89 protein-coding genes and 2 tRNA genes are annotated in these 85,852 nt (G+C 56.0%); 53 read left to right on the top strand and 38 right to left on the bottom strand.

The features are described from left to right. Both C0560_RS09720 and C0560_RS09715 read right to left on the bottom strand, forming a co-directional pair. Window positions 1-398: FimD/PapC N-terminal domain-containing protein (locus tag C0560_RS09720; RefSeq protein WP_305884095.1), on the bottom strand; the 398-nt coding region annotated here is incomplete at its 3' end. Window positions 399-477: 79 nt separating this feature from the next. After that, window positions 478-1,020: a fimbrial protein gene (locus C0560_RS09715; RefSeq protein ID WP_248860122.1), complete on the bottom strand. Its 543-nt coding sequence runs from the start codon at window positions 1,018-1,020 to the stop codon at window positions 478-480. A 299-nt stretch (window positions 1,021-1,319) separates the two neighbouring features. On the opposite strand from C0560_RS09715, the gene C0560_RS09710 reads away from it, so the two are divergent. From C0560_RS09710 to rstB, 4 genes are all read left to right on the top strand, one after another. Then, window positions 1,320-1,589 (top strand): hypothetical protein, encoded by a 270-nt coding sequence (locus tag C0560_RS09710; RefSeq protein ID WP_248860119.1) that lies wholly within the window; start codon window positions 1,320-1,322, stop codon window positions 1,587-1,589. A gap of 91 nt (window positions 1,590-1,680) precedes the next feature. Continuing rightward, the gene (locus tag C0560_RS09705) at window positions 1,681-2,601 is read left to right on the top strand and encodes a LysR family transcriptional regulator (protein ID WP_248860117.1); all 921 of its coding nucleotides are present in this window, start codon (window positions 1,681-1,683) and stop codon (window positions 2,599-2,601) included. Between the two features lie 152 nt (window positions 2,602-2,753). Beyond that, window positions 2,754-3,014: a hypothetical protein gene (locus C0560_RS09700; protein ID WP_248860114.1), complete on the top strand. Its 261-nt coding sequence runs from the start codon at window positions 2,754-2,756 to the stop codon at window positions 3,012-3,014. A gap of 179 nt (window positions 3,015-3,193) precedes the next feature. Beyond that, window positions 3,194-4,492, top strand: coding sequence for a two-component system sensor histidine kinase RstB (rstB, locus tag C0560_RS09695; protein ID WP_248860112.1), 1,299 nt, complete (start codon window positions 3,194-3,196; stop codon window positions 4,490-4,492). A 5-nt stretch (window positions 4,493-4,497) separates the two neighbouring features. On the opposite strand, the gene nikR is transcribed toward rstB, so the two are convergent. From nikR to nikA, 6 genes are read right to left on the bottom strand one after another with little or no spacing between them, the layout of a single operon-like run. Continuing rightward, on the bottom strand, window positions 4,498-4,899 hold the full coding sequence (gene nikR, locus C0560_RS09690) for a nickel-responsive transcriptional regulator NikR (RefSeq protein ID WP_100780361.1): 402 nt from the start codon (window positions 4,897-4,899) through the stop codon (window positions 4,498-4,500). 11 nt (window positions 4,900-4,910) lie between these two features. Continuing rightward, the gene (gene nikE, locus C0560_RS09685) at window positions 4,911-5,687 is read right to left on the bottom strand and encodes a nickel import ATP-binding protein NikE (protein ID WP_248860111.1); all 777 of its coding nucleotides are present in this window, start codon (window positions 5,685-5,687) and stop codon (window positions 4,911-4,913) included. Continuing rightward, complete coding sequence (gene nikD / locus C0560_RS09680; protein ID WP_248860109.1) at window positions 5,684-6,448, bottom strand: nickel import ATP-binding protein NikD; 765 nt, start codon at window positions 6,446-6,448, stop codon at window positions 5,684-5,686. Before nikD ends, nikE begins: the two co-directional genes overlap by 4 nt. Further along, window positions 6,448-7,281, bottom strand: coding sequence for a nickel ABC transporter permease subunit NikC (gene nikC / locus C0560_RS09675; RefSeq protein ID WP_248860107.1), 834 nt, complete (start codon window positions 7,279-7,281; stop codon window positions 6,448-6,450). The genes nikD and nikC overlap by 1 nt, the downstream gene beginning before the upstream one ends. After that, window positions 7,278-8,222 (bottom strand): nickel ABC transporter permease subunit NikB, encoded by a 945-nt coding sequence (gene nikB / locus C0560_RS09670; RefSeq protein ID WP_123428917.1) that lies wholly within the window; start codon window positions 8,220-8,222, stop codon window positions 7,278-7,280. The genes nikC and nikB overlap by 4 nt, the downstream gene beginning before the upstream one ends. Then, window positions 8,222-9,793 carry a nickel ABC transporter substrate-binding protein gene (nikA, locus tag C0560_RS09665; protein ID WP_248860105.1) on the bottom strand — a complete coding sequence of 524 codons (1,572 nt, stop codon included), beginning with the start codon at window positions 9,791-9,793 and terminating at the stop codon, window positions 8,222-8,224. The genes nikB and nikA overlap by 1 nt, the downstream gene beginning before the upstream one ends. A gap of 239 nt (window positions 9,794-10,032) precedes the next feature. Here nikA and tus point away from each other — a divergent pair, with 239 nt between their 5' ends. Further along, window positions 10,033-10,962, top strand: a complete 930-nt coding sequence (gene tus, locus C0560_RS09660) for a DNA replication terminus site-binding protein (protein ID WP_248860104.1) — start codon at window positions 10,033-10,035, stop codon at window positions 10,960-10,962. Here the strand turns inward: tus and fumC are convergent, their stop codons facing one another. Both fumC and fumA read right to left on the bottom strand, forming a co-directional pair. Then, complete coding sequence (fumC, locus tag C0560_RS09655; RefSeq protein ID WP_248860102.1) at window positions 10,963-12,357, bottom strand: class II fumarate hydratase; 1,395 nt, start codon at window positions 12,355-12,357, stop codon at window positions 10,963-10,965. It lies immediately after the preceding gene. Between the two features lie 146 nt (window positions 12,358-12,503). Continuing rightward, complete coding sequence (fumA, locus tag C0560_RS09650; protein ID WP_100780369.1) at window positions 12,504-14,150, bottom strand: class I fumarate hydratase FumA; 1,647 nt, start codon at window positions 14,148-14,150, stop codon at window positions 12,504-12,506. A gap of 200 nt (window positions 14,151-14,350) precedes the next feature. Between fumA and manA the strand changes: the two genes are divergently transcribed. Then, entirely contained in the window at window positions 14,351-15,526 is a 1,176-nt protein-coding gene (manA, locus tag C0560_RS09645; RefSeq protein WP_102103582.1) for a mannose-6-phosphate isomerase, read from the top strand. Window positions 15,527-15,611: 85 nt separating this feature from the next. Further along, window positions 15,612-17,138 carry a YdgA family protein gene (locus C0560_RS09640; RefSeq protein ID WP_102103581.1) on the top strand — a complete coding sequence of 509 codons (1,527 nt, stop codon included), beginning with the start codon at window positions 15,612-15,614 and terminating at the stop codon, window positions 17,136-17,138. Window positions 17,139-17,210: 72 nt separating this feature from the next. Here C0560_RS09640 and C0560_RS09635 read toward each other — a convergent pair whose 3' ends face one another. Continuing rightward, window positions 17,211-17,726 carry a phospholipase D family protein gene (locus tag C0560_RS09635; protein WP_123428924.1) on the bottom strand — a complete coding sequence of 172 codons (516 nt, stop codon included), beginning with the start codon at window positions 17,724-17,726 and terminating at the stop codon, window positions 17,211-17,213. A gap of 273 nt (window positions 17,727-17,999) precedes the next feature. Here C0560_RS09635 and C0560_RS09630 point away from each other — a divergent pair, with 273 nt between their 5' ends. Further along, window positions 18,000-19,106, top strand: coding sequence for a serine hydrolase domain-containing protein (locus C0560_RS09630; protein ID WP_371923374.1), 1,107 nt, complete (start codon window positions 18,000-18,002; stop codon window positions 19,104-19,106). A gap of 9 nt (window positions 19,107-19,115) precedes the next feature. Here the strand turns inward: C0560_RS09630 and C0560_RS09625 are convergent, their stop codons facing one another. Then, window positions 19,116-20,144 (bottom strand): Mal regulon transcriptional regulator MalI, encoded by a 1,029-nt coding sequence (locus C0560_RS09625; RefSeq protein ID WP_248860098.1) that lies wholly within the window; start codon window positions 20,142-20,144, stop codon window positions 19,116-19,118. Window positions 20,145-20,322: 178 nt separating this feature from the next. Here C0560_RS09625 and malX point away from each other — a divergent pair, with 178 nt between their 5' ends. From malX to add, 3 genes are all read left to right on the top strand, one after another. After that, window positions 20,323-21,915 (top strand): maltose/glucose-specific PTS transporter subunit IIBC, encoded by a 1,593-nt coding sequence (gene malX / locus C0560_RS09620; protein WP_100780375.1) that lies wholly within the window; start codon window positions 20,323-20,325, stop codon window positions 21,913-21,915. Between the two features lie 51 nt (window positions 21,916-21,966). Then, on the top strand, window positions 21,967-23,139 hold the full coding sequence (locus tag C0560_RS09615) for a MalY/PatB family protein (RefSeq protein WP_248860096.1): 1,173 nt from the start codon (window positions 21,967-21,969) through the stop codon (window positions 23,137-23,139). 96 nt (window positions 23,140-23,235) lie between these two features. Beyond that, window positions 23,236-24,234 (top strand): adenosine deaminase, encoded by a 999-nt coding sequence (gene add / locus C0560_RS09610; protein ID WP_181827795.1) that lies wholly within the window; start codon window positions 23,236-23,238, stop codon window positions 24,232-24,234. A gap of 36 nt (window positions 24,235-24,270) precedes the next feature. Here the strand turns inward: add and C0560_RS09605 are convergent, their stop codons facing one another. Continuing rightward, window positions 24,271-25,311 carry an oxidoreductase gene (locus tag C0560_RS09605; protein WP_102103576.1) on the bottom strand — a complete coding sequence of 347 codons (1,041 nt, stop codon included), beginning with the start codon at window positions 25,309-25,311 and terminating at the stop codon, window positions 24,271-24,273. Between the two features lie 245 nt (window positions 25,312-25,556). Here C0560_RS09605 and blr point away from each other — a divergent pair, with 245 nt between their 5' ends. The 12 genes from blr to gstA all read left to right on the top strand — a co-directional run bounded on the left by blr (window position 25,557) and on the right by gstA (window position 35,845). Then, window positions 25,557-25,682: a division septum protein Blr gene (gene blr / locus C0560_RS09600; protein ID WP_181827939.1), complete on the top strand. Its 126-nt coding sequence runs from the start codon at window positions 25,557-25,559 to the stop codon at window positions 25,680-25,682. Window positions 25,683-25,910: 228 nt separating this feature from the next. Continuing rightward, the gene (ydgT, locus tag C0560_RS09595) at window positions 25,911-26,126 is read left to right on the top strand and encodes a transcription modulator YdgT (protein ID WP_064325909.1); all 216 of its coding nucleotides are present in this window, start codon (window positions 25,911-25,913) and stop codon (window positions 26,124-26,126) included. An 86-nt stretch (window positions 26,127-26,212) separates the two neighbouring features. Continuing rightward, window positions 26,213-26,653, top strand: a complete 441-nt coding sequence (locus tag C0560_RS09590) for a DUF2569 domain-containing protein (protein WP_100780380.1) — start codon at window positions 26,213-26,215, stop codon at window positions 26,651-26,653. 76 nt (window positions 26,654-26,729) lie between these two features. Continuing rightward, window positions 26,730-27,311 carry an electron transport complex subunit RsxA gene (gene rsxA / locus C0560_RS09585; RefSeq protein ID WP_100780381.1) on the top strand — a complete coding sequence of 194 codons (582 nt, stop codon included), beginning with the start codon at window positions 26,730-26,732 and terminating at the stop codon, window positions 27,309-27,311. Next, on the top strand, window positions 27,311-27,886 hold the full coding sequence (gene rsxB / locus C0560_RS09580) for an electron transport complex subunit RsxB (protein WP_100780382.1): 576 nt from the start codon (window positions 27,311-27,313) through the stop codon (window positions 27,884-27,886). The genes rsxA and rsxB overlap by 1 nt, the downstream gene beginning before the upstream one ends. Further along, window positions 27,879-29,996, top strand: a complete 2,118-nt coding sequence (rsxC, locus tag C0560_RS09575; RefSeq protein ID WP_248860094.1) for an electron transport complex subunit RsxC — start codon at window positions 27,879-27,881, stop codon at window positions 29,994-29,996. The genes rsxB and rsxC overlap by 8 nt, the downstream gene beginning before the upstream one ends. Beyond that, window positions 29,997-31,049 (top strand): electron transport complex subunit RsxD, encoded by a 1,053-nt coding sequence (rsxD, locus tag C0560_RS09570; protein WP_100780384.1) that lies wholly within the window; start codon window positions 29,997-29,999, stop codon window positions 31,047-31,049. A gap of 10 nt (window positions 31,050-31,059) precedes the next feature. Further along, on the top strand, window positions 31,060-31,680 hold the full coding sequence (rsxG, locus tag C0560_RS09565) for an electron transport complex subunit RsxG (RefSeq protein WP_100780385.1): 621 nt from the start codon (window positions 31,060-31,062) through the stop codon (window positions 31,678-31,680). A 2-nt stretch (window positions 31,681-31,682) separates the two neighbouring features. Then, window positions 31,683-32,369: an electron transport complex subunit E gene (locus tag C0560_RS09560; protein ID WP_102103573.1), complete on the top strand. Its 687-nt coding sequence runs from the start codon at window positions 31,683-31,685 to the stop codon at window positions 32,367-32,369. After that, window positions 32,366-33,001, top strand: a complete 636-nt coding sequence (nth, locus tag C0560_RS09555) for an endonuclease III (RefSeq protein WP_107703691.1) — start codon at window positions 32,366-32,368, stop codon at window positions 32,999-33,001. Before C0560_RS09560 ends, nth begins: the two co-directional genes overlap by 4 nt. 620 nt (window positions 33,002-33,621) lie before the next feature. Then, complete coding sequence (gene dtpA, locus C0560_RS09550) at window positions 33,622-35,130, top strand: dipeptide/tripeptide permease DtpA (protein WP_100780388.1); 1,509 nt, start codon at window positions 33,622-33,624, stop codon at window positions 35,128-35,130. Window positions 35,131-35,239: 109 nt separating this feature from the next. Next, the gene (gene gstA / locus C0560_RS09545) at window positions 35,240-35,845 is read left to right on the top strand and encodes a glutathione transferase GstA (RefSeq protein ID WP_100780389.1); all 606 of its coding nucleotides are present in this window, start codon (window positions 35,240-35,242) and stop codon (window positions 35,843-35,845) included. A gap of 49 nt (window positions 35,846-35,894) precedes the next feature. On the opposite strand, the gene pdxY is transcribed toward gstA, so the two are convergent. The 5 genes from pdxY to anmK form a co-directional block, all read right to left on the bottom strand. Beyond that, window positions 35,895-36,755, bottom strand: a complete 861-nt coding sequence (gene pdxY / locus C0560_RS09540; protein WP_181827793.1) for a pyridoxal kinase PdxY — start codon at window positions 36,753-36,755, stop codon at window positions 35,895-35,897. A gap of 65 nt (window positions 36,756-36,820) precedes the next feature. Beyond that, a complete protein-coding gene (gene tyrS / locus C0560_RS09535) occupies window positions 36,821-38,095 on the bottom strand; it encodes a tyrosine--tRNA ligase (RefSeq protein WP_100780391.1) in 1,275 nt (424 codons plus the stop codon). A 125-nt stretch (window positions 38,096-38,220) separates the two neighbouring features. Next, entirely contained in the window at window positions 38,221-38,877 is a 657-nt protein-coding gene (gene pdxH, locus C0560_RS09530; RefSeq protein WP_123428937.1) for a pyridoxamine 5'-phosphate oxidase, read from the bottom strand. A gap of 57 nt (window positions 38,878-38,934) precedes the next feature. Continuing rightward, a complete protein-coding gene (gene mliC / locus C0560_RS09525; protein ID WP_100780393.1) occupies window positions 38,935-39,258 on the bottom strand; it encodes a C-type lysozyme inhibitor in 324 nt (107 codons plus the stop codon). Between the two features lie 95 nt (window positions 39,259-39,353). Further along, window positions 39,354-40,478, bottom strand: a complete 1,125-nt coding sequence (gene anmK, locus C0560_RS09520) for an anhydro-N-acetylmuramic acid kinase (RefSeq protein WP_100780394.1) — start codon at window positions 40,476-40,478, stop codon at window positions 39,354-39,356. 255 nt (window positions 40,479-40,733) lie between these two features. Here anmK and slyB point away from each other — a divergent pair, with 255 nt between their 5' ends. After that, on the top strand, window positions 40,734-41,201 hold the full coding sequence (gene slyB / locus C0560_RS09515) for an outer membrane lipoprotein SlyB (RefSeq protein WP_100780395.1): 468 nt from the start codon (window positions 40,734-40,736) through the stop codon (window positions 41,199-41,201). Window positions 41,202-41,404: 203 nt separating this feature from the next. After that, on the top strand, window positions 41,405-42,766 hold the full coding sequence (locus C0560_RS09510; protein ID WP_248860092.1) for a GGDEF domain-containing protein: 1,362 nt from the start codon (window positions 41,405-41,407) through the stop codon (window positions 42,764-42,766). A gap of 36 nt (window positions 42,767-42,802) precedes the next feature. Here C0560_RS09510 and slyA read toward each other — a convergent pair whose 3' ends face one another. Continuing rightward, entirely contained in the window at window positions 42,803-43,243 is a 441-nt protein-coding gene (gene slyA / locus C0560_RS09505; RefSeq protein WP_100780397.1) for a transcriptional regulator SlyA, read from the bottom strand. A 176-nt stretch (window positions 43,244-43,419) separates the two neighbouring features. Here slyA and C0560_RS09500 point away from each other — a divergent pair, with 176 nt between their 5' ends. From C0560_RS09500 to C0560_RS09490, 3 genes are read left to right on the top strand one after another with little or no spacing between them, the layout of a single operon-like run. Beyond that, window positions 43,420-43,656, top strand: coding sequence for a DUF1656 domain-containing protein (locus C0560_RS09500; protein ID WP_100780398.1), 237 nt, complete (start codon window positions 43,420-43,422; stop codon window positions 43,654-43,656). Window positions 43,657-43,658: 2 nt separating this feature from the next. Beyond that, a complete protein-coding gene (locus C0560_RS09495; RefSeq protein WP_123428943.1) occupies window positions 43,659-44,519 on the top strand; it encodes an HlyD family secretion protein in 861 nt (286 codons plus the stop codon). Then, window positions 44,519-46,552 carry an FUSC family protein gene (locus C0560_RS09490; RefSeq protein ID WP_248860091.1) on the top strand — a complete coding sequence of 678 codons (2,034 nt, stop codon included), beginning with the start codon at window positions 44,519-44,521 and terminating at the stop codon, window positions 46,550-46,552. Before C0560_RS09495 ends, C0560_RS09490 begins: the two co-directional genes overlap by 1 nt. Here C0560_RS09490 and sodC read toward each other — a convergent pair. From sodC to C0560_RS09475, 3 genes are all read right to left on the bottom strand, one after another. Continuing rightward, a complete protein-coding gene (gene sodC / locus C0560_RS09485) occupies window positions 46,531-47,049 on the bottom strand; it encodes a superoxide dismutase [Cu-Zn] SodC (RefSeq protein WP_100780401.1) in 519 nt (172 codons plus the stop codon). The two genes, C0560_RS09490 and sodC, sit on opposite strands and share 22 nt — an antisense overlap. 80 nt (window positions 47,050-47,129) lie before the next feature. Then, window positions 47,130-48,026 (bottom strand): aldo/keto reductase family oxidoreductase, encoded by an 897-nt coding sequence (locus C0560_RS09480; protein WP_100780402.1) that lies wholly within the window; start codon window positions 48,024-48,026, stop codon window positions 47,130-47,132. A 48-nt stretch (window positions 48,027-48,074) separates the two neighbouring features. Then, the gene (locus C0560_RS09475; protein WP_100780403.1) at window positions 48,075-48,314 is read right to left on the bottom strand and encodes a DUF1289 domain-containing protein; all 240 of its coding nucleotides are present in this window, start codon (window positions 48,312-48,314) and stop codon (window positions 48,075-48,077) included. Window positions 48,315-48,462: 148 nt separating this feature from the next. On the opposite strand from C0560_RS09475, the gene eptA reads away from it, so the two are divergent. The 5 genes from eptA to rnt all read left to right on the top strand — a co-directional run bounded on the left by eptA (window position 48,463) and on the right by rnt (window position 53,134). Further along, window positions 48,463-50,091 carry a phosphoethanolamine transferase EptA gene (gene eptA / locus C0560_RS09470; protein WP_248860269.1) on the top strand — a complete coding sequence of 543 codons (1,629 nt, stop codon included), beginning with the start codon at window positions 48,463-48,465 and terminating at the stop codon, window positions 50,089-50,091. 39 nt (window positions 50,092-50,130) lie between these two features. Then, complete coding sequence (locus tag C0560_RS09465) at window positions 50,131-50,730, top strand: TetR/AcrR family transcriptional regulator (RefSeq protein ID WP_102103566.1); 600 nt, start codon at window positions 50,131-50,133, stop codon at window positions 50,728-50,730. A gap of 53 nt (window positions 50,731-50,783) precedes the next feature. Beyond that, window positions 50,784-51,881 (top strand): alkene reductase, encoded by a 1,098-nt coding sequence (locus tag C0560_RS09460; RefSeq protein ID WP_102103565.1) that lies wholly within the window; start codon window positions 50,784-50,786, stop codon window positions 51,879-51,881. Window positions 51,882-51,980: 99 nt separating this feature from the next. Beyond that, a complete protein-coding gene (gene gloA, locus C0560_RS09455) occupies window positions 51,981-52,388 on the top strand; it encodes a lactoylglutathione lyase (protein ID WP_012017189.1) in 408 nt (135 codons plus the stop codon). A 95-nt stretch (window positions 52,389-52,483) separates the two neighbouring features. Continuing rightward, on the top strand, window positions 52,484-53,134 hold the full coding sequence (rnt, locus tag C0560_RS09450) for a ribonuclease T (RefSeq protein WP_181827788.1): 651 nt from the start codon (window positions 52,484-52,486) through the stop codon (window positions 53,132-53,134). 47 nt (window positions 53,135-53,181) lie between these two features. Here rnt and grxD read toward each other — a convergent pair whose 3' ends face one another. Further along, window positions 53,182-53,529 carry a monothiol glutaredoxin 4 gene (grxD, locus tag C0560_RS09445; protein ID WP_095281803.1) on the bottom strand — a complete coding sequence of 116 codons (348 nt, stop codon included), beginning with the start codon at window positions 53,527-53,529 and terminating at the stop codon, window positions 53,182-53,184. A 339-nt stretch (window positions 53,530-53,868) separates the two neighbouring features. Here grxD and C0560_RS09440 point away from each other — a divergent pair, with 339 nt between their 5' ends. Both C0560_RS09440 and sodB read left to right on the top strand, forming a co-directional pair. After that, entirely contained in the window at window positions 53,869-54,651 is a 783-nt protein-coding gene (locus tag C0560_RS09440; RefSeq protein ID WP_100780408.1) for a C40 family peptidase, read from the top strand. A 122-nt stretch (window positions 54,652-54,773) separates the two neighbouring features. Next, window positions 54,774-55,355: a superoxide dismutase [Fe] gene (gene sodB, locus C0560_RS09435; protein WP_100780409.1), complete on the top strand. Its 582-nt coding sequence runs from the start codon at window positions 54,774-54,776 to the stop codon at window positions 55,353-55,355. Between the two features lie 38 nt (window positions 55,356-55,393). Here the strand turns inward: sodB and C0560_RS09430 are convergent, their stop codons facing one another. Continuing rightward, entirely contained in the window at window positions 55,394-56,560 is a 1,167-nt protein-coding gene (locus C0560_RS09430) for an MFS transporter (RefSeq protein ID WP_181827787.1), read from the bottom strand. Between the two features lie 169 nt (window positions 56,561-56,729). After that, window positions 56,730-56,819: a YnhF family membrane protein gene (locus tag C0560_RS09425; RefSeq protein WP_100780411.1), complete on the bottom strand. Its 90-nt coding sequence runs from the start codon at window positions 56,817-56,819 to the stop codon at window positions 56,730-56,732. A 296-nt stretch (window positions 56,820-57,115) separates the two neighbouring features. Here C0560_RS09425 and purR point away from each other — a divergent pair, with 296 nt between their 5' ends. Then, window positions 57,116-58,141 (top strand): HTH-type transcriptional repressor PurR, encoded by a 1,026-nt coding sequence (purR, locus tag C0560_RS09420; RefSeq protein WP_100780412.1) that lies wholly within the window; start codon window positions 57,116-57,118, stop codon window positions 58,139-58,141. Between the two features lie 16 nt (window positions 58,142-58,157). Here purR and punR read toward each other — a convergent pair whose 3' ends face one another. After that, window positions 58,158-59,069, bottom strand: a complete 912-nt coding sequence (gene punR, locus C0560_RS09415) for a DNA-binding transcriptional activator PunR (RefSeq protein ID WP_248860089.1) — start codon at window positions 59,067-59,069, stop codon at window positions 58,158-58,160. Between the two features lie 116 nt (window positions 59,070-59,185). On the opposite strand from punR, the gene punC reads away from it, so the two are divergent. Together punC and cfa are read left to right on the top strand one after the other, a co-directional pair. Beyond that, a complete protein-coding gene (gene punC, locus C0560_RS09410; RefSeq protein ID WP_102103559.1) occupies window positions 59,186-60,385 on the top strand; it encodes a purine nucleoside transporter PunC in 1,200 nt (399 codons plus the stop codon). Window positions 60,386-60,681: 296 nt separating this feature from the next. Beyond that, window positions 60,682-61,830, top strand: coding sequence for a cyclopropane fatty acyl phospholipid synthase (cfa, locus tag C0560_RS09405; RefSeq protein WP_181827784.1), 1,149 nt, complete (start codon window positions 60,682-60,684; stop codon window positions 61,828-61,830). Between the two features lie 30 nt (window positions 61,831-61,860). Here cfa and C0560_RS09400 read toward each other — a convergent pair whose 3' ends face one another. Then, window positions 61,861-62,502 carry a riboflavin synthase subunit alpha gene (locus tag C0560_RS09400; protein WP_100780416.1) on the bottom strand — a complete coding sequence of 214 codons (642 nt, stop codon included), beginning with the start codon at window positions 62,500-62,502 and terminating at the stop codon, window positions 61,861-61,863. Between the two features lie 227 nt (window positions 62,503-62,729). Between C0560_RS09400 and mdtK the strand changes: the two genes are divergently transcribed. From mdtK to C0560_RS09380, 4 genes are all read left to right on the top strand, one after another. Next, a complete protein-coding gene (gene mdtK / locus C0560_RS09395) occupies window positions 62,730-64,103 on the top strand; it encodes an MdtK family multidrug efflux MATE transporter (protein WP_102103557.1) in 1,374 nt (457 codons plus the stop codon). A 153-nt stretch (window positions 64,104-64,256) separates the two neighbouring features. Further along, a tRNA-Val gene (locus C0560_RS09390) sits at window positions 64,257-64,333 on the top strand. Window positions 64,334-64,352: 19 nt separating this feature from the next. Then, window positions 64,353-64,429: transfer RNA gene (locus C0560_RS09385), tRNA-Val, on the top strand. A 403-nt stretch (window positions 64,430-64,832) separates the two neighbouring features. Further along, window positions 64,833-66,443, top strand: a complete 1,611-nt coding sequence (locus tag C0560_RS09380) for an FAD-NAD(P)-binding protein (protein ID WP_248860087.1) — start codon at window positions 64,833-64,835, stop codon at window positions 66,441-66,443. A gap of 32 nt (window positions 66,444-66,475) precedes the next feature. Here C0560_RS09380 and hisD (C0560_RS09375) read toward each other — a convergent pair whose 3' ends face one another. From hisD (C0560_RS09375) to C0560_RS09360, 4 genes are all read right to left on the bottom strand, one after another. Beyond that, window positions 66,476-67,786 carry a histidinol dehydrogenase gene (hisD, locus tag C0560_RS09375; protein ID WP_248860086.1) on the bottom strand — a complete coding sequence of 437 codons (1,311 nt, stop codon included), beginning with the start codon at window positions 67,784-67,786 and terminating at the stop codon, window positions 66,476-66,478. After that, window positions 67,786-68,928: an ester cyclase gene (locus C0560_RS09370; RefSeq protein ID WP_102103554.1), complete on the bottom strand. Its 1,143-nt coding sequence runs from the start codon at window positions 68,926-68,928 to the stop codon at window positions 67,786-67,788. The genes hisD (C0560_RS09375) and C0560_RS09370 overlap by 1 nt, the downstream gene beginning before the upstream one ends. Window positions 68,929-69,079: 151 nt before the next feature. Beyond that, window positions 69,080-70,051 (bottom strand): nuclear transport factor 2 family protein, encoded by a 972-nt coding sequence (locus C0560_RS09365; protein WP_100780421.1) that lies wholly within the window; start codon window positions 70,049-70,051, stop codon window positions 69,080-69,082. Beyond that, entirely contained in the window at window positions 70,048-71,118 is a 1,071-nt protein-coding gene (locus C0560_RS09360; RefSeq protein WP_107703704.1) for a LacI family DNA-binding transcriptional regulator, read from the bottom strand. The genes C0560_RS09365 and C0560_RS09360 overlap by 4 nt, the downstream gene beginning before the upstream one ends. Before the next feature lie 341 nt (window positions 71,119-71,459). On the opposite strand from C0560_RS09360, the gene C0560_RS09355 reads away from it, so the two are divergent. From C0560_RS09355 to C0560_RS09330, 6 genes are all read left to right on the top strand, one after another. After that, a complete protein-coding gene (locus C0560_RS09355; RefSeq protein ID WP_248860085.1) occupies window positions 71,460-72,695 on the top strand; it encodes an MFS transporter in 1,236 nt (411 codons plus the stop codon). A 76-nt stretch (window positions 72,696-72,771) separates the two neighbouring features. Then, window positions 72,772-74,100, top strand: coding sequence for a histidinol dehydrogenase (gene hisD, locus C0560_RS09350; RefSeq protein WP_248860084.1), 1,329 nt, complete (start codon window positions 72,772-72,774; stop codon window positions 74,098-74,100). Beyond that, window positions 74,097-74,861 (top strand): SDR family NAD(P)-dependent oxidoreductase, encoded by a 765-nt coding sequence (locus C0560_RS09345; RefSeq protein WP_248860083.1) that lies wholly within the window; start codon window positions 74,097-74,099, stop codon window positions 74,859-74,861. The genes hisD (C0560_RS09350) and C0560_RS09345 overlap by 4 nt, the downstream gene beginning before the upstream one ends. An 8-nt stretch (window positions 74,862-74,869) precedes the next feature. Next, the gene (locus tag C0560_RS09340) at window positions 74,870-75,607 is read left to right on the top strand and encodes an alpha/beta fold hydrolase (RefSeq protein ID WP_248860082.1); all 738 of its coding nucleotides are present in this window, start codon (window positions 74,870-74,872) and stop codon (window positions 75,605-75,607) included. Continuing rightward, window positions 75,594-76,385 carry an HpcH/HpaI aldolase/citrate lyase family protein gene (locus C0560_RS09335; protein ID WP_248860081.1) on the top strand — a complete coding sequence of 264 codons (792 nt, stop codon included), beginning with the start codon at window positions 75,594-75,596 and terminating at the stop codon, window positions 76,383-76,385. Before C0560_RS09340 ends, C0560_RS09335 begins: the two co-directional genes overlap by 14 nt. 12 nt (window positions 76,386-76,397) lie before the next feature. Continuing rightward, window positions 76,398-77,567 (top strand): cupin, encoded by a 1,170-nt coding sequence (locus C0560_RS09330; RefSeq protein ID WP_248860080.1) that lies wholly within the window; start codon window positions 76,398-76,400, stop codon window positions 77,565-77,567. Between the two features lie 38 nt (window positions 77,568-77,605). Here C0560_RS09330 and C0560_RS09325 read toward each other — a convergent pair whose 3' ends face one another. Both C0560_RS09325 and C0560_RS09320 read right to left on the bottom strand, forming a co-directional pair. After that, on the bottom strand, window positions 77,606-78,241 hold the full coding sequence (locus C0560_RS09325) for a carbonic anhydrase (RefSeq protein WP_100780429.1): 636 nt from the start codon (window positions 78,239-78,241) through the stop codon (window positions 77,606-77,608). 72 nt (window positions 78,242-78,313) lie between these two features. Then, the gene (locus C0560_RS09320; RefSeq protein WP_181827778.1) at window positions 78,314-79,105 is read right to left on the bottom strand and encodes an MBL fold metallo-hydrolase; all 792 of its coding nucleotides are present in this window, start codon (window positions 79,103-79,105) and stop codon (window positions 78,314-78,316) included. Window positions 79,106-79,231: 126 nt separating this feature from the next. Here C0560_RS09320 and C0560_RS09315 point away from each other — a divergent pair, with 126 nt between their 5' ends. After that, a complete protein-coding gene (locus C0560_RS09315; RefSeq protein ID WP_095281773.1) occupies window positions 79,232-79,372 on the top strand; it encodes a hypothetical protein in 141 nt (46 codons plus the stop codon). A gap of 66 nt (window positions 79,373-79,438) precedes the next feature. Here the strand turns inward: C0560_RS09315 and C0560_RS09310 are convergent, their stop codons facing one another. The 4 genes from C0560_RS09310 to C0560_RS09295 all read right to left on the bottom strand — a co-directional run bounded on the left by C0560_RS09310 (window position 79,439) and on the right by C0560_RS09295 (window position 82,234). Then, window positions 79,439-79,918, bottom strand: a complete 480-nt coding sequence (locus tag C0560_RS09310; RefSeq protein ID WP_100780431.1) for a heme-binding protein — start codon at window positions 79,916-79,918, stop codon at window positions 79,439-79,441. A gap of 88 nt (window positions 79,919-80,006) precedes the next feature. Next, window positions 80,007-80,618 (bottom strand): response regulator transcription factor, encoded by a 612-nt coding sequence (locus C0560_RS09305; protein WP_123428976.1) that lies wholly within the window; start codon window positions 80,616-80,618, stop codon window positions 80,007-80,009. Next, the gene (locus tag C0560_RS09300; RefSeq protein WP_248860079.1) at window positions 80,611-81,939 is read right to left on the bottom strand and encodes a sensor histidine kinase; all 1,329 of its coding nucleotides are present in this window, start codon (window positions 81,937-81,939) and stop codon (window positions 80,611-80,613) included. The genes C0560_RS09305 and C0560_RS09300 overlap by 8 nt, the downstream gene beginning before the upstream one ends. 130 nt (window positions 81,940-82,069) lie before the next feature. After that, window positions 82,070-82,234 carry a hypothetical protein gene (locus C0560_RS09295; protein WP_164971748.1) on the bottom strand — a complete coding sequence of 55 codons (165 nt, stop codon included), beginning with the start codon at window positions 82,232-82,234 and terminating at the stop codon, window positions 82,070-82,072. A gap of 244 nt (window positions 82,235-82,478) precedes the next feature. Here C0560_RS09295 and C0560_RS09290 point away from each other — a divergent pair, with 244 nt between their 5' ends. From C0560_RS09290 to C0560_RS09275, 4 genes are read left to right on the top strand one after another with little or no spacing between them, the layout of a single operon-like run. Then, window positions 82,479-83,309 carry an ABC transporter substrate-binding protein gene (locus C0560_RS09290; RefSeq protein ID WP_107703714.1) on the top strand — a complete coding sequence of 277 codons (831 nt, stop codon included), beginning with the start codon at window positions 82,479-82,481 and terminating at the stop codon, window positions 83,307-83,309. 1 nt (window position 83,310) lies between these two features. Next, on the top strand, window positions 83,311-84,126 hold the full coding sequence (locus C0560_RS09285) for an amino acid ABC transporter ATP-binding protein (protein WP_129034440.1): 816 nt from the start codon (window positions 83,311-83,313) through the stop codon (window positions 84,124-84,126). After that, entirely contained in the window at window positions 84,126-84,899 is a 774-nt protein-coding gene (locus C0560_RS09280) for an amino acid ABC transporter permease (RefSeq protein ID WP_248860077.1), read from the top strand. The genes C0560_RS09285 and C0560_RS09280 overlap by 1 nt, the downstream gene beginning before the upstream one ends. Further along, complete coding sequence (locus tag C0560_RS09275) at window positions 84,896-85,582, top strand: amino acid ABC transporter permease (protein ID WP_129034438.1); 687 nt, start codon at window positions 84,896-84,898, stop codon at window positions 85,580-85,582. Before C0560_RS09280 ends, C0560_RS09275 begins: the two co-directional genes overlap by 4 nt. On the opposite strand, the gene fumD is transcribed toward C0560_RS09275, so the two are convergent. Next, a complete protein-coding gene (fumD, locus tag C0560_RS09270; protein ID WP_014069945.1) occupies window positions 85,563-85,772 on the bottom strand; it encodes a fumarate hydratase FumD in 210 nt (69 codons plus the stop codon). The genes C0560_RS09275 and fumD overlap by 20 nt on opposite strands. Between the last annotated feature and the right edge of the window lie 80 nt (window positions 85,773-85,852).

Below are 85,852 nucleotides of genomic sequence, written 5' to 3'. Positions count from 1 at the left end.
GGGGCGCTGATGACCAGCTGCTGCATCGACTCGTCGTAAGTGATCCGGGCGTCCGGCCATTTTTTGAGGAAGTCGTAGCAGGTCTCATTCCCCGCTTTCGCCAGCTCGTCGAGATGCGTGTCCAGCCCCGTCTGGTGCAGCAGCGCCTGGGTCAGGCAGGGCGTGGCACTTTCACCGGCCCGGGTGGTAATAAATTCAACTTTGGTTTTAAACAGAATATGGCCGTTGAGCACGATATCGGCGGTTTTCACCCCCGCGTCCACCTGATCCGGGTGATAAAATTGCTCAGGTATTTCCTGAGAATCTTTGCGCAGAAAGTCAGCGTCAAAGGCGCTGTCGTTTGCTGCTGCCTGAGAATAAGACGAAACTAAAGCAGACGCTAAAATGAAAGTCTTCATTATTAAATTGGAATGATATCTTTTCAAAAGAGGCCTGCTTTTTTATGACACGTAATCAGCCAGTAATTAAAATTAAAAATTAATTATACGTAATATCGACAAAGGCTTTGGCTTTGACATTCCCGGCAGTGACGGCCGGTGTCGCCGTATTGGCTTTATAAGCCACTTTGAATTTAAGCTCGGTGTCGCCCGCACTTAATGCCTGGGACTGAGACGGCATACCGCCGTTAATATCAACCAGCGTGGCACCATCATTTTCTAAAATAGCGATACCCACGCCGGTCGCTGGCGCGTTGCTATCGGTATTTAACAGAATAGCGTTATCGACGGTATCGGGTGTGCCGCTGAAAGATACGCGGGCATTTGTCATGGTGGTAATATCACAATCCTGCAGATCGATGGTGAAATCCTGCATGCCCGCGTAGCCGGCTGCAACGTCAAAAGAAGCCGGTGTCACATTCGCCAGTTCAATCAAGGATGACGTGGCGGCAACACCGTTAAACCCCTTCAGAGAACAGGTTGAAGCGGTGACTTTACCCGTAAATGTGATGTCGCCATCTGCAGCAAACAACGCAAAAGGGCTAAGGCCCAGAAGAATAAAGGTGAGTACTTTAAGTTTCATAAAGTTAAATCCTACAAAATGAGTAAATGTTTGTCATAAGGCCAATTCAGTGGCTTTAGGGTGACGACGGGACAATTATAAGAAAATAACTTTATTTCTAAATGCGACATTTTTTATTTCGGAGTTAATAAAACATTAATAATTCACCTTGAATATCTTAAGAGATCTTTCTTGTTAACTAAGAAAAAGCAAGAACAACATTCGAATTAATTCATTAATAAATCAGCCATTGCTTTGACGCTAATACCTTTTACGATGATGATTACCTTATATAAAACAATTTTGGAGCATAACTCGCTATGGTGATCGCTTTACTTGACAACCGGGAGGAATATGAGCAGTGGTATATGCAAATTATTTGTTCCGAGGAAAATACCGAATATCCCAGTCTTCTCAATGCGCATGAAATTGAAACAGCACTGGGAGAAAACCTGCCTTTATCCTTTCCTTGCCTGGCATACCGACAGAAAAATGAGTTTAACTGTCTGGATGAAGAAATCGTGTACATCTATGAAGAAGAGTTTTCCAAATGGATAGATCGAATGGGAAAAGTCAAACGCCCTTCGTGACGCATAAGATGGCGTTACCTTCAACAAATGCTACTATGATTATTAACAAGGAATATCATTGAGCAGGTAATAAGGACTGGAAGTCAGCAAAATGAAACAGGAACGCATGGAGTCTCTTAAAATAAGGAAGTTTGATTTTAACCTGTTGGTGGTTTTAGATGCAGTGTATACCACGGGTAGTGTGAAAAATGCGGCAACGCTGCTACATACCTCTTCTCCCAGCATTAGTCAGTCGCTACAAAAACTGAAGGATTATTTTGGTGACCCACTCTTCCTTCGCGACGGACAGAAATTACGTGCCACCACCATCGCTACGAAATTACATCTAAAAGTTAAAGACAGTCTGGAATCGTTGATCAGTAATGTTGAACATTTTGCAGACGATGAATACCATAACCAATTGGTTATTCAATGCCCAATTTATTTATCCATTAAAATTATTCCGATGATCAGCGCGTTTTTCGAGAAAGAAAAAATCACCTGCGAAATTATCCATCGGGTGAGCGACAACATGGTTGATAGTTTTAGCGATTCGTTATCGTTGCGCCAGGTTGACATGGTGTTTGGTGTCAATAAAAACCTGGGACTCTCAACGCAATCCTTCCTGATTGGTGAGGAAGACTTAGTCTTTATTTGCCGGAAAAACCATCCCAGACTGAAGACGACCTTTAGCGAAAAAGATGTGGTAAATGAAATGTTTTGCTATGTCCATACCGATGAACTCCCTGCCGTAATGACGCGTCAGCGTGTTGAAAACAATCTGCGGTCTGACCGCAACTTTACGCTCAGAAGCCCTTCTTTTATCTCTATTCTCAGCTACATCGAATCATCAAACTCGGTCGCTATTGTCCCCCGCTGGCTGATGCAACGCTTCAAAGATGCCTTTAATATTAAAACGCTGGATACAAAAATTCCGCTGCCGGTTATAGAAATCGCCATGATTTATAATAAAACGAATCTTAATAAAAAAATGAACAGGCGTTTGTTCGCTTACCTGAATGAACGATTCTGAATAAAAATTCAAGACTGAATTCTAAAGTTAAAAGTGTAATTAGCAGATACCCTCGTAGCAGCTAACCAGGTTATACACAATGTCATTTACGCTCAGCCACCGAGAGTTATGAGCGCCTTTGATACTTATACGACTCACAACGGAACGAGTAGATGAAACATCTTCCCAATGAAGATGCATTCAGAACGTGGTTCACAACTGAATATTTAGGCATTGACGGCAAATACCCTTCCATTTTCTCGCCTGATGAGATTGAAATGGCCGTGCAGGATAAAATGCCTCAAGGATTTCCCTGTGTGGTTATTCTCATTCCTGATGGCGGTGTTTATCGATATGGTCAGGAGGAGATTCGTTATTTATATCGCCAGGATATTATCAAATTCGGGCACTATTTTGGTCTCGAATTCAAATAACACACCGTGTGCCAAAAGCGCCGTGAATCTTTAAGCCCGATGCGTTTGCATGTTGTCAGCCGGGGCAAACCCTGCTTTCATAGCCACTTACCTGGGGCATTGATGAACACAACACTGCCGCCCTGGTGCCCCAAAGGTAAAATCAGTTCGCTAACTCATTGTGTTAATGGTGTGATTTCATGAAAAAGCTGTTTGTGCAGTTTTATCTTTTGCTGTTTGTCTGTTTTCTGGTGATGACCATGCTGGTCGGGCTGGTTTACAAATTCACCGCCGAGCGCGCGGGCAGGCAGTCGCTTGATGACCTGATGAAAAGCTCGCTCTATCTGATGCGCAGCGAATTACGTGAAATCCCCCCGCACGACTGGGCGCGAACGCTGAAAGAGCTGGATCTGAATCTGTCGTTTAATATGCGCATCGAGCCGCTCAAGAACTACAATTTAGACCCCCAGACCACACAGCGCCTGCGCGATGGCGATATCGTGGCATTAGACGATCAGTACACCTTTATTCAGCGTATTCCGCGCAGCCATTACGTGCTGGCGGTCGGCCCGGTTCCTTATCTCTATTTTTTACATCAGATGCGCCTGCTGGATATCGCGCTGCTGGCGTTCATCGCCATCTCGCTGGCCTTTCCGGTATTAATCTGGATGCGGCCCCACTGGCAGGATATGTTGCGTCTGGAAGCAGCGGCCCAGCGTTTTGGCGACGGTCACTTTACCGAGCGCATCCACTTTGACAGCACCTCCAGCTTCGAGCGCCTGGGCGTGGCCTTTAACCAGATGGCCGATAACATCAATGCGCTGATCGCCAGTAAAAAAGCGTTGATTGACGGTATCGCCCACGAACTGCGCACGCCGCTGGTGCGTCTGCGTTATCGCCTGGAGATGAGCGAAAACCTGACGGAAGCGGAATCCCTGGCGCTCAATCGCGATATTGGCCAGCTGGAAGCGTTGATCGAAGAGCTGCTCACCTATGCCCGTCTCGATCGCCCGCAGAATGAACTCAAGCTCAGCTCACCCGATCTGTCGGCGTGGATACGTAGCCATATTGACGATGTGCAGAGCGTGAATCCGCAGCGCACATTACTGCTCGATAACAGCCCCGGTGATTACGGCGCGCTGGATATGCGTCTGATGGAGCGCGTGCTGGATAACCTGGTGAATAACGCCCTGCGCTACAGCGAAAGCAGGCTTCGCATCAGCCTGCATCTGAACGGCAGCGAGGCCTGTTTAGCGGTGGAAGACGATGGCCCTGGTATCGCCGCCGCCGAGCGTGAACGGGTGTTTGAACCCTTTGTGCGTCTGGACCCCAGCCGCGACCGCGCCACCGGCGGCTGCGGGCTGGGGCTGGCGATTGTTCACTCTATCGCTCAGGCGATGGGCGGGCGCGTCAGCTGCGACGAAAGCGATCTCGGCGGTGCAAAGTTCAGCTTTAGCTGGCCGATCTATCATCACATCGCCCTGCCTGTCACGGCCTGATGGCGTTACTTCTCATCAGGTAACGCCTGTAAATGCCCATGCCGCACGCCGCGCTGGGCAATCACATCATCGGCGAAATGCTGAATATCTCCCATATCGCCTTTTAACACCGCGATTTCAAGGCAATCTTCGTGGCTGACATGGACATGCAGCGTAGCGACCGAAAGATCGTGGTGATGGTGCTGCGTCGAGACCAGACGCCGCGCCAGATCGCGTTTCTCGTGCTCATACACGTAAGAAAGTACCGCGAATCCCTGCCTGCCATGCTCCTGGGTGGTCTCCTGCGCCAGCGTGCCACGCAAAATATCACGGATGGCCTCTGAGCGGTTGTTGTAACTACGGCGCTGACTAAGACTGTCCAGCATCTCCAGCAAATCATCATCAAGCGTAATTGTGACACGTTGCATCTGATGTAACCTCAAAGTCTGGCGCGACGGCGCACGGGAAATGCGGGAAGGACCGCGTTTTGTAGTGTTTGTCCGGCAGCGGACGCAAAGGTTAATCGCTCACCGACGGTTTGCGTCTCCACGATGTTCCCCGCGTCCATCACCATGACCCGGTCGCAAAAGCGCTCGACCAGGCGTAGATCGTGAGTGATAAACAGGCAGGCAGTACCGAACTGCTGCTGGAGTTTTTTGAGCAGGCGAATCACGTTCGCCTGCAGCACCAGATCGAGATTCGACACGGCTTCATCAAGGATCAACAGCCTTGGTTCAACGGCCAGCGCCCGCGCCAGGCACACGCGCTGAAGCTGGCCGCCGCTTAGCTGCGGCGGGCGCTGAGTGAGTAGCGTGTCATCCAGCTCAACCGCCCGCAGCAACTCACGAGCGCGGGCCATCTGCTCTGCTTTAGACAGGGACAAAAGATGGCGCATCGGTTCACGCAGAATTTCACTCACCGTTTTACGCGGATTCACCGCGCTGATGGCATCCTGAAACACCATCTGAATTTCACGGCGAAACGCTTTTTTCCGGGATCGGTTGAGCTGCGAAAGCGGCGCGCCCTGCCAGAGCACGTCGCCCTGGCTCGGGGATTCCAGCCCTACCAGCAGGCGCGCAAGCGTACTTTTCCCGCAGCCGCTGCGGCCCAGTAGCGCCACGGTCTCTCCGGTTTTCAGACTCATGGCGACGTTGTTCAGCACCCATTCTGAGCGGGCGTATTGATGTGAAAGCGCAGATACGGAAAGCAGTGTCATTGGGTCAACTCCATGCCATACAGGGCCAGATGCGCCGACACCAGCCCGCGCGTCACCGGATGCTGTGGCGCGCGAAACAGCGTCTCAACGTCGCCCTGCTCAACGATGACGCCGTTGTCCATCACCGCCACGTCATCCGCGAGGCGCGCCACGACGCCCATATCGTGCGTCACCAGCAGCATACCGGGCGCGCGGGTTTGCATGATGTCATCCAGCAGATCCAGAATGCGCGACTGGGCCACGGCATCGAGATCGGTGGTCGGCTCGTCGGCGATGATAAACGGCGCATCGCACAGCACGGCCATGGCGATCATCATCCGTTGCAACATGCCGCCGCTCATCTCGAAGGGATAGAGCTTCAGCACGCGTTCCGCCTCGTCCAGCCCGACGGCGTTTAATGCGGTGATAAGCGCAGCGTCATCGGAATTTTTACCCAGCGCCTGACAGGTCTCCCTGGCGTGGGTAGCCATGGTATGCAGCGGATTAAAGGCGCTGCGCGGGTTTTGCATAATGGTCGCGATCTTAATCCCCCGCAGGGAGGCTGGCGCCACCATCTCGCCGTCGGCCAGAATTCGCCCTGCCGTCTGACGCACACCGGCAGGCAATACGCCGAGCGCAGCGGCACAGGTCAGGGATTTCCCGCTGCCGCTGCCCCCCACCAGCGCCAGCACCCGCCCGCGTTTGAGCGTCAGCGAGACGCCGTTGACTAACGTGCGATCCGCCTCGAGCACGATATTCTGCAAATCAATCTGCTTTGGCATCAGTGGGCATGCTCCGTGACCAGATGAGGATCGAGGTGATCGCGCAGGGCGTCACCCACCAGATTAAAGGCCATCACGCTGATAAACAGCGCCAGCCCCGGCCAGAACATCTGCAACGGCTGCGTCCAGATATACTGACGTGCATCGTTAATCATCACGCCCCACTCTGGCGTCGGGGCCGTCACGCCCAGTCCGAGAAATGACATCCCCGCGACGTGCAGCATCATATGACCGATATCAAGCGTCGCCAGCACCAGCAGCGACGGCAACGCCGCCCCGGTCAGATGGTCGACAAAAATACGCACATGCCCGGCCCCCGACAGGCGCGACGCGAGGACAAACTCCCGCTGATGCAGCGCGATCACCAGGCTGCGCACCATCCGCGCGTACCAGGCCCAGTGGGAAAGCGCGATGGCGATGATGACGTTAGTCAGCCCCGTCCCCAGCACGCCCACGAGAAAGAACGACAGAATCGAGGTCGGAAAGGTCATGAACATATCTGCGATGCGCATGGTGAACTGATCCACGCGCCCGCCAAGCAGCCCGGCCGCCCCGCCAATGGTCATTCCCAGAATCAGCACCAGCAGCAGACAGGCCATCACCGATCCCAGAGAGACGCGCGTTGCCGCCAGCAGACGCGAAAAGATATCACGCCCCAGATGGTCGGTGCCGAGCCAGTGCTGGCTGTCGGGTGACAGAAGCCGCGACGGCAGATCAATCACCTGCGGATCGTACGGCAGCCACCACTGGCTGGTGAGGGCAATCGCCGCCAGCAGGGCAATCATCATCATCGCCAGCCGGACAGGCCAGCGTGCAGAACGGTAAAAATTCACGCGTGCGCTCCTTCATGACGACGAATGCGCGGGTCAAGCGCCGCATTCAGCACATCCACCGCCAGATTGCAGAGGACAAAAACCACCACCATGATCAGCGTAAAACACTGAATGACCGGATAGTCGCGGTTAAAAATCGCCGAGACGGCGTAACGCCCTACGCCCGGCCAGGCGAAGATGTTCTCGATGATCATCGTCCCGCCGATCAGCTCGCCGATGTGCATTCCCACCGCCGTGATCATCGGCAGCGAGGCGTTGCGCAAAATATGGCGGCGCTCGGTCTGTTTATGGCTCAGGCCGCGCAGACGCGCCCAGGTGACGTGCCGCTGCCCGGCAACATCCAGCATGCTGGCGCGCAGCAGCCGGGCGTTAATCGCCAGCGACATAAAGGCAATCGACACGGCGGGCAGAATCAGATGCTGCCAGTCGCCATAGCCCATCGCCGGGAGCCATTTGAGATAAACCGAAAAGAACATCACCAGCAAAAATGCCAGCCAGAAGTTGGGCATAGAGACGCCCAGGAAAGAGATCACCCGGACGATGAAATCCGGCAGCCGATCGCGATGGCGCGCCGCCCAAATACCCAGTGGCACGGAGGTCAACAGGATCAGCACCAGCGCCGCACCGGCCAGCAGCAGCGTCGCGGGCAGAAAGTGCATAACGTCGTCCAGCACCGGGCGCTGGGTGGCGAAGGAGATGCCAAAATCCAGGTGCAACGCCCGCCACAGCCAGGTGCCGTACTGCACGATTAACGGCTGATCCAGGCCGAGCATCACGCGGGTAGAGGCCACCATCTCCGGCGTAGGCGGCAGATTAGAGAGACGCAGATAATCCAGCGCCGGATCGCCGGTGCCGAGTCTCAACATCAGAAAGATAATCACCGAAGCGGCGAACACCATCGGGATCAGCAGCAATATGCGCCGCAGTATATAGCGCCACATCAGGGTTTCACCGGCTGGATAAGTTCAAACGGAATGTCAGACGCAATGGGCGCAAACGGGATCACCCCAAGTTCAGGCTTCGCTACCACCATCATCGACACATAGCTAATCGGCAGATAGACCGCGTCGTTGTGCAGGCGGGTCAAAATATCGCGGTATAACGCCTGACGCTGTGATTCATCGCGGGTAGAAAGCACTTCGCCAATCTCTTTATCAATGACGGGCTTATCTGCGAGCCCCAACTGCGCCTGATAATCGGCGTGGGACGGCACGCGCATCGAGCTCATAAAGGCATGCGGATCATAAGGCGCGCCCCAGGTGCGGTTGAAAATCATGCCGAATCGACCGTCACGCTGGCGGGCGTAGATACTGCTCTCCTCTTCCCCCACCAGCGCCACATCGACGCCCACCTGACGCATGTCGGCCTGAATGATTTCCGCCATCGATTTGCTCAGGGCGTCGGTGCCGATATAGGCGAGTTCTACCCGCAACGGTTGACCATTTTTCTCGCGGATGGCTTTACCGCTCACGGCCTTCCAGCCCGCCTGTTCCAGCAGCGTTGTGGCCTGCTTTGGATCGTACTCACGCGGCTTGAGACCGATGTTTGCATAAGGCACTGACGGTGCGAACAGCGTGTCCGCCACTTTTTGCGTGCCGTACAGGGCGTTATCGATCAGGGATTTTTTGTTCACCGCAGAGTTCAGCGCTTCGCGCACCGCCAGATCGTCCGTCGGTGCTTTTGAGGAGTTCAGCGCCAGCATGATCGTTTCAACGGGCTGGGAAAGCTGGGTGCGGTACTGTGCGCTTTGGCTGAAGCGGGCGAAGGTATCGAGAGGCAGCAGCCCTTCGTTACCATACAGCAGGTCAATATCACCTGTTTCAAACGCCACGGCGCGGGTCGTCGGGTCCGGGATCACCTTCACGGTGATCTGCCGGAGGGCGGGCTTTTTACCCCAGTAGCGATCGTTGCGCACCAGCACGTCAACCTGATTAAGCCTGGACTCTTTCAACACCCACGGCCCGGTTCCGATTGGCGCGTTAATGCCGTTCATCGTTTCGTTATTTTTAAACTGCGACGGGGCGATAAAGCGGAACGGACGCGGCAGCGCGAGTTCCTGTAAGAAGGGGTAATAGGCGCTTTTCAGGGTGATTTGCAGCTCAGAGTCGCTCAGGGCTTTAACATCCGTGATCTGCCGGGCCAGCTCCAGCCAGGCGTGGCGCTGGCGGTTATCGAGCACAGCGCGGAAGTTCTCGGCGGCGGCCTGCGCGTTAAAAGGTTCGCCGTTGGAAAACGTGACACCGTCACGAAGCGTAAATACCCAGGTTTTGCCATCCGCCGTGTGGGTCCAGCTTTTCGCAAGCCAGGGTATGACCGAACCATCGGCCTGATACTTCACCAGCGGTTCGTAGACCATGCTCTGAGCGAACATTTGATTGGGTGTATAAAGATGGGGATTGAGCGGTCCTACATTGACGGGCCACGCGGTTGTCAGTTCGTCGGGGGCTGCTGCCTGTGCGAAGAACGACGCGCACGCCAGCAGCGCGCAGACAATACGGCCAGGTCTGGACAAGGATTGCCTCTTACCATTTAGGGGTAGATAAAACGTGTGACGATTTTAGGTTTTCATCATACTTTTTACCTGTTCTGGATCAACCGAGGGGCCGCAAGAGACGGGAAGTATACAAATTTCGTATATTTAACCCCCAATTGATAAGCATCCTGTGTCCCTGCCAGACCTATTCCGCACCGTAGCCTGACCCGGCGCACTGTGCTATATAATAAGTATGTTGTAACTACTGCGAGCGTTTTATGGCGACCTACGATCTTCTCGAGCGGCTGAACTCCACCTTTCACCAGATAGAACACGAACTGATGAGCCTGAGCGAACGGCTGAAAACCTGTCGGCTGCTGGCCGCGCGGGTTTTCAGCCTGCCGGACGTGGTGAAAGGCGCAGAGCACGATCCGCTGGATGTGATTGAGGTGAAACAGCACATCGGCAAGGAGGCGTTGGATCTGACGCTGGCGCATTATCGCCATCTGTTTATTCAGCAGCAGTCAGAAAACCGCAGCAGTAAAGCCGCCGTGCGTCTGCCTGGGGTAATTTGTCTCCAGTGCGACACGCCCCTGCGAGAACAGCTTGAAAGCCAGATTGTGCACATTAATTCCCTTAAAGCCGCGTTTGAGAAGATCGTAACCGAAGAGTCGGGTCTGGCCCCTGCCGCGCGCTTTGAGTGGGTGCATCGCCAGTTGCCGGGCCTGATTACCCTCAACGCCTACCGCACGCTGACGCTGCTGCGTCATCCGGCGACCCTGCGCTTTGGCTGGGCGAACAAACATATCATCAAAAATTTCACCCGCAATGAGGTGCTGTCGCTACTGGAGAAGAGCCTGAAATCGCCGCGCACCATGGCGCCCTGGTCGCGCGAACAGTGGATTGAGCGGTTAGAGCAGGAGTACGAGAATATTGCCGCGCTGCCTGCCGATGCGCGCCTTAAAATCAAACGCCCGGTGAAGGTGCAGCCGATTGCGCGCGTCTGGTATGCGGGAGAACAAAAGCAGGTGCAGTACGCCTGCCCGACGCCGCTGATTGCCTTGTACGACGCAGACCAGGGGGCGATGGTGCCAGACATTGGCGAACTGCTGAATTATGATGCGGACAATATTCAGCATCGTTATAAACCTCAGGCGCAGCCGCTGCGCTTGATCATTCCACGGCTGCACCTGTATGTGGCGGAGTGATTACTTCAGGCTGCCTACCATCTCTTCCGGGCGCACCCAGGTATCGAACTCGGTCTCCGTCAGATAGCCCAGCGCCAGCGCTGAGGCTTTCAGCGTCAGCCCCTCTTTATGCGCTTTTTTAGCGATTTCAGCCGCTTTGTCGTAGCCGATATGCGTGTTGAGCGCGGTGACCAGCATCAGCGACTCATTCAGTAGCTGGCTGATACGGTCGCGGTTCGGCTCGATGCCGGTCGCGCAGTGCTCGTTGAAACTCTCCATGCCGTCCGCCAGCAGGCGCACCGATTGCAGGAAGTTATGGATCACCATCGGGCGATAGACGTTCAGCTCAAAGTTGCCTGACGCCCCGCCGAGATTCACCGCAACGTCGTTGCCGATCACCTGACAGCAGAGCATGGTCATGGCTTCGCACTGAGTCGGGTTCACTTTGCCCGGCATGATGGAGCTGCCCGGCTCGTTTTCCGGAATACTGATTTCTCCGATCCCGCAGCGCGGCCCGGAGGCCAGCCAGCGCACGTCGTTGGCGATTTTCATCAGCGAGGCCGCCAGCCCTTTCAGCGCACCGTGGGCGTGGACAAGCGCATCGCAGGTACCGAGCGCTTCGAATTTATTCGGCGCGGTCACAAACGGCTGCCCGGTGATCGCGGCCAGCTCTTTCGCCACGCGTACGGCATATTCCGGATGGGTGTTCAGCCCCGTCCCCACCGCTGTACCGCCCAGCGCCAGCTCCGAGAGGTGCGGCAGGCTATGGTCGATATGCTTGAGGTTGTGCTCCAGCATCGCCACCCAGCCGGAGATCTCCTGCCCGAGGGTCAGCGGCGTGGCGTCCTGCAGATGGGTACGACCAATTTTGACGATGTCAGCGAACGCCTGCGATTTTGCCGTCAGAGTCTGGGTCAGCACTTTCAGCTGCGGAATGAGATGCTCGCGCAGGCCGATGATCGCCGCCACGTGCATCGCGGTCGGGAATACATCGTTAGAACTTTGGCTTTTATTGACGTCATCGTTCGGGTGTACTTTGCGCTCCATCCCGCGTACGCCGCCCAGCAGTTCGCTCGCGCGGTTAGCCAGCACCTCGTTCATGTTCATGTTGCTTTGGGTGCCGGAGCCGGTCTGCCAGATGGCAAGGGGGAATTCGTCCGGGTGTTTATCGGCCAGCACTTCGTCGGCGGCGCTGATGATAGCGGTGGCTTTTTCGGCGGACAGCAGACCCAGATCCTGGTTGACCTTCGCGGCTGCGCGTTTGGTGAGCGCCAGGGCGTGGATCAGCGAGACGGGCATTTTCTCCGTCGAGATGCGGAAATGTTCCAGCGAGCGCTGAGTTTGCGCGCCCCATAGCTTGTCAGCCGGGACGTCGATTGCGCCCATGGAATCTTTCTCGCGGCGTTGCGTTGTCATTACTTTCTCCTTGATAACAATGAAATGGGGGACATTGCTCACATGCTGGATTAAGTATTGTTTGCTTCAGGAAAACGGTATGGCGCTTTGTGCGCTCTTGTGGTGAGTCGTGCCGGGTGAAGCGAAACCGCCACCCGGCACAAAAACTACTTAACGCACGCTGAACACTGGGACGACTGGATCTGTTTGAAGAAGTCGTTGCCTTTGTCATCCACAAGGATAAACGCCGGGAAATCTTCCACTTCAATTTTCCAGATGGCTTCCATCCCCAGTTCAGGATATTCCACGCACTCCAGGCTCTTAATACTGCCCTGTGCCAGCACCGCTGCCGGGCCGCCGATGCTGCCGAGATAGAATCCGCCGTGTTTGTGGCAGGCATCCGTCACCTGCTGGCTGCGGTTGCCTTTTGCCAGCATGATCATGCTCCCGCCGTTGGCCTGCAGCTGATCCACGTAGGAGTCCATGCGCCCTGCCGTTGTCGGGCCGAGTGAACCAGAGGCATAACCTTCCGGGGTTTTCGCCGGGCCTGCGTAGTAGATCGGGTGATCTTTCACGTACTGCGGCAGACCTTCGCCCTTATCCAGACGCTCCTGCAATTTCGCGTGAGCGATGTCGCGGCCAACGATAATGGTGCCGTTCAGCGACAGACGCGTGGAGACCGGGTATTGCGACAGCTGGGCCAGGATTTCGCTCATCGGACGGTTGAGATCGACATGCACCGCTTCACCTTCACCGGCCTGACGCAACTCCTGCGGAATGTATTTCCCCGGATTGTTTTCCAGTTTTTCGATCCAGATACCGTCGCGGTTGATCTTCGCTTTGATATTGCGATCCGCGGAGCAGGAGACGCCCATCCCGACCGGACAAGACGCACCATGGCGCGGCAGACGGATGACGCGGATATCGTGAGCAAAATATTTGCCGCCGAACTGAGCGCCTAAGCCTAAATTCTGCGCTTCTGTCAGCAACTCCTGTTCGAGCTGAACGTCGCGGAACGCCTGACCGTGTTCGTTCCCTTCCGTTGGCAGGCCGTCATAGTATTTGGTCGACGCCAGTTTGACGGTTTTCAGGGTGCTTTCCGCCGACGTCCCGCCGATAACAAACGCGATGTGATACGGCGGACAGGCTGCCGTGCCAAGCGTGCGCATCTTCTCGACCAGGTAATTTTTCAGCTTGCCCGGCGAAAGCAGCGCTTTGGTTTCCTGGTACAGATAGGTTTTGTTCGCGGAGCCGCCGCCTTTGGCGATGCACAGGAATTTGTACTCGTCGCCGTCGACGCTGTAGAGGTCGATCTGCGCCGGCAGGTTAGTGCCGGTGTTCACCTCTTTATACATATCCAGCGCCGCGTTTTGCGAATAGCGCAGGTTATCTTCGATGTAGGTGTTGTAGACACCGTGCGCCAGCGCCGCTTCGTCACCGCCGCCGGTCCAGACGCGCTGGCCTTTTTTGCCGGTGATGATCGCCGTGCCCGTGTCCTGACAGGTCGGCAGAATGCCTTTCGCAGCAATATCGGAGTTACGCAGGAACTGCAGCGCGACGTATTTGTCGTTTTCGCTGGCCTGCGGATCGCTCAGGATATCGGCAACCTGCTGCTGATGCGCGGGGCGCAGCATGAAGGAGGCATCGTGGAAGGCGTGCTGCGCCAGTAAGGTCAGCGCCTGCGGGTCAACTTTGAGGATCTCCTGCCCTTCGAATTCAGAGACAGAGACGTGATCGGATGTTAACAGATAGTATTCGGTCTGATCCTTTGCCAGCGGGAAAGGATCTTGATAATGAAAGGGTTTGTTCGACATTGTTCTCTCACTTACTGCTTCGGTCTGGTTATTTAAGAGGAGATGTTCCGCTGCCCTGCTTAAAAGCGAGTTTGCTTATCCTACACAATTTTTTAACAAAAACTGAGACTAGTACGACTTTTTACATGCGCAGGTTACTTCCGGGCGGTTTATTGCTTTAATACGCGAAGATAATTCCACATTTGAAACAGGGCTTGATAATGCAAAAACTCATCAACTCAGTGCAGAACTATGCCTGGGGAAGTCAAACTGCGTTAACGGATCTCTACGGTATCGCCAATCCTGACAACCTGCCGATGGCAGAGCTGTGGATGGGCGCGCATCCGAAGAGCAGCTCAAAAATTGAAGATGCCAGCGGCCAGGTACGCGCTCTGCGCGAGGTGATCGACGCGGACAAAGCGACGCTCCTGGGCGATGCCGTGGCCCAGCGTTTCGGCGAACTGCCGTTCCTGTTCAAGGTGCTTTGCGCCGCCCAGCCGCTCTCCATTCAGGTGCACCCGAACAAGAAAGCGTCTGAAATAGGTTTTGAGAAAGAGAATAAAGCCGGTATCCCACTGGATGCCGCCGAACGTAACTACAAAGATCCGAACCATAAGCCAGAGCTGGTGTTCGCGTTAACGCCGTTCCTGGCGATGAACGCCTTCCGCGAGTTCTCGGAGATTGTTTCGCTGCTGCAGCCGGTCGCGGGCGCCCATCATGCTATTGCCCATTTCCTCGAAAACCCGGACGCCGCAGGCTTAAGCCAGCTGTTTGCCAGCCTGCTGAATATGCAGGATGACGAGAAATCCCACGCGCTGGCGGTGCTGAAAGCCGCCCTCAACAACCAGCAGGGTGAACCCTGGCAGACCATTCGCCTGATTTCTGAGTTCTACCCGAACGACAGCGGCCTCTTCTCTCCGCTGCTGCTGAACGTGGTGAAACTGAATCCAGGCGAAGCGATGTTCCTGTTTGCGGAAACCCCGCATGCGTATCTGCAGGGCGTGGCGCTGGAAGTGATGGCAAACTCCGATAACGTACTTCGCGCCGGACTGACGCCAAAATATATCGATATCCCGGAACTGGTGGCGAACGTCAAATTCGTCGCCAAACCTGCCGCAGAGCTGCTGACTCAGCCGGTGAAAAACGGCGCAGAGCTGGACTTCCCGATTCCTGTCGACGACTTCGCTTTTGCGCTGCACGACCTGAGCGCGACGGAAACCGCGGTCTCACAGCAGAGCGCGGCAATCCTGTTCTGTGTTGAAGGCGAAGCGGTGCTGAGCAAAGGCGAACAGCGCCTGGTGCTCAAACCAGGTGAGTCGGCGTTTGTCGCGGCGAATGAGTCCCCGATCGCTATCAGCGGAAATGGCCGCCTGGCAAGGGTCTTCAATAAGCTATAAGTTTATCGACTCTCTTGCTAAGCTAGTGGAAGACTTAATCACCAGGCGGTTTTTACCGCCTGGTTTCATTTTATGGACAATCATGATGAAAAAATCGGTTATAGCGGTTGGTGTTGTTGTCGCATTAGGGGTGGTCTGGACGGGCGCCTCCTGGTTTACGGGCAAACAGCTGGAGAGTCGTCTGGCAGAGATGGTGGCGCAGGCTAACAGCGAAATCAAACGCACGGCGCCGGAAGCCGGGCTGGAATTAAGCTATCAGAACTATCAGCGCGGCGTCTTCAAAAGCCATATGCAACTGGTGGTTAAACCCGTTGCGGGCACCGAAAACGGCTGGCTGAAAGACGGTCACAGCGTGGTGCTGGACGAAGTTGTCGATCACGGTCCGTTCCCGCTGGCACAGCTGAAGCATTTCAATCTGATTCCGTCCATGGCGTCGGTAAAAACCACGCTGGTCAACAACGAAGCGTCTAAACCGCTGTTTGAACTGGCGAAAAATGAGTCGCCGTTTGTGGTGGATACACGCATCAGCTACGCCGGCGATACAAGCTCCGATATCGCCCTGAAAGCGCTGAATTATGAAAAAGGCGACGAGAAAGTGGCCTTCAGCGGCGGCGATTTCAAACTCGACGCGGATCGCGACGGTAACGTGTTTACCCTGAGCGGCTCGGCGGAAAGTGGCCTAGTTAACGCGGTTAACGAATACAATCAGAAGGTTCAGCTGACCTTCAATAATCTTAAAGCCGACGGCAACAGCCGTATGACCACCTTTGGCGAGCGCATGGGCGACCAGCAAATCAGCCTGGGTAAAATGGCGATTGCCGTGGAAGGCAAAGAGATGGCCGTTCTGGAAGGGATGGAATTGGTCGGTAAATCCGATCTCTCCAAAGACGGTAAGAGCGTCAACAGCCAGCTGGATTACAGCCTGAATAGCCTCAAAGTGCAGAGCCAGGATCTGGGTTCCAGCAAACTGACCCTGAAACTCGGCAATATCGACGGCCAGGCGTGGCATCAGTTCAGTCAGCAGTATCGTGCGCAAAGCCAGGCGCTGCTGGCCGATAAAGAGCTGATGACCAAAAATCCTGAGCTGTATCAGCAAAAAGCGATGGATGCCCTGTTAAGCAACCTGCCGCTGCTGCTGAAAGGCGAGCCGGTGATCACGATCGCCCCACTGAGCTGGAAAAACAGCAAAGGCGAAACCAACTTCAACCTGTCCCTGTTCCTGAAAGATCCGGCCACCGCGACCGGTGAAGCGCAGACGCTGGCACAGGAAGTGGATCGCAGCGTGAAATCCATCGACAGCAAACTGACGATCCCGATGGATATGGCGACCGAGTTTATGACCCAGATTGCGAAGCTCGAAGGTTATAACGACGCCGATGCGGCTAAGCTCGCCAGCCAGCAGGTGAAAGGCATGGCGGCCATGGGCCAGATGTTCCGCATCACCACGCTTGAAGACAACGTGATTAGCACCAGCCTGCAGTATGCGAATGGTCAGGTGACGTTAAACGGTCAGAAAATGCCGCTGGAAGACTTTGTCGGTATGTTTGGTATGCCAACGCTTGGGATGCCGGAACCGGCTGAACCTGCGGCTCCAGCAGTACCGCAGCAGTAATACAGGTATCGCCCGGTCGTTGTTCGCCGGGCATTTACCTACCCGCCGGGTGCGCTGTGCCACCCGGCAGTTCTACGCAGAGAAATCCACCCCTTGCTGCCAGCGGTTTTCCCAGTGCGCAAGATACTCCGCCACCAGATCCGGCGCGTTGTGAATCACAATCACGTTTTCCGAATTCTTAAACTCCGCCGTTTTGGCAAAATTAAATGACCCGGTTTCGACCGTACTCCCGTCTACAATAATCACTTTATCGTGTTGAATACGGTAGTGATTATCCGTTCTGAGCTTAACACCGTTGTGTGCCACATAGCGCATCGCCTGCAGGCTTTTCCCACTAACGTTGCCGTTCTGATCAATCACGATTTGCACATCGACGCCGCGCTTCTGCGCCGCCACCAGCGCGTTCATGATATCCGGGGCGCTAAACGAAAAGGCCATCATGCGGATCGATTTTGTCGCGTTATTGATGGTTTTGAGCACCAGCTCCTGGGCGCCCCCTTCCGGTGAAAAACCGACTTCTATATTGCTGGCGGCAAAGGAGATGGCGGGAACAAAGGCTAAAGCGAGCAGGGTTTTACAGAGTTGCATGGCGGTAATCGTTTTACAGAACTTAACAGGAGCGCAGAATATGCCTCGTAAGGCGGGCAAGGCTCTTGATCTGGATCACCGCCTCCTGATGCCCTCTGCCTAAAAGCGTGAAAAACAGGCGCCTGCCGGGCCGCATTTTTGTATACTGCGCGCTCTATTTTTCCTGGACAGCGGCACAGTCAGCTTTTAAGAATGAACATTAAAACACCATTACTGCTTTTGTCCCTGTTGGTGTTAGCTGGCTGTGGAAACAGTACGTTATCGCAAATGGATATGCCGGAACAAAAGAGTACCCGCGTTGTGGTCGGATACTACGGTCGCGGGATCGACCCGATGATCCAGCAGTACATGCAAGAAAAAGAGGTGACCGGGATGAGTGTCGCCATTATTCAGCATAACGGCCCCACCGAATTTCACAGCTACGGCGTAACCGACGCAAAAAACCAGTACCCCGTCAGCCCGGATACCCTCTTTGCACTCGGCTCACTGAGCAAAGGTGTTACCGCCGAAGTCACGACCCTGCTAGTCAATGAGGGCAAACTCCGCTGGACGGATACGCTCGCGACCTTACTGCCCGAAGGCACACCCTTAAGTGCTGACGCGCAAAACATCACCCTGTTGCAGCTGGTCACTCACACCTCTGGCTTACCGCGCCAGCCGATGGATCTGTTGACTCTCGAAAATCTTGTGCGCTATTTCAGTACCGGCGAGAACTTCTATTCAGAACTCGACAGCGATAACGTGCTCAATTACCTGCGCGATTTCTCTGCGCCTGACTCACACGAACCGCAGTATTCAAACATCGGCTACGCCCTCCTCGGCTATATTCTGCACAGAAAGACGGGGGAATCGATCGAAGCCCTGGCCCAGCGGCTGATATTTCAGCCACTCGATATGCAAAACTCCAGCTATACGCCGGAAATACTGGCGTCATACCCGAGGCGTGCGCTCGGCCACGCAGGGGATCAACCCAAATTGATACGCCGTGGCGAACTGACGCCGGACTGGCATTTTCAGCACAACATGACCGCAGCGGCAAGCCTGTACAGTAGCGCCCGCGATCTGGCGGCCTACGCCCGGGCGCACGTCAGCGCGACGCAGGATAAGGCGATCAACCAGGCTTTCAAGGACGTCACCCGTACTTACTATTATCGGCACAAAGAGGCCGCCAATATCGCGTGGGTGAGTGATGAGACGGACGGCCAGAAAATGACCTATCAGGTGGGGTATATTGGCGGGTATTCCAGTTACATTGGCTTTGATAAACAGAATCAAAATGCGGTGATTGTGCTGCAAAACAGTTTCAACTGGAGTAATTACATCGGCCAGACGATTTTGACTCATCTGGCGAAAAAGCCGCAAAACCGTGCGGCACATTGATTCACATCGTTATTTCGTCGTTACCAGTCGCGCCGACACGATCTGATGCCCGGCCTGGACGTCTGATTTCTCAATTCGCTGCATCATGCGGTCTGCCAGGGTGTAACCCATCTCGCGCGCGGGCGTTGTCGCCCAGACAATAGGCAGATCGTCTAAAGCGTTTTCCCCGACATCCGCAAAAGCTCCCAGCGCCACCTGCTGGTCGAAGAAGGTCTCTACGCCACCCTCACCGCTCTGACGTCCGGCGCGGAGCAGGCCAAACCAGGCCCCCATGGCGATAATATCGTTGTAACAGATCACCGCGCTGATGGTGGGATTACTGCGCAGCAGCGCGCCCATCGCTTCGGCGGCTTTTTTCTGGCTCGATTCGCACTCAACCACCCACTCGCTGTGGAACGGCAGACCGTATTTGATCAGCGTCGAGCAGTAACCGCCCACGCGTTCGGCACGCGTAAGGGACGAACTCTTGCCGCCCAGCCAGGCGATGCGCTGATGCCCGCGACGAATCAGATGCTCGGTCAACATTTGTGCGGCCTGCATGTTATCGGGGCGCAGGATATCGGCTTCATCGAGATAGCTGGCGCGTGAGGCAAATACCAGCGGAACGCCCTTCTGCGCCGCGCGCTCGCACAGCTCGCTCCCCACGCCAGACGCCCCCGCGATAATCACGCCGTCCACGCCCTGCGTCAGCAGCATATCCAGCCGGGAGAGCAGTTGATCCGCTTCGCGCCCGCCGTGGAGTAAAAAGACCATCCGCCCCTGCGCTTCCAGCGCTTCCGTTAGCCCGGCTGTGAGTTCTGCATAAAACGGCGACGTCAGATCGCGCACGATCAAGCCAATCACGCCGCTCTGCCCGCCGCGCAGAGACGCTGCCTGGCGATTACGCACAAACCCCAGTTGCTCAACCGCCTCGTTCACGCGCTGGCCCGTCGCGGGAGAAATGCGCCCTTTTCCGCTTAAGACCAGCGAAACGGTGCTGACCGATACCCCGGCCGCCAGCGCAACATCATTGATGGTGATCTTCTTCGCAACAGACATGTGAACGCGCAACTCCCTGATGTGCAGTCAGATAAAACGTTTTATCAATAGGTTCTATTTATACTGCTAATTAAAGCATGAGAATGTGATTCAGCGCGCACTAAAGTTTGGTAAAACGTTTTATCTTCTCGCCACAATGAAACAGATAAAACCCTTTTAACCATCAAGGAGTCGTTTTATGACGGCGAAAGCAGCACAAAAAATATCGCTGTGGGAGTTTTTCCAGCAACTGGGTAAAACCTTTATGTTGCCGGTGGCTCTGCTCTCCTTTTGCGGGATCATGCTCGGGATCGGCAGCTCACTCAGCAGCCATGATGTCATTACCCTGATCCCCTTCCTCGGCAACCCGGTGCTGCAGGCGATCTTCATCTGGATGAGTAAAGTCGGCTCCTTTGCCTTTAGCTTCCTGCCCGTCATGTTCTGTATCGCAATCCCGCTGGGGCTGGCGCGCGAGAACAAAGGCGTGGCGGCGTTTGCCGGTTTTGTCGGCTACGCGGTGATGAATCTGGCGGTGAATTTCTGGCTGACCGCTAAAGGTATTCTGCCCACCACCGACGCGGCAGTGCTGAAAGCGAACAACATTCAGAGCGTGCTGGGTATTCAGTCGATCGACACCGGGATCCTCGGTGCGGTTATTGCCGGTGTGATTATCTGGATGCTGCACGAGCGCTTCCACAATATCCGTCTGCCGGACGCCCTGGCCTTCTTCGGCGGTACCCGCTTTGTGCCGATTGTCACCCTGGTGGTCATGGGTCTGTTTGGTCTGGTGATCCCGCTGATCTGGCCGGTCTTCGCGATGGGGATTACGGCCATTGGCCGCATCATCAACAGCGCAGGCGATTTCGGCCCGATGATTTTCGGTACCGGTGAACGTCTGTTGCTGCCGTTCGGTTTACAGCACATTCTGGTCGCGCTGATTCGCTTTACCGAAGCGGGCGGCACGATGGACGTGTGCGGCCACGACGTGAGTGGCGCGCTGACTATCTTCCAGGCGCAGCTGAGCTGCCCGACCACCCACGGCTTCTCTGAAAGTGCGACCCGCTTCCTGTCCCAGGGTAAAATGCCGGCCTTCTTAGGCGGCCTGCCGGGTGCGGCGCTGGCGATGTACCACTGCGCGCGCCCTGAAAACCGTCATAAAATTAAAGGCCTGCTGATCTCCGGCGTCATCGCCTGCGTGGTAGGCGGAACGACTGAGCCAATCGAGTTCCTGTTCCTGTTCGTTGCACCTGTGCTGTATCTCATTCACGCGGTACTGACCGGTCTGGGCTTCACCGTGATGGCGGTGCTGGGTGTGACCATCGGTAACACCGACGGCAACGTGATTGACTTCGTGGTGTTTGGCATCCTGCACGGTCTGTCGACCAAGTGGTATCTGGTGCCGGTTGTGGCGGCTATCTGGTTTGCGGTGTACTACGGTATCTTCCGCTTCGCCATCACCCGCTTTAATCTGAAAACACCGGGCCGCGATACCGATACCGCCAGCAGCGTGGAACAAGCCGTTGTGGGTACCGTTGGTAAATCCGGCTACAACACGCCTGCGATTCTGGCGGCACTGGGCGGCGCGGATAACATCACGTCTCTCGATAACTGCATCACCCGCCTGCGTCTGTCGGTGAACGATATGTCCAAGGTGGACACCAACGCCCTGAAGGCCAACCGGGCCATCGGCGTGGTACAGTTAAATCAGCATAATTTGCAGGTGGTGATTGGGCCGCAGGTCCAGTCGGTTAAAGATGAGCTATCGACGCTGATGCGAACGGTAGAAGCCTGACACCTCACCCCCCTTCTGGCGAAGGGGGTTTTGACTTTAAGGACGAGCGCTATGTTTGATTTTTCAACCGTCGTCGATCGCCACGGGGCCTGGTGTACCCAATGGGATTACGTTGCCGACCGCTTCGGTGCCGACGATCTGCTGCCCTTTACCATTTCCGATATGGATTTTGCCACCGCACCGTGCATCATCGACGCGCTCAATCAGCGCATCAGTCACGGCGTGTTTGGCTACAGCCGCTGGAAAAACGACGAATTTCTCGCCGCCGTTGCGCACTGGTTCCAGCAGCGTTTTCACAGCCAGATTGATACGAACACCCTGGTGTACGGTCCGTCGGTCATTTATATGGTTTCCGAGCTGATCCGCGTGTGGTCGAAACCCGGCGACGGCATCGTGGTGCATACCCCCGCCTACGATGCGTTTTACAACGCCATCCAGGGCAACGATCGCAACGTCGTTCCGGTCGCAATGCAAAAAAACACAGCCGGCTGGGAGTGCGATATGGCCAGCCTGGAAGCCGCGCTGGCGAAACCGGAAAACACGATTTTATTGCTTTGCAGCCCGCAAAATCCGACCGGTAAAGTCTGGACGCGCGACGAGCTGAACACCATGGCCGAGCTGTGCGCGCGCTACGATGTGGCGGTGATCAGCGACGAAATCCACATGGATATGGTGTGGGGCGACCATCAGCATACGCCGTGGAACGAGGTGGCGCGCAGAAAATGGGCGCTACTGACGTCGGGCTCCAAAAGCTTTAATATTCCGGCGCTTACCGGGGCGTATGGGCTGATTGGCGACGATGAAAGTCGCGCAAGCTATCTTAACGCCCTGAAGGGCCGCGACGGACTTTCATCTCCGTCCGTGCTGGCACTGACGGCGCATATCGCCGCCTATCAGCAGGGCGAGCCGTGGCTGGATGCCCTGCGTGCCTATCTGGAGGCGAATTTGCGCTATGTGGCTGAGCAACTCAACGCTGCATTCCCGCAGCTGAACTGGCAGCCGCCGGAAGCGACCTATCTGGCATGGATTGATTTGAGTGCGCTCGGTATCGACGACAAAGCGCTGCAGAACGTACTCATTGAGCAGCAAAAAGTCGCGATCATGCCAGGTTACACCTACGGTGTGGAGGGTAACGGGTATGTACGCCTGAATGCAGGATGTCCACGCAGTAAACTGGAACAGGGCGTTGAGCGGCTGATTGCGGGGATTCATTCTCTGCTCTGACAGGTTGCGCAATGGAATATTCCATTGCGCAAATAGCTTTTTACCCGCAAATGTTTTTATAATGTGGCGCACTTTAACCAGAAAATGAGTGCGACCATGATTGATACCCGCCTTCCCCTTACCGATATTCACCGTCACCTTGATGGCAACATTCGTGCCCAAACCATTCTCGATCTTGGCCGCCAGTTTAATTTGTCCCTGCCCGCTCAAACTGTTGAGACACTCATTCCCCACGTCCAGGTGACGGCGAACGAACCGGATCTGGTGAGCTTCCTCAGCAAGCTGGACTGGGGCGTGAAAGTGCTGGCGTCGCTAGATGCCTGCCGTCGCGTGGCGTTCGAAAATATCGAAGATGCGGCGCGCAATGGCCTGCATTATGTCGAACTGCGTTTTTCCCCAGGCTATATGGCGATGACCCACAATCTGCCCGTCGACGGCGTGGTGGAAGCGGTTATCGCAGGCGTGCGCGAAGGCTGTAAGGCGTTTAACGTACAGGCGAATCTGATTGGTATTATGAGCCGTACCTTCGGCGAAGCGGCCTGTCTGCAGGAGCTGGAAGCGCTGCTGGCCCATCGCGATCAGATCACCGCCGTCGATCTGGCGGGTGATGAACTTGGCTTCCCCGGCAGCCTGTTCCTCTCTCATTTCAACCGTGCGCGCGACGCGGGCTGGCATGTTACCGTTCATGCGGGCGAAGCGGCCGGTCCGGAAAGTATCTGGCAGGCAATTCGTGAGCTGGGTGCCGAGCGTATCGGCCACGGCGTGAAAGCCGTTGAAGACCGGGCGCTGATGGATTTCCTGGTCGAGCAGCGCATCGGCATCGAATCCTGTCTGACGTCTAACATTCAGACCAGCACCGTTGCGTCACTGGCGCAGCATCCGCTGAAGACGTTCCTCGCGCACGGCGTGCTGGCGACGCTGAACACCGACGATCCGGCAGTTCAGGGTGTCGATATTATTCATGAGTATAATGTTGCCGCGCCGCAGGCGGGACTGAGCCGCGAAGAGATTCGTCAGGCGCAGATCAACGGCCTGGAAATTGCGTTCTTGAGCGCGGCTGAAAAACAGGCCCTGCGCGATAAAGTCGCAGGCTAAGAAGTAAAAGGCCGGCAAATTTGCCGGCCTTTTTTATTACGCCAGACAGAGCGTCGAGCGGTGTTTCGCTGATTCGATGCCCAGCTCAATCAGTTCCATAATCTGAATCGCCTGGCTTGCCGGAACCGGGTTTTCACCCGTGCCGTTCAGGGCATCGCGGATCGCCGCATAATAGGCCGGATAGTTCCCCGGCAGGGTCAGCCAGGTTTCCTGCACCTGCTCCTCCCCTTCGACACGCGTTAACACGCCGTCACGCATATCGTAGCCCCAGTCTTCCTGCGGCAGGCGTTCGCCGTTTTTCAGACGGTCTTCCTGCGGGTCCAGACCAAACTTCACGTAGCTCCCGCGCGTACCGTGCACGATATAGCGCGCAGATTCGGCCGCCGCCAGCATGGTGCCGTGCAGCACCACACGACGCTGCGGATAGGTCAAAATCGCGTGGAAATAGTCCGTGGCCTGTGCGCCCGGGCGCAGCTGCGCCAGATCGACCGTCACGCTGACCGGCAGACCAAACAGATTCACCGCTTGATCCAGCAAATGCGGGGCCAGATCGTACCAGATACCGCTGCCCGGACCGGCCTGCTCGCGCCAGCGGTTACGTACCTGTGGGCGGAAACGATCGAAATGGGATTCGAAGTACGCCACTTCACCCAGCGTCCCTTCGTTCATCAGCGCCTTAAGTGTGAGGAAATCACTGTCCCAGCGACGGTTGTGGAATACCGACAGCAGACGTCCCAGACTTTTTGCCAACGCGTCCAGCTCGCGTGCCTGAGACAGCGTCACGGTAAAGGGCTTATCCACCACCACATGCTTACCCGCTTCCAGCGCCGCTTTCGCCAGCGGGAAGTGGGTGTCGTTTGGCGTGGGGATGACGATTAAATCGATATTCGGATCGTTAAACAGGTGCTTAGGTTCAGACACTACCGGAACCGCAGGCCAGTCGGCATGCACTTTCGACGCATCGCTGCTTGAAACTGCCGCCAGCTCCATTCCAGGCGTACCGGCAATCAGCGGTGCGTGAAACGTCTTGCTCGCATAACCATAACCAATTAATCCGACGCGGATTTTGTCACTCATGTCGTTGCCTCTCGTCTTGTCTTTCACTCATTTCACACTATCAACAAGCCTGTCACAACCGTTTTGTAATGGATTACAAAAAGTAAAACAGCACGACTGACCAGCGGTCTTTGTTACAATTATATAACCTGCTGAATTCATACAGAGAAACCGTTCCCAAAGGACTTGCGATAGCGGAAATCGCGCTGTAACATTCTCAATCTGTATTTATGGATAAATCACAAACAAGAATCATGACGTCAATTATCAATCGAATCGTTGAATTAGCAGGATGGGTTGTCCTGGGTGTTTCCGTCATTTTACTCGGCGTTGCCAGCCATATTGATAACTACCAGCCACCAGAACCGGTTGCGGCGTCTCAGACCAAATAAGTTCTGCTGGCAAAAGAGTGACATATCCTGTCAGTTGCCGGTTGCCAGCCACGGTCATCAGAGTTAACCTTCTTCTGCAGGCGTCGTCCGACGCCTAAAACTTTCAAAGAAAACTCCTAATTTAGTCTTAACCCTTAAGTGGGTTGTTTACGTCTTTATTTATCCGTTTATTATTCGAGCGAATTACCCTACTGATAAAATTTACTTTTAAAAATGGAAGCTTATTAAATGACAGTTCAGGATTATTTATTAAAATTTCGCAAGATCAGTTCTCTCGAGAGCCTGGAAAAACTGTTTGATCATTTGAACTACACGCTGACCGATAATCAGGACATCATCAATATGTACCGCGCTGCCGATCATCGTCGCGCAGAGCTGGTTTCCGGCGGTCGTTTGTTCAATATCGGCGAAGTCCCTAAATCAGTTTGGCGCTACGTGCTGTAAGACGGTAGCCATCGGCGCGAAATGTTATATACTCACGCCCCGGTAAATTTGCCGGGTATCATTTCGTGCAGACTGAGGGAGATAACATGACCGCATCGCCTGGAGAAAAAATCGGAGGCTGGTTACTCGCCCCGCTCGCCTGGTTACTGGTGGCTTTGTTAAGCGCATCGCTTGCGCTGCTGCTGTATACAACGGCTCTCGTGACGCCGTATGCGCTTAAGAATCTGACCTCCCAGAGCACAATGAATATTGCGCTGTGGTTTATCTCCTTCGGTTTTGCCATTGCCATGTGGTATTACACCCTTTGGCTGACCATTGCGTTCTTTAAACGCCGTCAGAAAGTGCCTAAGCACTATATTATCTGGCTGCTGATCTCCGTGCTGTTGGCGATCAAGGCCTTTGCCTTTTCACCGGTTTCAGACTTACTGGCTGTGCGCCAGCTGCTGTTCCCGCTGCTGGCCGCTGCGCTCTTCGCACCCTACTTCAGGCGTTCCGCCCGGGTCAAAAAGACCTTCGTGAACCCGTAATAACCCTACAGTTATCCTGTTGTCGCCCGTTGTGGTTTATCCGATAATAGGCGGCTTTTTTATTTCAGGCTAAATAATGACCGATTACTTACTGCTCTTTGTCGGAACTGTGCTGGTGAATAACTTCGTGCTGGTGAAGTTCCTTGGCCTGTGCCCGTTCATGGGGGTTTCCAAAAAGCTGGAAACCGCAATGGGCATGGGACTGGCAACCACCTTCGTGATGACACTGGCCTCTATTTGCGCATGGTGGATTGATACCTGGATATTGATCCCCCTCGGCCTGATCTATCTGCGCACGCTGGCGTTTATTCTCGTGATTGCCTTTGTGGTGCAGTTTACGGAAATGGTGGTGCGCAAAACCAGCCCGGCGCTCTATCGCCTGCTCGGCATTTTCCTGCCGCTGATTACCACCAACTGCGCCGTGCTCGGCGTGGCGCTGCTCAACATCAACCTTGGGCATAATTTCCTGCAATCGGCCCTGTACGGTTTCTCCGCGGCGGTCGGTTTCTCGCTGGTCATGGTGCTGTTTGCCTCTATTCGTGAACGCATGGCCGCTGCCGATATTCCGGCGCCTTTTCGCGGTAACGCCATTGCACTGGTCACCGCGGGTTTGATGTCTCTGGCCTTTATGGGCTTCAGTGGTCTGGTGAAGTTGTAATGAATGCTATCTGGATTGCCATCGCCGCCATCAGCGTGTTGGGGCTGTTTTTTGGCATTATTCTGGGTTACGCCTCGCGCCGTTTTGCGGTTGAAGGCGATCCTGTCGTCGAAAAAATCGATGACCTCCTGCCGCAAAGCCAGTGTGGGCAATGCGGCTATCCTGGCTGCCGTCCCTATGCTGAGGCGGTAGGCAACGGTGAAAAAATTAACCGCTGTGCGCCGGGTGGCGAAGCCGTGATGTTAAAAATCGCGGCGCTGCTTAACGTCGATCCGCAGCCTGTTGATGGCGACGAGAGCGCGCAAGAGCCTGCGCGCGTGCTGGCGGTCATCGACGAAGAAAACTGCATCGGCTGTACCAAGTGTATTCAGGCCTGCCCGGTGGACGCCATTGTTGGCGCAACTCGCGCGATGCACACCGTGATGGCGGATCTCTGTACGGGCTGCAATCTTTGTGTGGCCCCCTGCCCGACGCAATGCATCGAGCTGCGTCCGGTCGAAACGACTCCCGACAGCTGGAAGTGGGATCTTCAAACCATTCCGGTTCGTATAATTCCTGTGGAACACCATGTTTAAGTTATTTTCTGCGTTCAGAAAAGAGAAGATTTGGGATTTCGACGGCGGGATTCATCCGCCAGAGATGAAAACCCAGTCCAGCGGCACGCCGCTGCGCCAGATCCCGTTAGCAAACCGGTTCGTCATGCCGCTGAAACAGCACATCGGTGCGGAAGGCGAGCTGTGCGTGAAAGTCGGTGACAATGTGCTGCGCGGTCAGCAACTGACCTTTGGACGCGGGCGTATGCTCCCGGTCCACGCACCGACCTCCGGGAAAGTGGTGGCGATTGCCCCCCACACGGTTCCCCACCCTTCGGCACTGGCCGAATTAAGCGTCATGATCGAGCCGGACGGTGAAGACCGCTGGATCGACCGTGACGGCTGGAGCGATTACCGCGCCCAGAGCCGCGAAGCCCTGATCGAGCGCATCCACCAGTTCGGCGTGGCCGGTCTTGGCGGCGCAGGCTTCCCGACCGGCACCAAACTGCGCGGTGGTGGCGATAAAATTCAGACCCTGATTATCAACGCCGCAGAGTGCGAGCCTTACATCACCGCTGATGACCGCCTGATGCAGGACTGCGCCGCGCAGGTCGTCGAAGGGATTCGCATCCTTGCCCATATTTTGCAGCCGCGCGAAGTGCTGATCGGCATTGAAGATAACAAGCCGCAGGCGATCTCCATGCTGCGTGCGGTGCTGGCGGGCAGCCACGACATTGGCCTGCGCGTTATTCCCACTAAATACCCGTCCGGCGGCGCAAAACAGCTGACGCAAATTCTGACTGGGAAACAGGTTCCGCACGGCGGCCGCTCTTCTGACATTGGCGTGCTGATGCAGAACGTCGGTACGGCTTACGCGGTGAAACGCGCGGTGATCGACGGGGAACCGTTGACCGAACGCGTAGTGACGCTCACCGGCGAGTCCGTTTCGCAGCCGGGTAACGTCTGGGCGCGGCTGGGTACGCCGGTGCGTCATTTGCTGGAGCAGGCCGGGTTCTGTCCGGGCAGCGATCAAATGGTCATCATGGGCGGGCCGCTGATGGGCTTTACCCTGCCCTGGCTGGACGTTCCGGTCGTCAAAATCACCAACTGTCTGCTGGCCCCGTCCGCAAGCGAGATGGGTGAAGAGCAGGAAGAAAAAGGCTGTATCCGCTGTAGCGCCTGCGCCGACGCCTGTCCGGCCGATCTGCTGCCGCAGCAGTTGTACTGGTTCAGCAAAGGCCAGCTGCACGATAAAGCCACAGCCCACAATCTGGCCGACTGCATTGAGTGCGGGGCCTGCGCCTGGGTCTGCCCAAGCAGCATTCCGCTGGTGCAGTATTTCCGCCAGGAAAAAGCCGAGATCTACGCCATTTCGCTGGAAGACAAACGTGCCGCCGAAGCCAAAGCCCGCTTTGAAGCGCGTCAGGCGCGTCTTGAGCGTGAGAAACTGGCGCGTCAGGAACGTCATAAAAAGGCTGCCGTTCAGCCAGCTGAAAAAGATCAGGATGCCATTAACGCCGCGCTGGCGCGGGTGCGTGAGAAGAAAGCCTCTGCCGCACAGCCGGTGATCATACCGGCCGGTGAAAAACCAGACAACAGCGAAGCCATCGCCGCACGTGAAGCGCGAAAAGCGCAGGCCCGCGCCCGTCAGGCAGAAAAAGCCCAGGACGCACAGCCGAACGCTGAGAGCGATCCGCGTAAAGCCGCCGTTGAGGCAGCGATTGCTCGCGCCAAAGCGCGTAAAGCGGAGCAACAGGACAAGAGCGTCGAGCAGGAACCGCCTGTCGATCCGCGCAAAGCCGCCGTTGAGGCCGCCATTGCCCGCGCCAAAGCGCGCAAAGCGGAGCAACAGGACAAGAGCGTCGAGCAGGAACCGCCTGTCGATCCGCGCAAAGCCGCCGTTGAGGCCGCCATTGCCCGCGCCAAAGCGCGTAAAGCGGAGCAACAGGAAAAGAGCGTCGAGCAGGAACCGCCTGTCGATCCGCGCAAAGCCGCCGTTGAAGCCGCCATTGCTCGCGCCAAAGCGCGTAAAGCGGCCCAGCAGGACCCCGAACCCGCCGCCAATGACGACCCACGCAAAGCCGCAGTCGCCGCCGCGATTGCACGCGTTCAGGCTAAGAAAGCCGCACAGCAGGCAGTAAACGAGGATTAAATGGTTTTCAGAATCGCAAGTTCCCCTTACACCCATAACCAGCGCCAGACGTCGCGCATTATGATGCTGGTCTGCCTGGCGGCCTTACCGGGCATTGCCGTGCAGTTCTGGTTTTTTGGCTGGGGGACGCTGTTTCAGATTGTCCTCGGCTGCGTCAGTGCGCTGGCCGCCGAAGCGCTGGTGCTTAAGCTTCGAAAAATGCCTGTTCCCCGCATTCTCGCCGATAACTCAGCCCTGCTCACCGGTCTGTTACTGGCGATCAGTATTCCGCCGTTTTCACCCTGGTGGATGGTGGTGCTGGGTACCGTTTTCGCGGTCATTATTGCCAAACAGCTGTACGGCGGCCTGGGGCATAACCCGTTTAACCCGGCGATGATCGGCTATGTGGTCTTGCTGATCTCCTTCCCGGTGCAGATGACCAGCTGGCTGCCGCCGCACGAGATTGCCGCAACGGTACCGGGATTTATGGATGCGCTTCAGGTGATCTTCACCGGCCACACGGCAACGGGTGGCGACATGACCACCCTGCGCATGGGCGTGGATGGTATCAGCCAGGCGACGCCGCTCGATACCTTTAAAACGTCGTTGCATGCCGGTCACAGCGTTGAGCAGATCATGGCGTACCCAATCTACAGCGGCGTGCTGGCGGGCGCTGGCTGGCAATGGGTTAATATCGCCTATCTGTTGGGCGGCGTGTTCCTGCTGTGGAAGAAGACGATTCGCTGGCACATTCCGGTGAGCTTCCTGGTGACGCTGACGATCTGTGCCACGCTCGGCTGGATGTTCTCGTCCGAGCCGCTGCCAAGCCCGCAGATGCATCTGCTCTCCGGCGCAACCATGCTGGGCGCCTTCTTTATTCTGACCGACCCGGTGACCGCATCGACCACCAACCGTGGACGCCTCATTTTTGGCGCGCTGGCGGGGCTGCTGGTCTGGCTGATCCGCAGTTTTGGCGGCTATCCGGATGGCGTAGCGTTCGCCGTACTGCTGGCCAATATCACGGTGCCGCTCATCGACTACTACACGCGTCCTCGCGTGTATGGCCACCGCTAAGGGATTCGCCATGCTGAAAACAATGCAAAAACACGGCGTGACGCTGGCGATCTTCGCCGCTGCCCTGACGGGGCTGACCGCGCTGGTGAATGAAATGACCAAAACGACGATTGATGAACAGGCATCGAAACAGCAAAAGGCGCTGTTCGATCAGGTGATCCCGTCAGATTTCTACGATAATGACCTGCAGAAAAGCTGCTTTATCGTGCAGGCGCCGCAGTTAGGCAAAGGTGAACACCGCGTTTTCATCGCCCGTAAAGGGGATACCGCCGTGGGTGCCGTGATGGAAGCGACCGCACCGGACGGCTACTCTGGCGCGATTCAACTGCTGGTCGGCACCGACTTCTCTGGTACGGTTCTCGGCACCCGTGTGACGCAGCACCACGAAACGCCAGGGCTGGGGGATAAAATCGAGCTTCGCCTCAGCGACTGGATTTTACATTTTGCCGGAAAAGTGATTCATGGTGAGAATGACACCGCCTTTGCAGTCAAAAAAGACGGCGGTGAGTTCGACCAGTTTACCGGCGCGACCATCACGCCACGCGCCGTGGTGAATGCGGTGAAACGCGCGGGGCTGTACGCCGAAACGCTGCCTGCGCAAATCAACAATCTTCCCGCCTGTGAGGAGTAATCATGAGCCAGGTTAAAGAGGTTATTGTCCAGGGTCTCTGGAAGAACAACTCCGCGCTGGTCCAGCTGCTGGGGATGTGCCCGCTGCTGGCGGTGACATCCACTGCCACGAACGCCCTCGGCCTTGGACTGGCGACCACGCTGGTGCTGACCCTGACCAACCTGTCGATCTCGGCCCTGCGTCGCTGGACGCCCTCAGAGATTCGTATTCCGATTTACGTGATGATCATCGCCTCGGTGGTGAGTATCGTGCAGATGCTGATCAACGCCTACGCGTTCGGCCTTTATCAGTCGCTGGGGATTTTTATTCCGCTGATTGTGACCAACTGTATCGTTGTGGGCCGCGCGGAAGCTTTCGCTGTGAAAAACGATCCGCTGATCTCGGCGCTGGATGGCTTTGCCATCGGTATGGGTGCCACCTGCGCGATGTTTGTGCTGGGCTCGATGCGTGAGATCCTCGGTAACGGTACCCTGTTTGACGGCGCTGACGCACTGCTGGGCGGCTGGGCGAAGTCCCTGCGTATTGAAGTCTTTCACACGGATACGCCGTTCCTGCTGGCGATGCTGCCGCCGGGCGCATTTATTGGCCTTGGTATGATGCTGGCGTTAAAATACCTCATTGATGAGAAACGTAAACGCCGCGCCGCCGAGCGTAGCGTGCAGGAAGGACTCCCTGAGAAGGCTGTATGAATAAAGAGAAACGCATCACGATCCTGACTCGTCTGCGTGATAACGACCCGCATCCGACAACGGAGCTGAATTTCAACTCCCCTTTTGAGCTGCTGATCGCGGTGCTGCTCTCCGCCCAGGCCACCGACGTGAGCGTCAACAAAGCGACGGCGAAGCTCTACCCTGTAGCCAATACGCCGCAGGCGATGCTGGAGCTGGGCGTGGACGGCGTGAAGTCGTACATCAAAACCATTGGTCTGTTTAACAGCAAGGCCGAGAACGTGATTAAAACCTGCCGCATCCTGCTGGAACAGCACGGCGGCGAAGTGCCGGAAGACAGAGCCGCGCTGGAAGCGCTGCCTGGCGTGGGGCGTAAAACCGCCAACGTGGTGCTCAATACCGCTTTCGGCTGGCCGACCATTGCCGTGGATACGCATATTTTCCGCGTCTGTAACCGCACGAATTTCGCACCGGGTAAGAACGTCGAACAGGTCGAAGAAAAGCTGCTGAAGGTGGTGCCGGCGGAGTTTAAGGTGGATTGCCACCACTGGCTGATCCTGCACGGACGTTATACCTGTATCGCCCGTAAACCCCGCTGCGGTTCGTGTCTTATCGAAGATTTATGCGAATATAAAGAGAAAGTGTACGCCTGACTTTCCGTCACCTGCCTCCTCTGCTCAGTATATCAATCCCTTACTAAAGGAAGGTCTAACCGTAAACCTTCCTTTTGCCCATTTATTATCCGCTTCGTTCACTTTCAGACCTCTTGATTGTTCGGTTCATTAACACCCTGGCAGGTTAATTGTTTTTTCGTCAGCGAAATTTTCTATACATCTATGATCGCGATCACTCTGATAACGTCATGTTGGATTTTTGTATATAAAAACCCACTAAGCCCTTGCGCGAACAAGCTATGACCGATCGTTCACAACAGATTAAACCAGTTGATTTTCAGAATATGGACCATATCACTACCACAATGACCATATAGCAGAACATATCGCCATACAGCCCTTTTTTACGGGTCTCAGCAGTGAAAAAAACCACCAATTCTCATGCTGAAAGATTTAACGCTAAATAACATTTGTCTGACCCGCGTATTATACCACTCTGGTTATATGTAACAGAGTATTACAAACACCTTGCCAGATGGGTCAGGATAGTGAACATTACCCGCCGTTTCCCCTCCCAATATAACTATAAGGCGAATGGACTCCGGTCAATTACGCTATGAACACCCCCGTTAATATGGGATGTAAAAAAAGAGGTATATGTGTCTACTGCAAACAATAAACCAACAGAAGAGAGCGTAAGTTTAAACGCTTTCAAACAGCCTAAAGCGTTCTATCTCATCTTCTCTATCGAGTTATGGGAGCGTTTTGGCTTTTACGGCCTGCAAGGGATTATGGCTGTTTACCTGGTTAAACAACTGGGTATGTCCGAAGCGGATTCCATCACGCTGTTCTCCTCTTTCAGTGCACTGGTTTACGGCCTGGTCGCTGTCGGCGGCTGGTTAGGCGATAAAGTTCTTGGCACCAAACGCGTGATCATGCTCGGCGCCATCGTTCTGGCTGTCGGCTATGCGCTGGTTGCGTGGTCCGGTCACGATGCTGCGGTTGTCTACATGGGTATGGCGACAATTGCCGTTGGTAACGGGCTGTTCAAAGCAAACCCGTCCTCCCTGCTTTCTACCTGCTACAGCAAAGATGACCCGCGTCTCGACGGTGCATTCACCATGTACTACATGTCGGTGAACATCGGTTCCTTCTTCTCTATGCTGGCAACACCGTGGCTGGCAGCGAAGTTCGGCTGGAGCGTAGCGTTCTCACTCTCCGTTGTCGGTATGCTGATCACCGTGGTTAACTTTGCCTTCTGCAAACGCTGGGTCAAAGACTACGGCTCTAAACCTGACTTCGAACCGGTTCACATGGGCAAACTGCTGGCGACTATCGTGGGCGTCGTGATCCTCGCCACCATCGCCACCTGGCTGCTGCACAACCAGGGCGTTGCTCGCGCGGTACTGGGCGTGGTTGCTCTGGGTATCATCTGCATCTTCGCGAAAGAAGCGTTCGCTATGCAGGGCGCTGCGCGTCGTAAGATGATTGTGGCCTTCATTCTGATGCTGCAGGCGATTGTCTTCTTCGTGCTGTACAGCCAGATGCCAACCTCCCTGAACTTCTTCGCCATTCGTAACGTTGAGCACGCCATTCTGGGTATCGCGTTCGAACCTGAGCAGTTCCAGGCTCTGAACCCGTTCTGGATCATGATTGGTAGCCCGATTCTGGCCGCTATCTACAACAAGATGGGCGACCGTCTGCCGATGCCGCACAAATTCGCCATCGGTATGGTGCTGTGCTCTGGCGCATTCCTGGTACTGCCGCTGGGCACCAAGTTCGCGACCGACGCGGGTATCGTGTCTGTTAACTGGCTGATTCTGAGCTACGCGCTGCAGTCTATCGGCGAGCTGATGATCTCAGGTCTTGGCCTGGCAATGGTTGCACAGCTGGTTCCACAGCGTCTGATGGGCTTCATCATGGGTAGCTGGTTCCTGACTACTGCGGGTGCCGCTATCATCGCAGGTAAAATTGCAAACCTGATGGCCGTTCCGGAAAACGTCACCGACCCTCTGGTCTCCCTGGAAGTGTACGGTCGCGTATTCATGCAGATCGGTATCGCCACCGCAATTATCGCCGTGCTGATGCTGCTGACTGCACCTAAACTGAATCGTATGACCCAGGACGACGACAAAACCGCTAAAGCGACGGATACCGCTACCGCGTAATTGTCATCGGGAAACGACTGAAGAGAAGCCGCTAACTGTGCGTTAGCGGCTTTTTTTTTATTCTGCCGCGCATTACCATGGCCTTAATCTCAGCAAAAAGGAGTTACCGATGAAACTGTTCTACAAACCAGGCGCATGCTCTCTTGCTTCACACATCACCCTGCGCGAGAGCGGCAAGGATTTCACGCTCGATAGCGTCGACCTGATGAAAAAGCGTCTGGAGAATGGCGAGGATTATTTCGCGATTAACCCGAAAGGACAGGTTCCGGCTCTGGCGCTGGACGACGGCACGTTGCTCACTGAAGGCGTCGCCATTATGCAGTTCCTGGCCGATTCAGTACCCGATCGCCATCTGCTGGCACCGACGGGCAGCATTTCCCGCTATAAAACCCTCGAGTGGCTGAACTACATCGCGACTGAGCTGCACAAAGGCTTCACGCCGCTGTTCCGTCCGGACACCCCTGAAGAGTACAAACCCACCGTTCGTGCCCTGCTGGAGAAAAAACTGCAGTACGTTAATGACGCCCTGAAAGACGATCAGTGGATTTGCGGCCAGCGCTTTACCATTGCTGACGCTTATCTGTTTACGGTTCTGCGCTGGGCGCGGGCAGTGAAGCTGAATATGGAAGGATTAAGCCATATTGCGTCGTATATGGAACGCATGGCGGCACGTCCGGGCGTGGCGGCGGCGCTGAAAGCGGAAGGGTTGAACTAAGATATCTCTGCATTGCCCGGCGGCGCTGCGCGCTTGCCGGGCACTGTTTTTAAAGCTGCGTCGCGCTAAAGTAGTGCTCCGGCTTCGCAATACGCTCCTGCGCCGCCACGACCTGCAACTCATACTCATCCATCTGTTTCGTCGCGATCATGATTTCATAGACCGCTGCGGTCACATGCTCCAGCGCGTCGCGCAGAGATGCGCCCTGCAACAGTTTCACCAGCAGTAAACCACTCGTCACATCACCCACGCCCACCGGCTGGCGAGCACCAAAGTCCACCAGCGGACGGCTGATATGCCAGGCGTCATCTTTCGTCACCAGCAGCATTTCAAAGCGGTCCGGGCTAAACCCCGCGCGCGCCAGATGTTTTACCAGCACAATCTCCGGTCCCTGAGCTATCAGCTCACGTGACGCTGTCACGGCTTCTTCAATGCTGTTCACCGGATGCTCGCAGAGAATTTCCAGTTCGATGAGATTTGGCGCGATGATATCGCTTGCCGGCATCGCATGACGCACATGAAACTCCGCCACACCCGGCGCCACGATGCACCCTTTTTCCGGATGGCCCATCACCGGATCGCAGAAAAATTTGGCCGACGGGTTCGCCGCTTTAACCTGACGAACGATCCCCAGGATATGTTCGCCCTGCTCCGCCGATCCCAGATATCCGCTTAAAACGGCGTCACAGCGCTTTAGCTGATCGATATCTGCGATACCCTGCACAATCTCCGTCAAATGCGATGCAGGCAGCACGCAGCCTGTCCATTTACCGTATTGTGTGTGATTGGAGAACTGAACGGTGTTGAGCGGCCAGACGTTGGCCCCAAGGCGACGCATCGGGAACTCTGCGGCGCTATTGCCGGCATGGCCAAATACAACGTGGGACTGAATGGCGAGGATGTTATTCATTTTTCTTACCACAACCCTGAAAAAATAAAGGGGCGTGGTTTCCCACGCCCCTCAAACACTTGTGATTACTTCCAGCAAACCAGACAGTAATTCTTCTTACCGCGACGCAGCAGGGTGTAGCGCCCGTACAGACGATCGCTTTCTGCGAAGGTGTATTCCGGATCGGCCTGCTTCTCACCGTTGATGGTGATGGCATTGGAGGCGATGGTCTTACGCGCCTGACCACGGGACGGCTGCAGCTCGGAATCGACCAGCGCCTGCATCAGATCGGCGCCCTTTTCCATCTCAACCATTGGCACACCATCCTGCGCCAACTGCTCGAAATCTTCCACGCTCAGATCGCTCAGGGTGCCGTTGAACAGACTGGCAGTGATGCGTTTCGCCGCCGCCAGACCTTCTTCACCGTGAACCAGGCTGGTGACCTGATCGGCCAGCACGTACTGTGCGCGAGGCGCTTTACCGCTGTTCTTGTCTTCTTCTTCCAGAGCATTGATCTCTTCGATGTCCATGAAAGTGAAGAACTTCAGGAAGCGATAAACGTCCGCATCGGCGGTGTTGATCCAGAACTGGTAGAATTTGTACGGGCTGGTTTTCTTCGGATCCAGCCAGACTGCGCCGCCTTCGGTTTTACCAAACTTGGTGCCATCAGCTTTGGTGATAAGCGGTACGGTCAGACCGAATACCTGGTTCTGATGCAGACGACGCGTCAGGTCGATACCGGACGTGATGTTGCCCCACTGGTCAGAGCCACCAATCTGCAGCGCCACGCCGTGCAGTTTGTTCAGACAGGCGAAGTCATAACCCTGCAGCAGGTTGTAGGAGAACTCGGTAAAGGAGATGCCCTGATCGTCACGGTTCAGACGCTGCTTCACCGCTTCTTTGTTGATCATCTGATTAACGGAGAAGTGCTTGCCGATATCACGCAGGAAGGTCAGCACGTTCATGTTGCCAAACCAGTCGTAGTTGTTGGCAGCAATCGCAGAGTTTTCACCGCAATCGAAGTCGAGGAATGGCGCAACCTGCTTGCGAATTTTGTCCACCCACTCCTGCACGGTATCTTCCGTATTCAGTTTACGCTCGGCGGCTTTAAAGCTTGGGTCACCAATCAGACCGGTTGCACCACCCACCAGCGCCACAGGCTTGTGGCCCATTTGCTGGAAGCGTTTCAGGCATAACAATGGAACAAGATGCCCCAAGTGCAAGCTGTCAGCGGTGGGATCGAAGCCGCAATAGAGCGCGATCGGGCCTTGCGCCAGTCGCTCTGCTAACGCTACTTCGTCCGTCACCTGGGCCACCAGGCCCCGCTCTTGCAATTGTTTAATCAAGTTACTGCTTGCCATCAAATTCTCCATGTATAAACGACTGCACCTCTGTCGGTACACGACTTTTCGCCTAGCGCGAAAGAGACATAGAATAAAGCGCCAGCCCATCCAGCGCTAGCGCTTAAAACAACAAATTTCGAGGATTACGGGGCCAGTCGGTCGATTTTCCACGCGGCGTTGTCGCGCTGGTATAAAAAGCGGTCATGCAGACGGTGTTCGCCCCCCTGCCAGAACTCCATCTGCTCGATGGGGACGCGGAAACCGCCCCAGAAGCTTGGCAAAGGCACTTCGCCCTGCTGGAATTTTTGTTTTAGCTCGAGGAATTTGCTCTCCAGCACGCCGCGTGCCGAAATGCGGCTCGATTGTTTCGAGACCCAGGCGCCAATCTGGCTGTCGCGAGGACGGCTGTGGAAATATTTCAGCACTTCGAGCGTTGAGAGGCGTTCGACTTTCCCTGTCACCATCACCTGACGCTCCAGCATATGCCACGGGAACAGCAGGCTGATGCGCGGATTGTTTTCCAGATGGTGAGCTTTACGGCTGCCGAGGTTGGTATAAAACACCAGCCCTTTTTCGTCGTAATGTTTCAGCAGGACGATACGCTGATAGGGCTGGCCGTTCTCATCGACGGTGGCGACGACCATCGCGGTCGGATCGGCCAGTTTGGCCTCACAGGCCTGTTTCAGCCAGCGCTCAAAAAGTACGAGGGGTTCAGCGGGAAGATCCTGGCGACGCAGGCCGCCTTTGGTGTACTCACGGCGCAGATGCGCAATTTGCTGCAATTCATCGTTATCTGACATGGCGTTAGCTGAAATTAGAATTGGGTGGCGCTATTGTGCGCCGCCCCTGTAAAAATCTCAACGCTTCGGATTTTGCAGCACGCAATTGTTGAGCACTACGCGGTCGCGTTTGTAGACGGTGGCATCGTCACCTTTGGACCAGAATACGTAGATCCCGTCCGTGTAGCGCGCGCCGGAGGCGGACATACCCTGTTTCAGGTTCAGCATTTTATTGTCGTAGATGAAACTGGCTTCCTGACGCGGATTATTGAGCTTCACGGTCAGTGGTTTTTCATCACAGCGATACTCGAGGGTGTCGGTATTAAGGCGATCGACAACCTGGTTGTAGTAGCTACAGCCCGCGAGTAAGAGAGGGGCAAACGTAAGAAGAAGTTTTTTCATGAGCCTGTTCCGAAGACTATCCTGGTCATGGAGGGTGAAGTCACCCTCCTGTATTCCTTTCGATTTTAACGGCAACGGGCAGGGCTGGAATTCAGTTAACTCTGATTATGCCGCGGATTGGCCGGAAAAATCGCGCCCAGCACGCTGGCTTCGCGCGCACCGGTAACGGAAGGCAGATTCCCCGGTAGACCGGCGACCGTGCGCCAGGCAAGCCAGGCGAAGGCCAGGGCTTCCATATCGTCGCCGCTGATGCCTGCCGCATCGGTAGTGGTCACCTCGGTTCCCGGTAACAGCCCGGCGAGGCGCGCCATCACCAGCGGATTTCGGCTGCCACCGCCGCACACCAGCAGTCGCTCACAGCCGCCGCTCAGCAGGACTTGCTCCGAAATCGAGATTGCCGTCAGCTCCACCAGCGTCGCCTGCACATCCTGCGGGGCCAGCGCCGGGAACTGCGCCAGCTGGCGCTCAAGCCAGCCGTAATTGAAATATTCGCGCCCCGTACTTTTTGGCGCAGGCGCGGCGAAATAAGGATCGCTCAGCATCGTTTGCAGCAGTGGAATAATGACTTTTCCCTCGCACGCCCACTGCGCGTCTTTGTCGTACGCTTTGCCACGCTGACGCCAGATCCAGGCGTCCATCAGCATATTGCCTGGCCCGGTATCGTAACCGCGCACCGGTCGCCCAGGAATGAGCATCGACAAATTGGCGATGCCACCAATGTTCAGCACCATGCGGCGTTCATCCGGATGTGCCAGCAGCGCCTGGTGAAACGCAGGAACCAGCGGCGCGCCCTGCCCGCCAAGGGCGATGTCGCGACGGCGGAAATCCCCCACGACCGTCACACCGGTTTTGGCGACGATCTGGTTATTATCGCCAATTTGCATCGAATGCGGCGCGTCGCCAAGCGGTTCGTGCCACACGGTTTGCCCATGACAGCCAATCGCCACGATGTCCTTTGGCTGAAGATTTTCCTGTTGCATGAGAGCCAGCACCGCATCGGCAAACAGCGATCCCAGCTGCACATCGAGCCGCCCCAGTTGCGAAAGGGTCAGCTGCTGTCCCTGGCAAATACTCAGAATCGCTTCTTTCAGTTCAACGGGAATCGGCCAGCTCAGGCTTGCCTGCTGCGCCACCATGTTTTCATCAATTGCGGCAAGGACAACATCGACTCCGTCAAGACTGGTGCCTGACATGACACCGATATAACGACCCGATTTCATGCGCTTTCCTTAGGTTATCTGGGCTTGGGGTCACCACTCCACCATAAATGAAGGGGTATTTCTATGACCGGCTAATATTTTTTAACAATGTCCGATCTCAAGCACCCCGCCTCTTCCGTTTATGTCTCGTTAAGTCAAATTCAAGTACAATTTTCCTATTGTTAGTGCAAAGATATGATCTATGGCTCTCAATGCCATATAATTTAGCCATAACGGATGCTCAGTTTGAGCGTTGTTGGTGAACAGGAGATTCAAATGATTTTACGTGTACTGGGCGTTTCACTGATTGGTTTAACACTGGCTGGCTGCGTGAATAACGATTCCCTTTCGGGTGACGTTTACACCGCCTCCGAAGCCAAACAAGTTCAGAACGTCACTTACGGTACTGTTGTTAACGTTCGCCCGGTTCAGATCCAGGGTGGCGATGACAACAACGTGATTGGCGCGATTGGTGGTGCTGTGCTGGGTGGCTTCCTGGGTAACACCGTCGGTGGTGGAACCGGACGTTCTCTGGCGACTGCCGCAGGTGCTGTTGCGGGTGGCGTAGCGGGTCAGGGTGTTCAGGGTTCAATGAACAAAACCCAGGGCGTTGAGCTGGAAATCCGTAAAGACGACGGCAACACCATCATGGTTGTGCAGAAACAGGGTAAAACCCAGTTTGCTAGCGGCCAACGTGTGGTCCTGGCAAGCAACGGTAGCCAGGTGACTGTATCCCCACGCTAATTCCATAATGGATGTGGCCTCAGGGTCACATCCATTACTCTTGGATGCATTCCGATTAATTAATCCGCTAAAACATATTCATCGTGTGAATTAATTACTTCCCCTTCTCTTGTTCCCGCGCAAAGTATTTCATCTCTCATTACATTATCCTCCGCGCTCATCTTCTTTTCTTAATAAAGTATTATCTGTCAGTTAACAACCGTATGATCGTGATACACCGATATCTGGGAAACCGCTACGTTTCCTTCTTGCTTGCCTGTCTGGTCTTTTATGGAATATTACATACTCTTTATTTAAAAACAGAGAGTATTATTTCGAGCCTTTCGCCATTAATTTTTCCTACGCTAACGATATTTCTTTTAGTCTTTCATCTGTTTATTGCCTTTTTTATGCTGATGAAATACTGGTGCGATAAAAACCGGATTTTCCTGCTCGCCATCGCCTTTGCCTTCGCGGGCTCCGCGGTGCTGATGCTGGGGACGCTGAGCAGCTTCCCGGCGTGGCTCACCTCGTTCGGCCTGCATCGCATTAATTATAACGACGCGATGATTTTCTTCATGTTCCGCAACGTGATGATGGCCTTCCTGATCACATGCGCGGCGGTACTTTACACTCTGCGCCATCATGTATTACCGCGCCGTGTACATGTAATAATTATTATCTGTTTATTTCTGTTTACCGTTTCAATGATTACTCTTGCGTGGATATATTCGAGCCACAGCACATTACTTTCGATAGATCTTGTCAGTGATGACACCCGGCAGGTGACAATATTATGGAATCAAGTGATTAATCTCATTCTGATTATTTTCTGGATTGTCACATTAATCACCATGCTGGTCATCACGCGTCTGCGTAATGAATTTTGGGTCAGCGGCAGCTTTTTGTGTGTCTGCTATATGATTACGCTGGTCACCCTGTTTGCCAGTGATTATGTGGGGGGATTTGCCTGGTACAGCTCGCGTCTGTTTGAAACGACCGCCACGTTGCTGATTATTTTTACCCTGCTGCACGATGTCTTCAGTCTCTACCGCGATTCCCATCTGAAATATCAGCAGTCTTATCAGAACTCGATTCACGATGCCCTGACGCGTCTCTACAACCGCAGCTACTTCTACGAATCCTTGAACCATTTGCTCAGAACCACCAGCGCCAGTAAACCCGTGTCGGTGATTGTCAGCGATCTCGATCGCTTCAAGCGCATCAATGACACCTACGGTCACCTGCAAGGCGACAAAGTGCTGCAGTTTGTTGCCAATCTGCTGATGGATTCGGTACGTCCTCAGGATATTGCCGCACGCATTGGCGGCGAAGAGTTTGTCTTGCTGCTGGCGAATACCCCGTCAGAGGCGGCACGCCAGGTGGCCGAGCGGATCCGTATCCTGCTGAGCAGTTTCGATCGTGAAACCACCCACGGACAGCTTCCGGAGCAAATCACTATCAGCATGGGCGTGTATACCGCGACGTCATCTGCGGTTACAGCTGAAGAGTGTGTCGAGCGTGCGGATAAGGCGATGTATGAGGCTAAAGAGACGGGGCGCAACCGGGTGGTGGTGTACCGCTAAAAAGAAAGCCTTGCGATGCAAGGCTTTGTCATGACGTCAGTCGCGGGTTTGCAGCTCATTGATGTTTTGCTCAAGGCGAGCAATCATATCAATCAGCTGTTCCAGCTCGGCCGGTGAAATCCCGGAAAGGATCTCCCCCCGCGTTTTGCTGATCACCGCTTCCATCTCAGTGATGATAGGCGCTGCCTTTTCCGTCAGTTTAATGCGTTTAGCACGGCGATCGCTGGCGCAGGTTTGCCGGGAAATCAGCCCCTTCTCCTCCAGCTGATCGAGCGTACGCACCAGAGATGGCTGCTCAATGCCAATCGCTTTGGCCAGTTGAATTTGTGACTGATCGGGCGGCAACTGATGAATGTTATGCAGCGTGACCCAATGCGTCTGTGTCAATTCCAGAGGTTTCAGGCGATGGTCAATCAGAGCACGCCAGATGCGTACCAACCTTGCCAGATCAGAACCTAATGGCGATTCCAATTTCATCTCCTTATAATTAGCTTGCTAAGTTATTATACTGATTTTAGAATAGTGTGCAGCATTTATATTGGCAAAACAAATGCAATACTGCATTCATCAATTCCGAACGGATCATTTACACTTAATGAAGACACTTCATTGTGTTAACACTGGCCCCTCACCACTGCAAAGGATCTCTGCTCGTGAAGTTCTCTACTAGCTCCGCGGGGTTACCCCTTCAGGACCTGATTGTCGGTGCGTCTGTCTATTTTCCCCCAATTTTCAAAGCCGTTATGCTCGGCTTTCTGATCTGGCTTGTGGCTCACCGGCTGCTTCGCGACTGGATGTACTCCGGCGAAATCTGGCACCCCATGCTGATGGATCTTTCGCTGTTTACCCTTTCTGTCTGTCTCGCTCTGGCTCTGTTGATTGCGTGGTGAATATGTCGCTGAAAACCCTTAAATATTTCTCCAGCCTGTTGGTTCTGGCTCTGGCACTGGTCGCGGGCTGGTGGCTATGGAATTTTTACATGCAGTCGCCGTGGACGCGCGATGGCAAAGTCCGCGCCGAGCAGGTCAGCATTACGCCGCAGGTCTCCGGGAGCATTACGTCTTTGCTGGTTAAGGATAACCAGCGGGTGAAGGCGGGAGACGTGCTCTTTCGCATCGATGAGACACCGTTTCATATCGCGGTACTGAACGCCCAGGCGCAGCTGGCAAAGGCGCAGTCCGACCTGGCGAAAGCCAACAATGAAGCCAATCGCCGCCGCCACCTGCCGCAAAATTTTATCTCTGCTGAAGATCTTGATACCGCGAATATCAACGTCAAAGCTATGCAGGCCAGCCTTGAGGTGGCAGAAGCCACGCTGAAACAAGCCCAGTGGCAGTTCACGCAAACGGTCGTTAAAGCACCCGTTGACGGATGGGTAACCAATCTTTCCACCCGCGAGGGGAACTACGCCACTCAGGGGCAGCCGGTCTTTGCGCTGGTAGACAGCCACTCGTTCTACGTTGTCGGCTATTTCGAAGAGACAAAGCTTCGTCATATCCAGGAAGGCGCACCGGCGCAGATCACGCTTTACAGCGGCTCCACCCGGTTACAGGGTCACGTCTCCAGCATTGGTCGCGCCATTTACGATCAGAGTGTCGAGACCGACTCCGGCCTTGTGCCCGACATCAAACCTAACGTGCCGTGGGTGCGCCTCGCCCAGCGCGTTCCGGTCCGCGTGGAGTTCGACAAACTCCCGGCAGACATCACGCTGGTCTCCGGCACAACCTGCACCGTCTCGATCGGAACGCGCTGATGGACCTCTCTGCTTTCTCCTGGCGCAAAATGCCGTGGTTCAAAGCAACCCCTGCGCAGTGGCGATATGCCCTGCGCAACGGCATCGCCATGTGTCTGGCCCTTTCGGTGGCTTATTATCTGAATCTGGATGAGCCTTACTGGGCGATGACCTCAGCGGCGGTGGTCAGTTTTCCTACCGTCGGAGGGGTGATCAGTAAAAGCCTCGGGCGCGTCGCGGGCAGCCTGCTGGGGGCCACGGCGGCGCTGATTATCGCCGGGCACACGCTCAACGATCCCTGGCTCTTTTTGCTGAGCATGGCCGGCTGGCTGGGCTTGTGTACCTGGGCCTGCGCCCATTTTACCAACAACGTGGCCTACGCGTTCCAGCTCGCCGGTTATACGGCGGCGATTATCGCCTTTCCGGTAGTCAACATTCTGGATACCACCGAGCTGTGGGATATCGCTCAGGCACGCGTGTGCGAAGTGATCATCGGTATCCTCTGCGGCGGCGTGATGATGATGATTCTGCCCAGCACCTCGGATGGAACGACACTTATCACCGCCCTGAAAACCATGCATGCTCGCCTGCTTGAGCACGCAAGTTTACTCTGGCAGCCTGACTCCAGCGACGCGATCCGCCTTGCCCACGAGAAAGTCATCGGGCAGATCCTGACGATGAACCTGCTGCGTATTCAGGCGTTCTGGAGCCATTACCGTTTTCGTCGCCAGAACACGTTGCTGAACTATCTTCTTCACCAGCAATTGAGGATGACCAGCGCCCTCTCCGGCCTGCGCAGGATGTTACTCAACTGGCCAAATCCGCCGGAAAACACGCGGGAAGTGATCGACCGTCTGCTGGCGGCGCTCGCTAACCCGCAAACCGATATCCTTACGGTGGCGCGGATTGTTGCCCCTCTCGCCCCGACGGATGAGTTTGACTACCGCCATCGCGCCTTCTGGCAGCGACTGCTCTATTTCTGTCGTTTATATCTGCGCAGCAGCCGCTGGATCAGAGCCGTTGAGGAAGCAACGCCAATAACCGAATTCGCGGTGCCGGGCAGCCCGGCGCTGACCCGTCATACGGATAATATCGAAGCGCTCTGGAGCGGATTTCGCACCTTTTGCGCCCTGATGCTGGTGGGCGCCTGGAGCATTACGACGCAGTGGGAATCCGGCTCGGCGGCGTTGACTCTGGCGGCAATCAGCTGCGTGCTTTACTCGGTAGCGGCTTCCCCCTTCAACTCCCTCACGCTGCTGTTGCGCACGCTGGTGCTGCTCTCGCTGTTCAGTTTCGCGGTGAAATTCGGTCTGATGGTGCAGGTCACCGATCTGTGGCAGTTCCTGCTGTTCCTGTTTCCGCTGCTCACGACCATGCAATTGCTGAAATTGCAGATGCCAAAACTCGCCGGATTGTGGGGGCAGTTGATCGTCTTTATGGGTTCGTTTATCTCTGTCACCAATCCACCGGTGTACGATTTCGCCGATTTTCTGAATGATAATCTGGCGAAAATCCTCGGTGTTGGTCTGGCCTGGCTGGCGTTTGCGGTCCTGCGTCCTGGCTCCGATGCGCGCAAAAGCCGACGCCACATTCGCGAGTTGCGCGCGGGATTTGTCGATCAGCTCAGCCGCAAACCCCATCTGAGTGAAAATGAGTACGAGTCGCTGGTTTATCATCACGTCAGCCAGCTGAACAACAGTCAGGACGAATTATCCCGCCGCTGGCTGCTGCGCTGGGGCGTAGTGCTGCTGAACTGCTCGCATGTGGTGTGGCAGTTGCGAGCGTGGGAAACGCGCTCAGATCCGCTGTCGCAGGTGCGCGATATCTGTATCTCTCTGCTGAGAGATGTCATGAGCAAACGAGGCGTGCAGCAACGTCCGCTGGCGGTCACGCTTGCCGAGCTGCAGCGCATCAGTGAGACGCTCGCACGCCACCCCCTTCCGGCCGCGCGCGATTTAGCGTCTCTTGTCTGGCGTTTACACTGTTCTCTGTCGCAGCTGGAACAGGCCCCGCCGCCAGGGACAATCACCGATCAGATCACGCCGCAGGCGTAGCGTGCGCCGCCACCGCCCAAGGGTTTAGGCTGATCGGACATGTTATCGCCGCCGACGTGAATCATCAGCGCCTTGCCTTTGATGTCATCAAGTTTTTTCAGACGCGGTGCCACAACGGGGTCGGTGGCTATTCCGTCGTTGTTCACCACCAGCACAGGCAGATCGCCCTCGTGGCCTAGCCCTTCCGGACCTTCGTGTTTGCCCGTCTGATGAGGGTCAAAGTGGCCGCCAGCGGCTTCTGCCGCAGAGGCTTTACCCTCTTTCAGTGCAGGCTGACAGCTGCCTTTAGCGTGAACGTGAAAACCATGTTCACCAGGAGGAAGTGCTTTGAGATCGGGCGCAAATTTCAGCCCTTTGTCGGTTTCAGAAATCGTCACCGTCCCGATGGACTGGCCGATCCCTTGTGAGGTAACGAGATTCATGTCGACGGTTTCGCTGGCTGCCTGCGCACCTGCGCACACAACCAGCGTCACGACTGCCAGAGCAAAACGCTTCATATGACCTCCTCGGGTTTAATTTGCCCCTAAAGTTTAGACCAGGGGCAACATTTTCACCGGAAAGTCAGGCTAATGCGCGGTTAAGGTACGTCGTAGCCCAGCGCGGCCTTGCGGATGCGGAACCACTGCTGGCGCGTCATCTGCAGCTCTTCTGCCGCAATCGCCGAGCGCACACGCTCGATTTTGCCGGAGCCAATAATCGGCAGCGGCTGCGACGGCAGGCGCAGGATCCACGCATAAACGACTTGCTCAATGCTTTCGGCGTTTAGCTCGCGGGCCACGGTTTCCAGTTCATCTCGCAGCGGCTGGAAGGCCTCGTCGTTGAACAGACGTCCACCGCCAAGGCAGGACCAGGCCATCGGACGAATGCGCAGCTGTTGCAGCTGATCGAGAGTTCCGTCGAGCAGCAGCGGCTGGTGAACCGGGGAGATTTCCACCTGGTTGGTCGCGAGCGTAAACGGCAGACGGGACTGGAGCAGCGCGAACTGCGCCGGTGTGAAGTTCGACACGCCGAAGTGGCGCACTTTCCCGCTCTGATGCAGCGACAGGAACGCCTGCGCCACGTCGTCCGCATCCATCAGGGGATCGGGACGGTGAATCAGCAGCAAATCCAGATGGTCGGTGGCCAGATTGACCAGCGACTGCTCGGCGCTTTTGATGATGTGATCGCTGTCGGTGATGTAATGCCCCAGGGCATTTTCGGCGCGCGCGGTGGTGGCAATACCGCATTTGGTAACAATCTCCATGCGCTCACGCAGGTGTGGCGCAAGTTTCATGGCCTCGCCAAACGCCGCTTCGCACAGATAGCCGCCGTAGATATCGGCGTGGTCGACAGTGGTAATCCCGAGGTCGAGATGTTCCTCAATGAAACTGACCAGCTGGCGCGGGGACATATTCCAGTCCATCAGACGCCAGTAACCCATGACAAAACGCGAAAACTCTGGGCCCTGCGGGGCAAGGGCAATACGCTGAACCATAACAATTTCCTCAAGGAAGTGATGTCATGAGTATACGCATATCCGCCGCTAAAAAAGTGAAGGCTGCTGAGGTTCTTCCGTATCGGTCGGTTTGTTTGCGCGTAATTTGCGCAATAGACGCTGTCGGCACAGGCGTATGACATCCTGTTTTTCCGCGTCGCTCATCTTTTGCCAGTTAAAACGCTCGTCGCGGCTGCGCATACAGCCCCGGCAAAAACCGCGTTCATCCGACTGACAAATTCCCCGGCACGGGCTCTGGATGGGGAAAAACTCCAGTTGCTCTGCCACACACACCTCCCGAAATCACTTAACACCTTCAGTGAAGACGCTAAACGCCGTGCCTGCAAGGGCTTTAGCACAGAAATGTGTCATTAAGGTTTCTCTAATCTTCGCTCCCTATACTCGCCTCATCAATATAACAAATGGTTTCTTAATGATGTGGTCCGCGAAAAAGTTACAGTGTAACGATATTAAATTTACCCTCGGTTGCGCCCTGTTCTTTACTCTCCTCAATGCCCTGTTTATTCAACGCAGCTGGCAGATTATTGCCCCGTCGCATCTGCACGATTTCCTGTTTGCGGCGTCCGTCCCGCTGGTTCTGTTTTGTGGCTGGGTGATTATTTTCAGCCTGCTGAATATTCCGTTTATCCGTAAACCGCTGATGATTCTGTTGACCCTGGGCTGTGCCGGGGCCACGTACTTTATGTTCACCTATGGCGCCGTCATCGATCAGAACATGATGGTGAATATTTTCGAGACCAACTCGCAGGAAGCCACCGCGCTGGTCACGCCGCAAATGCTGCTGTGGATCGCGGCGATCGGGTTGATACCCTCCATTGCACTGCTGTTTATTCGTATTCGTTCCGGGAAATGGTGGTACACGCTGCTTACGCGCGTCGCGGCCATTCTGGGTGCCCTGATGGTGATTATTCTGGTGGCCTCGGTCTTCTATAAGGATTACGCCTCGCTATTTCGCAATAACAAAAGCATCGTCAAAATGGTGACGCCTGCTAACTACGTCAGCGCCATTGCCAAATACAGCAAAAACCGCTGGTTTGCAGGCGATCAAACGCTGGTACGCATCGGCCAGGACGCCCAGAAAGGGCCAGTCATTCTCGCGCAGAAGAAAAAGACGGTGCTGGTGCTGGTGATTGGCGAAGCCTCTCGCGCGGAAAATTACTCTCTCAACGGCTACGGGCGCGACACCAACCCGCAGCTCAAAAAAGAGAACATGATTAACTTCCCGCAGGCGTCTTCGTGCGGAACAGAAACGGCGGTTTCAGTGCCGTGCATGTTCTCCGGTATGCCGCGCAAAAAATATGATGCCGATCTGGCCCGTCATCAGGAAGGTTTACTGGATGTGCTGGCGCATGCAGGCATTAATCTGCTGTGGCGTGAAAACGACGGCGGCTGTAAGGGCGCCTGCGATCGCATTCCGCACACGGATATGACCCAGTGGAAACTGGATCAGTTCTGTAAAGACAAATCCTGTATCGATGACGTCAACCTGCACCGTCTGGACAACGTGCTCGATGGGCTGCAGCAGGACTCGGTTCTGGTGATCCACCTGATGGGTAGCCACGGTCCGGCCTATTACCAGCGCTATCCAAAAGCGTATCGCCAGTTTACCCCGACCTGCGACACCAATCAGATTCAGGACTGCGATCACCAGGCGCTGATGAATACCTACGACAACACCATCCTCTATACGGATAGCGTGGTCAGTAAAACCATTGATGCACTGAAAGCGCGTCAGACGACGATGAACACCGCGCTGATTTATCTCTCCGATCACGGCGAATCGCTCGGCGAAAACGGGCTGTATCTGCACGGCACGCCGTACATGCTGGCGCCGACACAGCAGACGCATATTCCGTTTATGTTCTGGCTCTCGCCGGATTACGTGAACAATTACAGTATCAACGAGCCGTGCTTACGCGATCGGGCGGCGAAAACAGAGGTGTCTCAGGATAATTTGTTCTCGACCGTGCTCGGGATGATGAACATAAAATCAGCGGTTTATCATCCGCAGATGGATCTCATCAGTACCTGTCGAAAATCGTGATACTTGCATTAGACCGATTGGTCTATTACAGTGAGCGCCATGAGCAAAAATACTGAACACGATACACGCGAACACCTTCTGGCCACCGGCGAGCGTCTCTGTATGCACCGCGGGTTTACCGGAATGGGGCTGAGCGAGTTGTTAAAAACCGCTGAGGTGCCAAAGGGTTCGTTTTATCACTACTTCCGCTCCAAAGAAGCGTTTGGCGTGGCGATGCTGGAGCGGCACTATGCCAGTTACCACCAGCGTCTCGCCGCCCATTTTGCCAGCGGCGAAGGGTGCTACCGTGATCGTGTGCTCAACTACTATCAGGAAACGCTGAACCAGTTCTGTCAGCAGGGCATTATCAGCGGTTGCCTGACCGTTAAATTGTCCGCCGAAGTGTGCGATCTGTCAGAAGATATGCGCACCGCGATGGACAAAGGGGCCAGCGGCGTTATCGCCCTGCTGGCTCAGGCGCTGGAAAAAGGTCGCGCTGAAAAAACGCTAAACTTTAGCGGCGATCCTTTAACTCAGGCCCAGGTGTTGTACGCGCTGTGGTTAGGCGCAAATTTGCAGGCCAAAATTTCCCGCAGCGCCGTGCCGCTTGAAAGCGCGCTGGCGCATGTGAAGAACAGTATTACGACGCCTGGCGTTTAACAGGCGTTTTTATTTATTCATCTACTAGTCGACCGGTCTACTCAGGAGTCATGATGTCAACTGAAAAATTATTTACCCCACTGAAAATCGGTGCGGTTACCGCACCTAATCGCGTATTAATGGCCCCTCTCACCCGTCTGCGCAGCATTGAGCCGGGCGATATCCCAACGCCGCTGATGGGTGAATACTATCGCCAGCGCGCCAGCTCTGGCCTGATCATTTCCGAAGCGACCCAAATCTCCGCTCAGGCGAAAGGTTATGCGGGCGCACCGGGCCTGCACAGCCCAGAGCAGATCGCAGCATGGAAAAAAATCACCGCCGGTGTTCATGCCGATGATGGTCGCATCGCGGTCCAGCTGTGGCATACGGGCCGTATCTCCCACAACAGCATCCAGCCTGGCGGCCAGGCACCGGTTTCCGCGTCTGCCCTGAACGCCGGAACCCGCACCTCACTGCGTGATGAAAACGGCCATGCCATTCGCGTGGATACCTCTACCCCACGCGCGCTGGAACTCGATGAGATCCCAGGCATCGTCAATGATTTCCGTCAGGCCGTCGCGAATGCACGTGAAGCCGGTTTCGACCTGGTCGAGCTGCACTCTGCGCATGGTTACCTGCTGCACCAGTTCCTCTCCCCGTCTTCTAACCAGCGTACCGATCAGTACGGCGGCAGCGTGGAAAACCGCGCCCGTCTGGTGCTGGAAGTGGTGGATGCGGTGTGTCAGGAGTGGAGCCCGGACCGTATCGGTATCCGCGTCTCACCAATTGGATCGTTCCAGAACGTGGACAACGGCCCGAACGAAGAAGCCGACGCGCTGTATCTGATCGAAGAGCTGGCGAAACGCGGCATCGCGTATCTGCACATGTCCGAGCCGGACTGGGCGGGCGGTCAGCCGTACTCTGAGGCATTCCGTGAGAAAGTGCGTGCGCGCTTCCAGGGCGTCATCATCGGTGCGGGTGCGTATACCCCAGAAAAAGCGGAAGATCTGATCGGCAAAGGTTTGATTGACGCCGTGGCCTTTGGTCGCGATTACATCGCCAACCCGGACCTGGTGGCACGTCTGCAGCGTAAAGCCGAGCTGAACCCACAGCGTCCAGAAAGCTTCTATGGCGGCGGCGCTGAAGGCTATACCGACTACCCTTCCCTGTAATTCCTCGGTTGTCCATTGATAGCGGCGATGATTCGCCGCTATACTAAAACATCGTTTCTGTTCAAAAAGATAAGCCATTGAGTTGGTCAAGAGGAAAATATGCGCCTACTTCATACCATGCTGCGCGTTGGCAACCTGCAACGTTCTATCGATTTCTACACTAACGTACTGGGCATGCAGCTGCTGCGCACCAGCGAAAACCCGGAATACAAATATTCCCTGGCGTTCGTCGGTTACGGCCCGGAAAGCGACGAAGCAGTTATCGAGCTGACCTACAACTGGGATGTCGATAGCTACGAGCTGGGCACCGCTTACGGCCACATCGCGCTGGAAGTGGATAATGCGGCAGAAGCGTGCGAGCGCATTCGCAGCAACGGCGGCAACGTGACGCGCGAAGCGGGTCCGGTCAAAGGCGGCACCACCGTGATTGCCTTCGTGGAAGATCCTGACGGTTACAAAATCGAACTGATTGAAGCCAAAGACGCCGGTCGCGGTCTGGGCAATTGATCCCTCCGGGCGCGTTCTGCGCCCGTTGTTTTACTGCATCGCCTCGCAAAATTTGTCATAATACGCACTGCTTTTTTCCCTTGTAAGAGACCCTGATGTCCGATAACGCTCAACTTACCGGTCTGTGCGACCGTTTTCGTGGTTTTTATCCTGTTGTGATTGATGTAGAAACAGCCGGATTTAACGCTAAAACCGATGCGCTGCTTGAGATTGCAGCCATTACGCTGAAAATGGATGAACAGGGCTGGCTTACACCGGACACCACGCTGCATTTCCATGTTGAACCCTTTGAAGGCGCGGACCTGCAGCCAGAAGCGCTGGCCTTTAACGGCATCGATCCTACGAACCCACTGCGTGGCGCGGTGAGTGAATATGACGCCTTGCACGCCATTTTTAAAATGGTGCGCAAAGGCATGAAGGACAGCAACTGCAATCGCGCGATCATGGTGGCGCACAACGCCACGTTCGATCACAGCTTTATGATGGCTGCCGCCGAGCGCGCGTCGCTCAAGCGTAACCCGTTCCATCCGTTCGTGACCTTCGATACCGCCGCGCTGAGCGGGCTGGCACTGGGCCAGACCGTGCTCTCCAAAGCCTGTATTACTGCGGGCATCGATTTCGATGGTACTCAGGCTCACTCGGCGCTGTACGACACAGAGCGCACATCAGAACTCTTTTGTGAGATTGTGAACCGCTGGAAGCGTCTGGGCGGCTGGCCGCTGCCGATGGGCGACAGCGAAGAATAAAAAAAGCGACCGAAAGGTCGCTTTTTTTTTGCCTGATGCAAAAGAACTTATTCTGCGTCTGGCTCTTCGGTTTTGTACTTGGCAGCGGTTTCTTTGATCAGCTGCTGCAGTTCACCACGCTGATACATTTCGATCAGAATGTCGCAACCGCCGACCAGCTCACCATCAACCCACAGCTGCGGGAAGGTTGGCCAGTTAGCGTATTTCGGCAGCTCAGCGCGGATGTCCGGATTCTGCAGAATATCAACGTAAGCAAAACGCTCGCCACAGGCAGACAGCGCCTGCACGGCTTGTGCAGAGAAACCGCAGTTTGGCAGCTTCGGTGAACCTTTCATGTACAGCAGAATCGGGTTTTCAGCGATCTGGCGCTGGATTTTTTCAATAGTCGTGCTCATGTCTTGCTTCCTTTAACTTCTGTTACGGCGATCGTCTGACATTGTAGCGGGTCAGAGAGACATCGGAAAATAACATTTTCGTCACCTGCTTATATCTTAACGGTTGTCGGCTAAAGTTGCATTCCAAAGATAGCTTACCCCCTCACCCGGTGTGGTTTTGTTCAGGGAGTGAACAACGCGGCAACAATCTGACTTTTTTTTTGCACTCGCTAACGAAACAGACTTTTAGACCGATAAATGCTATTAACTTCTCGCAGATTTTTAGATTAGAATCGACGGGCTTTGTAAATCATACGTGGGTACTATTGATGACCCACATCTAATTCAGGGGAATGCTCAGTGGCGCGGATAACAAAAATCTCGATCACGCTCTGTGCTTTACTGTTTACATCACTCGTTTTCACGCCAGCGGCTAACGCCTCGGAGCAGGCGCGGCACTCTGCCGTGCAGAAGTCACATCTGGCGAAAACCACAGAACGTAAGAAAAAAACACCTACCAGCACCCGTAAAAGCGAAAAGAAAAAAACCACTACCGCACGAAAGCAGTCCACCTCCAGTAAGGCCCTCACCAGTAAAACCCGCAGCAAACCCACCCGCACTGCCGCAAAAGTTGCAAAAGTGGCTCCGGAAAAATGCACCGTCCGGAAAGGCCACAAAACGAACTGCGTGAAAGTGGGTAAAACTGCGAAGCTCTCTGAGGTGCATAAAGTGCGCGTTCAGAAAGCGCAGAAAACCGCGATGAACAAGCTGATGGGGCAGATTGGCAAACCCTATCATTGGGGCGGTACCTCCCCGCGCACCGGTTTCGACTGCAGTGGTCTGGTCTATTACGCCTATAAAGATCTGGTGAAGTTCCGCATCCCGCGTACGGCGAATGAGATGTATCACCTGCGCGATGCAGCAGCCGTGAATCGCGGTGAGCTGGAGAGCGGAGATCTGGTCTTCTTCCGCACGCAAGGCCGCGGCACCGCCGATCACGTTGGCGTTTACGTTGGCAACGGCAAGTTTATCCAGTCGCCTCGCAGCGGCCAGGATATCCAAATCACCTCCCTGAGCGAAGATTACTGGGTTCGCCACTACGTTGGCGCCCGCCGCGTAATGACCCCGAAAACCATTCGCTAATCCCTGCCCTGCCGCACCGTCGGCAGGGTAAGTTCCTCTTTTGCATACCCTTTCAATTTGCTACTCTATCCTTGCACTCAATAGGGTTATTGCAGTGCAACACTATAATAAGGAGAGAAGCAATGTCGTTCGAATTACCTGCATTACCGTATGCAAAAGACGCCCTGGCTCCGCACATTTCGGCGGAAACCCTGGAATATCACTACGGCAAACACCATCAGACCTATGTCACTAACCTGAACAATCTGGTTAAGGGCACTGCGTTTGAAGGTAAAACGCTGGAAGAGATTGTGCGCAGTTCTGACGGCGGTGTGTTCAACAACGCTGCTCAGGTCTGGAACCACACGTTCTACTGGCACTGCCTGGCACCGAACGCCGGTGGCGAACCAACCGGTGAACTGGCGGCTGCCATTAACGCCGCATTCGGCAGCTTTGCAGATTTCAAAGCGAAGTTTACTGACGCTGCAATTAAGAACTTCGGCTCTGGCTGGACGTGGCTGGTCAAAGAGGCTGACGGCAAACTGGCTATCGTCTCAACGTCAAACGCGGGAACGCCACTGACCACCAGCGCGAAACCGCTGATGACCGTTGATGTGTGGGAACACGCGTATTATATCGACTACCGTAACGCTCGCCCGAACTACCTTGAGCACTTCTGGGCGCTGGTTAACTGGGAATTTGTGGCGAAGAACTTCGCGGCATAAATGAGACGCAGAAGGGGCAGCCCTTCTGCGTTTTTTGATTACTCTGTGACGCGAACAGGTTCCGGCTGTTTACGGCCCGATGTCAGGACCAGCAGCAGACCGAGCGCCGCAATAATCGCCCCCATCACCGGTACAAAAGCGTATCCCAGCCCGCCTGAAATCACCGCCCCACCCGCTGCCGCACCCAGCGCATTCCCGAGATTAAACGCACCGATATTCACGGAAGAAGACAGGCCCGGCGCTTCGTGCGCCACACGCATGACGCGCATCTGCAATGGCGGAACCACGGCAAAGGTTGCAGCGCCCCACACCACCATCGCGATGGCCGCCCCAAACTCGTTGCGCGCAAGCCAGGGAATCGCGAGCATAATCACAATCAGCAGCGTTAAGAAGCCTTTCAGCGTCCCGGTGACCGAGCGATCCGCCAGTTTACCGCCGAGATAGTTGCCCAGAGAGAAACCGATGCCAATCAGCACCAGCATCGCCGTCACGAACAGCGGTGTGGCGTGAGTAATATCGTGCAGTACCGGTGAAATGTAGGTGTAGAGCGTAAACATCGCGCCCGCCCCGAGCACCGTGGTTAACAGAGCAGACAACACCTGTGGACGAACCAGCACCGACAGCTCTTTACGCACGTCCGGGCGCTCACCCGCCTCGCCTTTCGGAAGCGAGAAGAACAGGGCAATCATCGCCACTACGCCCAGCCCTGCGGTTGCCATAAAGGACATCCGCCAGCCAATGACTTCACCAAGCCAGGTCGCCGCCGGTACACCGCCAATATTGGCGATGGTTAGCCCCATAAACATGGTTGCCACCGCGCTGGCCTGCTTGTGTTTTGGCACCACGCTCGCCGCCACCACTGAGCCTAAGCCAAAGAACGCGCCGTGGTTCAGGCTGGTCAGAATGCGTGACAGCAGCAACGTGGTGTAATCCGGTGACAGCGCCGAGAGCACGTTACCGAGGGTAAAAATCGCCATCAGGAAGATCAGCGCATTGCGACGGGCACGATGCGATAACAGCAGCGTCATGAGCGGCGCACCAATCATCACGCCAATGGCGTAGGCGCTGATCAGCATGCCTGCGGCCGGAATAGAGACATCTACCCCTTTTGCGATAACCGGCAACAGCCCCATCGGGGAAAACTCGGTGGTGCCGATGCCGAACGCGCCAATCGCCAGGGCCAGCAGGGGAAAATTGATTTTCATTGATTAACTCCGGATGCCGTGTCGTCACGCGACACGGGACTAAGATGTCAAAAGCATGACATTAATCACAAAAAATGAGAAGTTAACAAATTAGCAAAAGATTTTTGCCGTGCGGGTAACAATCAGGGAACAGGCAGGAGACGAGGGAGAGAACTCTCCCCCGCTTGAATCAGTGCAGCGCAGCGGTCAGACCCGCAGCGACAATCAGAGCCAGAACAATAATGGTTGTCGTCAGCGAAAACTTCAGATCGGTACTCATCAATTTTTCTCCTTTTAATCACCCCACGAAAAGTGAGCTTGCTCATTTTTACACAGTTTACCCCAAAAATCTTCCTGGATTTAGGCTGATAACCGTTTTTGCTCTTCCCCTTTTCATCAAGATAAGACAAAATTCCACGCTAAATTTATAAGCGTACCGGCCACTGACCCCCTCCTGACGTTCTGAGTCGTTTTCCCGGCGTATCGCAATTCACATTGCGAGATAAGGGTGAGAGAAGGCAAACGTTTACCTTTAAGTATTTCAGGAGTTTAAGATATGGTCTGGAGTGACATGTAATGGCAACAATCAAAGATGTGGCGAAACGCGCAAACGTTTCCACTACAACCGTATCACATGTAATTAACAAAACGCGTTTCGTTGCGGAAGAGACGCGCAACGCCGTATGGGCCGCCATCAAAGAGCTGCACTACTCCCCGAGTGCCGTGGCGCGTAGCCTGAAGGTGAACCACACCAAATCGATCGGCCTGCTGGCGACCAGCAGCGAAGCCGCCTATTTTGCCGAGATCATCGAAGCGGTTGAGAAAAACTGCTTCCAGAAGGGCTACACCCTGATTCTCGGCAACGCATGGAACAGCCAGGAGAAACAGCGCGCTTACCTGTCGATGATGGCGCAAAAGCGCGTTGATGGCCTGCTGGTGATGTGTTCTGAATACCCGGAGTCCGTACTCTCCATGCTTGAAGAGTACCGCCACATTCCGATGGTGGTAATGGACTGGGGTGATACCCGCGCTGATTTTACCGATTCCGTCAACGATAACGCCTTTGAAGGCGGCTACATGGCAGGTCGCTACCTGATTGAGCGCGGTCACCGCGAAATCGGCGTCATTCCGGGTCCGCTGGAGCGCAACACCGGCGCAGGCCGTCTGGCAGGGTTCATGAAAGCGATGGAAGAAGCGCTGATTACGGTGCCAGAAAACTGGATCGTGCAGGGCGACTTCGAGCCGGAGTCCGGCTACCGCGCGATGCAGCAGATCGTCTCCCAGTCGCACCGCCCTACCGCGGTCTTTATCGGGGGTGACATTATGGCGATGGGCGCCCTTTGCGCAGCCGATGAGCTGGGTTTGCGCGTGCCGCAGGACATTTCAGTGATCGGATACGATAACGTGCGCAACGCACGCTACTTCACCCCGGCGCTGACGACCATTCACCAGCCGAAAGACTCGCTGGGCGAAACGGCCTTCAATATGTTGTTGGACCGCATCGTCAGCAAGCGTGAAGAGTCGCAGTCGATTGAAGTCCACCCGCGCCTGATTGAACGCCGTTCCGTGGCCGACGGTCCGTTCCGCGATTACCGCCGTTGATCTCCCGAGGGGCCGGTTATTCCGGCTCCCTCAGCCACTCTCTGTTTAGCGTTTCGCTGTCTCCCAGATAATCCAGCAGCCACGCCAGCGCCGGTGACATATCGTTTTGCTGCCACGTCAGGCAACAGGCCGCATCCGGGAACGGGTTTTCCAGCGTCAGCGCCACCCACTCACCGCGATCAATGCGTGGACGTGCAAAATGCACCGGCACCATTCCCACGCACAGCCCCGCAGAAAGACAGGTCGCCGACGTCTCCCAGTCCGGGGCGACCACACGCCGCTGGTTATCCAGTAACCAGGTAATCCGTTTTGGCAGCGATCGTGAGGTATCTTCCAGCACCAGTGACGGCCAGTTGCGCAACGTATCATCGCTCAACGGGCCTGCAACGGCGGCCAGAGGATGATCGCGGGCAACAACGCAAGTCCAGCTCAGGGCTCCCATATCGCGAAACGCATAGCGCCCGCCCACCGGGATCGCCTGGGTCGCGCCGATCGCCATCTCCACCCTGCCATCAGAGAGCGCATCCCACACGCCGTTGAACACCTCCTGCGAGACGCGCAGCTCCACATCAGAGAAATGGCGATAGAAATCGACCACCATCTTTCGGGTGCGTTCGGGTTTGACGATGTTATCGACCGCAATGGCGAGATGCCCGCGCCAGCCGTTCGCAATCTGCTGGCACTGCTCGCGGGTGATCATCATTTTTTTGATAACAGATCGCCCTTCTTTCAAAAACCAGACGCCCGCTGGCGTCAGAACCACGTCGCGGTGACGGCGCTCGAACAGCGGAACCGCCAGCCACTCTTCAAGCTGACGCACCGTATAGCTCACCGCAGAGGGGACGCGGTGGAGTTCCTGGGCCGCGCCACTAAAGCTGCCGTTACGCGCAACCGCATCCACCACTTCTAACGAATATTCTGACCACATTTTCTGCCTGCAAAATTTTTGAATGCAATCACCAAATATTAGCGTTTCACAAGGCAGTTTGCACTCCCTACACTTTGCGCCAGTGATTACCTGCCCTCTTTAGGAAATAAAAAATAATGCAACCCAACAAAGGATTCCTGGTCTGGCTCGGCGGTTTAAGCGTGCTGGGCTTTTTGGCGACCGACATGTACCTGCCCGCGTTTGCCGCGATGCAGGCCGATTTACAGACCCCTGCCGCCGCCATCAGCGCCAGCCTGAGTCTGTTCCTCGCCGGTTTTGCCTTCGCACAGCTGTTATGGGGCCCGCTCTCTGACCGTTACGGTCGCAAACCGATTCTGCTCCTCGGTCTGGCGATTTTTGCCGTCGGCTGCCTGGGGATGCTGTGGGTGCGTGATGCCACCTGGCTGCTGGTGCTGCGATTTATCCAGGCGTTCGGTGTGTGTGCCGCAGCCGTCACCTGGCAGGCGCTGGTGACGGACTATTATCCCGCGTCTCGCGTGAACCGCATTTTTGCCACCATTATGCCGCTGGTCGGGCTTTCTCCGGCGCTGGCTCCCCTGCTCGGTAGCTGGATCCTGGTGCATTTTGATTGGCAGGCGATTTTCGCCACCCTGTTTATCATCACGCTGGTGCTGATGTTACCGGCCTTCACGCTAAAACCTGCCCAGCCGAAACCGGCTGAAAACCACGATAATCGCGTCACTTTCCTGTCGCTGCTGCGTTCACGCGCGTATCGCGGCAACGTGCTGGTCTACGCCGCCTGTTCCGCCAGCTTCTTTGCGTGGCTGACCGGTTCGCCGTTTATTCTGCATGATATGGGCTACAGCCCGGCGGTGATCGGCCTGAGCTATGTTCCACAGACCATCGCGTTCCTGGTGGGGGGCTACGGCTGCCGCGCCGCGCTGCAAAAATGGCAGGGACAGCAGATGTTGCCGTGGCTGCTGGTGCTTTTCGCCGTAAGCGTCATCGGTACCTGGGCGGTTGGCTTTATTCCACACGTCGGGCTGACTGAAATTCTGATCCCGTTCTGTGTGATGGCCGTGGCAAACGGGGCGATTTACCCGATTGTGGTGGCTCAGGCACTGCGCCCGTTCCCTCATGCAACGGGCCGTGCGGCGGCGCTGCAAAACACCCTGCAGCTCGGTCTGTGCTTCCTCGCAAGCCTGATTGTCTCTGCGTTAATCGCTACGCCGCTGATGACCACCACCAGCGTGATGCTGGCTACCGTGGTTCTCGCCGCGCTGGGTTATCGCATGCAGGCCTCAGTGAAGACGCTGGCAGAGGACACTGCCGAGGCGAAATCGTCGCAGGCGTAATCGCGCGAGCAATTATGTTACATTTCAGTCATTAGGCTGCTAACAACTTTCAGTTGAATCGCTCTTTTTTGCGGCCTATACTAAATTTGGTTCATATAAATACGATAAATATTATGTGTTAACGGGAGCCGGAGTGCTCCCGTTTTACCATGGAAGGCCTTTCGGTAAGGGTTATCTCCCTTCCTCTGTTCTACGTCGGATATTAGCCTCACGGAAAAACCGTGGGATTTCTCACAAACCATAAAAAGCGGCTACGCTGTTTGAAGGTTCTGATCACACAACGTGATGGAGAAGCTATGAGTTCATCGTGTATAGAAGAAGTCAATGTTCGGGACAATAACTGGTTCCGGATCGTCAATGAATTACTGAGTCGGGCGGGCATCGCGATTAACGGGTCTGCTCCTTCAGATATTCAGGTAAAGCATCCCGATTTTTTCAAACGCGTGTTGCAGGAAGGTTCGCTGGGTTTAGGCGAGAGCTACATGGACGGCTGGTGGGAATGCGAGCGGCTGGATATGTTTTTCCATAACGTTCTGCGCGCCGGGCTGGAAAACCAGCTCCCCCACCACCTGAAGGATACGCTGCGGATCGCCTCTGCACGGTTGCTGAATCTGCAAAGTAAAAAACGGGCATGGATTGTCGGGAAAGAGCATTACGATCTTGGCAACGATCTTTTCAGCCGCATGCTTGACCCGTTGATGCAATATTCCTGCGCCTACTGGAAAGAGGCCACCACGCTCGAAGATGCACAGCAGGCGAAACTGCGTTTAATCTGCGAAAAACTGCAGCTTCAGCCCGGTATGCGGGTGCTGGATATCGGCTGCGGCTGGGGTGGGCTTGCCTGGTACATGGCGAAACACTACGGCGTGAGCGTCGTGGGCGTGACCATTTCGGCTGAACAGCAGAAACTGGCGCAAGAACGCTGCGCGGGGCTGGATGTGACCATTCTGCTGCAGGATTATCGCGATCTGGACGATCAGTTCGATCGTATCGTCTCCGTGGGAATGTTCGAGCACGTCGGGCCCAAAAATTACAACACCTATTTCGCGGTTGCCGATCGTAACCTGAAACCGGAAGGTCTTTTCCTGCTACACACCATTGGTTCCAAAAAGACCGATCATTCGGTCGATCCCTGGATCAATAAATATATCTTCCCGAATGGCTGTTTACCTTCGGTTCGCCAGATAGCCGATGCCAGTGAGTCGCACTTTATTGTCGAAGACTGGCACAATTTCGGTGCCGACTACGATACGACACTGATGGCCTGGCACGAACGTTTTCTGGCGTCATGGACGGAAATTGCGGATAACTATTCTGAACGCTTCAAGCGGATGTTCGTCTATTACCTGAATGCCTGTGCGGGCGCGTTTCGTGCCCGGGATATTCAGCTCTGGCAGGTCGTGTTCAGTCGTGGCGTGGAGCATGGTTTGCGGGTCGCGCGATAAAAAATAAACCCCGGATATCCGGGGTTTATTTTATTCGTCTTCCGACGTCAGTTTACTCGCTAATTCTTTCGCCGCCAGCACCCGCTCTACGGTATCCACTACCGCCTGGGTCTGGGGATCAATTTCGATATTAATGCGATGGCCGAGTTTTTTCGCCCCCAGCGTCGTGCGCTGCAACGTTTCCGGAATTAAATGTACGCAGAAACGGGTTGGCGTCACTTCACCCACCGTCAGACTAATCCCATCCACGCCAATAAATCCTTTGTAAAGGATGTATTTCATTAATGACGCGTCTTGGACCTTAAACCAGATCTGACGGTTATTTTCTGAAGTCAGGATTTTCGAAATCTCGGCGGTCGTCATAATATGACCCGACATTAAATGTCCGCCAATCTCATCGCTGAACTTCGCCGCGCGCTCAACGTTAACCATGTCGCCCACCACCAGCTCACCGAGGTTGGTAATACGCAGCGTCTCTTTCATCAGATCAAAGCTAATACGGTTGCCGTTAATCTCTGTCACTGTCAGACAGCAGCCGTTGTGTGCCACCGATGCCCCGGTCTCCAGACCGTCGAGCATATATTCCGGCAGCTCGACCACATGGGTACGGAAATTAGGTTTTTCATCTATGGACACCAGTTTTGCAGTGCCCTGCACGATACCAGTAAACATGCTTACCACTCCTGTATTATCCCAACGGTAGTGACACCGTTTAATCGCAACACAATAACAGTTGGAAAAACAGGTTGCCAGCGGAGCGCATTTTCTGGCGATTTTTTCACTAGATAAATAGAGAAACCCCGCTACAATAGCTGGCATTCCCCCTGTTTTTTCTTCTTGCTGCCAGTTTCGGCGGGTTTTTTAGTCTCTCAAATAACAACAAAACAAAAGGTGTTCACGTGCAGAAGTACATGAATGAAGCGCGTCAGTTATTAGCGCTGGCAATACCGGTGATCATCGCGCAGGTCGCTCAAACCGCAATGGGATTTGTGGATACGGTTATGGCGGGTGGTTACAGCGCCACCGATATGGCCGCCGTTGCTATCGGTACCTCTATCTGGCTTCCGGCTATTCTGTTCGGCCACGGACTGCTGCTGGCCCTTACGCCGGTTATCGCCCAGCTTAACGGCTCAGGCCGACGCGATCGTATTGCCCATCAGGTGCGTCAGGGCTTCTGGCTCGCCGGATGTGTCTCCGTTTTGATCATGATTGTGCTGTGGAACGCGGGCCATATTATTCGCTCGATGCACAATATCGACCCGGCCCTGGCCGATAAAGCCGTCGGCTATCTGCGTGCGCTGCTGTGGGGCGCGCCCGGCTACCTGTTCTTCCAGGTGGCGCGTAACCAGTGTGAAGGACTGGCGAAAACCAAACCCGGCATGGTGATTGGCTTTATCGGGCTGCTGGTAAACATCCCGGTGAACTATGTCTTTATCTACGGTCATTTCGGTATGCCTGAACTGGGCGGCGTGGGCTGTGGCGTCGCGACGGCGGCGGTGTACTGGGTCATGTTTGCCAGCATGCTCTCTTACGTCAAACGCGCGCGCTCAATGCGCGATATCCGCAATGAGCCGGGTTTCGGCAAGCCGGATATGAGCGTGGTGAAACGTCTGGTGCAGCTCGGTCTGCCTATCGCGTTGGCGCTGTTCTTTGAAGTGACGCTGTTTGCGGTCGTCGCCCTGCTGGTCTCCCCGCTGGGGATTGTCGACGTGGCGGGCCACCAGATTGCGCTGAACTTTAGCTCGCTGATGTTCGTACTGCCGATGTCCCTTGCGGCGGCGGTGACGATCCGCGTCGGCTATCGTCTGGGGCAGGGTTCGACGCTCGATGCACAGACGGCGGCGCGTACCGGCCTGATGGTGGGCGTGTGCATGGCGGCCTGTACCGCCATCTTTACCGTGTTGCTACGCGAGCAGATCGCCCTGCTTTATAACGACAATCCGGAAGTGGTGATCCTCGCCTCACAGCTGATGCTGCTGGCGGCGGTATATCAGATTTCCGATTCGATTCAGGTGATCGGCAGCGGTATTCTGCGTGGGTATAAAGATACGCGTTCGATCTTCTTTATCACCTTCACCGCCTACTGGGTGCTCGGGCTGCCGAGCGGTTACGTGCTGGCGCTGACGGATCTGGTGGTAGACAGAATGGGTCCGGCCGGTTTCTGGATGGGCTTTATCATCGGATTAACCTCCGCCGCGATCCTGATGATGCTGCGTATGCGCTTCCTGCAACGCCAGCCATCGAATGTGATTTTGCAACGCGCTGCGCGTTAATTACCCGCTAGCCGTCTACGGGCGGCTACTTTCTCTTCATTTTGCGCGGGAATGAAGCAATCGCGTGAAATACGGAAGAAAATTGCATTTTCCCTCTTGCCTCATCCCGTCACTGTCGCTAATATTCGACCCCGTTGTCACAGACAACATGATGCGTCCGTAGCTCAGTTGGTTAGAGCACCACCTTGACATGGTGGGGGTCGGTGGTTCGAGTCCACTCGGACGCACCATCAAAAAAATCTGTACAGTGCGTCCGTAGCTCAGTTGGTTAGAGCACCACCTTGACATGGTGGGGGTCGGTGGTTCGAGTCCACTCGGACGCACCATTTCAGGTTACACCTCTTCAGCTTTACCTCCCTTTTCAACTTTCCAGAATATCCCTGATTAGCCCGTTAATAACAGGCATTGCGGCTCTCTGTCGACGACGTTTCCCATTTTACATTTTCACCGCTCAACCTTCTGCTTCTCTGCGCGAATCCTGTTTCATCCCCTGACGTGATTTATCCCACAGGCGAGAACCTGACGGATAACGGCTTTCTGATAACGCTCCCGCTTCTGCTATAGAAATAGTGACAGCGTATATACTGTTTGATGTACGGGAAATCCGGCACTAAAAGCGGTGATGACTCAGAAATGGACGAGGGCAGACGGGCGAAAGGCGTTAACGCCCAGCGAAGTCGGTGCCCGGTTGCCCTCCAGGAATCAAACAATAATAACGGGTGAGAATGGATGAAACAGATTGCGATTATCGGTGCCGGCCCCACTGGCATTTATACCCTTTTCTCTCTGCTGAAAAATCAGACGCCACTGGCCGTGGATATCTATGAGCAGGGCGACGAGGCCGGTGTTGGCATGCCTTACAGCGATGAAGATAACTCGCGGATGATGCTCGCTAACATCGCCAGCATCGAAATTCCCCCGCTCTTTTCGACCTATCTCGACTGGCTGCTTACCCAGAGCAGCGAACACCTGGCACGCTACGGTGTGCAGAAATCCTCCCTTCATGACCGTCAGTTCCTGCCACGCATTTTGTTGGGCGAGTATTATCGCGACCAGTTTTTACAGCTGATCGCACAGGCGAAACAGCGCGGATTTACCGTCAAGGTGCAGGAGTCTTGCCAGGTTAAGGACCTGGAGGTGACGCCTCAGGGCGTCAAGATCTGGGCGGAGAACCGGTCAGAACCCGCGACGTACGATCTGGCGGTAATCGCCACCGGCCACGTCTGGCCGGACGAAGAGGAATCCACGCGCTCTTTCTTCCCCAGCCCCTGGTCGGGATTGATGGAAGCCACTATTCGCGCCTGTCGCGTTGGCATTATGGGCACCTCCCTCAGCGGGTTAGATGCGGCGATGGCGGTCGCCATTCAGCACGGTGAATTTATCGAGCCGGAAAATCAGCCCGTAGAATTCAGGCTCGACAAAGGGAGCGATGCGCTCGACATCGTGCTGATGTCCCGCTCGGGCATTCTGCCAGAAGCCGATTTTTACTGCCCTCTCCCCTACGAGCCGCTCACCCTCGTCACGGAACAGGCCATCGAAAAAGCGATCGCCGCAGGATCTGAGGGGCTGCTCGATCGCGTGTTCACTCTGATGACGCAGGAACTTGAGCTGGCCGATCCACAGTGGAGCCACGCCATTGGCCTTGAAGCGCTGAACGTCGATACCTTCCACGACGCCTATTTTGCCGAGCGCCACAAACACGATCCCTTCAGCTGGGCGCAATCCAATCTCGATGAGGTCGAGCGCAACAAACGTGATAAACGCACGGTGCCCTGGCGCTACACCATTTTGCGGATGCATGAAGTGGTGCAGGAGATCGTCCCGCATCTGACGGATAAGGACCGCAAGCGTTTTGACGCCGGGCTGTCGCGCATTTTTATCGACAACTATGCGGCCATTCCCTCCCAGTCGATTCGTCGGCTGCTGGCGCTGCGCGAGGCCGGCATTATCAGCGTGCTGGCGCTGGGCGCGGACTATAAAAGGGATGTGCAGGACGACAGGACGATCATTAAGGCGAAGGGAGAGCGTTATGAATTCGATCTCTTTATTGATGCCCGCGGACAAAAACCACTGAAGACCAAAGATCTGCCGTTCCCGACGCTGCGCCAGCAGTTACAGGAAAACGGCGATGAGATCCCGGATGTCGGTGAGGATTACACCCTGCTGGCACCCGACAACGTGCGCGGGCGCATCGCCTTTGGTGCTCTGCCGTATCTGATGCACGATCAGCCCTTTGTGCAGGGGCTGACCGTGTGTGCGGAGATTGGCGAGTCGATGGCGAAAGCGATCGCCCAACGCGCGTCGCGCGCGCGTCGTCGCCTGCAATTCAGTGAGGAGTAAGGCCTGGCGGAGGGCCAGGCCAGGCTGCTGATTTAATCGCGCGTGCCCGAGGTGATTGCGTCAATCGCCTCAGGCCGCAGACGAATCTCCGCCGCGCGCCGGTGCCCCTGCATCCCTTCCGTGCGGCTCTGGCGTATCGCCGGTTCCGCAATCGCTGCAATCCCTTTGTCATCAATCCACTGATGGGTACAGATTTTCACATAGGCGCCCACCCACAGCCCGCCGGTGTAGCGCGCCGCCGCCATCGTCGGCAAGGTGTGGTTGGTCCCACAGCATTTGTCCGAAAACACCACGCTGGCGTTCTGGCCGATAAACAGCGAACCGTAGTTGCGGATCTTCGCCGCCGTGCCGTGCGGATCGCGGGTGTGCACCTGCAGATGCTCCGTCGCCATAAAATCGGCAAACGCGATCAGTTGCTCCTCGGTGTCACACAGCACGATTTCGCCCTGACGACGCCAGGCTTCACCCGCCGTGGCCGCCGTCGGCAGCGTGGTCAGCTGACGTTCGATCTCCATCAGCGTACCTTCGGCAATGGCGCGACTGGTGGTCGCCAGCCCGACGCGGGTATGGACGTCATGCTCAGCCTGCGCCAGCAGATCCGCCGCCAGAATACGCGGATCGGCGCAGTCATCGGCGACGGTGAAGATTTCGCTTGGCCCGGCCAGGGCATCAATCCCCACTTTGCCAAACACCTGACGCTTGGCTTCGTTCACAAAGGCGTTGCCCGGCCCGACGATTTTATCCACCGCCGGAACGCTGTCGGTTCCCCAGGCCATTGCCGCAATCGCCTGGGCCCCGCCGATTTTGAATATCCGATGTGCGCCCGCCAGATGGCAGACGGCAATCATCGCCGGATGAGCGGCGGGCGGCAGACAGGCAATAATCTGCTCGCAGCCCGCGACCGTTGCCGGAACAATCGACATCACCGGTGCCGAAAGGATCGGATAGCGCCCCCCCGGTACGTAGCAGCCGACGGTCTGCACGGGAATAATGCGGTGTCCGAGATGCACCCCCGGCAGGGTTTCCACCTCGAGCGGCTGCATGGTCGCCAGCTGCGCCTGGGCAAAACGGCGCACCTGCGCAATGGCGAACTCGCTGTCGCGCCGCGTCTGCGGATCCAGATCGTTCAGCGCGTTTTCAATCTCCTGCGCCGTCACTTCAAACTGCTCAGGCACCACGTTGTCGAACTGCTGCGAAAATGCCCGCAGCGCCGCATCGCCTTCCGTTTTGACGCGCTCGATGATGGCGCTGACTTTATTCGTTAATGTACGGTCGGCCTGCGCATCCTGCCCCTGCGGCCGCTTGATCCAGCTCACCTGTTCCGTAATCGCTTGTGCAGACATTACGCCTCCTCCATCTGGCCGAGTTTGATTTGCGCCAGCAGCGCCAGGTGGTCGTACACCACCCATTCATCGACGATTTTGCCGTTGACGATGTGGTAGTGGGACATGCCCATCACGAACAGACGCTCGCCCGTCGGTTTGCCCAGCGCGCCGTAGCCCAGGTGGTGGCCTTCGATAATCCAGCGCACCGCCACTTTCACCCCGCCCTCATCGCATGGATTCGAACAGATATGCTGCGGCAGCCATGCACCATCAGGGATCATGCCGATCAGCGCCAGCGTCTGGTGCGTCACCGCCGCCGTGCCGTACAGCTCTTTCATTAACGGGCCGTGCCACTGCACGGTCGGGGCGTACACCTCTTTGATTTTGCCCAGCATCCGACGGTTATAGATCTCATGCAGCCAGCGCAGAAGCTGCTCTTCGGTGTCCGTGTGGGCGATAGAGACGTCACAGGCCACATCCGGCGGATACTGGCCGAGCATCCGGCCGTTCTCGCCAATATCGGTGACGCGAAAACCTTTATCGAACTGCTCTTTCGCCATGTTAAAGGCGATTTCATCGGTGTTCAGCCCAAGCTGCTTCATCAGCGACATGTTGTCGCTCACCACCCACTCACGGTAAATTTTGTTTTCGTGGATCATACAGTCGGCGACGGTACGGTTCACAAAGGTGCGATTGGTCGGTTTGCCCAGATGGCTGTACTGGGTGTGACGCCCGCTGCCGGTCACCAGATGCGAGGTATAGAAACCGTCCACGTCATTGCCGTTCCAGATAACCTGGGTCGCCATGCCGCGACGCTCCGGGAAAGCAATTAAGCGCTGGAGCGTATCCTGTACGACCTGCTCGCGGTTATAGAGGGTTCCCAACGCGTTATATAACACGCAGTTGTGGGTGTAATGGGTGTAAATTAATCCGACATCACGCTCATCCCATATTTTATGGGTACAGCGGACAATATAATCGACAATATCCGTATAGCAATCATCGAAGCCTCGCAATGATTGGGCACGCGGACGTTTTTCCGGAACGAGATCAATAAAGTCACGACGCTCGACCTGTAATACCGGCTCGTCTCGCGCGGGTTTGCTATTATTTTTCTCGGGTACTGCTGGAGCTTTATTGGTTGCTTCAGTTGAAGACATATGACCTCCTGCATTTCTTTTCAGACAAAAGGATCCCGCACCCGGAATGGATGGAGAAATTAACCGCAGAACCTAATACGGCGATGTTATACAGCGTTAATAAAATAAGAATAGCGGGAGGCGAACCTCCCTTTTTATTTCACAATCTGATTTATTTCACAATCTGCGACCAGATCGCTAATTCATCGATACCCAAATATTCGCGAATAATTAAACCGTCACGTAATTCGAGCTGGGTAATACCGGTAATTGAAATGGGTTTACGGGTGGGCGCGCCAAATTTACCGTAGCCATCGTGCCAGGTCAGCAGAGACCAGCGCAGGGAGATGCGCACCGGCTCGTTCGGATCTTTGCGCACAATCAGGTGGTGCAATTGGGTTTCACTGTCCGCAAACGACGCGCGATAGCCCGACAGCCAGGCGCCGATCTCCTGCTCGCCCGTGGCCATGCAGTGCCCTGGCCCGTAGAGCGTCGCGGCAGGATGGTACAACCCCGGCACCGTGCCGCCGTTCCCGCCCGCCCACATGGTCAGATAGCGTTCCACCACTCCCGCCAGCGGCCCGTCGATATCATCACCTTCCGGGCCACCCGCCCAGCGTGCGTCGAGGGTTTCGGCCGATTCCGGCTCAATGCCAAGCTGCTGCTGCGTGGCGGAAAGGCTGCGGGCGAACTCACGAATATCCAGCCCCAGCTGAGAGACAATCGCCGCCCGATCCTGGAGCAGCCACTCCTGGCGCACCGCGCCGTCGGCGCAAATGCGGTCTGCCCAGGTGCGCACCCAGACATTTTTCCCGGTCGGCGCACCGAAAAATCCCTCCCCCTGATGGCGAATCGACGCCACCGTGCGCTGCGCCGCATAATACTCCTCGCCCGGCGTGTGGCTGCACAGGATATCTTCCGTCAGCACGGAGCGTTGCGGGAAGCTGTGCATCGCCTCCAGGGTCAGGCGCATAAATTGCGACAGTTCGTTAAGCTGTTTTTCCGGCGTAATAAACACCACCGGCGTGGCGTAGAAATCCGCCAACTGACCGATATCCTTCTGCTCCCAGACCACGTGGGTCAGCGTCAGAATAAATTGCTGAATAGAGTCGAACTGGGGGCTGAAGCCCGGCAATCTGCTCATTTGACCTCCTGAGGCTGGAACAGAGATAAACCGTCTTTTTCGATGACTCCCGTGCGCGGGCGACGCGCCGAATGGCGAACCACCAGCATACCGGGCAGCGTAATTTGTTCAGGCTCGATGTTGCCGCTGTCGATCTGCTTCATCAGTAATTCCACCGTCGCTGTCACCATCGCCTCCACCGGCTGCGAGGCCGAGGTTAAGGCGTAGGACGGCCAGCCGGACGGCCCGATGTCGTCGTAGCCAATAATCGACACATCCTCCGGCACTCGCAGGCCAAATTCGTAGCGCGCCACGTCCATCACCATCACCGCCATATGATCGTTGGCGACAAAAATGGCGTCTGGCGCAGGCGTCTTAGTGAAAAGCGAATACGCCGCGCGGGTGGTTTGCTGCGCGTCATAGTTACCGTTCACCACCTCTACGTCTGTGACGCCGTGCTCTGCGAGCGTGTCGAGATACCCCCGCTGGCGGGCGATATTCACCGATGAATCTGCGACGCCGCCCACGTAGGCGAAGCGCTTGTGCTCTCCGGCGAGCAAGAACTCAGCAATCTGCCGCGCGGCGGCTTCGTTGTTGCTGTTGACGCTCGACGCCATTCCGCTCTCTTCGCTGCGATTGAAGAGCACCACCGGAATTCCGGCGGCCAGACACTCCTGAGAGAGATCCAGCGACAGCGTCACCGACGCCAGCACAATCCCGTCGACACGATACTGCATGATCTGGTCGAAAATGCGATCGACGTTGCCGTCCCTGTCGCCGACAAACAGCAGCAGGTGGTAGTTAAGCGTATCCAGCTTCTGCGCCAGCGCTTCCAGCACCTGCGGATAAAACTGGTTATCAAAATAGGAGATCACCACGCCGATAATGCGCGACCGGGCCGTGTTGAGCGAACGGGCAATCGCATTCGGGCGATAGCCCAGCTCACGCGCCGCCTTGAGCACTTTTTCACGCGTGGCGGGCGAGATGCTCGCCCCCGGCGTAAAGGTGCGGGATACCGCTGACTGCGACACCCCTGCCAGCTGTGCCACCTGCTGGCTGGTCACCGCCGCAAACGTCTTACGCTTCATTACCCTGGGTTCCTTATCCTGTCACTTCCACATTCAGGCCATGTGTTTCAAAGAGATAACATACCATCTTCGACAACCACCCCGTTAAAAGCGCCTCAGGAAGTGAGTGCTTTTTAGTCTTACACCACTTTTGCATGCGTATGCAACAGCCTAAATTATTTTTTTCACAATGGTGATATTGAACCTTTACAAAATTGAAACCTTTTCGTAACTTCAATTTTTGAATACGTATGCATGCCGTCAATTGTACCGGGCAAATTGGGATGTCATCAGAGGGACTGAGCCGGTAAACGTTGTACTTGATTGGTTATAACCCATTAATTTTTAAGAGGTTCACAACCATGTTTCGAGCACTGTTGCGCCGACCGGAAGCCCGGCTGTTTTTTATCATTAGCGTGTTGTTTTATATCTGTATTCACAGCATCGATGCGTTTCTGGCGCCCATGATGATCAATCAGGGCATCGAACCGCAGGTAATGGGCATCATCATGGGTGCCAGCGGTCTGGCGACGCTGATGATTCGTTTCCCGCTGGGGATCATCTCTGACGTGGTGAAGAGCCGCAAAATCTTTATCCAGATAGTGCTGGTGCTGCCAATCATCGCCTGGCCGATTGCCTGGCTTGAGCCGAATGCCATTACCCTGTATCTGGCGAAAGCCGCCGATGGCGTAACCGCCGCCACCTGGGTGCTGTATAACATTCTGTTTATTCGCTACTTTGATCGCAAAGAAGCCCCGGCGGCTGTCGCCCTGCTGGCGCTGGCTGGCCCCATCGGCGTGTTTCTCGGCAACTGCATCGGCGGCGTACTGATTCACTATTTTGCGAACAACATCGCATTTTTCGTCTCCTGTGTGTCTGCTCTTCTCGCCCTGTTCCTGACCACCCGCATTCGGGACGTCCACGATCCGGTGCAGGCGCCGTCACTGAAAGCCTGTATCGCCGGGGCAAAACTTCAGCTCGCTGACCGCTCCGTCTGGCTGATCGGTATTCTGGCAACCATCGTGATTCTGGTTCCTTTTGCCACCCGCGACACCCTTACCCCCATCTACGCTGAACAACTCGGCGCCCGCGCCGGAATCCTGACGCTGCTGAGTAACATCCATCTGATCTTCTACGCCCTGGCGATTGCCCTGTGCAGCTCGGTGTTTTATCAGCGACTGGGGCTGGTCAAAACGGCGGTGCTGGGGATTTTGCTCCAGGTGATTTCGTCGTTTGGCATTCCGTTTACCAGCAATCTGTACCTGATTTATCTTCTGCAGGCGCTGGCCGGTTTCTCGTTTGGTATGGCGTTCGCGGCGTTCATGTCCCTGAGCGTGGTCAACACGACTTCCGATGAGCAGTCCACCCGCATGGGGTTATTCCAGACTATTTACTCCTGCGGCATGTTTGCCGGGCCGGTAATCATGGGCGTCATGATGCAACACATTAATCTCTCGTCCGGGTATCTGTTTATTGCCGGGCTTTCGATTATAGCGGCCATCGCCACCCCGCTTTCGGTGCGCTGGGTCTATTCCCGTAAAACCTGTCAGCCGGTGGAATTATCCACCAACCGTTCCCTCGCCTCCGCGCGAGAATAATTCCCGCTCATTATTTAATAACTATCCCGGTTCGCCGGGAGGGCATCTGTCATTTCGAGTATTAAAGGAGAACATTGTGGCTTATCAACTTAAATCCAGTAAACCGGTGCAGGAACGTCAGGAAGCGCAGCGACAAATACGTGAAACCGTTGAGCTGATTCTGGCGGATATTGAAAAACGCGGGAATAAAGCGATCCGTGAATTATCGATAAAATTCGATAACTACGACCGTCGGGATTATCGCCTGACGGACGCCGAAATTAATAGCTGCATGAAAAAACTCAGCCGCCAGGATATTCACGATATCGAATTCGCCCAGCAGCAGGTGTTTAATTTTGCCCGCGCACAAAAAGAGTGTCTGCGCGATCTGGAGATCGAAACGCGCCCCGGCGTTATTCTCGGCCATAAAAATATTCCGATTAACGCCGTCGGCTGTTATGTCCCGGGCGGTAAATATCCGCTGCTGGCATCGGCGCATATGTCGATAATCACCGCCAACGTCGCGGGCTGCTCGCGCATTATCAGCTGTGCCCCGCCGTTTGGCGGTGAACCGGCGCCAGCGATTGTCGCGGCGCAGAAAATGGCGGGTGCAACGGAGATCTTCGCCCTCGGCGGCATTCAGGCGATTGGCGCGATGGCGCTCGGCACCGACACCCTCGCACCGGTTGATATGCTGGTTGGGCCGGGCAACGCCTTCGTCGCCGAAGCCAAGCGCCAGCTGTTTGGCCGCGTAGGAATCGATCTGTTCGCCGGTCCGACGGAAACCCTGGTGATCGCCGACGACACCGTCGATGCAGAAATGTGCGCCACCGACCTGCTGGGCCAGGCGGAGCACGGCGTTACGACACCGGCAATTCTGCTGACCAACTCGCTGACGCTGGCCAAAGAGACGCTGAAAGAGATCGAGCGCCTGCTGGCAAAACTCCCGACCGCCGACGTCGCCCGTCAGTCCTGGCAGGATTACGGTGAAATCATCGTCTGCGACAGCTACGACGAGATGCTCGCCGAAGCGGATCGTATCGCCTCCGAGCACGTGCAGGTGATGACGGATCGCGACGACTGGTTCCTCAATAATCTCACCAACTTCGGTGCTCTGTTCCTCGGCCCGCGCACCAACGTGGCCTATGGCGACAAGGTCATCGGCACCAACCACACCCTGCCGACGCAAAAGGCGGCGCGCTACACGGGCGGCTTGTGGGTCGGCAAGTTCATGAAAACCTGCACCTGGCAGAAAGTCCTCAGTGACGAAGCCACCGCCGAAATCGGCAGCTACTGCTCGCGTCTGTCGCTGCTGGAAGGTTTTGCCGGGCACGCGGAGCAGGCCAACATTCGCGTTCGCCGCTACGGGAATACGGACGTGCCTTACGCCACGCCTGCGCCGGTTCGGGAAAAGGTGTCATCATGACCCTTCCCCAGACTCCCTCTTTTCATCTTACGGGAAAACGGGCGCTGGTCACGGGCGGCTCCAGGGGGCTGGGCTTCGCCTGCGCCGTGGCACTTGCCCAGGCGGGTGCAGAGGTGTGGATTGCCGCCCGCGATCGACACACGCTGGAGCACGCCGCCGCGCTTGCGGCTGAAGGCGGACTGACGCTGCATTCGATGGCGCTGGATATCACCGATATCTCGCGCGTCGATGCGGCGCTCGCAGAACTGCCCGCCTTCGACATTCTGGTCAACAGCGCCGGGCTGGCCCGTCACGAGCCTTTCCTCGCCGTCAGCGAAACCCATTTTGACGCGGTGATGACCCTGAACCTGCGCGCCACGTTTTTCCTCAGCCAGCGGGTGGCGCAGCGGATGCGCGAGCACAACATTCCGGGTTCCATCATCCATATCTCCTCGCAGATGGGCCATGTCGGCGGCCCGAATCGCAGCGTCTACTGCGCGTCAAAATTTGCACTTGAGGGGTTAAGCAAAACCATGGCGCTGGAGCTGGGTGGCGCGGGTATCCGGGTCAATACCCTGTGCCCGACCTTTATCGAAACCGAGCTGTCACGCCAGTCCCTCGACGACCCGGATTTTCGCCGCTATGTGCTGGAGAACATCAAGCTGCGGCGTCTCGGACGCGTCGAGGATGTGATGGGACCGGTGGTGTTTTTGGCCTCCGATGCGGCGGCGATGGTCACCGGCACTGCACTGATGGTCGACGGCGGCTGGACTGCCACATGAGAGGCCAAATGGACAAAACAGTGTGTGATAACACCGCGCTCCCGCTGGTGTTGATCGGCGGAACGCTCTGCACGGCGCGTCTGTGGCAACCGCTGCTGGCGCACCTGGCGCTCTCTTCCGTGATGTGCGTGAGCCTTACCGGGGCGGATTCCGCACCGCAAGCCGCGCAGCGCCTGCTGCAAAACCTGCCGCCGCGCTTTCTGCTGGCCGGATTTTCCCTTGGGGCTATCGTGGCGCTACAAATAGCGGCCGATGCCCCGGAGCGGCTGGCCGGTCTTGCGCTTATGTCGGTGAATCCCCTTGCCGATGCGCCGGAAAATGCCGCCGCCCGACGCGAGGCCGTTCGTGCTGCGCGTGAGCAAGGGCTGGCGAACTGGCTGTCGGCCACCCTGTGGCAAAAGTATGTCGCCCCCGGGCGGCGCGCTGACGCGCCACTCCACGCGCTTGTCTGCCAGATGGCGCAGGAGAGCGGCCACGACACCTTTGCCAGCCAGACGGAGATCGCCCTCTCCCGGCGGGATAACCGCCAGGCCCTGAGCGCGATCTCCTGCCCCATTCTTATCATTAACGGCGCGCACGATCTCATCTGCACGCCCCACCATCACCAACTGGTCTCGGCAAGTGCGCCCCACGCCCGGCGGATAACGGTTCCAACAGCCGGACATTTCGTGGTGCTCGAAGCGCCCGATGAGGTCGCCCCGCCGCTGCGCCAGTGGATTCAGGAGTCCCTTGATGCGACGCAATAAACTCAAACAATTGATTCAGGAACAGTACCCCATCATCAACGGCTGGCTGGCGATCCCTTCCAGCTACAGCGCGGAGATCGTCGGTCATCAGGGCTACGACGCGGTGACGGTCGATTTACAGCACGGAATGATCGATTTCGCCAGCGCCCTGACGATGCTTCAGGCCCTGTCAGCCACGCCCGCGGTGCCGCTGGTACGCGTCCAGCATAACGATCCGGCGCAAATCATGCGCATGCTCGACGCCGGGGCCTACGGCATTATCTGCCCGATGATTTCTACCGCCGAACAGGCCGCGCGCTTCGTCGCCGCCTGCCGCTATCCGCCGTTTGGCGTGCGTTCGTTTGGCCCGGCGCGCGGGCTGCTGTACGGCGGAGCGGATTATCCGCAGCACGCCTGCCAGGAGATCCTGACGCTGGCGATGATTGAAACCCGCGAAGGGCTGGCGAATCTCGACGCCATTCTGGCAACCGACGGGCTGGACGGCGTGTTTATCGGCCCGAACGATCTGTCGTTAACCCTCACCGGCAGCGCCAGCGCGGAATCCCAGCACCCTGAGATGCTCGCCGCCGTCGAACGGGTGGTCAGCCGCTGTCGCCAGCAGCAAAAACTGGCCGGGATTTTTTGCACCTCCGGCGACGCCGCACGCCTGCGTATCGACCAGGGTTTTCAGTTTGTCACCCCCGCCAACGACGTGATGCAGCTTGGTCGCGCCGCGCGGGAAGCTATCGCCCTGGCGCGCGGTGCATCCGCTCCCACCACGGGCGCATCCGGTTACTAACAGGAGAAAATTATGAAAGCACAACATATCACCCCGGCGCAGGCCAAAAGCCGCGTCATCACGCCCGATGAGATGGTGTCCTGCAATCTGGCGTTTATCGACTGCAAACTGCCCGGCTCGCACCTGAAGCAGAACTATTCATTCATCGGGCCGGGAGTCACCCAGTCATCGGCGCAGGTGGTCAATATTCCGGAACCGCACGGCTTTAATATTGGCGCAGCGGCGATGCCGAAAGGGGTGACCAATAACCTGCATCTGCACTTCACCGCTGAGGTGTTTTTGATTCATGAAGGCACCTGGCGTTTTCGCTGGGGGGCGAACGGCGAAAACGAGGCCGAGTTTAGCGCGCCGGCCATTCTGTCGATTCCGACGTGGATTTTCCGTGGCTTTACCAACGTTAGCCCGCAAGAGACCTGCGGCATGGTCTACACGGTGCTTGGCGGGAATAACACCGGGGGGATCATCTGGCATCCGTCCATTCTGGCGGCGGCCAGCGAATACGGGCTGTATTTGAGCAAAGACAATATGCTGATCGACGTGAACGCGGGCGATACGCTGCCGGATGCCTCACAGCTGTTAACGCCGCTGCCGCCAGATGAGATCGCCGCCCTGCGCCACTATTCTGTCGAAGAGATGCGTCAGCGTGCCGTCACTGGCGACGATCGCCGCTGGTCAGCGGACGGCCTGCTGGATTCAGTTCTGCCGGGCCACGGCGGAGAGATCGCGCCGGTGATTAGTTTTGGTATGTCGCAGGACCGCCACTCGGCACCGGCGATTGTGAATCCGCACGGGTTTTCCGTCGAATGGCTGCGCCTCGCCGCTGAGCATGTGGTCGGGCGTCATCTCTGCCCGGACGTGCAGGTGATTATGGTGTTCAAAGGGTCGCTGAAGGTGACGTGGAATCAAGCGGGCGAAGAGGTCAGCGTGATCGCGCCGGAGCGCTCGGTGATTTCCGTTCCGGCCAACAGCTGGCGTCAGTATTGCGCGATCGGGGGTGATGTGGAGTGCATTCTGACCACTCAGGGCGATCAGCGTAAACGCGTCTACTGGGATAACGAGATTCTGGCGCAAGCCAAAGGCTATAACCGCTGTCTCGATCCGGACGGATATGTGGCGGCGGTCGATTTGCTGCCAGTGACGGCGCGCGAGGCGGGTGTAAAACTGGAAGTGTTGCCGGGCTAACCGGCGATATAGGGCGGGTCTGTCCCGCCCTGAAAACGTTATTCGAAGTAGACCTGAGGGTTGTCAGACAGGGAGATAAAGGTTTTGCTCTCTTTATCCAGCGCGAGGATCTCGCCGCTTTCGATGTCATACACCCAGCCGTGCAGGCGGATGGCGTTATTGCGCAGCCCCACTGCCACCGATGGATGGGTTTTGATGTTGCTCAGCTGGGCAAAGACGTTCTCCTGCACCATGCCATTCACTTTATCAGTCGGCGTGGCCCAGGTTTTCTTTTCCACCACGGCTTTGGCCGCATCGGAATAGCGCAGCCAGTGGGACACCGCCGGCATCGGGTCCAGATTCGCATTGTCGGCAATCGCCTTCATCGCACCGCAGTTGGAGTGGCCGCAAATCACAATATCGGTCACGCCAAGCGCCACCACCGCATACTCAATCGTCGCAGAGACACCGCCTGGCTCAGGGCCAAACGGCGGCACAATGTTGCCAGCATTTCGAATGACAAAGAGCTGTCCAGGTTCCTGCTGCGTCACCAGTTCGGGGACCAGACGGCTGTCTGAGCAGGAGATAAAAAGCGCTTTGGGATTCTGGCTGGACGCTAAACTGCGGAAGAGTTCTTTACGTTGCGGGAAAATCTCTTTTTGAAAGCTGAGAAAACCTTCAATGATATGTTGCATAGCAATGTCTCTTTTATCTGTTTTAGTTTAGGCATGATCGCGATCACGCTTGTGAAGTTTACCCACCGCGCTTTACTTCATACAAGAAATATATTTCTGCCCTGATTGCATGACGATGTCGTGTGCGTTTTCGGTGATGTTTTGTCCTTCAAAGGCGCCGTACAGCCGCTGGAACGGGACCTCCCGCAGTCGGTCGGTTATCGCACTGACCGCCGCCCCCGGCAGAGGAAGCATATTCGGGTAACTCCACATAAACGACACCCGGTCCGCGCCGGGCGTCACCTGCAAAATATCCCCGGCGAGCAGGACGCCGCTACCGCAATCCCAGTGCAGCACCGTTCCGCCCGCAAAATGGCCGCCCAGACGCAGCAGCCGGATACCGGGTAGCAGATCCTGAGTTTCCCCCTCCCAGAAGCGCAGCGCCGGGCTGTCGCGCATCACCCATTTCCGGTCGCTGGCATGGAGATAAACCGGCGCGTCAAACGCCGCCGCCCAGTCCTGCATGGTGGTGTAGTAATGGGGATGGGAGATCGCAATGGCGTGCAGCCCGCCCAACGCGTTAATCAGCGCGCGGGTGGCAGGGTCCAGCGTGGCGATGCAATCCCACAGGATATTGCCGTGCGGTGTGGTCAGCAGGATCGCACGCTGGTTGATGGCAAATTTGGGTACGGTTTTAAGGCTTAGCAGGCCTGGCTCAAGCTGCTGCCATTTGTTGGTGTGGCTGGTGACAACGGTGTCAAAATCCACCCACTGTTGCCCGCCAACGGGAACATACTGGCGCTCATCTTCACAAATCGCGCAGCGCTCCACGGCGCCCGTGGTGGTGTCATAGGATGTCCCGCAGGTTTTGCACAGTGTGATCATTTCCCCTCCTCTCAGCCGTCAGAGAAAGAGTATGGCAGGGATTGGCGTTACGTGCGGTGAGGTACTTTCACCGACTTTTTTATCCTATACTCTGCCAACAGCAAAACTGAACTCAGCAGGTGCATAATGGAAATTGATCTCGATAATCTGGTGTTTAACGGTCTGGAAGAGGCGCAAGAGCGCAACGCGGAACGTCTGGAAGATGCAGACAAGAAAGCGCAGGCGGTTGTTGCCGACGATGATTGCGGCGATGCCTGCAAGATCTGACCGTCAACGCCGGGTGGCGGCTTCGCCCTACCCGGCTTTTTTAACGTCTACACCGTAGAGCGTTTGTTACTTTTTCACACTGTCCAGCGCCTGCTGTGCACAGGCTTCATCTAACTGACCGCCCGGCGCACCGCCGATACCGATTGCACCAATTACCTCGTCGCCCTCTTTCACCGGCAAACCACCTGCCAGCAGCAAGAAGCCTGGAACGTCACGCATATTCTGTGCGCCCGCGTTGCTTTGTGCGGCTTCCATCACCTTGCCGGAGGCATTTTTGGTGCTGAGCGCGGTAAACGCCTTCATCTCACTGGCTTTTACCGTATGCGGACCGGCGTTATCGGTGCGCTGCACGGCTTTCACCACGCCCGCACGATCCACTACCGTCACGCTGACCTGGTAATTTTTGGCGCTACAGGCCTGAATCGCCGCGCTCGCCAGGGCATTCGCCTGGGTCAGGGAGATATTTTTCTGCGCCAGGGTTTCTGCCTGCGCGGATACCGACATCATTCCTGCCACCAGCGCGGCTACCGTCATTAACGTTTTCATCGCAATTCCTCGAATGTGGGAGACAACGCGATGCTATCGGGATGCGCGGTTAAGTGGTATTCGGTTGATTACGCAGCCCACCTGGTAGTTATACGGATTGCAATTTGTCGTATTCGCGGATGGCCTGCACCAGACTGCTCACGCCGAGCTTGGCAAACAGGGCTGCGCGGTGCGCTTCAACGGTTCTGGGTGATAAATTCAGGCGCGCCGCCACCTCTTTATTGCTGCGCCCCTCCATCAGTTCGCAAAGCACTTCGTGCTCCCGCGCCGTCAATTGTTCAAAGAGCGCTTTCACTCGCTTTACCTCCTGCCAGTGGGTCGTGCGCCGCTGGCTCTCCTCAAACGCGCGAGCGAGGGTTTCGATAAGCTTATCGGCATCGAGCGGCTTGGTGAAAAACTCGAAAACCCCTTGGTGAAACGCCCGACGGCAGGCATCAACGGTGCCGTGCCCGGTCATGACGATCACCGGCAGCAGCGGCCACGGCCACGCCCCCTCTTCCAGCCAGGTCAGCCCACCTTTGCCCGGCATGCGCATATCCAGCAGCAGACAGCCCGCGAGCGCCCGGTCGCTGCTATACCTTTCGGTGAACGCCTCGATGCTGGCAAAGGTTTTCACCTCCCAGTGCATGCCCGAGAGAAGAAAGGCCATTGACTCTCTGATGGCGGCGTCGTCATCAATCAAATAGACCACATTACCCATGTGCGGCTCCGTTACCCGGTTCCAGTTGCAACACGATCTGCGCCCCGCCCTCTGGTGTGTTAGCGAGCGCAATCGTGCCATTCATGCGCATCATTAGCGATTCCGTGAGCGTCATCCCGAGACCAATCCCCTTTTCTCTGCCGCTGTAGAACGGCATAAACGCCTTCTCCAGCGCCTCCAGGCTGAACCCTGGCCCGCCGTCGGTCATGATAATTTCGATGACCCTGTTTTTACGCTGGCTGGTGATGTGTACCCAGCCGCGCGCGTTCTCCTGCTGGGCCTGAATCGCATTGCTGAGCAGATTGTGTAACACCTGCTCCAGCCACAGCCTGTCGGCCAGCACGGTGGCGGCGTCGGACGGGAAAGCGTGGCTGACGGTGATGTGCTCCGATTTGCGCTCATGCTCCAGCAAATTCACCACATGCTGCCAGCACTGGGCTAAATCTATCTCGCTCGGCGTGACTTTTTCCTGCACCACGTGTTCACGAAAGCGCGCCAGCAGTTCGCCGATGCGCTGAGTCTGAATCAGCGCCGCGCCGAGCGCATGGGCCACCGCCTGCGGATTCTCCTGCGCCAGCTGTCGCTGCGCCCCCTGAATCCAGGTCTGCGCCGCCGTCAGCGGCTGGTTGATTTCATGCACAATGCCGGCGGTGATCTCGCCGAGCGTATTCAGCCGCGCGTGCTGATAATACCAGGCTCGCTGCTCGGCGTTTTGCCGCTGCAAGCGTTGCCAGAGCACACCGCTCCCCGCTGCCACGATGGCCGCCCAGCCAATAAAAAGCAGCGGGAATAGCGCCCAGGAGATTTGCAGCCAGTGCGGTTCGGCATCCGCCGTCAGGGTAAAGGGCTGCGTATGCTGAGGGAATGCCCGCTGCCAGTGCCAGAACGCCGTCGATGAGGGATGCGCATCGGCTGCTGACAGGCTGATAGAGAGATGGGAAAAACGGTGCGTGGCGGCGAGCAGCGGACGCAGATCGATCCGCACCCGGATCTGCCGCCACGGATTGTACAGCCAGTACTGGTCGTCACGGAGCGGCTCAACGCGAGCAGCATCCAGCGCACGGCCCGCTGTTTTTTCCAGAGCCAGAATGTGGGGGAATTTTTTGCGCAGCGCCGTCAGATCTTCATCGCCATTGAGCAGGGGCAAAACAGATTCGTTTTGCGTCAGCACCGCGCTGATGGCGGAAAAGAGCGCGGTAAATTCACGATCGCGCTCCCAGAACTGGCGGCGGATCTGTTCGGCATACAGCAGGACGCTGCTCAGCAGGCAGACAATTATCCACACCACCAGGGCACGCCGGATCAATTTTTGGCTGTTCATTCAGTCTTCAGGCGAGGTGATTTTTGCCTTAGACCTTAGCAGGTTGACGGATTAAGAACAAAAAAAAGCCGATACGTTCAGGTATCGGCTGCACAGCTCGTTCCAGTAGGTCATGCGCGTGTGGCGCAGCTCAGCGTGGTGTTTTGTCATGGAACCACTCCGGGTCGATGTTGGCGACGTCGACGCCGTACAGACTGGCGATCGGCAGCACCGATTCAATAACACGTTGCGCGCTGTTCTCCGTCTCTGATTTGGCGACAAAAAACCGCCGTAACGTATTCACCCAGTTTTGCATGGTCCCACTCCTCTCGATGGCGTCTGAACTCAGTTAACCCCCAAACTGGACTTAACGGAAATACCAATATCAGCTGACTATTTTCAGAATTCGCAAATACATCGCCTTCCGTCACTTACCCGTAACACGCTGTTCACTAATACCTTTTTGCATATAGCAAAGAACATTTTCTTATTTGGCGATAGATAACGCTTATGGGAGCGTATCCGGACAAAACAAAAACAACGGGATACTTGAGGGAACTATGGCTACACATAAAAAGCACTATCACACACTCGCACTGGCGCTCGGTTTACTGACCACAGGCGGCCTTTTATCGACCCAGGCGCAGGCCGATCAGCTGGCGGATATCAAAGCCGCTGGCGTGGTGAAAGTCGCCACGTTTGATGCCAACCCGCCGTTCGGCTCCATCGATGCCAAAACACACGATATCGTTGGCTATGACGTCGATTTCGCCAAAGCGCTGGCCAAAAAACTCGGTGTGAAGCTGGAACTGGTCGCCACGAATCCGGCGAACCGCATTCCACTGCTGCAGTCGGGGAAAGCCGATCTGATCGTCGCCGACATCACCATCACTCCGGAACGTGCTCAGGTGATTGATTTCTCCACGCCCTATTTCGTGACCGGTCAGCAGTTCCTGGTTCCGGCAAAATCGGCGGATAAACTGGATGATTACAGCAAAGCGCGCATCGGCGCGGTGAAAGGCACCACCGGCGAGCAGGCGCTGCACCAGCGTTTCCCGCAATCCCGCGTGCTCTCTTACGACGATATTCCGCTGGCCTTAACCGCACTGCGCAACGGTAACGTGCAGGCGATTACCCAGGACAGCACCATTCTGGCCGGTTTACTGGCCCAGGCGCCGGATAAAGCCGATTTTAAAATCCTGCCGGATTTGCTCAGTAAAGAGGAGATCGGCGTGGGGGTGAAGAAAGGCGAAACCGCGCTGTTGAACGTCGTGAATGACGAGCTGGTGAATCTTGAGAAAACCGGCGACGCCGCTAAGATTTATGACGTCTGGTTTGGCCCACAAACCGCCTCACCTCAGCCTCGCGCCTTTAAAATAGAAGCCCAGTAATATGCTTTCAGCGCTTTTTTCACGCTCCGCGGCCCGTGCCGCGGATTTTTCACATCTGGAGCAGGCAAGCGTTGAGTTCCGCGATGTGGTCAAACGCTACGGCGATCATCAGGTGCTGAAAGGCATTTCACTTCGCATTGAACCGGGGGAAGTGGTGGCGATTCTGGGACCGTCCGGTTCCGGAAAGTCCACGCTGATTCGCCTCATCAATCAGCTGGAGTCCCTCAACGGCGGCGAGATCCTGATAGACAACAAACCCACCCGCAAGCTGACCGGCCCCGCCCTGCGCCAGCTTCGCAGCCGGGTGGGATTTGTGTTCCAGCAATTTAATCTTTACGCCCATCTGACCGCCAGCCAGAACATCAGTCTGGCGCTCGAGCATGTTCACGGCTGGAAAGCGCCGCAGGCGCAGGAGCGTGCCCTGACGCTGCTGGAGAAAGTCGGGATGGTGGAGAAAGCCAGCCACTACCCGGCCGAGCTTTCCGGCGGGCAGCAGCAGCGCGTGGCCATTGCCAGAGCGCTGGCCTCATCGCCGCAAATTATCCTGTTCGATGAGCCGACGTCAGCCCTTGACCCGGAGATGATTGGTGAGGTCCTGCAGGTGATGAAGGCTCTCGCCCACAGCGGGATTACGATGATTGTGGTGACGCACGAGATGCAATTTGCCCGCGAAATCGCCGACCGGGTGGTGTTCATCGACGGCGGACAGATTCTGGAGACCGCCCCGCCGGAGCAGTTTTTCCGTCATCCAGACCATCCTCGCGCCCGACAGTTCCTGCAAAAGGTGCTGAACCCGCTGCATCAGGAGCCATCCTGATGCCCGCCCTCGACTGGCAAGGGGTACTGACCGGACAGCCCTTGCAGTGGATGTTATCCGGTTTTCTGACCACCCTGTGGGTGACGCTCGCGGGGATGATCATCGCCAGCGTCTTCGCCATTCTGCTTTTGCTTCTCCGTCTGGCAGGCGGGAAAACGGGAAACGCTCTCGTGGCGGCGTGGGTCTCTCTGTTTCGCAACACGCCGTTACTGGTGCAGCTATTGTTCTGGTATTTCGCGGCCTGGAACGGGCTGCCGCAGGCACTTCGCAGTTTCATCAACGCCGATCACAGCTGGTCGATTCTGCCCGGGGACGTCTGGTGGTTTACACCGGAATTTCTCTGTTCCGCGTGGGGGCTGGGCGTGTTTACCTCCGCGTTCTTAATCGAGGAGATCGCCTCGGGATTGCAGGCGGTACCATCGGGGCAGCGACAGGCGGCGCTGGCGCAGGGGTTCTCCTCCTGGCGACTGTTCCGCTACATCCTGCTGCCTCAGGGGCTGGCAAACGCCTGGCAGCCGGTGGTCGGGCAGTATTTGAACTTAATGAAACTCTCCTCTCTTGCCAGCGGCATCGGCTTTGCCGAGCTGACCTATCAGGTGCGCCAGATTGAGAGCTATAACGCCCACGCGCTGGAAGCTTTTACCGTCGGCACCGTGCTGTATCTGCTGACGGGCGTGTTGCTGGGGCTGCTGCTGGTGAGGCTTGGGCCGTCCACTAAACGCCGCCCGCGTGCGCGTCATGCGGCTATCAACGCCGGGAGGGAACACGCATGATCGCCGGGCTGAATGTCATTATCGATAACCTGGATTATCTGCTCTGGGGACGGATGTCCGCCGGTCAACCTGGCGGGGTGTTGCTGACGCTGCTGATGGCGCTGGGAGCCGCGGTGCTGGCGCTGCCGGGCGGCATTGCACTCGCGGCGCTCGCCTGGCGGTTTCCGGGCCTCGTGCGCAACACGCTGTTTTTGTGGGCCGAGCTGATTCGCGGTATCCCGCTGATCTTCGTGATTTTCTGGATGTGGTATTTACTGCCGCTTTTAACGGGAGGCGATCTCCCCGGCGCGTTGACCGTAACCCTGGCGCTGGCGTGGTTTACTGCGGCCGCCGTGATGCACTCCGTGCTGGCCGGGCTGAGGGCATTGCCGGACGGGCAATTTGAGGCGGCGTTGACGCAGGGATTTGGTACGCAGCAGACGCTGTGGCTGATCCTGCTGCCGCAGGTGTTGCGCAATATACTGCCGTCTCTGTTGGGGATATTTATCAGTCTGCTGAAAGACACGTCGCTGGCTTTTATTGTCAACGTGCCGGAACTGACCACCGTTGCCGGCCAGGTGAACAACCGGGTGCAGATTTACCCGGCGGCCATTTTTATCTTTACCGGCGTGGTCTATTACCTGCTCTGCTGCTCGCTTGAGCAGATCGCTAAACGCTGGCGTTTCACCCCGCCAGCGCTTTAACCACCGTTTCCATCGCTTGCGTTGTCAGTTCACTGCGTTTCACGCGCTGGTTCGCCAGCGCGGTACGCAGCACGCCCGCAATGACGATATGCTTAGGCTCCTGCCCTAAATCCCGCATCTCAAGAACGACCTTCCCCACTACCCGGCACATTTCCTGATAAAGCGCGTCGTCTTTGGTCACATTGCCCATTGCTACCACTCCATTGCTTTAAAGGAGCAGCTTAAATGATTAACAGAATGGATACAAAAAAAGCCCGGCGATCGCTCGCC

Source organism: Lelliottia sp. AC1, assembly GCF_023278595.1.
GTDB classification, from domain to species: Bacteria; Pseudomonadota; Gammaproteobacteria; order Enterobacterales; family Enterobacteriaceae; genus Enterobacter; species Enterobacter nimipressuralis.
Note: the sequence above shows the minus strand (reverse complement) of the source record. Positions and strands in the feature narration are given on the sequence as shown.

Bases quoted from the DNA above. Each gene is read 5' to 3' on its own strand.
- C0560_RS09715 (WP_248860122.1), bottom strand. From the start codon at position 1,020: ATGAAACTTAAAGTACTCACCTTTATTCTTCTGGGCCTTAGCCCTTTT.
- C0560_RS09710 (WP_248860119.1), top strand. From the start codon at position 1,320: ATGGTGATCGCTTTACTTGACAACCGGGAGGAATATGAGCAGTGGTAT.
- C0560_RS09705 (WP_248860117.1), top strand. From the start codon at position 1,681: ATGAAACAGGAACGCATGGAGTCTCTTAAAATAAGGAAGTTTGATTTT.
- C0560_RS09700 (WP_248860114.1), top strand. From the start codon at position 2,754: ATGAAACATCTTCCCAATGAAGATGCATTCAGAACGTGGTTCACAACT.
- rstB (WP_248860112.1), top strand. From the start codon at position 3,194: ATGAAAAAGCTGTTTGTGCAGTTTTATCTTTTGCTGTTTGTCTGTTTT.
- nikR (WP_100780361.1), bottom strand. From the start codon at position 4,899: ATGCAACGTGTCACAATTACGCTTGATGATGATTTGCTGGAGATGCTG.
- nikE (WP_248860111.1), bottom strand. From the start codon at position 5,687: ATGACACTGCTTTCCGTATCTGCGCTTTCACATCAATACGCCCGCTCA.
- nikD (WP_248860109.1), bottom strand. From the start codon at position 6,448: ATGCCAAAGCAGATTGATTTGCAGAATATCGTGCTCGAGGCGGATCGC.
- nikB (WP_123428917.1), bottom strand. From the start codon at position 8,222: ATGTGGCGCTATATACTGCGGCGCATATTGCTGCTGATCCCGATGGTG.
- tus (WP_248860104.1), top strand. From the start codon at position 10,033: ATGGCGACCTACGATCTTCTCGAGCGGCTGAACTCCACCTTTCACCAG.
- fumC (WP_248860102.1), bottom strand. From the start codon at position 12,357: ATGACAACGCAACGCCGCGAGAAAGATTCCATGGGCGCAATCGACGTC.
- fumA (WP_100780369.1), bottom strand. From the start codon at position 14,150: ATGTCGAACAAACCCTTTCATTATCAAGATCCTTTCCCGCTGGCAAAG.
- manA (WP_102103582.1), top strand. From the start codon at position 14,351: ATGCAAAAACTCATCAACTCAGTGCAGAACTATGCCTGGGGAAGTCAA.
- C0560_RS09640 (WP_102103581.1), top strand. From the start codon at position 15,612: ATGAAAAAATCGGTTATAGCGGTTGGTGTTGTTGTCGCATTAGGGGTG.
- C0560_RS09635 (WP_123428924.1), bottom strand. From the start codon at position 17,726: ATGCAACTCTGTAAAACCCTGCTCGCTTTAGCCTTTGTTCCCGCCATC.
- C0560_RS09630 (WP_371923374.1), top strand. From the start codon at position 18,000: ATGCCGGAACAAAAGAGTACCCGCGTTGTGGTCGGATACTACGGTCGC.
- C0560_RS09625 (WP_248860098.1), bottom strand. From the start codon at position 20,144: ATGTCTGTTGCGAAGAAGATCACCATCAATGATGTTGCGCTGGCGGCC.
- malX (WP_100780375.1), top strand. From the start codon at position 20,323: ATGACGGCGAAAGCAGCACAAAAAATATCGCTGTGGGAGTTTTTCCAG.
- C0560_RS09615 (WP_248860096.1), top strand. From the start codon at position 21,967: ATGTTTGATTTTTCAACCGTCGTCGATCGCCACGGGGCCTGGTGTACC.
- add (WP_181827795.1), top strand. From the start codon at position 23,236: ATGATTGATACCCGCCTTCCCCTTACCGATATTCACCGTCACCTTGAT.
- C0560_RS09605 (WP_102103576.1), bottom strand. From the start codon at position 25,311: ATGAGTGACAAAATCCGCGTCGGATTAATTGGTTATGGTTATGCGAGC.
- ydgT (WP_064325909.1), top strand. From the start codon at position 25,911: ATGACAGTTCAGGATTATTTATTAAAATTTCGCAAGATCAGTTCTCTC.
- C0560_RS09590 (WP_100780380.1), top strand. From the start codon at position 26,213: ATGACCGCATCGCCTGGAGAAAAAATCGGAGGCTGGTTACTCGCCCCG.
- rsxA (WP_100780381.1), top strand. From the start codon at position 26,730: ATGACCGATTACTTACTGCTCTTTGTCGGAACTGTGCTGGTGAATAAC.
- rsxB (WP_100780382.1), top strand. From the start codon at position 27,311: ATGAATGCTATCTGGATTGCCATCGCCGCCATCAGCGTGTTGGGGCTG.
- rsxC (WP_248860094.1), top strand. From the start codon at position 27,879: ATGTTTAAGTTATTTTCTGCGTTCAGAAAAGAGAAGATTTGGGATTTC.
- rsxD (WP_100780384.1), top strand. From the start codon at position 29,997: ATGGTTTTCAGAATCGCAAGTTCCCCTTACACCCATAACCAGCGCCAG.
- rsxG (WP_100780385.1), top strand. From the start codon at position 31,060: ATGCTGAAAACAATGCAAAAACACGGCGTGACGCTGGCGATCTTCGCC.
- C0560_RS09560 (WP_102103573.1), top strand. From the start codon at position 31,683: ATGAGCCAGGTTAAAGAGGTTATTGTCCAGGGTCTCTGGAAGAACAAC.
- nth (WP_107703691.1), top strand. From the start codon at position 32,366: ATGAATAAAGAGAAACGCATCACGATCCTGACTCGTCTGCGTGATAAC.
- gstA (WP_100780389.1), top strand. From the start codon at position 35,240: ATGAAACTGTTCTACAAACCAGGCGCATGCTCTCTTGCTTCACACATC.
- pdxY (WP_181827793.1), bottom strand. From the start codon at position 36,755: ATGAATAACATCCTCGCCATTCAGTCCCACGTTGTATTTGGCCATGCC.
- tyrS (WP_100780391.1), bottom strand. From the start codon at position 38,095: ATGGCAAGCAGTAACTTGATTAAACAATTGCAAGAGCGGGGCCTGGTG.
- pdxH (WP_123428937.1), bottom strand. From the start codon at position 38,877: ATGTCAGATAACGATGAATTGCAGCAAATTGCGCATCTGCGCCGTGAG.
- mliC (WP_100780393.1), bottom strand. From the start codon at position 39,258: ATGAAAAAACTTCTTCTTACGTTTGCCCCTCTCTTACTCGCGGGCTGT.
- anmK (WP_100780394.1), bottom strand. From the start codon at position 40,478: ATGAAATCGGGTCGTTATATCGGTGTCATGTCAGGCACCAGTCTTGAC.
- slyB (WP_100780395.1), top strand. From the start codon at position 40,734: ATGATTTTACGTGTACTGGGCGTTTCACTGATTGGTTTAACACTGGCT.
- C0560_RS09510 (WP_248860092.1), top strand. From the start codon at position 41,405: ATGATCGTGATACACCGATATCTGGGAAACCGCTACGTTTCCTTCTTG.
- slyA (WP_100780397.1), bottom strand. From the start codon at position 43,243: ATGAAATTGGAATCGCCATTAGGTTCTGATCTGGCAAGGTTGGTACGC.
- C0560_RS09495 (WP_123428943.1), top strand. From the start codon at position 43,659: ATGTCGCTGAAAACCCTTAAATATTTCTCCAGCCTGTTGGTTCTGGCT.
- C0560_RS09490 (WP_248860091.1), top strand. From the start codon at position 44,519: ATGGACCTCTCTGCTTTCTCCTGGCGCAAAATGCCGTGGTTCAAAGCA.
- sodC (WP_100780401.1), bottom strand. From the start codon at position 47,049: ATGAAGCGTTTTGCTCTGGCAGTCGTGACGCTGGTTGTGTGCGCAGGT.
- C0560_RS09480 (WP_100780402.1), bottom strand. From the start codon at position 48,026: ATGGTTCAGCGTATTGCCCTTGCCCCGCAGGGCCCAGAGTTTTCGCGT.
- eptA (WP_248860269.1), top strand. From the start codon at position 48,463: ATGTGGTCCGCGAAAAAGTTACAGTGTAACGATATTAAATTTACCCTC.
- C0560_RS09465 (WP_102103566.1), top strand. From the start codon at position 50,131: ATGAGCAAAAATACTGAACACGATACACGCGAACACCTTCTGGCCACC.
- C0560_RS09460 (WP_102103565.1), top strand. From the start codon at position 50,784: ATGTCAACTGAAAAATTATTTACCCCACTGAAAATCGGTGCGGTTACC.
- gloA (WP_012017189.1), top strand. From the start codon at position 51,981: ATGCGCCTACTTCATACCATGCTGCGCGTTGGCAACCTGCAACGTTCT.
- rnt (WP_181827788.1), top strand. From the start codon at position 52,484: ATGTCCGATAACGCTCAACTTACCGGTCTGTGCGACCGTTTTCGTGGT.
- grxD (WP_095281803.1), bottom strand. From the start codon at position 53,529: ATGAGCACGACTATTGAAAAAATCCAGCGCCAGATCGCTGAAAACCCG.
- sodB (WP_100780409.1), top strand. From the start codon at position 54,774: ATGTCGTTCGAATTACCTGCATTACCGTATGCAAAAGACGCCCTGGCT.
- C0560_RS09430 (WP_181827787.1), bottom strand. From the start codon at position 56,560: ATGAAAATCAATTTTCCCCTGCTGGCCCTGGCGATTGGCGCGTTCGGC.
- C0560_RS09425 (WP_100780411.1), bottom strand. From the start codon at position 56,819: ATGAGTACCGATCTGAAGTTTTCGCTGACGACAACCATTATTGTTCTG.
- purR (WP_100780412.1), top strand. From the start codon at position 57,116: ATGGCAACAATCAAAGATGTGGCGAAACGCGCAAACGTTTCCACTACA.
- punR (WP_248860089.1), bottom strand. From the start codon at position 59,069: ATGTGGTCAGAATATTCGTTAGAAGTGGTGGATGCGGTTGCGCGTAAC.
- punC (WP_102103559.1), top strand. From the start codon at position 59,186: ATGCAACCCAACAAAGGATTCCTGGTCTGGCTCGGCGGTTTAAGCGTG.
- cfa (WP_181827784.1), top strand. From the start codon at position 60,682: ATGAGTTCATCGTGTATAGAAGAAGTCAATGTTCGGGACAATAACTGG.
- C0560_RS09400 (WP_100780416.1), bottom strand. From the start codon at position 62,502: ATGTTTACTGGTATCGTGCAGGGCACTGCAAAACTGGTGTCCATAGAT.
- C0560_RS09380 (WP_248860087.1), top strand. From the start codon at position 64,833: ATGAAACAGATTGCGATTATCGGTGCCGGCCCCACTGGCATTTATACC.
- hisD (WP_248860086.1), bottom strand. From the start codon at position 67,786: ATGTCTGCACAAGCGATTACGGAACAGGTGAGCTGGATCAAGCGGCCG.
- C0560_RS09370 (WP_102103554.1), bottom strand. From the start codon at position 68,928: ATGTCTTCAACTGAAGCAACCAATAAAGCTCCAGCAGTACCCGAGAAA.
- C0560_RS09365 (WP_100780421.1), bottom strand. From the start codon at position 70,051: ATGAGCAGATTGCCGGGCTTCAGCCCCCAGTTCGACTCTATTCAGCAA.
- C0560_RS09360 (WP_107703704.1), bottom strand. From the start codon at position 71,118: ATGAAGCGTAAGACGTTTGCGGCGGTGACCAGCCAGCAGGTGGCACAG.
- C0560_RS09355 (WP_248860085.1), top strand. From the start codon at position 71,460: ATGTTTCGAGCACTGTTGCGCCGACCGGAAGCCCGGCTGTTTTTTATC.
- C0560_RS09345 (WP_248860083.1), top strand. From the start codon at position 74,097: ATGACCCTTCCCCAGACTCCCTCTTTTCATCTTACGGGAAAACGGGCG.
- C0560_RS09340 (WP_248860082.1), top strand. From the start codon at position 74,870: ATGGACAAAACAGTGTGTGATAACACCGCGCTCCCGCTGGTGTTGATC.
- C0560_RS09335 (WP_248860081.1), top strand. From the start codon at position 75,594: ATGCGACGCAATAAACTCAAACAATTGATTCAGGAACAGTACCCCATC.
- C0560_RS09330 (WP_248860080.1), top strand. From the start codon at position 76,398: ATGAAAGCACAACATATCACCCCGGCGCAGGCCAAAAGCCGCGTCATC.
- C0560_RS09325 (WP_100780429.1), bottom strand. From the start codon at position 78,241: ATGCAACATATCATTGAAGGTTTTCTCAGCTTTCAAAAAGAGATTTTC.
- C0560_RS09320 (WP_181827778.1), bottom strand. From the start codon at position 79,105: ATGATCACACTGTGCAAAACCTGCGGGACATCCTATGACACCACCACG.
- C0560_RS09315 (WP_095281773.1), top strand. From the start codon at position 79,232: ATGGAAATTGATCTCGATAATCTGGTGTTTAACGGTCTGGAAGAGGCG.
- C0560_RS09310 (WP_100780431.1), bottom strand. From the start codon at position 79,918: ATGAAAACGTTAATGACGGTAGCCGCGCTGGTGGCAGGAATGATGTCG.
- C0560_RS09305 (WP_123428976.1), bottom strand. From the start codon at position 80,618: ATGGGTAATGTGGTCTATTTGATTGATGACGACGCCGCCATCAGAGAG.
- C0560_RS09300 (WP_248860079.1), bottom strand. From the start codon at position 81,939: ATGAACAGCCAAAAATTGATCCGGCGTGCCCTGGTGGTGTGGATAATT.
- C0560_RS09295 (WP_164971748.1), bottom strand. From the start codon at position 82,234: ATGCAAAACTGGGTGAATACGTTACGGCGGTTTTTTGTCGCCAAATCA.
- C0560_RS09290 (WP_107703714.1), top strand. From the start codon at position 82,479: ATGGCTACACATAAAAAGCACTATCACACACTCGCACTGGCGCTCGGT.
- C0560_RS09285 (WP_129034440.1), top strand. From the start codon at position 83,311: ATGCTTTCAGCGCTTTTTTCACGCTCCGCGGCCCGTGCCGCGGATTTT.
- C0560_RS09280 (WP_248860077.1), top strand. From the start codon at position 84,126: ATGCCCGCCCTCGACTGGCAAGGGGTACTGACCGGACAGCCCTTGCAG.
- C0560_RS09275 (WP_129034438.1), top strand. From the start codon at position 84,896: ATGATCGCCGGGCTGAATGTCATTATCGATAACCTGGATTATCTGCTC.
- fumD (WP_014069945.1), bottom strand. From the start codon at position 85,772: ATGGGCAATGTGACCAAAGACGACGCGCTTTATCAGGAAATGTGCCGG.